The following is a 114862-nucleotide window of genomic DNA, read 5'->3' as shown; positions in this document are numbered from 1 at the left end:
TGATGGTGGAGAGGCCGCGGTCGTATTCCCAGGTCCGGCCGAGGTCGAAGGTGCCTCGGGTGCCCTTGGGGATCAGTTCGGCGAGGTCGACGGCGACCCCGCCGGGCTCCGACGTGTGTCCGAGCATGGCGAGCGGTGCGGCGACGTCGACGCCGGGTGCTTTCCGTACGGTGGCGAGCTGGTCGGTGGTGATGCCGCCGTACACGTCGGAGAGGGAGTTGGGACGTATCAGCCCTTCTGCCTTCTCCAACTCCTGAGCGGAGCCCTTGGGGCGGACGAGGATGTCGTACGCGCCGCGGTTCTTGGCGATGGTGCCGGTGACGGTGAGTCTGCTGGACTCCGTGGTCGCCGTCAGCACCACGAACGACGACACCGCCACGAGGATCCCGACGAGGAGCGCCACGGAACGCGCCCAGTGACGCATCAGATGGTGGTGCATCAAACGGAGCACGGGCCCTCCTCGTCGGGCTCACCTCAGGTGGATCGCGCGGCGGTCAGCACAGGCCGCAGTACTCCCAGCCGCTGCAGTACGAGGAGGGGCAAGCCGACCCGCCCGAGTAGCAGCACCGGACGAACCTCCGACCGGCCGTGCATCGGCCGTCCAAGCGGGCGGTGTTGCAAGCGCCGCTGGAGCAGCTGTAGCAGCCGGCATGTGCTTCGGCTTCGGGCGCCAGCTTGCTGAGCAGGGTATCGCCGAGCTTGGTCAGGAGCTTCACGGGATTCGCCTCTTCTCTTCGTGCGCCGTCGTGGGATGTGCGTCGTCCGGGTTCCGAGGCCGCCTGCTGCCGGCAGTGGCTGAGCGGGAACGCCGCGGGGGCGGGTGTCCCGGTGCCGGATGCGCGGCGGATTCGTGGACGAAGTCCCACGCGTGTGGTGTCGAGTTCCGCGGGACACCACGAACGGCGCTTCTGATTCTGAACTCTTTGGAGTAGACCATTCACTCCGCGTAGTCACAATGTGGTGATCGGCCATGCGACTCAGGCCACCTCCTGTTGCGCGTGTGGTGAAGTGGCGTGCGCAGCGGTCCCGTTCGGCGGCGTCTCCCGGGTGCGTGCCGGGGTGGCCGTCGCCGGTTCGTCCCAGGTCGGCCCCGGGGTGAGGTCCGGTCCGCAGCGGGCGCACGCGGTACGGGTCCGCCCGTCGACCTGTACGGGTAGCCGGGCGGAGGTGGGGCGGGCGCACCGTACGCAACGGTCCGTCCGGCGGCGGGGGACCGGCACGGTCAGCCCTTCCCCGGTCATGCCGTGCTCCCCACCGCGCGCAGCTGCAACGTACGGTCGTCCGCGCGGTGTTCCACGGGCCACCGGAGGGTGAGGACGTGTGCCGGTACGGGCGCGCCCCGGGGCCCCGCCCATACGTCGGTCGGCCCGTCCCACTCGTCCGGGAACAGTGGCTCCGGCTCCCGAACGGTCCCGTACAAGGGCGTAGTTGGCGCGTGCCGTCCCCGCGACGGCCACAGGCGGCTCAGCACCCACAGGACGAACGACCTCAAGGAGCGGCCGCGGGCACCGTGCACCACACCCACCCCTCCCGGTCGACGCCCCAGTCCTCCGCGAGCGCCGCGACGAGCATGAGGCCGCGCCCGTTCTCGTCCCCGGGCCCCGCTGTTCCGACCCGTACCCGGTCCGGTTCGGTGAACCCGCTGCGCACCGCGAGGTCGACCCCCTCGTGCGTGCAGGTGATCCGGACGCGGATGGAGTCGCCGTTCCCGTACAGCAGGGCGTTGGTGACGAGTTCGCTGACGAGCAGCCCCGCGTCGTCCCGCAGGTGCCCCAGGCCCCAGTACCTCAGCCGGGTCTCGGTGAGCCGTCGTACCTGGCCCACCCAGAGCCGGTCGGACGCGGCCGGGAAGGTGCCCGGTCGGAGCGGGGTGCGGTCGAAACAGAACGCGGTCACCGCTGCCGCGTGTGTTCTGCGGGTCGCACGGCCGGTCATGGGTGCGCTGGGCATGGGGAGGTGCCTTCTCTCGTACCGAGGGTGTGAGGGTTCCCCCGCTCGGGCCCTGGCCGGGGACCCGATGGGCACGCGACAGCTGAGGGGGTGCGTGCGCGGGGGCGCGTTGAGTGGAACGGATGCGCTTTCCGTAATCGCTCAACTACAGTCCTGCATCACGCGCATGGCCTGCAAGTGCAATGAGACCTGCGAGCAAAGTGGCACATGCCAGCACGCGGACAGGGCCTCTCGCCCGGCTCACAGGGGGTTCGAGGCCGTGAACATCCGCACGTTGAGCGTTGTCACGAGTCAGGAGAGGACACACACGGTGGCTGCACGACGAGGTCCCACGTTTCGGCGTCGCGCTCTCGGCAAGGAGCTGAGGATGCTCCGGGAGCGGACCGGGATCACCATCAAGGAGGCGGCAACGGGTCTCGGCTTCAGCGAGACGAAGCTGAGCCGAGTGGAGACCGGGCACAACAACCTGCCCAGGGTGGAGGACTTGGAGGGCCTACTCGACCGCTACGGCGTCACGGACATCGATCAGCGTGACACCATGTTGAATCTTCACCGTGAGTCGCTGAGCCGCGATCCGTACGTGAGCTTCCAGAACATGGCGCTGCCGGGCATGCCGATGTACGCCAGCTTGGAGTCCGATGCGCGGGAGATCCGCGCGTGGCATCCCATGTACGTCTTCGGTCTGCTTCAGTGCGAGAGCTACATGAGGGCCCAGTTCACCATCTCGAAACCGGTCAACGAGACAACGACCCAGTTCATCGAGAACAACGTGAGACTACGGATGGAGCGTAAGAATGTCTTGACACGACAGGACGATCCTGTAGCTCTGTGCGTGGTTCTGGACGAGTCCGTCCTGCGTCGAGTGATCGGAAGCCCCGAAGTGATGAAGAGGCAGTACGCGGAACTTCATCGCTTGTGTGCCCTAGACAACGTGACTGTTCAGGTCTTGCCGCTGAGAAATGGGTGCTATCGCGCGGGAAGCGACTTCGCCATTCTGAACTTCGGGGCTTCCATGGATTCGGTGGTCTACATGGATGACTCGACCGGTTTCACCGTTACGGATCGAGAGTTCGACATCCTCCAGTACAACCGTAGGCTTGATGCCATGCGGAGCGAGGCGTTGGGGCCATCGGCCACCCCAGCCCTCCTAGAGAGCCTCGCAAAGGAACTTGAGTCAGCGTGAACACCAGCCTGAAGGACCTTGGAATGCCTGCTGAGCAGCAATGGTTCAAGTCCTCTTACAGTGGATCGGAGGGGAACCTCTGCATAGAGGTCGCGCACCTGGCGCACCGTACCGGTGTCCGCGACTCGAAGGACAGACAACGCCCCGCGCTGTACGTCCCGCACGCGGCCTGGCAGGAGTTCGTGAGGCACGCAGTGGCGATCTTCAACGACCCCCGCTAGGGTGCGTGTTGCTCATTCGAGAGTGAGAAGCACTGGCGACGTGTCCGATGGGGGACAGTGCTTCGGTCTCGATAGGCAATGAGCACCATGAGTCTCTAATCGTCGCAGAGCCTCAGCAGGCCATCCGCAAGCGGTGGTCGAGCTGAGGCTGCCCGCCGACTGGTCGATCACCTTGGTGAAGGGATCGACTGGTGAGGCCGACTTTTCTCGTGCAGGTGCTTCTCACACTCCTGTCCTTCGTGTCGTCACTGCTGGTGGCCGTGGTCGCGGGGGTGCTTTCGCATGCGACCGGGGCGCCGGTAGCCGGTGCGTTGTTGTACGGCGGTGGCGCGTTCATCGGCTGGATGACGCTCTGCGTGATCGTGCTGACGGCACTCGGTCTGCTCGGGCACCACGGTCAACCCGACGAGTGAGGAGCGCCCGGCGCTCAGGGGCACGGCCGGAGTCGGATGGTCCCACCAGACAACCCCGGAGGTCAGAGTTGGCGGGCGAAGATGCGGGCGCCGTTGTGGAAGTGGACGGTGAGCCCGTGGTTGCCGGCGCGCTCGCCCTCGCGAGTGGACCAACGTTCCACGGACGCGATCTCAGCGTTCTCGGACCGGGTCAGCACCGCGGCGAACCACGCCTCGGGAAGGTCGTCCGACTGCGGGGACTCACCCGTGGGCGGGGCCGCGTCGGTCACGGGCGCGTCGTCGAACGAGTCGTGCTTCGCGCCCTCGGGGAGCTGCCCGACGAACTGCCACCGGGTCTCCCCGGTCGCCGTGGTGATGACCACGCCCCGCGGGTGCTGCTTGTCACCTGCTTCGGCGAGGGTCTGCACGCGGCTGGCCGTGGGCTGGTTCTTGACCAGGTCGATGACGAAGTCCGTGAAGCGGCTGGGGCGCATGAGTGGGGTCCCTTCGTGGAAGCCGCGCCAGTCTAGGAGCCGTCCCGCCCCGCCGGAGGACATCGACACATCACGTGCCGAACCCCTGCACGCTTCCTACGGCACCACTGTCACGTGCTCGCGCAACAGCCGGAACCGTACTGGCGGGCACTTCGGCGAACGGGACAGAATCGCCCCATGAGCCTGCGTCTCGGGGATGCGGCGAGCCGTCCGGGCAGGTGGCCCGGTCACGCCGCGGTCGTATGGGGATTGGCCTTCGCCGTGCCGAGCTTCGCCTGGGCCTGGGGGATCGGCCTGACCACCGCATCGACCGCGCTCGCGCCGCCGCTGGTCGAACTGGCCCGCGAGCGCGACCCCGGGTTCATCGCGCTGTTGTGGGCCACGGGCGTGCTCAAGGCCGTGGGCGGACTGCTGGGCGTGGCGCTGGTGTGCCGTCGTGCGTGGGGTCGCGGCACGAACCGGCTGCTGCAACTGGCGGGCTGGGGCGCGACGGTGCTGCTCGTGTGGCACGGGGCGGAGTTCGTGGTGCACGGACTGCTCGTAGAGGCCCACGTCATCGACATCGACCCCGACCTGAGTTCGGTCACCCGCTGGTACACGTACCTGTGGGGTCCGTGGTTCGTTGCGGGCGGCGTCCTCTTCGGGCTCGCCGCGCGGACCCACTTGAGCACGGTGGCGGACCGTGGGGACGCCGTGATCGCGGGGAGGATCGGAGGCTTCGGGGCACTGGCCCTCTCCGCCGCCGCTGCCCTGGCGTCGCGGCTCGGGTGACACCTCTGGAGACCGGAGCGCCGCACCCCGACGCGTCCCGACTCACGTGCCCGCGTCGCGGACCGCGCGCCGTCCCGTGCGGGCGTGGAGGAACACGACGGCCGTGGCCACCGCGGTGGCGACGGCCAGCGCGGTCAGTGCGGTGATGGTCGACGCGTCGGGGGAGGCGAAGGGCTGACCGCGGTGGGTCTGCCAGGTGAGGATGCCGGTCAGGGCCAGGCAGAAGACGCCGGCGATCCAGACCAGGGCGGTGCGGTGCCGGGGTCCGAGCATCCGGGGCCCGAGGGTGAGGAGCAGGCCCAGCAGGGCCAGGGCCTGGAGGGAGTGGACGCCGAAGAAGTGCGGGACGCGCCAGTCCCCGCCCACGGTGCTGAAGTTGGTGACGGGCAGCCCCGGGCCACCGTCCGGCGGACCCACCGTGTGCGCGCCGATGTACGGCATGCCGTGCCCCCGGTCTGCGGCGGCCTCCTGCGCGGGCGTGGCCTGCACCATCAGATAGACCGCGACCATGCTCAGGGTGGTCACCGCCATCCCCAGCCGCAGCGCCCACGCCAGCGCCGGCGGCTCGACCCGTCCCCGTAGCAGCAGGAACACGGTCACCAGGCCGATCGCCAGGAGCACCAGCGAGGCGATCAGCATGAAGACGATCCTGGTGCCGCTGACGACGCTGGTGAAGTTGAAGTGGCTAGTGGTCCCCTCCGCCGTGGCCCAGGTGCCGCCCGCGCCCTCCACGGCCACGCACGCCACCACCGTCCAGCCCATCACCCGCACCGGACGGTCGTGTCCCCGGACGAAGGTCGTCAACCAGATGAGGGTGACGCCGAACAGGCCGAAGGAGAACGCGAACCGTGCGGGTTTCGCCCACGCCGGTTGCCCGGTGATCACCCGCGGGTCGACGGCCAGTCCCACCAGCGCGATCAGGATGAACACGCCGGCGACGACGACCGTTGCGACCATCGGCGGGTTGGCCGCCCACCACCTCCGTACCGGGGCCCACGGCCCGGAGTGCTCCACGACGGATCCGCCGCCCTTCGACTCAGAGGCTCTGGACGAGCCCGACCCCCAGGGCGACGAGTGCCGCGGCGATGAGGAGGGCACCGGCCCGGGTGAGGTGCGTGCCCAGGGACGCGCGTCCTTCGGAGCCGAGGGCCAGGTGCACGAAGAAGCCGCCGGACTGCGCGAGCACCCCGACCAGCAGGAGCACGCCGAAGAGCCAGTCGGTGCCGGACGAGAACTCGGCCTGCGGCAGGTAGAGGAAGTAGACCAGGGAGAGGATCAGCAGCACACCGGCGTGCGCATGACCGGCGCGGAAGGACCGCTCGCGCAACGGGGTGAGCGTGCCCTGCCTGGTGGTGAGGAACTGGAGCAGCGCATGGCCACCGAACTCCACGGTGACCAGGGCGAAGAGCGCGACGATCGGTAGGAGTTCGTACGCTTCCACGACGTGCCGCCTTCGGCCGTGACGGGCAGGGGAACGGGCGGCACGCTACGGCACCCCCCGCTCGCCGCCGGTCGGTGGCGAGCGGACCCGGTGGGGATTCACCCGGACGACACGACGCCGTGGACCGCAGGGTGCCCGTCGGCGCACCGCGGACCAGTAGCGTCGCTGCACATGCGGAAGCCGGTCGTTCTGGGGGCGCTCGTCCTGTCGGTGGCGCTCCTCGGGGCGGCCGCCGAGGGGCCCGTCCTCGCCGCCTCGCCGGGTGCCGGGGACGCTCTGGACCGGTTCAGGAACCAGACCGTCGACTGGACGCGGTGCAGGGACGCGTCGCTCGCCGCGAGCGGGACGGAGTGCGCGCGGATCACCGTGCCGCTCGACTACGGCCAGCCGCGGGGACGCACCATCGAGGTCGCCGTCTCGCGGATCGCGTCGACGGATCCGGTGCGGCGGCGCGGCATCCTCCTGACCAACCCGGGCGGTCCCGCGACCCGGGGCCTGGGCCTGCCGAGGGACCTGCGGACGGTGATGGGCTCCGCGGTGACGGCGGCGTACGACGTCGTCGGCATGGACACCCGGGGGCTCGGCGGGAGCACCCCGGTGGACTGCGGGCTGACCCGGAGCACCTGGCTGCTGCACGCGCCGGGGCCGGACCGGGCGGGGTTCGAGGAGAGCGTACGGCGCTCCCGGGCCGACGCCCGCAGCTGCCGGGAGCGGGCGGCCGACCTGCTGCCCCACCTCTCGACCCGCAACGTCGCCCGGGACGTCGACGTCGTCCGCGGTGCGCTGGGGGAGCGGCGCACCTCGTGGTTCGGCCAGTCGTACGGGGCGTTCCTGGGGGCCACCTACGCCCAGATGTTCCCCGGCCGGGTCGACCGGCTGGTCCTGGACAGCGCACCCGACCCGGCCGAGTACCCGTTCCGGATGGTGCGCCGCCAGGGTCTCGCCAACGAACGGGCGCTGGACGACTTCGCGGCCTGGGTCGCGCCCCGGCACCGTACGTACGGACTCGGTGCCACGCCCGCGGCGGTGCGCGCCGGGGTCGAGGCGGTGGTCGAGCGGGCGGGCGACGAGCCGATCCGGGTCGGTGGGCACCGGGTCGGCGACCGTGAACTGCCGCTGCTGTTCTACCTCCTCCTCGTCCACGACACCGCGGATCCGGAGTTCGCCGACCTGCTGCGGGTCCTGCGGGACGCGGCCGACGGGAAGCCGGTCACGGTGCCGGCCTGGTTGCAGGGGACCCTGGACCTGGTGTTCGCGGGCGCGGGGACGGACCGGGCGGCGGACTACGCGGCGCTCCTGGCGATGGTCTGCGCCGACACGGCGGTGCCCCGGGACCTCGACGGCTACTGGCGGGCGGTGCGGCGCTCCCGGGCCGCGCAGCCGGTCTTCGGGCCGATGACCCACGCCCCGTTCCCCTGCGCGTTCTGGGCGGAGGAACCGCGCGAGCCGCGGACCGTCATCGACAACGGGGTGCCGGCCCTCCAGATCCAGGCGACCGGGGACCCCCGCACCACCTACCGGTCGGGGCTCCGGATGCACCGTGCACTGCGCGCCTCCCGGCTCGTCACGGTGCCGGGCAGGGCGCACACCGTCTACGCGAGCCGCCCGAACGACTGCGTCCGCCGCACGGTCAACACGTATCTGGTGCACGGCACCCTGCCCGCCCGGGACACCGTCTGCCGCGACCGGACGGTGTCCCCTCGACGGCCGGCCCGTTGATCGGCCGGAGGTGCCGCCCTCCCCCTACCGGTTGAGGACCTCCTCGATCTTGTCGGCGACCTGCTCCGCCTGGATGTCGCGGCCCTTGTCGTTGGGGTGCGCGTACCAGGGGAGCTTCTGCGCGTCGCCGATCTGGGAGTCCTCCAGCAGGCCGCCGATGCCCCGGTCCGCGCCGTCGCAGGCCGTACTGCTGCCGGTGCTGGCGTAGAGGTCGACGAAGTCGGCGCCTCCGTCGGCGTCAGCGACTGCCTTCTTCATGACGTCGTTGAGCCGCTGCTGGATGCGGTCCAGGACGGGCAGGGCGTCCTTGGCGGTGTCGGCGAACGGCAGCTGGGTCTGCCCGGGCGCCGGGGTCAGGCACTTGGTGGTGTCCTCGGGCACGAGCCGGGGGTAGCCGACCAGGACGCGCTTGGCATCGGGGGCGAAGTAGCCGATGCGGTCGAGCAGCTCCTCCAGGTCCCCGGTGACCTGCTCGAACTGACCGTCCAGCCACTGCTTTCCGTCTCCGGTGTCGAAGAACTCGGCGCACTGGGAGGCGGGAACGTCCCCGTCCACCGGCTCTCCGGGCAGCAGGACGTGGCCCCGGAGCTCGGCGGAACACTGCTTCAGGATGCGGCTGAAGCCCAGCGTGTTGCCGCCCAAGCTGCCCACCGTCAGCCGCGTGTCCTGCTTGAGGGCGTCCTGCTGCGGCGGGACCTTCATGCCGCCCAACAGCTCCTGTTCCTGCCAGAAGTGCTGGGTGAGGGCGCCTCCGCACGAGACGTCCGCCTGGACGTCGAGCGTGACGTTCTTGTCCGCGAGGCGCCGGGTGGCGACGGCCGGGTAGTCCTCCTTCGCCTGGAAACAGAAGGTCCTCTCGCCCTCTTGGAAGGGGGCGATACCGAAGTTGGCGGTGTAGGAGTCGCCGAAGAAGACGGTCGGTACCGGCTCGGCGGGCGCCGCGCCGGCGCTACCCGCCGGGCCCGCGACCGCCAAACAGCCGGCCAGCGCGACAGCTGCGGCAACCAGCCGCCGCGCCACCGGGGAAGTCGTCGTCCTACGCATGGCTGAAGACATCGATGTGCCCTGTCGTCAAGGCCCACGAAGAGGGGGCCGGTCACTTGGAACGACATGTGATCATTCATGTGCGGAGGGTGACCGGTCAAATGGGTGGGTGCACCGCAGGGCGTTCCCGGCACCCCCTTGCGCGCGCCGTTCCCCTGCTGTCCGGCGGGGAGTTGAGGAGAAACGGCCCGGCGCGAAGGGCGCGGCGGGGCTACGGCGAGGAGTGGCCGTCGTCTCCTTCGCTCTCGTTTCCGTCCTCGTTGTCCTCGAACAGTTGCCGGGTGCGGCGCAGGAGGGCCGACCGGACCTCGTCCGGGGCCAGGACCCGTAGCGGGGTGCCCAGGCCGAGGAGGTACCGGGCGAGTTCGTCGGCGTCGTTGGCGCCGATCTCGACGACGGTCGCATCGGGCCCGTCCGGGTGGTGGGTGCCGATCGTCGGGGGGACCAGGCGCAGGGCCCGGTCCAGGGGGTGCGGGAGTCGGATCCTCCCGTAGAGGGGGTACACGACGCTCGCGATGCTCCGGGAGACGAGGAGCGCCGGGTCGGGCGGGTCGACGAGTTCGACGGGGCGTCCGGTCGGCCGCACGTGCACCACCCGGTCGGCCCGGAACGTACGCCACTGGTCCCGGGCCACGTCGCGGGCGACGAAGTACCAGCGCAGGCCCGTGTGCACCAGTCGGTAGGGGTCGACGTCCCGGACGCTCTCCCGGCCCGCGTGGTCGCGGTACGACAGCCGGGCGCGCTCGCCGCGGCGACAGGCGGCGGCCAGTTCCCGCAGCACGCCGGGGGAGATCCGCGGCCCCTCCGCCCTGGGCGTGTGGACGAAGGTGGCGTCCATCTCGCCCAACCGGTCCGCGATCCGGGGCGGCAGCACCTGCCGCAGTTTGAGCAGCGCCGACACCGCCGCCCGGTCGCCGCCGAGGACACCGCTGAGCGCGGCCTCGCGGAGTGCGACGGCCACGGCGAGTGCCTCCTCGTCGTCGAGGACCAACGGCGGCACCCGGGTGCCGCCGCCGAGTCGGTAGCCGCCCCAGGGCCCGGGGTCGGACTCGACGCAGTAGCCGAGTTCGCGCAATCGGGCGACGTCCCGCCGCACCGTGCGGTCGGTGACCGCCATCCGTTCGGCCAGCTCGTGGCAGGTCCAGGTCGGCCGCGCGGACAGCAGGGAGACCAGTTGCAGCAGACGGGCGGAGGTGCTGATCACGTTCCGCAGTGTTCCCCATGACCAGGACCGAAGCTGTCCTGGTCCCGTCCTAGGGTCCCCTCCCATGAACACAGGAACCACGAGTACGGGAACCACGAGTACGGGAACCGCCGTCACCGTCGTACCGGAGATCCGTCTGATGTCCATCGACTTCGACTGTCCGGACCCGGCCGAGCTGGCCCGTTTCTACGGAGCGGCCCTCGGCCTGCCCGTCGTCTACTCCAGCGACGACTTCGTCCTGCTCGGCCGGGAGGGTGCACCGGGGCTGGGCTTCATCCGGGACGCCGACTACCGGCGTCCGACCTGGCCGGACCCCGCCCAGGGCAAGCAGGCGCACATGGAACTGAACGTCGACGACCTGGAGGCCGCGCACGCCCGGCTGTTGGCCCTGGGCGCCGTGGAGCCCGCGGTCCAGCCGCCCGCCGAACAGCGCAGGGTCCTGCTCGACCCGGCCGGTCACCCGTTCTGCATCGCCACGCAGAGCTGAACGTCACCGCGGGGCCCGTCCGCGCCACGGCGGCGGCGCGGCCGGGCCCCGTACGGTCCGGTACCGGGAGTCCGTGCCGGTCAGCCGGTCGCCGTCCGGACGGGGGCGCTGCTGCGTCCCTGCTGCCGTCCGCCGAGTTCCGCGTCGAGCGTTTCCATGGCCACGCGCATGGACTCCGCGTACACGGGGTCCTTCAGCCGCTTCCACATCTCGGCCTCGGGCACGTCCTCGACGCAGCTGCTCACCCACCAGATGTTGCCGAAGGGGTCCTTGACGCGGCCCCCGCGCTGTCCGAAGGCGTCGTCGGCCACGGGGGTGACGACCCGGCCGCCCGCGGCGACGGCCCGGGCGACCGCCTCGTCCGCGTCGGGGACGAACACGTTCAGCAGGCTCGGCAGGGCGGGCCAATCGGCCCGGCGGTCGAAGGCGGACACGACGGTGTCACCGAGCCGGACCTCGCCGTGACCGATCGACCCGTCCTCGGTCGCCACCCGCATCAGTTCCTCGCCCTCGAACGCCGCCGTGACGAACTCCAGGAAGCCTCCCGTGTCGTCGGTGACGACCCAAGGCGCAACGGTGGTGTGCCCCTCGGGCGCGGCACTCTTCTGCTCCGGCATCGTGGTCCTCTCGCTGGTGGTCGCTTGCCGAAGCGGACGGTAGACGTCCAATAGGTCACGGTGTGTCCGCTAGGGCGAGGTGTGCGGGCCCGTTGCGTCGATGCGTGAACAGCCTTGTCGTTGCGCCGAGTTGAAGCCGGCACGGCACTCGCTAGCATCGGCCCTCATGATCGCAGTCGTCGTCACCATCGCGCTGGCGTTCGCCGGCTACGCCGTCACCTACCTCAACGGACTACGCCTGTCGCAGCGGCAGGAGCGGCTGGCCCGCGTGAACCGCCAGCTGAGCGACTTCTACGGGCCCCTCTTCGCCCTCACCGAAGCCAACAGACGCATTTTCGAGGCGTTCTGGGAGCGCCACGCCCGCCCCGGCGGAAGGTCTCCGTTCGACGACGAGACCCCGCCCACCACCGAGGAACTCACCGAGTGGCGGCTGTGGATCACCACCGTCTTCCTCCCGAACATCCAGGTCATGCGCGACCTGGTCATCAGGCAGGCGGACCTGTTGAGCGAACCGGAGATGCCGCCGCTGCTGCTCGAACTGTGCGCGCACGTCTCGGGCTACGAGGTCACGGCCGCCCGGTGGGAGCAGGGCCACTACGAGGAGCACCTCTCGGTGGTGCCGTTCCCCAGCGAGGACCTGGCGACCTATGCGCGGGAGGGGTTCTCCGCCCTGAAGAAGGAGCAGGCCCGACTGCTCGGGCGGCGACGGGGGAGCTGACCGACTCCCCCGTCGCCCACGGGCCGGGCGGTGCGGGGGGCGGGTCAGGTCGCGGAGTCGGCGAGGATCTTGAGGGCCAGGGTCCGCGTCTGCTCGTCCGCCTTCTCCGGGCTGCCGGTGCCGAAGGGCGGTTCGGGGTCGTACTCCAGGGCCAGTTCCATGGCCCGGCCGATGCGGTCGTCGGAGAGGCGTGCGGCGAGGTGCAGGCCCATGTCGATCCCGGCGGAGACCCCGGCGGCCGTGATGATCTTGCCGGTTTCGACGAAACGACCCGGCGTGTAGATCGCCCCGACCTCCTTCAGATAGGGGCGGGAGGCCCAGTACGTGGTGGCGGGCAGCCCGCGCAGCAGCCCGGCCGCGCCGAGGATCAGCGAACCGGTGCAGATCGAGGTGGTCCAGGTGGTGTGCCGGTGGGCCCCGCGGATCCATTCGAGGATGCGTTCGTCCGTCATGCTGGCCGTCGTGCCGCGCTCGCCGCCGCCCGGTACCACCACCACGTCGGGGCGGCGGACCTGCCGCAGGGACTTCGCCGCGGCGATGCCCAGTTCACCGGTGTCCGTGCGGACCAGTCCGGCCTTGACGGCCACCGTGGTCACCTGCACTCCGGGGACGCGGCAGAGCGCCTCGTACGGTCCCACCGCGTCCAGCGCGGTGAACCCGTCGTACAGCAGCACCGCCACCTGCACCTGTCCGGGCTTGCGGTCCGCGCCGGCCGCGGGTGCCGCCGCCGGTGCCGCCGCTGCCGGGGCGGTGGTCGCCGCGGTGGCGGCGATGCCTGCGCCCAGGGTCACGCCCGCTGCCGTCAGCAGTGCTCCGCGGCGGCTGTGCGTCTGCTTCTCGCTCATTCCTCGGCCCTCTCGCTGGCTCGTTCCTTGTGCTCCAGGAGTCGGTGCGGTTCCCGACCGGGTTCCCGGACGGTGCTGCCACGCTTCCCTCGGAAACGGCCGACCCGCGTCGGCCCGCGGCGGGGTCAGTCCGTCGCGTCGGCGATCAGCTTCAGGGCCAGGGCCCGCCGCTCCGCGTCCGCCGTCTCCGCGTTGCCGGTGCCGAAGGGCGGTTCGGGGTCGTACTCCAGGGCCAGTTCCATGGCCCGGCCGATGCGGTCGTCGGAGAGGCGTGCGGCGAGGTGCAGGCCCATGTCGATCCCGGCGGAGATCCCGGCCGCCGTGATGATCTTGCCGGACTCGACGTAACGCCCCTTCGTCCGGATCGCCCCGACGGCCTTCAAGTGGTCGTAGAGGGCCCAGTGCGTGGTGGCGGGCACCCCGCGCAGCAGTCCGGCCCTGCCCAGGATCGCGGCGCCCGAGCAGACCGAGGTGGTCCAGAGGGTGTGCCGGTGGGCCCGGCGGACCCAGTCGAGCACCTGGGCGTTCTCCAGGACGGCGTACATGCCCGGCCCGCCGCCGCCCGGTATCACCATCACATCGGGACGGGGGACCTGGTGGAGGGACTTCGCCGCGGCGATCTCCATCCACTTGGTGTCCGCCCGGACCAGCCCCGCCCGCACGGCCACCGTGGTCACCCGCACCCCGGGCACGCGGCAGAGCGCTTCGTACGGCCCGACGGCGTCCAGCGGGGTGAACCCCTCGTACAGCAGCACCGCCGCTTCCAGCCGCCGGGGCTTTCGGCCCCCGGCCGCGGCGGCGGCTGCCGGGGCGGTGGTCGCCGCGGTGGCGGCGATGCCTGCGCCCAGGGTCACGCCCGCTGCCGTCAGCAGTGCTCCGCGGCGGCTGTGCGTCTGCTTCTCGCTCATTCCTCGGCCCTCTCGTTGCGACCCGTCCCCCGTCGCACCAGGAGTCGGCGCGGGGCGCGGCCGGGTTCCCGGACGGCACTGCCACGCTTCCCTCGGAAACGGCCAACTCGCCCCGGCCCCGCATCGGGTCAGGCCCCGGGGCCGCACTCCTCACAGGCCAGACCGGCCCGGCGCACCACGCCGCGCTCGACGACGGCGACCGAGGTCACCGCATCGCCCGCCTCGCCCCAGGAGCCGTCCTCCAGGAGGACCGTGCGCTCGCCGAGCAGCCGCATGGTGCTCTTGTCGAAGATCCACTCCGTGCGTTCGCCGTCGTGCACCCGGGCGACGGCCACGCCGGAGCGGCCCGCCGCGTCGACGGCGTGCGGGACGGTGACGACCCCGGGGATGCGCGCGGCGGCGCGGTAGAGCGCGGCGGTGAGTCCGGGCGGAGCCGCCGCGGCCCGCAACAGGTCGCCGATGGTGACGAACGCCTGTTGGTCGGGGCCGGTGGTGGAATCCGACCCGGGTCCGTGGTTGGCCACGGCGTCCTCGTAGATCTGGTCGAGGAGGGCCTCGGGGTCGGTCGGCAGGCCGGCCAGGAACTCGTACGTCGGTGCGTTCAGGCTGCCTTTGCGGGACGCCTCCGGAATCAGCGTGTCTTCGCCGTCCGCGCGTTGCAGGGTGGGCTCGCTGCCGTCGACGGACGCCCACTGCTCCATGTCCTCGTCCGTGCGGGAGCGGTCCATCCCCCCGTCCTCGTTCTCGCTCAGCGCGGTGCTGTGTCCGACGGTCCGGCTGTAGAAGTAGGACCCCTCCGCGTACAACGGCGCGGGCTTCGCGTCCTCGGCGAGCGCCGCCTTCTCCAACATCCGTACGGCCGCGGCCGACGCCGGGCGAACCGGCTGGCGGGCGTCCGGTCGGGGGTCCGCACCGCCGGGGCCGAACACCAGCACGGTCGCGGTCACTCCAGCGGCCGTGAACGCGGCCAACGCGAGGGCCTTGCGCCGCACCGCCCACGGCGCGCCGCGCGAACTCCGCCGGTCGCCCGGGGCGTCGAGTGCGTTCAGGAGGTGGTGTCGACGCTCACGCATCCGCTCCGGATCGAGTTCCGGGCAGGGCGCCGCCGGCAGCACGTCCGCCGCCGATCGGATCTCGTCCCGCTCCGCCTGTTCCACCCGGCCCTCTTCCACCCGGCCCTGTTGCCCCCGGCCCTGTTGCTCCCGGTTCATGACGACCTCCTCTGTTGGGGCGAGCGGGTGGCGTCCGGGCGTCGGACGGCCCGGTGTCCGTCCCGGGCGCGTGGTCGCTCCGGTGGTTCGCCGGCCAGTTCCTCCGTGACCAGGCGCCGCAGCTTCTCCCGCGCCCGTGACAGCCGGGACCGCACCGTGCCGACCGGGACGCCGAGCGCCTCCGCGGTGGCCGCGTACCCGAGGTCCGACCAGACGACCAGCGCGAAGACCTCGCGTTCGCCCCGCTTCAAGCGGTTCAGCGCCCGTGCCGCGGCGGCCAGCCGCTGGGTGTCGGCCAACTGCCCGACGACCACGTCCGAGAAGTCGGGCAGCGGCTCCGCGCGCGGTAGCCGCGACAGCGCCGCACGGTGGCGGCGGGCCGAACGGGCCGTGTTCCGCAGCACGTTCGACGTGATGCCCAACAGCCAGGCCCGTTCGCTGCGCACCTCCCCGAGCAGCTTCTCCCGCTGTCGCCACGCCTCCAGGAACGTCAGCGACATGACGTCCTCGGCCAACGCCCAGTCGCCCGTGGAGCGGGCGGCGTGCGCATAGACCACACGGGCGTGCTCGTCGAAGAGCGCAGCGAACGCCGTCCGATCACCGGACCTGAGCCGGTCCTCCGCATACGAGTCCACGACCACAAGTGTCCGCAGGCGCCGCTCGGTTCCCTCGACCTCGGGCCGGAGTTCAGGTGGCGGCCGCGAACACCTCCTCCGCCGCGGTCAGCGCCCGACCGAGTGCCGCGGTTCCGGTCGCAGCCCCGTGGTGATCGCGTCGACGCCGCGCAGCCCGGCCCGCTCCAGCAGCCGCTTCTCGTTGGTGACCCACTCGCCGCGCGCGGCCAGCACCGCGTGCGCCGTCTGGAGCGCGGCCGTGGCCAGTGCCCCGGCCACCTCCGTGACCCGGCCGTGCGGTGCGTGCGCGGCCCGGGCGTAGCCGAGGGTGAGCGCGGCCCGCTCGCGCCACACCGGGGGCGCCGTCCCGCGCAGCGCCCGCGGGTGGTCGGGGCGCGGCAGGGTGCCGCGGAGCACCCGGTTGACCGCGAGTTCGGCGACCACCAGATAGCTCGGGACGCCGGCCAGATGGAACATCAGGGGCTCCCAGCGGAAGCGTCCCCGCGCCGCCTCGGCGAGTTCGTGTTCGACGGCGTCGAGGTCCCGGTAGTGGACGTCCACGCCGCGTCCGTCGACGGTGAGCCGGGCGCCGCCGTTGAAGACGCCGCCGCCCCAGGCCCCCACCTCGGAGACCTCACCGGGCCAGCCGAGGGCCCGCAGGTCCGCCGGGTCGAAGTCGCCCCGGTAGTACACGGCGAGGTCCCAGTCGCTGTCGGCGGTGTGGGTGCCCTCGGCGCGGGAGCCGCCGAGGGCGACGGCGCACACGGTGGGCAGGCCCGCCAGGCGTTCGGCGGCACGGTCGAGGAAGGCGTCGTCGGTCATGGTCGTGGCGTCCGCTCGGGGTCGTCGCGTCGGGGGTTCGACCCTACGGGCCCGGTGGGGCGGCCCCGGCGGGCGGCTCGGGCGTCGTACGCTGACGAGGAGGTGCCGGGCGCGGGAGCGGGGGAGGGCGCGTGGGGGTGACCGGACGTCGGGTGGCGGGTGCCGGCACGCGACTGGTCCAACGGGTGTCGACCACACGGGCGTTCGTCCGGGTGGCACCGTACGCGCTTCCGATGGTCGACCGGGCGGTGCACCGGCTCAGCGGGGGACGGGCCCTGATGAGCGGGTGGCTGCTGCCGAGCCTGATGTTGACCACGACGGGCGCGCGTTCGGGTCTGCTGCGTCGCACGCCGCTCGTGTGCGTGCCGGAAGCCGGCGGCACCTGGCTGTTGGTCGGGTCCAACTTCGGCCGTGCGGGGCATCCGGGCTGGTCGGCGAACCTGATCGCACACCCGCGGGCATGCGTGGACTGGCAGGGGGAGGAGATCGAGGTGGGGGCCCGGCTGCTGGCGGGCGCCGAGCGGGAGGCCGCCTGGTCCGAGGCGCTGCGGTGGTGGCCGCCGTACGCCACCTATCAGTCCCGGGTGACGCGGGAGATCCGTCTGTTCAGGCTGGCCCGGAGGTAGGGCGCCCTGCGGGCGGGGGCCCGGACGGGGCCGGACGGGCTCGGACGGAGCGGGATCGCCGTCCGTGCGGGTGGGGCTACTTGGTGGGCTTGCGGCCCGTGACGCCGAGGTGCACCAGCAGCGCGAGGTTCGGCTTCAGATCGGCCTGCTTGACGCCCCAGGTCTGGAAACCGCGCTGGTGACCGGCGACCGAGGCGAGCATCGTGACCAGGGAACCCGCGACGGCCGCGGGGTTGACGTCCTTGTCGACGCGCCCCTTGGCCTTGAGGTCCTTGACCGTGTCGGTGAGGGCCCCGGTGACCGGGTTGAGGACCTTGAGGCGGATCTTGGCGAACCGCTTGTCGCCCTCGGCCGCACCCAGGTCGATCACCCGCAGGATGGCGTCGTTGCGGCGCCAGAAGTCGAGGAACCCGTCGACGAGTTCCTGCGCGGTCTGCCACCCCGCCTTGCCCGTCCAGGAGCGTCCGTCGAGCAGCCCGCCGAGCACGCCGGCCTCGCCCGCCACCTCGTCCGCGATCTCCAGGACCGCGCCCTCCACGTCCGGGAAGTACTGGTAGAAGGTCGCCGGCGAGGTGCCCGCCTTGCGGGCCACGTCGATGACCTTCACATCGCGGTACGGAGACGAGCTGAGCATCTGACCCAGGCAGTCCAGCAGCTTCTGGCGCGTCGCCTGGCCTCGTCGTCCGGCTACGCGGCCGTCGACGGTTCTTACCTGTCCTGTCATGTCGTCAGCTTACCGAGGGGGCATCAGAGCGCGATTCGACCGACTGCAAATGGGGTCCCCCCTGTTCGGGGGAGGGGGAGGAGGGCCGCGCGGCGAGCTCCGTCCGGGTTCCCCTTGGTCCGGGCCGTGCACAGCCGGGGCACGGGTCCGTCCCCGGGCGGGGCGCTCGGGAGCGGTGCCGTGGAGTGCCCACCCCAACAGGAGGGTCCGGTTTGTGGGGAGGGGGGACGGTTGGCGTAAATTGCTGGGAGTGTATGACTTAGGGGAAGGTTGAGGTGGTGATGGTCGGGTTCGCTGAAGGGGCGCCCTGCTGGGCCGAGGCGATGCTGCCCGACCTGGCCGCGGGCAAGCGTTTCTACGGGGAGCTGTTCGGGTGGACGTTCGACGGGGGCGCGTACGGCCGGGCGTACTACGGGGGGCGGACGGTGGGTGCGCTCGTCGGCAAGCGGGACGGACGGATGCCCACCGTCTGGACGGTGTACTTCGCCGCCCCGGACCTGCCCGGCACGGTCCGCCGGGTGCGGGCGGCGGGCGGCCGGGTGGTGACCGAACCGCTGCGCACCGGGGACGGGGACCTGGCCCTGGTGGCCGACCCGGAGGGCGCCGTCTTCGGGCTGTGGCACAGCACCGGGCACCCCGGCTTCGACCTCCAGCAACAGCTGATGTCCTTCTGCTGGGCGGAGGTGTACGCCCGGGACGCCGCGGTCGTGGACCCCTTCTACGCAGCGGTGTTCGGGTACGGGGCCACCGACCTGCGCGACGACGGCCACCTGCGGGTGTGGTCGCCGGCGGGCACGCCGCCCGGCCCGGATTCGGCCGTCGGGGGCCGCATCCTCATCGGTGACAGCTTCCCGGCCGAGATGCCCTCGCACTTCCTGCTCTACTTCCGGGTCCCCGACTGCGACGCCGCCGCCGCGACCGTCGTCCGGCTCGGAGGTCGGGTCCAGCTGGCGCCCACCGACACCCCGTACGGCCGGATCGCCGTCTTCACGGACGACCAGGGCGCCGATTTCGGGGTCCTCCAGGACTACGAGGGGCCTGGGCGCGACTACGAGGGGTCCGGGCGGGACTATGAGGGGTCCGGGCGGGTGGAGTCCGACTCCGAGGCCACCCAGGAGTGCGACGTGCTCGCCGAGATCGACGCCGAGGACCCGACCGACCGGCCCGGCGGCGTGCCGGGTGACGGGGAGTCGACCGCGCGGGGAGTCGACCGCTCGGGGAGGCGGGGCGAAGGGTGACGGGGCGACACGGCCGCAGGGCACTGAGTCGTGCGCCACATCGTGGACGTCTTCGAGGGCGGGAGGACGCTTCGGAGGGTGACCAGAGTGCCCCATATCACGTGGTCGGCGGTCAGGTAGTCGATCCGGGGCGCCCTCCGCGAGGTGAATGGACTGACTCGTCGTAGACACCCCGTTTCGTCCCCGGGTTCGCAACCGGCCCCCGGGGCAGGAAGAATCGGGGTGCGTGCCGCCCTGGCGGTTCGGTGGTGAGACGCTGCACGGGGTCGTGTTCGTACGGGCGGCCCGTACGGGGAGGTGGCAGGCAAGTGGTGGATCAGCTGACGCAGCATGATCCGAGACGGATCGGCCCGTTCGAGGTGCTGGGTCGGCTCGGAGCGGGGGGCATGGGGCTCGTCTACCTCGCCCGCTCGGCATCCGGTAGACGGGTCGCGATCAAGACCGTCCGTACCGAACTCGCCGAGGACCAACTCTTCCGCGTCCGCTTCACCCGTGAGGTGGAGGCGGCGCGCGCGGTTTCCGGCTTCTACACGGCCGCGGTCGTGGACGCCGACCCCCGGGCCGCCGTGCCGTGGCTCGCCACCGCCTACGTGCCCGCGCCCTCCCTGGAAGAGATAGTGAACGAGTGCGGGCCGATGCCCGCGCAGGCCGTGCGCTGGCTCGCCGCCGGGGTCGCCGAAGCCCTCCAGTCCATCCACGGGGCCGGCCTCGTCCACCGCGACCTGAAACCGTCCAACGTCCTCGTCGTGGAGGACGGACCCCGCGTCATCGACTTCGGGATCGCGAGCGGGGTCTCCAACACCCGGCTGACCATGACGAACGTCGCCGTGGGCACCCCCGCCTACATGTCACCCGAACAGGCCAAGGACTCCCGTAGCGTCACCGGCGCCAGCGACATCTTCTCGCTCGGCTCCACCCTCGTCTTCGCCGCGACCGGCCACGCCCCGTACCACGGTGCCAACCCGGTCGAGACGGTGTTCATGCTGCTGCGCGAGGGCCCCGACCTGGCCGGGCTGCCCGACGAACTGCGGCCCCTGATCGAGTCCTGCATGCAGCCGGAGGCCGCCGCCCGACCCAGCCCCGCGGACCTCCAGACCCAGTTGGCCCCGCACCTGTTCGGCTCGGGCTCCGACGACAGCGGCACCGCGTCCGCCTGGCTGCCCGAGCCCGCCACCAGCATGATCGAGTCCCGGCGCGGCGGACGCACCCAGGCGGCCCAACTCCCCGGAGCCGGTCAGCGCAGAGGTCAGCCGGCCGGCGCGCAGGCCGGTCCGCCGCCCGGTCATCCGCTGGCGCACGGCGGCCCGCCCGGACCCGCACACAGCCCCGCCCACGGCCCCGGCCAGGGCGGTGCCCGGGGCGGACGCGGCCGGGGTGCGCCGGGCGCACCGCCGCCCCCGCCGCACGCCCCGCCCGTACCGCACCAGGCCCCGCCGGGGCCCGACCTGCCCCCGGACCCCGGGCAACCCGTCCCCGGCCACGGCGCGGTACGGCTCGCCGGCGCCCGGGTGCCCATCGGCCCCGGACCCCGGGTCGCCGACGCCCGCCAGACCGTCCACGGCCCGCCCCAGGCCCCGCTGTCCGGCCACTGGTCCCGGTCCGCCGCGGCCGGGCCGGGCGGCCCGGCTCCCATCGAGCCCGCGGTGCCCGCGGCACCACCCCGGCCGGCCGCCCAGCCGCCCGCCGCGGGCGCCGGCTGGAGACCCTGGCGGTTCCGGATGTCCAACGACGTCTGGGGCACCCCCGCCGTCGACGGGGACCTCGTGTACGTGACCTCCTTCGAGGTGCACGCCCTCGACGTCGCGACCGGTCGCCGCCGCTTCAAGACCCGGGACGTCGCCTGGTCCATGGCCGTGTCGGACGGCCGGGTCATCGCCTCCGACGGGCCCACCCTCTACGCCCTCGACTCCCGTGAGGGCACCGACCTGTGGCGCCTGTCCGCCGACGGCTGGGTGTACGCGCTGCGCGCCGAACGGGGCACCGTGATCACCGCGACCCGCGGCGGCGGCGTCCAGGCGTGGGACGCCTCGGGCGGCCAGAAGCTGTGGGAGGTCACCGGCGCCCAGACCGACTTCGAGACCCCCGAAGCCGGACCCGCCCTGCACGGCGACACCGTCTACGTCTGGCACGACGCCCGGCTGCGCGCACTGGCCGCCCGCACCGGTGAGGAGCGCTGGTCGTACCCCATCGGCGACGCCGCGTCCTGCGGCGGGGTGCCCGTCCGCGTCACCCACGCCTCCGACGGCCACGCCTACGTCAGCGCCGGCACCCGGGTCCTCGCCGTCGACATCGGCACCGGACGCGTGCGCTGGCACTTCGAGGCGCCCGCGGCGTTCCTCGCCCCGCCCGCCTTCGCGCCCGGCCCCTCGGTCACCGGCGGCGGCGTGTACCTCGCCGACTACCTCGGCACCGTGTACGCGCTCGACGCCGCCGACGGCCGTGACCGCTGGCGCATCGCCACCGAACCGCGTTCCTCCGCCGAGCCCGTCCTCGTCGCCGACGGCCATGTGCACGTGGGCAGCGGCAAGGGCCTCTACACGCTGGACGCGGTCACCGGCACCCCCAAGTGGCGTTTCCAGGCGGGCGGCGACGTGGTGGGCGCACCGGTCGTCGCCGAGGGGCGCATCCACTTCGGCTCCACGGACCACCTGCTGTACACCCTCAAGGCCGACGACGGCCGGCTGCGCTGGAAGTTGGCCACCGGGGGCGAGATCACCGGGGCTCCCGTGGTGCGGTCCGGCGTCGTCTACGCGTGCAGCAAGGACCGTTGCGTCTACGCCCTCGACGCGGAGAAGGGAACCGGCACGGCCCGCACCTGACACCCCGGCACGGGGTGCCGGGGTCTGAGGGAGCAGCATGAGGCTTCCACGCGCCCCGGCACGCCGGGGCCTTCGCGCCCTGTGGCCCCGGCCCGTACCGCGCTGTACGGGGCCGAGCCCGTCTAGTGCTCTTCGGCAGGGCTCCAGTAGTGGGGGAGCATCTCGTTGACCCAGCTCGGTACGTGGGTGGTTCCCCGGGGTCCCATGGTGGGGAACCAGGGGGCGATGTCGTAGACGAGCGTGCCGTGCACGGCGTCGAGGTCGGTGACGTGGAGGTCGAGGCCCTCGACCCGGAGGAGCCGGGGGTGCGAGACGGCGAGTTGGTTGGGGCGGCGGTGGTTGCGGTGGACGAAGGTTCCGGTGGGGGGCCAGTCGGGGTTGTTGCGGGGGCTGCGGGCGTGGAGGGCGACGTCGTCGGGGCTGGCGAGGTGGAAGTGCCAGAGGACCTCCAGGTGGGAGAACTCCTCCAATCCCTGGAGGGTCTCCCCGGGGAGGTCGGGGTTGAGGCGGATGACCGACTCGACTCCGCCCTGGTGGTCGTCACCCGGTCGGAGATGGCCGCCGACGACGGTGGCCACGGGCACGATCTCCAGCTTGCTCATGGGTAGATCCCCCTGGTCGTGGCCGGAATCCGGAGGGGATTCGGCTCCTCGGTGGCATCGGCCCCTCAGCCTATGCGGCCCAGGACGGTACGGGCCCGGTCGTCCAACTCGGCCGCCGGGGCATGGCCGCGCTGGCGGAAGGGGCTGAGGGCCCGCCGCATCTGGACGACGGTCTCCCGGGCGCGGCCGGAGTGGACGCCGTCCATCGAGTCGAGGGCCTCGGTCCAGGTGGCGATGGCGGCGTCCAACGCCCCCTGCTGTACTTGCGCGGCGCCGAGGTAGCCGAGGGTGACGGAGTGGGTGCGCCGGAAGGTCTGCTTGCGGCGCAAACGGGTGCTCCGGGTGAACTGCTGCACCGCGCCGTTGAGATCACCGAGGGTGTGCAGGGTCCGGGCGGTCTCGTGGGCGAGGCTGGCCTGCTGGAAGAAGAAGACCCTGCGGGGTTCGTCCTGGGCGGCGGAGTCGGCCTGGTCGAGGTCGTTCTCGGCTCGGCGGAGTGCGGCGACGGCGGCACGGCGCTGTCCGTCGGACGCGAGGGCGCGGGCGTGGACGACACCGAGGAGAGCCTTCTCCCTCGGGGTGGCTCGGGTGTAGCGACCGCGTTCGAGCGAGGCGGCGGCGAGGTCCACGGCTGCGGGACCGTGCCCCAGGTCGGCCGCCTGGTGGGCCATGGCGCGCAGCACATGACCGGCGAGCGGCGCGTCATCGGCCTCTGCGGCCAGACGGACCGCGAGCGTGAACCAGTGCTGGGCGAGGCGGTGTTCCCGGGAGTCGAAGGCGGTCCAACCGGCCAGGTAGACCAATTCTCCGGCAGCCGAGTGGAGATCACGCCGTACGGCGTCGCTGACGGGCCGCCGTTTGAGGCAGGCGGCCATGTCCGTCCGCAGGTAGGCGACGAGCGCGGCCCGGCCGTCGGTGCCGCCGCGCATCTGGTCACGCCGGGAGAAGAAGTCCGCCACCTCCCGCACGCCTTCGACATCCGCAGGGGTCACCGTGGCGGACGTGGTGGACGCCTTGCGAGCGGTGCGCACCGGAGCCTCGTCCCACCACGTGTCCAGCGGAAGGGCCAGGCCGGCGAGTGAGTACGCCGAAGTCGCCAGGAGGTTCCGACGTCGTCTATCCAAGTCGTTCTCCCCCAGTTCGGCCAGCAGGCTGGTCGTGTCACTCGTCCAGTCGGGTCCCGCCGGGGTGTCGTCCTCGGCCGAGGAGAACCCGATCTCCCTGAGAGTGACGGTCCGACCGAGCCCCCGTGAGAGCGCCTCGATCACGATACGGGCGGTGGACGCGGACGGGCGGGAACCCAACACCCATTGCGAGACGTGCGAGCGGGTCACCGTGGTCAGCTCGCGGGCTCCGAGTTCCGCGGCCACGCGGCGGATGCGGGCAGCTAACTGCTCCTGTGGCCAGCCGAGTTCTTGAAGGATGGCGACCAACGCCTGGTTGCGAGTGCGTGCCCGCGGCATCTGTGTCCCTTCAGGTTGCCGGAGACGGGTGTTAGCAGCGTTAGCGGCATCACGGACCATCGGGGGATGGCTCCCGAGCCCGCGAGCGCGATTAGCTCAACGTAGCCGCTCCGGTCGCCACAGTGATGGGTAACCGGCGCCCACCCGGCTGTCCCCGCAGAAACACTCGTGGGAATCGCCGATCCGCCCCATATCCCTTCAGCTGGGAGAACATCGATGACCTCGATGGCGAGAAGGTTGCCCGTGACGGCGGGTGCCGGTGCGATCCACAGCTTCGCCGTGCAGTGCGCTTCCGCCGAGCATCGGGTCCGGTACATGCGCCGGATCACCCGTGCGCAACTCTGCCGTTGGGGCCTGACCGCTCTTGCCGACTCCGCGGTGCTGGTCGTTTCCGAGTTGGTCACCAACGCGATCCTGTACGGGGGCGGAGGTTCGGTGGCCCTGCGAGTCGAGCACCGTCCTGATGAACTGCTGATCGAGGTCACCGACGAGGGCCAGGTGGTCCCCGTGCCCCGGGTGGCCGAGAGGGAAGACGAGAGCGGGCGCGGGCTACTTCTGATCGCCTGTGTGGCCGAGGCGTGGGGCGTGAGCGACGACGGCGGGACCAAGTGGTGCTCGCTCGCTCTTCCCCAGACCTTTCAGGGGCGGTAATGACCTCCGAACTCCTGGTTCCCCCGCACCTGCCCGTGCGGGACACGTCAGGCGGAACGCGGCACGTCGAGCCCGCCCGGTCCGTTTCCCAGGACCTCCTGCTGAAGCTGGGCGACGGCTTGAGGCGGTCCTTCATCGAGGACGGCGTGGACGACGTCCTGGAACGGATTCTCGGCTGGGGCGCCTCTGCGCTCTCCCCGGAGGAGACCCGCAACCTCGTCCATGTCCTGCGCACCTGCCTCTGGCCCCTGGTGACCGACGCGCTACACGGGGCGAAGGGCCGGCCGGACGACCTGCTCCGGCAACTCGTCGGCGCCGCGTCCCGTCTCGACGTCGAAGGCAACAGGAACGGATTCGAGCCGAACACCCGGCACGCCCGCCTTCTGGCGTCCCTCGTCAGCGCCCTGCTCGACTTCGTGGGCGAACGGGACGACGACGAGACCGTCGTCCACCTGGGCTGGTCCCATCAACGATGAGACCCGGAACCGAGCAACTGGTCTGCATCGTGGCGGTGGCCGCGCTGGTGGCCACCCTCGCGTACAGCGTCGCCCGTCCCTGAGCCACGTTCGAGACGCGCTCCCCCTTTCCGTGTCTCGGACTTTCCCGGGCTCCGGTCAGACCGCCAATGGCCGGGGCCTCACCCTCCCTTGAAGGCCAGGACTCATGACCCTTGTGCTCTGCCTGCACTGCCTTGAACCGATTCGCCGGTGGGACCGCGCCCTACAGCGGCTGATACCGCGCAGGTACACGGCCGCCCTGCACACGAGTTTCCACCGCCGGTGCCACCCGGTGCCACCCGGTGCGCACCGCGGGCGCAGTGCTGTGCGAGCCGTGCCTGGCGGCGCGCATCTTCGACCACCCCGACCACGAGTGCCGGATCTGGACCGCTGGCTGGCTGGCCGGTCGTGACGGCCACTTCCACATCGACGAGCGGCTGGACGAGCGTCCGGCCGCGTGCCCGTGCCCGTGCCCGTGTCGGGACGAGCAGCGGACCAAGGGGCGCCGGTGACGACGGTTCTGGACGTGATGCTGTCCAGCATGGTGGCGCTGCTCACGCTCACGCCGGACGCGGCGAAGGTCTTCCAGGAGTGCCTGGACGCCGTCGCCGAGCGGTCGCTGACCTGAGAGGACCGCGTCGCGTTGCCCCGTCCGGACCCCGTACGCGGCGTTGACCTGCGGGAGCCGGCCGGCGCGGGGACAATCGGGCCATGGCACCCACTCCCGGTCCGCCCCCCGGCACCCCGTACGACCGGCTGCTGCCCGACCTCCTCGCTGCGGGCCGCCCCCACCGGCTCGCCCTGACCGGGGGCTGGGCCGCCCGTGCGCACGGCCTGGTGGCCCGGGCGAGCCGTGACGTGGACCTCGCGACGGCCAGCCCGGTGCCGCTCCCGGAGATCGCCGCCGCCGTCCGCGGGGAACTGGAACGCCGGGGCTGGACCGTCCGGGCGGGGGAGCGCGGGCCGCTGTCCGCCCGGTTCACCGTGGAGGCGCCCGTCGACGGGGCCACGACCCGGCCCGTCACCGTGGACCTCCCGGGGCCGGACCGGGGCGCTCCGGTCGGCGTCGTCCTCTACAAGGAGGCGCTGTGGCATCCGCCGGTCGCCACCCCGATCGGGCTCGCCCTCGCCCTGGAGGACCTGACCGGGACGAAGGTCCGCGCGCTCGCCGATCGGGGCCTGGCCCGCGACCTGGTCCACGTGCACGCCGTCGCCGACCGCTGGAGCCGCCCGGACCTGGAGGAACTGGGCCGCCGGCACGCCCCCGACACCTTCGACCCGCGTGACCTCCAGGCCCGGCTCTCGGGAGCGGAGTGGATGGACGAACGGGAGTTCCGTGCGTACGGGGTCGGCCGCGTCGAGACCGCGGCGCTGCGCGCATGGGCGCAGGAGTGGGGCGACGAGATCGCGGAACGCCTGCTGGAGGGCGGGCCGCCGCCGGACGACGAGGACTGAATCCGTAGCGCGTGCTCAGCCGGGGCGCGGCGGGTCCGGGGGCCGGTCCCAGGTACGGGTCTCGGCGGTGTCCGTGGAGGGCGGGGGCGGCTGCGCGGCGGGCGCGGCGGAACGCTTGGGCCGACCGGCCATGACGAGCGCGCCCAGCAGGATCAACAGGCCGCCACCCAGGGCGCCGACCACCCCCCAGCCCAGGCCCGAGCCGTCGCCGCGCACCGCCAACTCGCCCAGCGCCTGCCCGACCCGGACCATCCACAGCACGGTGAAGCCGAGGACCACCAGGCCCGCCAGCGCCACCGCCGGCCGGGACCGGAACACCACTCCCGCCAGGACGACCAGCGCCGCCCCGAGGAACGGCAGGAACAGCGAGAGGAACAGCTCAGCGCGGGCGTCCGTCACGCCCGGACCCGAGAACAGTTCCCCGACCTCGTAGTACCGCCCGAGGCGGCCGTCGTACCAGGCACGGAAGGGGCTCCAGACGGCGGCCGCCGCACCGATGAGCGCGAGGAGCGACCCGAGCACGTTGCGTGCCATCGTGTCGCCTCCTTCGCGGCCTACGCCACCGACGCTACGCCCGGTGTCCGGGCTCCGCCAGACGGGTGCCCGCGCGCAGCGGGCCGTTCACCGTACGCGTCGGCACGGTGGCGCAGGCATCAGCCGGTCGGGCATCAGCCGGTCGGACGTTGGCCGGTCGGGCGGGCGCCGGTGGCGCGGGCGTCAGCCGGTCAGGGGCGCGTGCCGGTGGCGTGGGTGTCGGTGGCGTGGGTGTCGAAGGGACGCACGCCGGTGGCGTGGGTGTCCGTCGGCCTCAGCCCGCCACCCGTCGCATGGGTGTCCTGCGGCTTGCTGCCCGTGGCGTGGGTGTCCGCGGCCAGCGCGGCTCCGGCGGCGCCGAGCGCGGCTCCCGCGGCCAGGACGGCGACGAGAAGGAGCTTCTTTGCGCGGGTCATGTAACTGATCTCCCATGCGGTCAGTGGCCGGGCGTCGGTCGCACCGGCCGGGTGCGGTGGAACCGCTCGTGCCGGAAAACGGCGGCGGCGAGCCGCGGCGGCTTCCCCCTCGGTGCCGCCGCGGCCCGCCGTTCCCCCGTTCCCCCTGGTGCCGCGGGCGCCTTACGGCTTGCCGCCCGTGGCGTGGTTGTCCGCGGGCCTCGCGGTGCCCCCGGTGGCGTGGTTGTCGAGCGGCTTGACCTTGCCGCCGGTGGCGTGGTTGTCCTTGGCGGCCAGGATCTGGTCGTCCGTCGAGACGGCGTCCTGGGGCTGGGCCTTGCCGGTCTTGTCGGTGCTGCTCATGGTGCTGAACTCCTATTCCTGGGAGCCGTTGAGACGGCCCGTCCGGCAGCTCCCCCGTGGGCTGCCGGACGGGCGTGCGGCCGACACCGTCATCGGCGTGGCCTGATCGGCTCGCCTGCCCCCCGCTGGGACGAGCCGATGCGATAGATGGTGGCCGAGCGAGATAAACGAACGATGAACGGGCCGGTGACCGGCGGTTTCTCGGCGAACGACGAGAATCCGCGGACGGGCCCGGTGCATCCCGTGCAGCCCCCTCGGGAGAGGAGACGATCATGGAAGCGCCCTGGTTGCGGGTCGGGGCAGACGAGTTCCGGCCTGATCCCCACCGGGGACGACCGCTCCTTCCCGGGCGCACCCGGGGACGGTGTCACGCCACGGCTGCGGGGCTCAACAGGGACCGCACCTCGTCGGCCTCGCGCGAACCCAACTCCTCGTAGATGGCGAGGGCCTCCGCCCAGCAGGCACGGGCCCGGTCGGACTGCCCGAGCCGGGCCAGGGACCGGCCCAGCAGCGTCAGTACGCCGCCCCGGCGCCAGGGACCGCCGATCTCCCGCAGCGCCACCAACGCCTGTTCGGCGAGGGCGGCGGACCGGGCGGGCCGTCCGGCCGTGAGGTGGGCCTCCGCCAGCCGGAACAGGCTCATGCCCTCCCACAGCCGCTGCCGCGACTCACGGAAGACGGCCAGCGCCTCGGTGAGCTGGTCCAGGGCCTCGGCGAGCCGCCCCGCCTGGGTGAGGGCCATGCCCAGCGCGTAGCGGCCGTTCGCCAGCCGCAGCGTCAGCCCGATCCGGTCGTAGATCGCCACGCCCTCCTCGGCGAGCCGCACGGCCGTCTCGGTGCGGCCCGCGGCGAGTTGGATGCGCGACAGGTTGCACAGGGCACTGGCCTCCCCGGGGCGGTTGCCGTCCGCGCGGAACGCCGCGATCGAGTCGCCCAGGTACCGTTCGCCCTCCGCGTGCCGCCCCTCGTACAGGGCGATGATCCCCAGGTCGTTGGGCGCGTTGCAGCGCACCCAGGGGTCGTCGGCGGCGTCGGCGAGCGCCAGGGCGCGGCGCGCCTCCTGTTCGGCCGCGGTGAACCGGCCGGCGGTGCTGTGCACCAGGGACAGCGTCAGCCGGGCGCGGGCCTCCACCCGGGGGTCGCCGTCGTGCGCCGCCGCGTCCCGCAGCGCGGTCGCCGCGGCCTCGTAACGACGGGCGCACACCCCCGTCTCGGCGAGCGCCTTCGCCGCCATCAGCAGGTCGACGGCGCTGCGCCGGGAGCCGCCCCGCTCGCCCTGCCGGACGGCCGCCAGCAGGCATTCGGCCTCGGTGTACAGCCAGTCGAGCGCGGTGCCCCGGTCGGTGAACGACAGGCCCGGGCGGGCGGTGCGTTCGAGGTGGTCGACGGTGCGGTCCCCGGGCCGTTCCAGGGCGTACACGCCGGCCGCCGTGGCGAGGTAGAAGTCGAGGAGCCGGGTGAGGGCGGCGGTGCGTTCGGCGGGCGGCTGCTCGTCGCGTTCGGCGCAGGAGCGCGCGTACAGCCGCAGCAGGTCGTGGAAGCGGTAGCGGCCGGGCGCCGCCGACTCCAGCAGCGAGGTGTCGACCAGCGCTTCGAGGAGTTCCTCGGTGTCGTCCTCGCACAGGTCGAGCGCCGCCGCCGCCGCGGCGAGGGAGACGTCGGGGCCGTCGGCGATGCCGAGCAGCCGGAACGCGCGGGCCTGCGCGGGCTCCAACTGCCCGTAGCCCAGTTCGAAGGTCGCCTTCACCGCGAGGTCCCCGGCCTGGAGTTCGTCCAGCCGGCGGCGCTCGTCGGCGAGCTTGGCGGCGAGGGTGGACACCGTCCAGGTGCGGCGGGCGGCCAGCCGGGACGCGGCGATCCGGATGGCCAGCGGCAGGAACCCGCACGCGGCGACCACGTCGAGCGCGGCGTCCCGTTCGGAGCCGACGCGCTCCTCGCCGACGATCCGGGTGAACAGCTGCATGGCCTCCTCGGGGGACATCACGTCGAGGTCCACCAGGTGGGCGCCCGCGAGGTCCACCATCCGCACCCGGGACGTGACGAGCGTCGCGCACCCCTCGGTGCCGGGCAGCAGGGGCCGCACCTGGGCCGCGTCCCGGGCGTTGTCGAGCAGGACGAGGACGCGCCGCCCGTCGAGCAGCGTCCGGTACAGCGCGGCGCGCTCCTCCAGGGTCTCGGGGATCGACGGGTCCGGGGTGCCCAGGGCCCGCAGGAACGCCCCGAGCACCGCCTCGGGTTCGGCGGACCGGGGGCCGGCGCCCTGGAGGTCGACGTACAGCTGGCCGTCCGGGAAACGGGTCCGTGAGGCGTGGGCGACGTGCACCGCGAGGGTCGTCTTGCCGACCCCGCCGATGCCCGCGACCGCGGAGACCGCCATCACCCGCCCCTCGGCGGTGGCCAGCACGTCGCTCAGCTCCGAGACGAAGGCCGCGCGACCGGTGAAATCGGGTACGGTGGCGGGGAGTTGCGCAGGTCGGACGGGTGCGGCGACCGGTTCGGGCGTGGCCGTCACGGGTTCGGCGAGCGCCGGGTCGGCGCGCAGGATGCCCTGTTGCAGTTCGCTGAGGCCGGGCCGCGGATCGACGCCCAGCTCATCGGCGAGCAGCCGTCGGGTGTCCGCGTACACGGCCAGCGCCTCCGCCTGGCGGCCGCTGCGGTACAGCGCCAGCATCAGCAGTTCCCGCAGCCGTTCGCGCAGCGGGTGCGCGGCGGTGAGCGCGGTCAGTTCGGAGACGGCCTCGGCGTGGCAGCCCTGTTCGAGGTCCAGGTCCAGCCGGGTCTCCAGGAGTTGGAGCCGCAGTTCCTCCAACCGGGTCCGCTGGGTGTCCGCGTAGGGTCCGGGCACGCTCGCCAGCGGCTCGCCGTCCCACTGGGTGAGCGCCTGGTTCAGCAGGGTCCGCGCCCGTTGGAGGTCGCCCTCGACGCGTGCCTTCTCGGCTCCGGCGGCCAGGTCCTCGGCGTGCGTCAGGTCCAGCGCTTCGGCCGGCATCCGGATGGCGTAGCCGCCGGCCTCGGTGACGAGGACGCCGGGGCCGAGGGCCTTGCGCAGCCGGGAGGCGTAGGTGCGGACGGCGGCCAGGGCCTGGGAGGGGGGATCGTCGCCCCACAGTGCGTCGATCAGCTGGGCCGCCGTCGCCATCCGGCCGTCGCGCAGCAACAGGGCCGCGAGCAGGGCGCGTTGCTGGGGCGAGCCCATCGGGAGCGGGGTGGGGCCGCGCCAGGCCCGTACGGAGCCGAGGACGCCGAACCGTAGCTCCGGGGAGCCGTCGGCCGCGGTGGGGGTGAGGGCCGCCGTCGGGGTGGTGTCCCCCGGGGCGCCGGTGCTCACCGTGTCCGCCGCGGTGGTCGCCTCCGGGTCGTCGCCGGACGGTCGGGGGGCTCCGGACGGTTCGACGGCGCCGGGTCCGGTGGCGCCGGGTCCGGTCGGGCGGGGCGGGGGCACCCGGGTGGGGCCCGCGGTCGGCGGGGGGCTCGCTTCGGCGCCGGGCGTGCTGCTGCTGGTCGCCTGGTGCGTGCTGGGTGCGGCGGCCGGGGTGGGGTGGGGGCCCGACACGACCCGGCCGGGCGCCTGCCCGTGACCCGTACCGGTACCGGCGCGGGGGCTGTCCGACGCTCCGTCCGTGCCGTTCGTGCCGTCTGGGGGGCCCGTCACGGCGCCCGGGGTGCGCTCCGCACCGCCGGGGTCGGGCGCCCGGCCCCCGCCGATCCGGGGGACCGCGGGCCGGCCGGGAGCGGGTGCCACCGGACGGCGCTGATCCGGGACTCGCGGTGCTCCGTCCATGCGTCCACCTGTCCTGCCTGAGGCGATGTCTGGGTTCCGTCAGTGTGCCTTGTCCGCACGGGAAGCGGCAGCATTGATATGCACCCGTCACAGTGCTCGTGCCCGGGCGCGACCCCCCGGTACGGGGATCCGCACGGGCTGTCGTACCCAGGGGAGACACCCGTACGCGCACCGGAGGTTCCCGGTGGGCGCGCCCGGTTCCGAACGGCTCGGACCGTGCGGCGCGTCGGCCCGGTCAGCGCGGCCGACGCCGTGCGGGGCGCGCGGGTGCGGGGGAGGCGCGCACGCGTGGCTGACGATCCGTCATGACCGAAAAGTGGTGGACATCGGGTGACTCCTCCCCTTTTGGTACCGGATCGGCGATGCCGCGCGGGGCCGTCGGAACGGCCCCGCGCGGCGGGTGGGTGGCGGATCAGGGGGCGTCGGTGACCGTTCCGGTCAGCACGGACCCCGCGGTCGGCATCCCCTCCTCGTCATAGGTGGTCAGCTGGAGCCGGATCGACTCGGGCCCTTCCGTGACGGTGTCGCGGACCGTCGGGACGGCCACGTCCGCACTCAGCCGGCCGGCGGGCACCGACAGCCACAGGTTGCTGCCGTCCAGTTGGGACAGGGGCCGTTGCGGGTCGGGCCCGACCCCGAAGTGCGTGGCGAGCCAGTCGGCCGGGACGTCCTTGGTGGACAGTTCGGTGCCGCCGGTCACCGGCAGGACGCGGAGTTCCGGCCCGTACACCTCGCTGTCGGCGGGCGCGGACAGGGTCATCCGCCAGGCGAGGGGGCTCCCCTCGGTCACCCGGTCCGCGACGGGACGCACGGTGAACGTGGGCATCGGGTCGTCGTTCTCGACGGTCACTCCGCCCCGGTCGCTGCCGACGACGGCGCCCCGCACCGCCTTGGCGAAGACGTCGTGCGCCACGTCGTGGCCGTAACGGGTGTTGCCGTCCACGGTGACGGGGACGTCCAGGTGTTGCGTGCCCGGCTTGACGGTCACCGTGCGGGGGGCGAGCGGCGCCGGGCCGGGCGGGTCGGTGTACAGCCGGATCTGGCCACTGCCCCGTCCCGAGACGTGCACCGGAACGCGGACGGTGCGGGAGCCGGAGTTCCCCTCCTTGACGACGAGGCGGCCGAAGTCGACGCGCGGCATGTCCTTCGCCGGGTCGGGGGCCGGGGTGCCGGGGCGCCAGCCCCAGGCGTCCATCAGCCACAGCTTCCCCTTGGTGCTGCGCGGGACCAGCTCCAGCGACTTGACCTTGGTGAGGTCAAGCCCGGCGCGCACCGCGGACCGCAGCGGGACGCGGACCTCACGGGCCCAGGCGGAGGAGGTCATGGAGTTGCCGGGCAGCCCGTCCACCGTGGCCTGACCCAGTCGGGCCCGACGGCCGTTGGTGTCGGTGATGCGGACGTCCAGCTTGGTGCCGGTGGTGTTGGGCGGCACGATCACGCGCAGCGCGAGGGCGTCGGAGCCCTTCACCGAGAACGGCCGGGACGGCGTCACCTTGACGGGAGTGCCGGCGCGGGACCACGCGGCCGTCACCGCGTACCGGCCCGTCTCCCGGGGCAGGTGCCAGTACGCGAAGTGCGGTGACGTCCCCTTCCCGTCCCAGGGCAGGCAGCTCTTCGTCTCGTCGTGGTCGACCTGGTTGCAGACCTTGCCGCCGGTGACCTTGGTGGAGGTGGTGGGCAGGACGGCGGGCTTGCGGTGGGCGCCGACCGCGTGGGTGAGGACGCGCGCCGGGTTGGCCGAGGGTGCGCTGCGGTGCGAACCGTCCAGCAGGGGGCGGACCTTGTCGTCACCGGCGACGAACAGCCGCGCCGCGGCGGCGATGTACGTCGACCCGGCCTTCTGCTGCTGGGTCGCCTTCAACCGGGCGGCCGTACCGGCGTCGCAGTAGGCGTTGCCCTCGCCGCCCCAGTCGTCCCAGGCGGGTGCGACGGCCTGACCGGGGGTCCACTCGGTGTTGAAGAAGTTGTGGTTGGCCCCGATGACGTAGGCGACCGCCTGGAGTGCCTTGCCGCGGCTGGTGCCGCGGGTGCCGTCGGCGTAGATCTGGCCCTGGAGGTCGGAGACGTCTCCGTCGCAGCCGGGGAGCAGGGTGAGGGAGGGCACGTCGGGTGCGGGGTTGTGGCCGAAGATGGTGGGGCCGATGAGGACGGTGCCGCGGATCTTCCAGCGCACGGGTCCGCGGTAGCCGTCGGCGGCGGCGGGTGCCTGGTGCAGGGTGTCGAGGGCGGCGCGGTTGACGCCCTCGCCGCCGCGGGAGTGCCCGACGAGGAGGACCTTGTCCAGGTCGGCCTTGGGCAGCCGCTTGACCGCCGCGGGCGCGGTGGCCGGGTCCTTCGCCCACCCCGCCCAACGGGCCAGGTGCTGACGCACGAGGGACGAGCGCGCCTGGGCGCCGGCGTCGTCGACGTAGGCGTCCTGGCCGTTGATGCCGTTCGCGGAGAGGGAGACGGTGACGTAGCCCTGGGACGCCAGCAGCTTCTGGTCGTGCAGATAGCCCTTGTAGCTGGGGATCTGTCGGAAGCCGGACGGGCAGGGCCAGTCGATGTTGGAGTCGCCGGCCGTGTTGTAACAGGTGCTGTGGCGGCCGTGCAGGAACAGGGCGAGGGGGCGGGGGCCGGTCGCGTTCTTGGGTCCGACGACGGTGGCCTTCATCTCGACCTTGGCCGGGAAGTCGGGCAGCTTCACGGAGGAGAGGCTGTACTCGCCACTGGTGGTCTGGTAACGGCCCTTCACGCCCGGGTCGACGGGGTTCGCCGGCGCCAACGGCGGGTTGGCGACGCGTCGTTCGGGGGCGGCCCTGCGGCGGGCCTCGGCCTGCTGCCCCGCCTCGTCCAACCGGCGCCCGCTCGCCAGCACCTTCAGGTCGTCACCGGCACCGATCCGTGCGCTGCCGAGCTTCAGTCGGAAGGTCCGCTGGTCCTTCGAGGCGACCGGCACGCCCAGCCGGACGTCCCCGGCGTGGAACTCGACGCGCGAGTCACCGATCGGTATGGGCTTCGACGCGGTCCAGACGAGCTCCCGCTCGCCGTCCGCGTCGGATATTCGCCAGCCTTCGGGGAGCGGTCGGCCCGGCTCGTCGACGGCCGGCGCGGACCGGACGGAGCCGGGTGGCGGCACCGATCCCGGTGCGGCCAGGGCGAGTTGCGGTGCCCCCGACGCCAGCGCCAGGACCGCCAGGGTGACGGCCCCCTTGCGCGTGACACGGATCAAGGTGATCCTCCTGTGCTTCTCGGTCGTGCTGGGGCGCCCCGGCGGATTCCGGGAACTCCCCCGGTGCGAAGGATGCGGAGGGCGGCCCCGCCGGTTGCCTACCGGCGGGCCCGGTGCCCGACGAGTGGCCCCGCTCGCACGGCCGGGCGTCGCCCGGGGGCCGTCCGTCACCCGGGCGCAGGGTCTGAACGGGGCGCAGCGGGTGCCCGGGCGCCCTCGCCGTCAGCGCGGGGGCTGCCGGCGCTCGTAGTCCCGCGCGGTCCCGCCGTGCTGGTCCACCCACCAGGCGATGCGGCAGTCGAGGCAGGTGTAGCGCCACCGGGGCAGCCGGGTCTCGGGGTCGGCGGCCTGGGCCAGGATCACGCACGTGCGGCCGCACTGGACGCACCGGACCGGCTTCTGAGCGTTCACACCGGTCAGTCTGGCAGGACGCTCCCGGGCGGGACCCGGTGTCGACCAGGGGCGATCAAGGCGCGGGGCGGGCGTGGCGCGGGGGCGGGCCCGGTCGCGGGTCGGGCGCGGGAAAATTTGAAAGCACCACAAAACGGGCAGACAACGATTACCGCATAGCGGACGCCGGTGAGAGTGACCTTGGTATGTCCGGCTCGCTCCGGGCGCGGTCCATGGAAACTCTGAGGGAACTCCGGATTCTGTCGCGCAAGACAAGGTCGTAGCCCCTGCGAGGGAGGGGGAGTTAAGCGGAACTTTCCTCTCCGGTAACGAAAACCGCAGCACCTACCCTCCTGTCCATGACTCAGGTGGAAGCACGGCCTCCGGCCGCAGACGCGGAGCCCGGTGCCCGGGGCCCCGCCGACGGGGGTGCGGACGTACGGGGCAAGGGGCTGAACGGGAACTCCGTCGGCCTGGTCGGCAGCGCGGTCATCGGCATCTCCACGGTCGCCCCCGTCTACTGCCTGACCTCCACCCTCGGGTCCACCGCCGGTGAGGTCGGCCTCCAGATGCCCGCCGTCTTCCTCGCGGGCTTCCTGCCGATGCTGCTGGTCGCCTTCGCGTACCGGGAGCTCAACCGCGCCGTCCCCGACTGCGGCACCTCCTTCACCTGGACGGTCAAGGCGTTCGGCCCGCGGCTGGGCTGGATGTGCGGCTGGGGCCTCGTCATCGCGACGATCATCGTCCTGTCGAACCTGGCCGGAGTCGCCACCTCGTACTTCTGGCTGCTCGCCGGGGAGCTCACCGGCAGCGAGGCCGTCGCCGCGCTCGACGACAACAAGGCCGTCCACATCGGCACGGTCCTGGCGCTCATCGCCGTCGCCACCGCCATCAGCTACCGGGGCATGACCGCCACCAAGGGCGTGCAGTACGCGCTCGTCGCCCTCCAGCTGGTGGTCCTCGTCGTCTTCGTGGTGTTCGCCCTCCAGAAGGCGCGCTCCGGCGACTTCACGACCGGCGTCGACTTCTCCTGGTCCTGGCTGAACCCGTTCTCCGTGCAGTCCTTCGCCGCGTTCACCGCCGGACTGTCCCTGTCGATCTTCATGTACTGGGGCTGGGACGCCTCCCTCACCGCGAACGAGGAGACGATCGACAGCGACCGCACCCCCGGCCGCGCCGCCCTGGTCGCCATGGTCGTGCTGGTGGGCTCCTACCTCGCCACCGGCATCGCCGCGCAGATGGCCGTCGGCTCGGGCACCTCGGGGCTCGGCCTCGCCAACCCCGACACCTCCGACAACGTCTTCGCCGCGCTCGCCGGTCCCGTCATGGGCAGTGCGCTCGGCATCCTGCTCTTCGTCGCCGTCCTCGCCTCGGCCGCCGCGAGCCTCCAGACCACGTTCATCCCCGTCGCCCGCACCGTCCTCGCCATGTCCACGTACGAGGCGCTGCCCCCGTCCTACGCACGGGTGCACCCCCGCTTCCGCACCCCCGGCCGGGCGACCGTCACCGCGGGCATCGCGACCGGCGCCTTCTACACCGTCATGACCCTGGTCAGCGAGAACGTCCTGGTGGACACCATCTACGCGCTCGGTCTGATGATCTGCTTCTACTACTCGCTGACCGCGTTCGCCTGCGCCTGGTACTTCCGCGCCCAGCTGCGCGACTCCCCGCGCGACCTGCTGTTCAAGGGCGTCTTCCCCGCCCTCGGCGGCACCCTGCTCGCCGCCGTCTTCACCAAGACCCTCATCGACATGTGGAACCCCGCCTACGGCTCCGGATCGGCCGTCCTCGGGGTCGGCTCGGTCTTCGTGATCGGCGTCGGCCTGCTGCTCCTCGGCCTCGCCCTCATGCTGGTCATGCGCCGACGGAGCCCCGCGTTCTTCCGCGGCGAGGTCCTCACCCGGCAGACCCCGGCCCTGGTGGTCACCGACTGACGCGGGCCGGCGTGCGCCCGCCCACCAGGCGGGCGGGCGCGCTCAGCCCACCGCCCGCGTCACGAGCGCCGCGATCCGCGCCTCCACCTCGTCCGTCACCTCGGTCAGGGCGAACGAGGACGCCCACATCGCGCCCTCGTCCAGCTTGGCCAGGTCGCTGAACCCGAGCGTCGCGTACCGCGCCTTGAACTTCCCCGCGCTCTGGAAGAAGCAGACGACCTTGCCGTCCAGCGCGTACGCGGGCATCCCGTACCAGAGCTTCGGCGCGAGGACCGGGGCGCTGGCCTTCACCACGGCGTGCACCCGCTCCGCCATGACGCGGTCCGCCCCGTCCATCTCGGCGATCTTCGCCAGGACGTCCTGCTCCTCCGCCGCCGCCTTGTCCGCGCGTGACTTGCGCCGTGCGGCCGTCTTCAGCTCCCGGGCGTGCTCCTTCATCGCGGCCCGTTCCTCGGCCGTGAAACCCTCGCCCGCGCTGTCGTCGGTGCTGCTCATGGTGCGTTCCCTCCTGCTCGACCCGGGCGGTCCCGCGGTGCGGGACCGATCCACAGGAGGGGACCATATTCCGGCCCACTGACACCGGGCCGACACGCGACCGGCCGCCGGTGGAGGTACCCCCGCGGACCGTCAGCCCTCCGCCGCGGGCAGCACCGGCAACAGCCGCGGCAGATGCCCGTCCGAAGCCGCCGCGGCCCGCTGCCGCTCCTCGGGGACCTCCCCGTACAAGGTGGTCCTGGGTCGCGCCGGACGGCCCGCGGCCGCCGCGATGGCGACGAGGTCCTTGACCGACCGGTACGAGCCGTAACTCGAACCCGCCATCCGGGAGATGGTCTCCTCCATCAGGGTGCCGCCCAGGTCGTTCGCCCCCGAACGCAGCATCTCCGCCGCCCCCTCGGCGCCCAGCTTCACCCAACTGGTCTGGATGTTGCTCACGTGCGGGTGCAGCAGCAGCCGGGCCATCGCGGTGACCGCCCGGTTGTCCCGGGTCGTCGGTCCGGGCCGGGCGATCCCCGCCAGGTACACCGGCGCACTGGTGTGGATGAACGGCAGCGTCACGAACTCGGTGAACCCCTCGACGCCGTTCTCCCGGGCGCGCTCCTGCACCTCCACCAGGGTCCGCAGATGACCCAGCCAGTGCCGGGGCTGGTCCACGTGCCCGTACATCATCGTGGACGAGGAACGGATGCCCAGGGAGTGCGCGGTCTCGATGACCTCCCGCCAGGTGGCCGTCGGCAGCTTGCCCTTCGTCAGGATCCAGCGCACCTCGTCGTCGAGGATCTCGGCCGCCGTACCGGGCACCGAGTCCAGGCCGGCCTCCCGGGCGGCCGTCAGCCACTCCCGGATCGACAGGCCCGTCCGGGTCGCCCCGTTGACGACCTCCATCGGCGAGAACGCGTGCACGTGGATGCCCGGGACCCGCGCCTTCACCGCCCGCGTGATGTCGAAGTACGCGGTGCCCGGCAGATCGGGGTGGATTCCGCCCTGCATGCACACCTCGACGGCACCCACCTCCCACGCCTGCGCCGCCCGGTCCGCGACCTGGTCCAGCGAGAGCGTGTACGCGTCGGCGTCCGTACGGCGCTGGGCGAACGCGCAGAACCGGCAGCCGGTGTAGCAGACGTTGGTGAAGTTGATGTTCCGCGTGACGACGTACGTCACCGCGTCGCCGACCACCGACTTGCGCAGGTCGTCCGCGACCCGGCACAGCGCGTCCAGGGCCGGCCCGTCGGCGTGCAGCAGCGCCAGCGCCTCCGGGTCGGTCAGCCGCGTCGGATCGTCCGCGGCGGTCCGCAGCGCGTCCCGGACGTCCGCGTCGATCCGGGACGGCACCATGCCGGGCGCCGCGGCCTCGCGCAACGCCTCCCAGTCCCCGTACACGGCGTCGAAGTCGTCCCGCCGGTCCGCGGTGCGGCCCTCGGTGTCGATGGTGCGGTGCAGGTCGGTGCGGCCCGAGGACGCCACGAACCCCTCGTCGGGCTCCTGCCAGGGCAAGCCGACGGGCCGGGCGTCCGGGTTCGCCAACCCGGTCTCCGGATCGGCGAGCGCCCGGACGTGCGGCACCACCCGCGGGTCCAACCAGGGCTCCCCGCGCTGCACGAACTCCGGGTACACGCACAGGCGTTCGCGCAGGCTGAAGCCCGCCGCCGCGGAGTGCCGCGCCAACTCCTCGATCCGGGGCCACGGCCGCTCCGGGTTGACGTGGTCGATGGTCAGCGGCGACACCCCGCCCCAGTCGTCGATCCCGGCGCCGATCAGCCGCGCGTACTCCGCGTCGACCAGGTTCGGCGGGGCCTGCACACAGCCCGCGGGGCCCATCACCAGCCGCGCCACCGCGACCGTCGCCACCAGGTCGTCCAATTCCGCGTCGGGCATCCCCCGCATCGCCGTGTCCGGCTTCGCCCGGAAGTTCTGGATGATCAACTCCTGGACGCCCTGGTACGCCCGCGCCACCTTCCGCAGCGCGAACAGCGACTCGGCGCGCTCCTCGTAGGTCTCGCCGATGCCGAGGAGCAGCCCGCTGGTGAACGGCACGGAACTGCGCCCCGCGTCCTCCAACACCCGCAGCCGGACCGCCGGTTCCTTGTCGGGCGACCCGTAGTGCGGGCCGCCCGGCTCGCTCCACAGCCGGGTCGCCGTGGTCTCCAGCATCATGCCCATCGAGGGCGCCACCGGCTTGAGCCGCTGGAAGTCCGTCCAGGTCAGCACCCCCGGATTGAGGTGCGGCAACAGACCCGTCTCCTCCAGGATGCGGATCGACATGGCGCGCACGTACGCCACGGTGTCGTCGTAGCCCTCCGCCGCCAGCCACTCGCGGGCCTCGGGCCACCGGTCCTCCGGCTTGTCCCCCAGGGTGATCAGCGCTTCCTTGCAGCCCAGTTCGGCGCCGCGCCGGGCGATGTCCAGCACCTCGTCCGGGGACATGAACATCCCGTGCCCCGCGCGCCGCAACTTGCCGGGCACCGTCACGAAGGTGCAGTAGTGGCACTTGTCCCGGCACAGCCGGGTCAGCGGGACGAACACGCTCTTCGAGTACGTGATGACCCCGGGCCGGCCGGCCGCCGCGAGACCCGCGTCCCGCACCCGCGCCGCCGACGCCGACAGGTCCGTCAGATCGTCGCCGCGCGCCTGCAACAGGACCGCCGCCTCGCCCACGTCCAGGGTGACCCCGTCCCGGGCCCGCCGCAGCGCCCGGCGCATCGCATTGGCGGTCGGAGCCGGGGCGCCCCGCCGGTCGGAACCTGCGGGGCCGGACACGGTCTGGGCATCAGTCATGGAGCGAGCATACGAGCGCAGCAGGGCGGCGTCAGGGGGGCCCGTGCCCGCTCCGCTCCCGATGAAGTCCCACGTCAGCCCGGTAGCGGGGGGTCGTTCCGGCCACTTGGCGGACTCTGGCGGCGGGGGAGCGCGTCGGATAGCGTGAGTGACGTCTCGTCGCCCGCCGGCGGCTCCCCCGGAGCGCGCACCCGCTGCGGGCGGCCGTTCACGGGGAGGGCGGGGGCGTGCTGACTCTGGGCATCCTGTTCGGCGTACTGGTCGCCGTGGTGGTGTGGTTGGTCGTCGTCCTGCTGCGCAGGCCCTCCACCTCCACCGAGAACGCCGACGGGCTCCTCATCGAGCAGCGGCACCGGGCCCAGGCGCACGCGGACCGGCAGACGTACCACTCGAACGCGGTCCACGGCCGCCCCCCGAGCTTCCGCGACGACCACCACCGCCGCCACTAGGCACCGGGGCCCTGCGCCCGACACGACCCGGCAACGAAGCCGCCGGGAACGGAACCATCCGCTCGCGCCCGTCGTCGCAGGGGTCGGACACCGACGGGCGGTCGCCGGGCCGGGGGAACGGGCCCGCGCGTCCGCCGTGCGAGGGACGTGGGGGACAAGGTGAGTGCCGTGAGACCGATGCGGGCCGTCGTCAGGGCCACCGGGGCCGCAGCACTGTGCGCGGCGCTGGCCGCCGGGTGCAGCTCCGGCGGCGAACCGGAGGACGGGGGCCCGGGCGGCGGGCGGGCGTCCGGCGCGCGCCCGGGGCAGGAGGACACCACCCGCGGCGGCACCGCCGCGGCCCCCACCCCCACGCCCTCCCGCCTGGACTTCGAGGTCGACCCCGCCCGCGCACCCGACGACCACGCCGGGGCCGCGGCCCTGGCGAAGACGGCGGCGGCCCTCCCCGAGGAGTTCGGCCGGGGCTTCGAGAAGGCCGCACCCTACGAGAGCTCCCCGCGCGACTGGAACGTGCTGGACGCGTCCTGCGTCTGGCAGCGCGGGAAACTACCGGCGGACGTCCTCGCGAGCTTCACCCGACGCAGCCGACTGCCCGCCGCCGGCGGCAAGGGACCGGTCCGGATGTCCTCGACGGTGACCGTGCACCGCACCGAGTCCAGCGCCGACTGGGAGATGGCCGGCACCCTCGAAGAGGCCCTGCGCTGCCCCGACCAGCGGCTCGGCGGCGCCGAACGCGTCACCGGCCTGATGTCACTGGGCTCCGCCTACGGCGAGGGCGGCAACCTCACCTCCGACGACGCCCTCATGGAAGCCGGCAAGTTCATCGACGAACGCATCGGCGGCAAAGCGACCTACTACGCCTGGCACCAGGCCCGGCTCGGCCCCGTCACCCTCGCCGTGGTCGTCAAGGGCGGCAAGGGCTTCACCAGCCTGCAACTCAACCGGTCCGCCGCCGAGGCCCTGACCTTCATGAAGAAGCGCGTCCGCGAGGCCCTGGGAGCAGAAAAGTGACCGAGCCGCTGCTGCCCCACGACCCGTCCGCCCTCGGCGGCCACCGACTGCTCGCCCGGCTCGGCGCCGGCGGCATGGGCGTCGTCTACCTCGCCCGCGCCGCGTCCGGAGCCCTCGCCGCCGTCAAGGTCATCCAGGCCGAACACGCCGACGACGAGGACTTCCGCGCCCGGTTCCGCCGCGAGGCCGACGCCGCCCGCCGGGTCGACAGCCCCTGGGCCGTGCCCGTGACCGACGCCGACCTCGACGCGGAACAGCCCTGGCTGGCCACCGCGTTCGTGGCCGGCCCCGCACTCCAGGAAGCCGTCACGGCCTGCGGTCCGCTGCCCGCGGGCAGCGTGCGGCTCCTCGCCAAGAGCCTGGCCGCCGCACTCGCCGCGGTGCACGCGGCCGGCCTGGTCCACCGGGACGTCAAGCCCGGGAACGTCCTCCTCGCCGTCGACGGGCCCCGGCTGATCGACTTCGGCATCGCCCGCTCCCTGGACGACACCGCGCTCACCTCCGCCGACCTGGTGATCGGCACGCCCGGCTTCCTCGCCCCCGAACAGGCCCGCGCCGACGGCGGTGAACTCGGCCCCGCCTCCGACGTCTTCTCGCTCGGCTGCCTGCTCGCCTACGCCGCCACCGGACGCCCCCCGTTCGGCTACGGCACCGCCGACGCCCTGCTGTACCGCACCGTCCACGACGAACCCGACCTCGCGGGCATCGCCGATGCGGCGCCCGCCCCGGCCGCCGGAGCAGCACCCGAGGCCACCGGGCGGACCGCGCCCGGCCAGAGCCCCCCGGACCCGCGGCTCGCCTTCCGCTCCGGCGCAGCGCCCCACCCCCAACAAACCCCCGCAGACACCCCCGTAGACACCCCCGCAGACGCCCCCCGGGACGCCGCCCGCCCGCCGGAGGGCCCCGCACCCCGCGCCACCCCGGCCACCGAACTGCTCGCCCTGCTCCGCCGCTGCCTCGCCAAGGACCCCGCCGAACGGCCCACCGCGGCCCGGATCGAGGCCGCCCTCGCCGAGGACGTACCGCGCGGCACCGCCGACTGGCTGCCGCCCCCGGTGGTCCGCATGATCGCCGACCGGTCGGCGGCGATGCTCGCCCTGCCCGACGTCGAACCCACCCTCGCCGACCCGACCCCCGCCCCCGCTTCCGCCCCGCCGGCCCGGCGCCGGCTCCTGCTGTTCGCCGCCGGCGGCGCCGTCCTCGCCGCGGGCGGCGCGGCGGGCGCCTGGGCCCTGCGACCCGGGGGCGGCGGCGGGCCCGCCGCCCGCCGCTGGACGATCGGCCTCCAGGGCGCCCTGACGGGACCCGCCGCCGCGATCGGACGCGCCCAGGAACGCGCCGCCCGGCTCGCCGTGGAGGAGTACAACGCCCGGCGGCTCACGTCCTTCGAACTCACGCTGAGGACCAGCGACGACGCGGGCCGCCCCGACCGGTCGGCAGCGGCGGCCCGGCGGCTCGCCGAGGACCGGGACGTGCTCGCCGTCATCGCCTCCAGCACCGACCACACCTCGGACGCCGCGCTGCCCGTCTACGAGGGCGCCCTGGTCCCCGTGGTGATGGTCGTGGGCGGCCGGACCGCGCCCGCCCAACAACAGTCCCGCATGTTCCTGCGGGCCCGCCCCACCCACTCCTACGCCGCGATCCGGGCCGTGTACGCGCTGCTGGGCTCCGACCCGGCGCCCCGCCGACCCGGCCTCGTGGAGGACCGCAGCGACGAGACGGTGGCGTGGATGTACTCCACGATGTCCGCCTTCACCTTCCGTCAACTGGGCCGCCCCGCCCGCCCACGGGTCGTCCCGGCCTCCCTCGGCGACGGCTTCGGCCCGGTTGTCGACGACCTGCTGGACGCGGGCGTCGACGCGTTCCTGTACTGCGGCCCGGCCGTCGGGGCGGCCCGCTTCGCCCGGACCCTCGCCGACCGACGCTTCCGCGGCCCCCGCTACGCCGCGGAACCGGCGCTCGACCCGGAGTTCCTCCGCGTCGCCGGGCCCGCCGCCGAGGGCTGGCGGGTCACCACCGCCGCGATCGGCCCCGAGGACCCCCGGGTCCGCACCTTCGCCGCCGCCCACCGCAAGCGGTTCGGTTCCGCCCCGGGCCTGTGGGCCGTGGAGACGTACGACGCGGTGAAGCTGGTGATCCGCGAGTTGGAGCGCACCGCCGACAGCGGGACGCGACCCGAACCGCGCGCACTGATGCAGCCGTTGCGCCGGGCCAAGTACCAGGGCCTCGCCCGACCTCTGCTGTTCACCGCGGACCGGGGCGAGTACAACGCCGCCGACGGCGTCTACCTCCACGAGGTGCGCGACGGCGCCTTCCGCTACGTCGGCCCCGCCCCGGCCCTACCACCGGGGTCCTAGGGCGACTCGCGACGACGGACCAGCGGCTACGGAAAGGGAGCAGGGAACGGCCATGCGCGCACTGAAGGGGACCGACCCCCGGTCCATCGGCGGACACCGGCTCCTGGCCAGGCTCGGCGCCGGCGGCATGGGCGTGGTGTACCTCGCCCGCTCCCCGGGCGGCGCCCTGGCCGCCCTCAAGGTGATCCGCGCCGAGTACGCCGCGGACCCCGCGTTCCGGAGCCGCTTCCGCCGCGAGGCCGACAGCGCCCGACTGCTGCGCGGTCGCTTCGTCGTCCCGGTGACCGCCGCGGACCCCGACGCCCGCGAACCCTGGCTCGCCACCGCCTTCGTGCCCGGCCCCTCGCTCGCCGAAGCCCTCGCCGAACGCGGCCCGTTCCCGTACCGCAGCGTGCGGGGGCTCGGCGCGCGGCTGGCGCTGGCGCTCGCGGAGGTGCACGCGGTGGGCCTGGTCCACCGGGACGTCAAACCCGGCAACGTCCTGCTGGCCTTGGACGGCCCCCGACTCATCGACTTCGGCATCGCCCGCTCCCTCGGCGCCACCGCGCTCACCGCCCCCGACGCGGTGATCGGCACCCCCGGGTACCTGGCGCCCGAACAGGCCCGGATGGGCACCGGCGAAGTGGGCCCGCCCAGCGACGTGTTCGCCCTGGGCTGCGTACTCGCCCACGCCACCACCGGCCGCCGCCCGTTCGGCACCGGCGCGGCCCTCGCCGTCCTGGTCCGCGCCGTGCAGGAGCCCGCGGACCTCACCGGCGTCGACGGGCCCTGGCGCGCACTCCTGGAACGCTGCCTCAGCAAGGACCCGGCGGGCCGCCCCACCGCAGCGGCCCTCGCCGCCGAACTGGGCCCGGTGCCCCCGGTCGCGGGCGCCCCCGGCGACGACGACTGGCTGCCGCCGGACCTGCCCGCCCTGATCGCCGAACGCTCCGCCCGGGTCCTCGACCTGCCCGAACCCGAACCCGAACCGCAGCGTCCGGCCACCGAGCCGCCCGTCGCGCCGCCTCCACCGGGCCGGCGGCGCTTCCTGTCCCTGGGCGCGGCGGCCGGGGTGCTCGCGGCCGGCGGCGCCACCGCGGCCTACCTCGCCCACGACCGTGACGACACGGGCAGCGACACCGGACGACGCGGCACCCCGCCCCTGCTCACCCTCGGCCTGCACGGCGACACCTCAGGACCCGACCGGGCCGTCGGCCGGGCGCAACACCACGGCGCCCGACTCGCCGTCGCCGCCCACAACGCCCGCCCGGACCGCCGGGTCACCCTGCGCCTCGTCCCCCGGGACGACGGCGGGGACCCGGACCGCTCCCGCGCGGTGGCCCGACGCTTCGTCGACGACCCCGCGGTGTACGCGGTCCTGGGCCCCACCGGTGACACCACCGCCCTCGCGGCGTCCGGGCTGTACGCGAAGGCGGGGCTGCCGATGCTCACCGTCTGGGCCGGCCACGTCGACCTCCAAAAACTCCCGGACACCGCGGTCTTCACCCTCCGCCCCTACACGACGGCGCTCGCCGCGCCCGTCGTGCAGTGGCTCACCCACGTACGGCCCGCCCGGCGCACCGCGCTGATCGACGACCGCGAGGACGAGGACAACAGTTACGTCCTGGTCAAGGCGCTGCGCGAGATACCACCGTCCCGGGGGACGGCGTCCGTGCACACCGTGGGAGCGGACTCCGACGACTTCGCCCCGGCGGTGGCCGACGCCCTCGCGACCGGCGCGCAGGGCGTCGTCTACTGCGGGACCTCACCGCGCCGTGCCGCCCTGTGCGCCCGGGCGCTGCGGGCCGCCGGGTTCACCGGCGGACGGGTCCTCACCCAACCCGCCGGCACCGCGGAGTTCCTGACCGCCGCGGGCGGCGCGGCCGAGGGGTGGGCGATCGGCTCGACGTTCGTCGACCCGGAGCGGCTGCCCCGGGCGGCCGGCTTCGTCCGCGTCTACCGCGAGGAGCACGGCACCGGCGCCCTCCCGCCGGGCACCGCCGAGGCGTACGACGCGGTGGGCCTCGTCGCCCGCGGCCTCGACGCCCTGGACACCCCCGATCGGGTCGCCCTGCGCCGACACCTGCGCGGTGACCCGTACCGGGGAATCACCCGCCGGTACCGCTTCGTCGAGGGGGAGGACACCGTCGTCCAGAACGACGGCATGTTCCTCTGGCTCGTCCGCGACGGCCGCGCCCGCTACCTGGGCCCCTTCCTGGAGGTGGACCGCAAGGCCGTGGACCGGGCCCGGTGAACCCGGTCCACCGGCACGCGGGCGGCGGACCGGGAGACTCCACTCGTACTGACCGTGTCCATTACAGTGCTGCGAGCCAGCCGCTCGGCGAGGGCAGTGAGGGGGAGGTCCGGTGAGCGCAGCGGCCACCACGGTGTGGGGGCGGGCCGAACAGCAGGACTTCCGCAGCCGGGTCAGGGGCACGCTCCTCGGCCTCGCCGTCGGGGACGCGCTGGGGGCACCCGTGGCGGCACTCGACCGCGACGGCATCCGCGACGCGTACGGCGACCCGGGGTTGACCGACCTCGCCCCGGCCCACGGGCGGCGCGGCGCGGTCACCGCCGCCACCCAACTCGCCCTCTTCACCGTCGACGGACTGATCCGGGCCCAGGTGCGGCGCGACACCGGCGCCTGGCACCCGCCGACCGACCTGCACCGGGCCTACCGGCGCTGGGCGGCGACCCAATGGGACTGGGGCCCCGACGAGCGCCGCGAGGACGACGGTTGGCTCGCCCGCGAGGAGTGGCTGTACACGCGGCGCGACCCGGCCCGCTCCCTGCTCGTCGGCTTCGGCGACGCCTCGATGGGCACCCTCGACGCGCCGAAGAACCCACAGGAGCGCGGCTGCGAGGCCGCCGTCCGGTCGGCGCCCTTCGGGCTGCTGGTGGGCTGGGAGCCGGACCTCGTGGCCCAACTGGCCGTGGAGTGCGGTGCGCAGACCCACGGCCACCCCGAGGGGTACCTCGCGGCCGGCGCGTACGCGGTGATCGTGCACGGGTTGGCGCGCGGCGGGAGCCCGGACGGGGCGGTGCGCGAGGCGCTGTCGCTGATCGGCGCGCGGGAGGGGCACGAGGGCGTGAGCGCGGGCCTGGAAAGGGCGTTGGACGCGGTGCGGCAGGGCCCGCCGTCCGCGGACCGGGTCGAGGACCTGCTCCACGGCGACGGGGACGGCGGCGACGAAGGCGAAGGTGGTGACGGCGGAGACGGCTGGGGCGGGGCCGACCGCAAGGGCGGCGCTGAGGCCGCCGGTGCGCTGGCCGTGGCCGTGTACTGCGCCCTGGTCGGACAGGACGTCCGGCACGGACTGACGCTCGCCGTCAACCACGGCGGGGACTCCGCCGGGACGGGCGCGCTGACTGGTGCGCTGCTCGGCGCCCTGCACGGGGAGACGGCGTTGCCCCCGGCCTGGATCGCCGAGTTGGAGGGGCGGCCCACGGTGCTCGCCCTCGCCGACGACTTCGCGATGGAGATGACCCAGGGGCCCGTCCTGCACGGTCCGTCGACCGGTTCCCCGGCCTGGCTGGCGCGCTACCCCCGGGGGTGAGCGCCGCCCCCGGAACGGAGCCGAGCCCCCTCGGCCGGGACGGCGGGCCAGTCGAGAGGGCTCTTCGGGTGGTACGTGGTACGCGGTGCGGTGCGCGGTCGCGGCCGGGTCAGCCGAGGTCGAACGCGCCCCCGTGCACACCGGTCACGAAAGAGGTCCAGGACTCGGAGGTGAGCGCGAGCGTGGGGCCTTCGGTGACCTTGGAGTCACGGACGTCGACGGTGTGCGCGATCGGGGAGGTGACCTCGATGCACGCGCCGTTGCCCGTGGAGTAGGAGGACTTGACCCACGTGTGCGTAGAGCCCTGCTGGATTGCCATGTTCGCTCCGGTTGTGCCAGTTGCCAGTTGGTTGTGTGGCTGACCGGTCGGTGGCCGTGGCCCCGACGGTCGCCGCCCCCAGGAACCGCGCCCCCGGGTCGGGGACGTGCTCCGTGATGGCGCGCTCGACGCTACTCGCCAACTCCACGGAGCGAACTCGCTATTCACTCGACAGGATGGGATTGGGCATACAGGTCTTCCGCGGCTCACTGGCCGAGGTGTATTATTCGCCAATTTTTTCGAGAGCGGCCAATTTCCCGCTTCTACACCTGTGTTGACCGCACAAGGATCGCGCTCCGCCCGAAGCGGCGACCCGTTCCGGACCTGTTCCGCACCCGTTCCGCGTCGCCGCGAATCCGCCCCGAATCCGTACCGGCGATCAACGGGCCGGTGACTGAGCGTACCCCCATGCGATCGTTTCTGCGATCGCCGGGGGTACGTGAAGGTATCGATGAGGACCGGAAAAGTCCGCTCAGCGTGCGTAGTCCTTCGCGATGTCGGAGATGAACTGCCGGGACTGCTCGACGTTCAACGCCTGCGCCCGCAAATGTTCGTACATCACGCTGTAGCGCTGCACGTCGTTCGCCTTCTCCAGATAGAGGTCACTGGTGACCCCCTCGATGTAGACCACGCTGGAATCCGACGCGTCGGGAAACTCCAGAATGGCGTACTGGCCGTTCAGCCCCGGGTGCGCCCCCATGTCGAACGGGATGACCTGGACCGTGACGTGCGGCAGCCGCGACTGCTCCACCAGGTACTCCAACTGCTCCCGCATCAGGTCCTTGCCGCCGACCATCCGGCGCAGGGTCGCCTCGTCCAACACGGTCCACAGCCGCAACGGGTTCTGCGGGGCCGAGATCCGCTCCTGGCGCCGCAGCCGGACCTGCACCCGCTTGTCGATGTCGTTCGGCGCGGTCTCCGGCAGCGCGCCCGAGATCAGCGCCTGTGCGTAGGGCCGGGTCTGGAGCAGCCCCGGCACCACCTGCGGGTCGTACACGCGCAGCGAGGCGGCGTCCGTCTCCAGACCGATGTACACGCTGTACGGGATGTCGCCGAAGGAGTGCCACCAACCCTGCTGGCGCGAGTCCTTCGCCATCTGCATCAGCGACTCGACGATGCGGACGTCTTCGACCTCGTACACCCCGCACAGGTCGCGCACGTCCCGCTGGCTGATGCTGCGGCGGCCGTTCTCCAGGCGGCTGATCTTCGACTGGGAGACGAGGAGGCGCTCGGCCACCTCTTCGGCGGTCATGCCCTTCAACTCCCTCAGGCGGCGCAGCTCCTGGCCGAGGCGGCGGCGTCTGACAGTGGGGTTGACATGGGACGCCATGGGTCTTACCTCCGGCTCCGGGCCCGCGACCACTGGCTGCTGTCGCCGGCGACTATCCGTATCTGCTGTTCAGCAGACTGCCACTTGGTGGGGTGTCGGCGCTGGCGAACTCCATGTTCTTGGACATCCCTTGGTCCCCGGGGCTCCGCGCGGTGCGCTGTCCTGCGGGGTGCGCTGGAGGTTTCGCGCAGTTCCCCGCGCCCCTTGCGGGGCTGCCCGGTCGCGGTGCGCTGCCGCGTGCGGGTACGTCGTGGTCGCCCGCGCAGTTCCCCGCGCCCCTGACCTGTGCGTCCCGGCCCGGGTGCGCTGTCCTGCGGGGTGCGCTGGAGGTTTCGCGCAGTTCCCCGCGCCCCTTGCGGGACTGCCCGGTCGCGGTGCGCTGCCGCGTGCGGGTGCTTCGTGGTCGCCCGCGCAGTTCCCCGCGCCCCCCGATCTCCGTGCGTTCCGCTGCGGGTGCGCTGTTGCGTGCGGGTGCTTCGTGGTTGCCCGCGCAGTTCCCCGCGCCCCTGATCTGTGCGTCCCGGCCCGGGTGCGCTGCTCGGTGCTGTGCGCTGGGCCCTGGTCTCCGTGCGTTCCGCTGCGGGTGCTTCGTGGTTGCTCGCGCAGTTCCTCGCGCCCCTGGCGGGGCACTCTGGGAGGGCAGCGGGGCAGCGGGACTCCCGGGCCCCGATAGGGGCGCGGGGAACTGCGCAAAACCACAGCGCACAGCACAGGACAGCGCACCCGGGCCGGGACGTACGGCGATCAGGGGCGCGGGGAACTGCGCAAAACCTCCAGCGCACCGTGCGGAACGGCGAACGTGCAGCGGGACGTACCCGCGCAAGCGCACCCCGCGCAAGGGCGGGCGGACCGCCGACGCACCGCGCCGACGACCCGCCCGACCCAAGCGAAGCGCTTCAGTGGGCGACGGCCCGAGCCATCGCCCCGTGCCGAGCCTGCACGGGCAACCCCGGCTCGGCCCGACCACCAGGCCGACCCCCGGCCCCGGGAGCACCCGCACCCGCACCCGCACCCGCCCCCGGAGCAGCCGGCCGCCGAGGCCCAGCACCCGCCCCGTTCTGGACGTCCATGACGGCGTGCGCCACCATCCCGCCCATGGGATCGTGCCGGATCAGGTCCCGCAGCCGGGACCGCGAGGAACGCCCTTCGTTCCCGGGATACAAGTGCTTGCCGAGTCCGACCGCATGGGCCAGCGCAGCGAGCGCCGCGGTCCGGGGATCCGGCGGCACGCCGGTCCGGATCGCACTGTCCAGTCGGGCCCTGATTTCCCGACTGATCGCCGTGTCCGTCGCCTGGTAGCGAGTCGTCGGCAGCACCCCGCACATCTGCCCGGCCACGGCATGCACCATGCCGCACCGTTCGAGGTGCGAGAGATAGGTTTGGCGCAGCCCCAGTCGGGGCCCGCCTATCCAGTGGACGGCCCGTACCGGAGCCCCGCGCCTGCGGAGCAGTTCCAGTGCGGAGTCCAAGGTCGGATCTCCGGTCGGCCGTGGCACGACCACGGCGATACGATCCCCGTCTGGGGCTATTCGTCCGGCCAGCGCCAGCTCGACTAGCTGCGCTCCGGCCAGCCCGAGGTCAAGCGACTGCGGCTGCGCTGTGGTACCCGTGGTCGGGTCCAGAGCGAGCAACAGCAGCTCCTCCGGAAGTGTTCTGCGGCTCCTGCCCATCCATGCCTCCCCGCGTGGATGAATGACAGGGTGACCCCTCTCACATTGGTCTGTCGAGAGTGCGTGGCCGGTTTGTTGTGGAACCGATAGGTATGTCGTTCTCGTCTACCCGGGGGGCGGGTTCGGTACCCAGCAGACTGGGGCGGCCACGTACGTCCCGAATTCGGGATCGAGGCGCGTCGTGCGTTCCAATGGCGAGCAGGCGCGGCCGGTTGTTGGCTGAGTGGTTGAAGCACGGCGTAGGAGGCACGGTGGCGGGCGAGTCCCCCGGCAGGTCGGAGCAGCAGAGTGCGTCGGGGGACCCGGTGGACTCCCAGACACCCAGAACGGCAGCAGGGTCGGGATCGGTTCCGGCACCCGCGAACGGGCGGTCGTCCGAGGACGGCGATCCGCGCCGCGCGGTGTCCGTGCCGGCCGGGGACGGGGTGACCGGCCCGACCGGTGACGGTGCGGACCGGGCCACCGCGGTGTTCCGGACCTCCCTCGCGCTCTCGGACCGCGAGGACGACGCACCTGATGCCCCCGCCGAGGCGCGTGGCGGCCCCTCAGACGCCGCGGAGGGTTCCGTTTCCCCCGGGGGCGCCGCCGCCGCTGCCGAGGCCGCTGAGCGCCGTACGGAGGGTTCGACGGGATCTGAGGGGGAGCCCCAGGGGGACGAGGACCCCGAGGGCGCTCCGGTGGACGACGCTGCGGACGCGACGCCGCCCCGCGACCCGGGTTCCGCTTCGTCCCCCGAGGCCGACGAATCCACCGAGGCCGACGAATCCACCGAAGCCGAAGCCGAAGCCGAAGCCGAAGCCGAAGTCGAAGCCGGCGACGACGGTGACGGTGACGATGACGACTCCGTGGAGACGGACGACTCGGACCACTCGGACGACGCGCCCGCCGAGAGCACCACGGCCCCCGCGGACGAACCGAGCGCCACCACCAAGAGCAGCACCGACACCGACACCGACGATGGTGATGGCGACGGGCCGGACGTCGACCAGGCGACGGGCGTCTTCCGCATGCCCGCGCCCCGCGTCGACCAGCCCACCACCACGCTGAAGCTCGGTGACGTCACGGAGCCGACCGACGGCAAGGCCCCGAAGGGCGACGAGCCGTCAGACCCGGACACCGCCCCGGACACCGGCCCCGTCGCCCCGGTCGAGCGGGACCAGGAGCGGACCAGCAAGTTCGTCGCCCTCAAGCCCCTGGACGAACCGGCCGCCCCCCGGCGCCCCGCGGCCAAGCCCTCCTGGGCGACCGGCACCGGCACCGCCGCCGAACCCGACAGCGCCGCAGACCCGAGCACCACCACCGGTACGGGCGCGGGCACGAGCACCGGGGCGGGCGCCCGGCCCGCCCCGGACGGCAGCGCCGGCGCAACCTCGGCCCTGCCCGCCGCCTCACCGGAGTTCACCACCCAGCAGCCGCTTCCCCCGAAGCCCCCGCTGGACCTCCTCGCCGAGCTGACCAACACCCCGCCGCCCCGGCAGACCCCGTTGCGGACGGCCGCGCGCCGGGTGAAGATCTGGACCCCGCTGGTCCTGCTCCTGGTGGTCGTCTTCGCGGTCGCACAGATGATCCGGCCGCTCCCGGAACCCTCGTTGACGCTCACCGCGAAGCAGACGTTCACCTTCGAGGGCGAGGAGGTGTCGCTGCCGTGGCCCGAGGAGGGGCACGGCTGGATGGACGTGAACGGCGTCGGCACGATGGCCAAGTTCGGCGAGCAGAAGCCCGTTCCGATCGGCTCGGTCGCCAAGGCGATGACCGCGTACGTGATCCTCAAGGAGCACCCGCTCAAGCCCGGCGCCGCCGGACCGAAGATCCCCGTGGACGCCAAGGCGGAGCAGGAGGGGGGCCTCGACTCGGTCGGCGAGTCGACGCTCAACACCCTCAAGGAGGGCGACCGGATCACGCTGGAGGACGCGATCTCCGCGATCATGATCCCGTCCGCCAACAACATCGCCCGTCTGCTGGCCCGCTGGGACTCCTCCGAGAAGGAGTTCGTCGCGAAGATGAACCAGGCCGCCGAGGACCTGGGCATGGACAAGACCACCTACACCGACCCGTCGGGGCTGAACGAGACCACCGTCAGCACCGCCGAGGACCAGGTGAAGCTGGGCAACGAGCTGGTGCGGATGAAGGCCCTGACGGACATCACCAAGCTGCCCGTGTGGACCGACCAGACCGGCAAGGAGTGGCAGAACTACAACCGCCTCGTCCCCTACGACGGTGCGCTCGGCATCAAGACCGGCACCACCACGAAGGCCGGCGGCAACCTGCTCTTCGCCGGCACCAAGGAGGTCGGCGGCGAGACGGCGATCGTCGTCGGCGCGATCCTCGGCCAGCACAAGCCGCCGATCATCGACACCGTCAACGCGGTCAGCAAGACGGCGATGATCGCGGCCCAGGGCGAGGTCAGGGCCAGCACCATCCTGAAGAAGGGCGCGGTCGTCGGGTACGTCGACGACGGGCTCGGCACCCGTACCCCGGTCGTGGTGACCAAGGACGTGTCGGCCGTCGGCTTCGCAGGGCACACCGTGAAGGTGGAACTGAGCGCCGGTGACGACCTCACCCACGAGGCGGCGGCCGGGGCCCGGGTCGGCACCCTGAAGGTCGGCGACGGATCGAGCGGCGCCGTCGAGGTGCCCATCGCCCTCCAGAGCGCCACCAGCGAGCCCGGCTTCGGGGCGAAGATCACCCGCCTGGGATGATCCGTGCCGCGCCCGGCCACCGGGTCGCGGTCGTGTGCGACACCCCGCCGTCCGCCCCTCCCCGGGGCGGGCGGCGGTGCCGTTCCAGGACGGGGCACCGCAGTGATCCCCGGCCGTGCGACCGTGTTAGCGTCGCGTTCATCGGGGCAGGACGCCTGGGTTCAGGGGCAGCGCCGCCCCGGATCACCCCGGACCAGTGACGAACACGGGGAGAGCCGCACGTGGCCACGACGGAGCCGACCCGGTCCGACGACGCCGAACCGCACGCCACCGCCGGCCGGCGCACCCGCGGGGACACCGTGGAGCGGCCGACCGCCCCAGGGCCGCTCGACCCGGGTGGCGCCCCCGACCCGGCGCCCGAACCCGCATCCCCCGGCCGGGGGACCGCGTTCCTGAAGCACCCCGTCACCGTGGTGACTGCCCTCGCCGCGGTCCTGCACATCGCCTGGTTCTTCACGTTCGCGAACGGTGGCGGGGACATCGCGGCGCAGGACGCGTGGGCGGAGTTCGTCGGTCGGAACCCGGACTCCGCGTACAACCTCGCCTGGTACGGCGGGATGCACCCCGTCTCGTACAGCGTGGTGTCCCCGTACCTGATGTCCGTGCTCGGGGTGCGGACCACGATGATGATCGCCGGCACGGTGTCCGCGTCGCTGCTCACCCTGCTGCTGGTGCGCTCGCGGCCGGTGCGCAATCCGCTGTGGGCGTCCCTGGCCGGACTGTTCGCGCTGATGTGCAACACCGCTTCGGGCCGGGTCACCTTCGGCCTCGGCATCATGTTCGGGCTGGCGGCGGTCGCGACGGCGTTCTGCTGGCCGTACCGCTGGCGGCTGCGGCGGTGGCCCAAGGCGGCGGTCGCCGCGTTCTTCGCCGCGCTCGCCACGGCCGCCTCACCGGTCGCGGGACTGTACGTCGGGCTCGTCGCGGCGGCGCTGTTCCTCCAGAAGCGGCGGCCCGGCGCGTTCGCCCTGGGGCTCGCCCCGAGCGTCGTCGTGGCGCTGTCCGCGTGGCTGTTCCCGTTCTCCGGCACCATGCCGATGTCGTTCGGGTCGGCGAGCCTGCCGGTGCTGTACGGGGCGCTGGTGTTCTTCCTGGTCCCGAAGGACTGGACGACGGTCCGGATCACGGCCGCCGTCTACACCCTTGCGGTCCTGCTGAGCTGGCTGATCAGCTCCCAGATCGGCTCCAACATCACCCGGCTCGGGCTGCTGTTCGCCGGCGTGGTGCTGCTGGCCGCGCTCCCGTACACCGTGCCGCGCAGCCGCAAGTGGTACGTGATCGTCTGCGTGTTCGCGGGCTTCCTCACCTGGGCCGGGGTGAAGGCCACGATCGACGTCGTCCACACCACGCCCAAGGCGTCCTGGGCCCGTGAGCTGGCGCCCCTGGTGAACCAGTTGCAGCGGGTGGACACCGAGCGCGGCCGGGTCGAGGTGGTCCCGGTGCGCAGTCACCGCGAGGCGTCCGCGCTCGCCCCGTACGTCAACCTCGCCCGGGGCTGGAACCGGCAGGCGGACATGGACCGCAACCCCCTCTTCTACGACGACACCCTGAACTCCGCGAACTACCACGAGTGGCTCCGGCGGTGGGCCGTGCACTACGTGGTGCTGCCCGACGACGAGCCGGACGGCGACGGGGGACGCCGCGAACGCGACCTGGTGCTCCGCGGCCAGCCGTACCTCAAGCAGGTCTGGGGGGACGCGCACTGGCAACTGTTCGAGGTGCTCGACCCCACGCCGCTGGCCAGCCCCGACGCCACGGTCACCGACATCGAGCAGGGCGGCATGACCATCGAGGTGCGCGCACCGGGCCGGATACTCGTCCGGGTGCCCTACTCGCCCTGGCTGGGGCTGATCGACGAGAAGGGCGAGAGCGTCGAACCGCCCGAGGAGACCGAGGCGTCCAAGGCCCGTCCCGAGGGCGCGCCGAAGTCCTTCGCCAACGTGGCGGGCTGTGTGCGGGAGGCTGCGGAGGACGCCCACGGGGACCAGTGGACGGAACTCCTGGCCCCCCGCGCCGGCACCTACCGACTGGCCGCCCGCTACCAGATCCCCCGCGGCACGACCTGCCCCGACGAACTGGGCTGAACCCACCGGGCGGGGGCGTCCCGGTCAGGGGGCGAGGCGCAGCGCCAGACCGTCCAGCACGCGGTCCAGGCCGTAGCGGAACTTGCGGTCGCGCAGGTCGGCGAGGGTCTGCGACGCGGGCCGCTGAGGCTGCTGGAGCCGCGGGTACGCGTCGGTGGCCTCGTCCATCGAGGGCTGGAGCCGGGCCGCCCAGGCGTCCTCGTCCTCGCCGCTGCGGGCGACCAGGGTGAGCCAGGCGGCCTCGCTGGTGCTCGTGCCCATCACATAGGCGACGACGGTGCTGATCGCCATGTCCGCCTCCTCGACGGGGAACCCGGCGGTCTCGAACAAGGCGATCATCCGGTCGTTGACCCGCATGACGTTCGGCCCCATGTGGGAGAGCCCGACCTGGCTGAGGAAGGACGCGATCCAGGCGTGCCGCAGGATCATCGCGCGCACGCTGTCCGCGCAGCCCGCGGCGGCCCCGCGCCAGTCCGAGGGGTCCTGCGCCTCGGGGACGTGGATCTCGCCGTAGACCTCGTCGACGACCAGCTCGATCAGCTCCTCCCGGCTGGCGACGTGCCGGTACAGGGAGGTGGCGCCGGCGCCGAGCCGGGTGCCGAGCTTTCGCATGCTGAGCGCTTCGACGCCCTCTTCGTCGAGGAGGGCGATCGCCTCGCCGACGATGTGCTCCGGGCTGAGCACGGGCTGTTCCCGGCGCGGGCGGCGGCGCGTCCAGGCTGAGGTGACCGGCGGTCCCGCGGCCTGCGCGCGCACGCCGGTCCCATGGTCGTCCGCGGACTGCGCTCCGGTTGCCATGACCTGCTCCCGTTCCGCCCCGGGCACGCGCGGAGGGAGGGGTTCCGACCGGCTGCGGGGCTCCGCTTCACCGTAGCGCACACCGTGCGCAGATGCGTACACCGAACCTCGTGGCGGGATCGCGCCATGGTGCGAACGGTGTGCGCACTTGCGCACACCCCTCCGACTGCGTACGTTGTTCGCAACAAAGGAACGGTGTTCGCACATCGGGAACGGTGTGCGCATCCGATCGGTCGAACCCGGCCGAGCCCCTCCCGCCCCCGGCCCGGCCGGGCCGCTTCGCATCGAGAGGTGTCGCATGGAAACGCTCACCCGGACGTCGGCGTCGTCGACGGGCGGCCCCGCCGCCCGCAACCCCCGCCGCTGGCTGATCCTGATCGTGCTGTGCCTCAGCACGCTCGTCCTGGTCATCGACAACATGGTGCTCACCGTGGCGGTGCCCTCGCTCACCGAGGACCTCGGCGCCACCGCCCAGGACACCCAGTGGATCCTCGACTCCTACATCCTGGTCTTCGCCGGGCTGCTGCTGACCTCGGGCAGCCTCTCCGACCGCTTCGGCCGCCGCCGGATCATGATCATCGGCCTGGCGCTCTTCGGACTCTCGTCGCTGGCGGCGACCTTCGCCACCGACCCGGGCCAACTCATCGCGGCCCGCGCGGTCATGGGCGTCGGCGGCGCGCTGGTGCTGCCCAGCACCCTGTCGATCCTCATCACCGTCTTCGACGAGCAGGAGCGCCGCACCGCGATGTCCGCATGGAGCGCGGTCGCCATGGTCGGACTGATCGGCGGACCCGTCCTCGGCGGCGCACTGATCGCCTGGTTCTGGTGGGGCGCGGTCTTCCTGATCAACGTGCCGATCGCGGTCATCGCCATCGTCGCCGCGTACGCCCTCATGCCCGAGTCCAAGGGGCCCTGGCGCAAGCCCGACCCGCTGGGCGCGGTGCTCTCCTCGGTCGGCATGGTCGCCATCGTCTGGACGATCATCGAACTGCCCCAGGGCGGACTCGGCCACACCAGCACCCTCGTCGCCCTGATCACCGCCGTCGTCGCCAGTGTCGGGTTCGTGTGGTGGGAGTCGCACACCGACGCCCCGATGGTCCCGCTCGGCCTGTTCCGCAACCGTGACTTCAGTGGCGGCAGCTTCTCCCTGACCCTCGTCCAGGTCGGCAACGGCGGTCTGCTGCTGGTCCTCAGCCAGTACCTCCAGTTCGTGCTGGGCTACACCCCGACCGAGGCCGGACTCGCGTTCATCCCGGTCGCCGTCGCCTCCCTGGTCTTCAACGGCATCGGCGCCGCCCTCGGCAGCCGCATCGGCAACCGCCGCCTCGTCGTCACCGGCCTGCTCGTCTCCGCCAGCGGCTTCTTCGCCCTCTCGGTCGCCGCCCCCGGCGGTGAGTTCCCGGCCGTCGCCGCCGCGCTCGCCCTGCTGGGCTGCGGCTCCGGGCTGGCGATGCCCGCGGCGATCGCCGCACTGATGGGCGCCGTCCCCGAGGAGCAGGCCGGCGTCGGCTCCGCCCTCAACGACACCATCCAGCAGATGGGCGCCGCCCTCGGCGTCGCGATCCTCGGCAGCGTGGTCGCCAGCGGCTTCCGCGACCGGATGCCCGACACGGCCCCCGACGCCGCGGGGTCCTCGATCGCCGACGCCCTCGCCGTCGCCGAGGGCACCGGGGACGCGGGACTCGCCGCCGCCGCCCGGGACGCCTTCACCGGGGCCATGTCCACCAGCTTCGTCATCGCCGCGGTCGGGGTCCTCGCCGCCGCCCTGCTGGCCCACCTGGTCATGCGCAACACCAAGACCCCCGAGACGCCCACCCCCGACGCCCCCACCGTCGAAGCCCCCGTCGCGGACCCCGAGCCCGCCCCCGTACTCGCCGCCCACTGACCCGCCCGTCACACCCCGCACCACCCGCACCACCTCACCACCCGCCGCCCAGTAGCCCGACACCCACCGAGGAGCACCCGATGACCGGTCAGCACCAGGACCCGACGCAGTCCCCGGCCCCGCAGCTGCCCGCCGAGCGTTACGCCGCCGCGGAGTCCCTGCTCCGCCACCACCGCGCCCGCCTGACGCCCGGCGCCAAGGTCCGCCCCCACTGGACCGGCGACGGCTCCCGCTTCTGGTACGCGGTCGGCACCTCGGCCACCACCGCCGACGGCCGCCCGGGCCGGGTGTTCATCGCCGTCGACACCCGCCGCGGCACCCGGACCCCCGCCTTCGACCACGACCGGCTCGCCGCCGCCCTCACCGAGGCGACGGGCAACCCGGCCGACCCGGCCCGCCTCCCCTTCGACGCCATCGAACTCACCGGAGCCCCCGAGGGAGCCGAAGTCCGTGCGGGGGCCGGCGCCCGCCCCACCGCCGTCGAGTTCGACACGCCCGAGGGCCACTGGCGCTGCGACCTGGACACCTACGCCCTGGAGCGGGTCGAGGACCACACCCCGGGCAGCTTCCTGGACATGGTGTCGCCCGACGGGAAGCACTCGGTCCACGTCAAGGACCACGACCTGTGGATACGCGACCGGAAGACCGGCGAGGAGCGCGCCCTCACCACCGACGGCACCCAAGACCACGAGTACGGGCTCAGCCCCTTCACCCCCCTCGTCCTGCTCCGCCGGATCGGTCTGCCGCACCTGCCGCCCGCGCTCGCCTGGTCCCCCGACTCCACCCGCGTCCTCACCCACCTCACCGACCAGCGCGAGGTCCGCACCACCCACCTCGTCGCCACCGTCCCGGACTCCGGCGGCGCCCCCCAGCTGCTGCCCCAGCAGTACGCGTACCCGGGTGACGAGCACCTGGCCACCGGCACCCTGATCGTGCTCGACGTGGCGACCGGCGACGCGGTGCGGGCCCGGACCGAGCCGCTGGAGATGCCGCTGATGTCCCCGATCACCACCCGCTGGGCCTGGTGGGCCGAGGACGGCTCGGCGGTGTACTTCCTGCGCCAGTCCCGTGACGTGCGCACCCTGAGCCTCGACCGGATGGACGCCGCCACCGGGGAGGTCCGCACCCTGGTCAGCGAGTCGGGCCCGACCCGGGTCGAACCGGCGCAGCAGCGCGCCCAGGCCCCCATGGTCCGGCTGCTCGCGAACGGCGCGCAGGCGCTGTGGTACTCGCAGTCCGACGGCTGGGGCCACCTCTACCGGTACGACACGGCCACCGGCGAGCGCCTTGCGCAGGTCACCCGCGGCGACTGGGCGGTCCAGGAGATCCTGCGGGTGGACGAGGAGGCCGGCACCGTCCACTTCGTCGCCTCGGGCCTGGTGGCCGACGACCCGTACCGGCGCACGGTGTGCCGCACCGGTCTGGACGGCACGGGTTTCGTCCGGCTCACCGACGACGACCTCGACCACCAGGTCACCGTGACCCCGGCCGGAGACCGGTTCCTCGACTCGGCGTCCACGGTGGACACCCCGCCGGTCATCACCGTCCGGGACTGGGACGGTCGGGTGGTGGTGCACCTGGAGACCGCTGACGTCACCCGGCTGCGGGCCACCGGCTGGACGCCCCCCGAGCGGTTCCGGGCGAAGGCCGCCGACGGCGTCACCGACGTCTACGGCGTCCTCTACAAGCCGCACGACTTCGACCCGCGGCGCAGCTACCCGGTCATCGACCACCCGTACCCGGGCCCGCACGCCCATCGGGTCAGCCCGTCCTTCGACCCGGGCGTCCTCGGCTACGACGCGGAGGCGGTGGCGGCGCTCGGCTTCGTGGTGATCGCGGTCGACGGGCGGGGCACGCCCGGCCGGGACAAGGCGTTCCACGACGCCTCGTACGGCCGGCTGCACACCGGCGGGCACCTGGACGACCACGTGGCGGCGATCCGTCAGCTGGCCGCCGCCCGCCCCTGGATGGACCTCGACCGGGTCGGCGTCTTCGGCCTGTCGGGCGGCGGGTTCGCCACGGTGCGGGCCCTCGCCGACCACCCCGAGTTCTACAAGGTGGGCGTCGCCGAGGCCGGCAACCACGAGAACCGGCAGTACTTCGCCTGGTGGTCGGAGACGTACGACGGGCCGGCCGCCGAGCAGGACTACGCCCGGTCGTCCAACGTGGCGGCCGCCGACCGCATCGAGGGCAAGCTGCTGCTCGTCCACGGCGGCATGGACGACAACGTCCACCCCCACCAGACGCTGCTCCTCGTCGACGCCCTGATCGAGGCCGACAAGGACTTCGACCTGCTGATCGTCCCCCGCGCCGAGCACGTCTTCTTCGGCTACGAGCACTACGTGAGCCGCCGCCGCTGGGACTACTTCCTGCGGCACCTGCTGCACACGGAGCCGCCGAAGGGCTACCGCCTCGCCCGGCCCGAGATCGACGCGGAGCTCCTGACCGACATCTTCAGCTGACCCCGACTCCCTGTCCCGCGGCACCCGATGCCCGACGCCCGACGTCCATGAAGCGGCCACCGCCCCCGAAGCGGTGGCCGCTGTGACGTATGCCCATCCCCGTGACGAATCACACCCCCTGACTGAACCTCACCGATTCCGCCCTACGTATCCCCATAACGCCGGAGAAATGCAACAATCCTGAACATCCGAAAATACGCACGGAAGGACACGTAGAGTGACATCGAACCGTCGCCTCGCCCAGGGGCTCACCACGATCAGCGTCCTCCTCGCCGCCGCGGCCCTCTACGCCGGGTACCAGGGCCACTGGCTGCCCGCCGGGGCGCTGGCGTACGGCACGCTCTTCCTCTCCTGGACCGCCGGCCGAGAACGGACCAACCATCAACGGGCCCTGGCCGAAAGGGAACACGCGCTGCTCGCCGCCGCCGTGGACCCCCTCGACGCCCCGCCCCCGCTGGACCCCTGTTGCCCCCTGTGGCGCCACTCGGTCACCGTCCACGGCGCGAACTGCACCCGACGGATCACCCACCACGAAGCGACCGAAACCCACTCTCACGCAGCGTGACGACATGTCACCTCAGGTCCGTCGAAGGGCTGTCGAAGCGCCGCCGCACCGCCGCCGAAGAGGCCCGCGGCGGTCCCCGACCCCCGCACGTCTCACCCCGAGGAGGACGCGGGGGACCCCACCCGTTCGAGGACCACCACCGGAATCACCCGACGGCTGCGCGCCTCGTACATCCGGTACACCGGAGCCAGCCCGACCATCAACGACCACAGCCGCTCCCGTTCCTCCCCCTGCGCGGTGCGGGCCCGGGCCGCGAACCGCTCGCCGAGGACCTGCACCTGCACCTCCGGCTCCGCGGCCACGTTCAAGTACCACTGGGGGTGGGTGTGCGTCACCGCCGAACCGGAGGCGACGAGCACGTAACGGCCGTCGTCCTCGCCGAAGAAGAGGCCGGTCCGGTACAGCCTCCCCGACGTGCGCCCCCGATGGCCGAGCACGAGGTTCGTCATCCCTCCCTCCCGGTAGCCGCTCGCCCCGTCGGTCTCCAGATAACGGCGTACGTGTTCCGCCACCGAAGGATCGGGACTGTCCACCCCTTCCCCCAGGGACCAGGAGGGCTCCGAAGGCCCCTCCGCACGTCCAGAGCCGCGCACCGACATCCCGTACTCCTCCCCGCCCGTCCGGTCCCGCGCCGCCGACCGCATCAGTGCGCGGCCACGAGGCCCTGCGCGAACCCGCCGTCCACGGCGAACTCCACATTGGTGGTGAAGGTGGCGTCACCGGCCAGGAACAGCGCCGCGGCGGCGACCTCCGCCATCGTGCCGGTGCGCTGCAACGGGGTCGTCTCCTCGCCCTGCCGCACGAACTCCCGGCGCTCCTCCTCGCTCAGCCCGGACACCCCCATCGACGGCGTCTCGATGAACCCGGGAGCGACCGAGTTGACCCGTATCCGCCGGGGCAGCAACTCGGCCGCCAGGACGTGGGCGAAGGCGCGCGTCGCCTCCTTCGACGCGGAGTAGGCGCTCAACCCGGGGAAGACCACGTCATTGGCGACCGTCGTGAAGACCACCGACCCGCCCTCCTCGATCAGCGGCGCCAGGGCCTGCACGGTGAAGAAGGCGCCCTTGGTGTTGACCGCGAAGTGCCGGTCCCAGGACGCCTCGGTGACCTCGCCGAGCTCCGCGAACTCCGCGATGCCGTGGTTGACGAAGAGGTGGTCGACATGACCCAGCTCCCGGTGGACCAGGTCGGCGAGGGCCGCGATGTCCGCCGTGCTCGCGGCGTCGGACCGCACCACGTGCGCCGCCGCCCCCGCCAGTTCGGTCCGCGCCTCTTCGAGGGTCTTCTCGTTGCGGCCCGTCAGGACCACCTCGGCCCCCTCGGCGAGGAGCGCCTCGACGATCGCCAGCCCCATGCCGTGGGTCCCCCCGGTGACCACGGCCTTCTGCCCTGCGAACCTGCTCATGACGACTCCTTCTCTTCGTGCGTCGGCCTGCTGCGGTGGTGCTCCGTCGCCGGGCCGGTGTGCCCGCCGCGGCGTCCTGAAAGAACCCTGCGCCCCGCCGCATTCGATCCGCTTGCGATCCGCATTCGGTCGACCGTCGACCCGCTACCGGCCCCGCCCGCACGGGCCGTCCACGACCCCGGCCCCGTCATACGCTGGGGCCATGCGCTTCGGTGTACTGGGCCCGTTGGCCGTGTGGACAGTGGACGGCGACGCCCTGACGGTGCCCGGAACGAAGGTCCGCGCCCTGCTGGCCGACCTGTTGGTGCACCCGGGGCGGGCGGTCTCCGCGGACCGACTGGTCGACGACCTCTGGGGGGACGGCGACGGGCTGCCGGCCCGCCCCGCGAGCGCCCTCCAGACCCTGGTGTCCCGGCTGCGCAGCGCCCTGACCGCCGCCGGCGGCCACGACCTCGTGGTGCGCCGCCCCCCGGGTTACCTCCTCAAGGTGAGCGGCGACGCCGCGGACGCGATCGACGCCGAACGGTTCGCCGCACTCGCCGACCGGGCCCGGCGCACCACGGACCCCCGGGAGCGCGCCGCACGCTTCACCGAGGCCCTGGCCCTGTGGCGCGGCCCCGCCTTCGCCGGGTCGGCGGACCGTCCCTTCGCCCGGGCCGCCGCGGCCCGCCTGGAAGAACAACGGCTGCTGGTCTGGGAGGAGTACGCGGAAACCCGACTGCACCTGGGAGACCACGCCCAACTAGCGCCGCAGATAGCCGAACTGGCGACCCATCACCCCTTGCGGGAGCGGCTGCGCGCTTCCCACATGCGGGCCCTGTACGGCGCCGGACGGCCCGGCGAAGCACTGGACGTCTACCGGGACCTGCGGCTGCGGCTGGCCGAGGAACTCGGACTGGAGCCCGGCCCCGCACTGGTCACCCTGCAACAGGAGATCCTCCGCCAGGAGCCGCCCGCCCCGCCCACGGTCCCCGCCCCGCCCACGGTCCCCGCTGTCGACACCACGGGCCCGAGGGACACCGGCAGCACCTCCTGCCTGCCCGCCCCCGTCACCGCACTGATCGGCCGTTCCGCGGCCGTGGCCGAGGTACGGGCGCTGCTGGCCACGGAACGCCTGGTGACCCTGACCGGCCCCGGCGGGGTCGGCAAGACCCGGCTCGCCCTGGAGGTCGCGAACGGGGCCGCCGCCTCCTTCCCCGACGGCGTCCAGTGGGTGGAACTCTCCGGACTCGCCCGGACCACCGACCCCCCGGAACCGGGCAAGGGCACCCCCGGCACCCCGCCCGCCCCCGGCACGGCGGACGGGCCGGCCCAAGCGGTGGCCGTGGCCCTGGGCATCCGCGACGACGCCCGGCCCGGCCCCCGACCGACCACGGGCCCCGGCCCGCTGGCCGAGCGACTGGCCGACGCCCTCCACGGCCGCCGACTCCTCCTCGTCCTCGACAACTGCGAACACGTCGTCGACGCGGTGGCCCACCTGGTCCGCACCCTGCTGAGGGCCGCGCCGGGGCTGCGCTTCCTCACCACCAGCCGGGAACCGCTCGACCTGTCCGGCGAAACGCTGTGGCCCGTCCCCCCGTTGGACGTGCCCCCACCGGGAGCCGCCCCGAACGAGGTACGACGGTCCAGCGCGGTCCGGCTCTTCGCCGCCCGGGCCGCCGCCGCAGCGCCGGGATTCACCCTCTCCGACGACCACACCGAAGCCGTCGCCACCATCTGCCGCCGCATGGACGGCATCCCGCTCGCCCTGGAACTGGCGTCCACCCGGGTCCGCGTCCTGGGCCCGGCCGCACTCGCCGGACGCCTCGACGACCGCTTCGGCATCCTCACGGCCGGCCGGCGCGACGCTCCCGCCCGCCAACAGACCCTCCGAGCGGTGATCGACTGGAGCTGGGACCTGCTGACCGGCGCCGAACGGACGGTGCTGCGCCGCCTCGCGATCCACTCCGACGGCTGCGCCCTGGAAGCGGCCGAGGCCCTCTGTTCCGGGGGCGGCGTGCAGCCCGCCGAAGTCGTCGACCTGCTCGCCCGACTGGTCGACCGGTCCCTCGTCGTCGTCACCCACCACCCGGAAGGACCCCGTTACCGGCTCCTCGAATCGGTGTCCGCGTACTGCCTGGACCGTCTGCGGACCACCCCCGGCGAGGGCCCCGCCAGCGAGTACGAACAACTGCGCCGCGCCCACGCCCACCACTACACCGACCTCGCCGAGCGGGCCGACCCCCAGCTGTGCGGCAGCGCCCAACAACCCTGGCTGCGGCGCCTCGACACCGAGGCGGCCAACCTGCGCGCCGCCCTCGACACCGCCGCCACCACCGGTGACGCCCCGCTCGCGTGCCGGCTGGTACGGGCGCTGGCCTGGTACTGGTTCCTACGCGGCCGGTTCACCGAGGCCCGACGTTCGATGGCCGCGGCCCTGGCCGTCGAGGAGGCGCCGCCCGCGACGCCACCGGACGGGTCGCCGGGCCCCGGCCCGCGCGCGGCCGGCCCTGACCTGCGCGCGGCCGTCGCCGCCTGGCACGTCGGCATGACGCTCCTGTGCGGCGACCGGCCCGACCCCGGCTCACCGCTGCGACTGCCCGAGGACATCCGCGACCCGCGCGACCGGGCCGCACCCACCTGGTTCGTCGGCTACGCCGTGACCCTGCTCGGCGCAAGGGAGACCGGTGAGGAACTGGTGCGCCGGGCCCTGGACGACTTCCGGGCCCTGAACGACCGCTGGGGCATCGCCGCGGCCCTCAGCGTACGAGGCGTCCAGCACTACGTGCGCGGCGAGTTGGCGGCGTCCCGGGCCGACGGCGAACAGAGCCTCGCGCTGTTCCGCGAGAGCGGCGACCAGTGGGGGCAACTCCAGTCCGGCGCCGTCCTCAGCCGACTGGACGAGATCGCGGGCGACTACCGGGCCGCCGAACTCCGACACCGCGACGGGCTGCGCATCGCCGAGGAACTGCACCTGTGGACCGAGACGTCCACCCGCTGGTCCGAACGGGGCCGGATCGCCCTGCTGACCGGGGACCACGCCCGGGCCGCGGAACTCCACGAACGGGGCCGCCGGGTGGCCGTGGAACACGGCGACCGACGGGCCCAGGAGTTCGCCGAAACCGGCCTCGCCCTCGGCGCCCGCCGACAGGGCCGGTACGAGGAGGCCGAACGCCAGCTGCGCACCTGGCTGGAGTGGAACCGCCGCTTCGACGCGGAGAACGGCACCGCCCTGATCCTCGCCGAACTCGGCTTCCTCGCCGAACAGCGGGGAGAGGCCGAAGCGGCACTGGCCCTCCACACCCAGGGCCTCGCCGCGGCCCGGCGCACGGGTGACCCCCGGGCGGTGGCGCTGGCCCTGGAGGGACTGGCCGGCGCCCACCGACTCGCGGGCCGCCCCGCCCGCGCCGCCAGCCTGCTCGGCACCGCCGCCCGGGCCCGCGCCGCGGTGGGCGCCCCGCTGCCCCCGGCCGAACGCGCGGACGTCGACCGCATCGAAGCCGCGACCCGCACCGCACTGGGCGACGCCGCCTTCACCACCGCGTACGCGCGGACCGCTGACCTGTTGCTGCCCGCGGACCCGGCCTAGCCGTACGGCCCGGTGAAGTCGCCGGACGCGGCCGGCGGTCGAGCTCGTGCCCGCACAGGGCATTTCGTCCGTATCCGCTGCAAGCGCGCTGCATGCGCGCCGCTGGGCATGGCGTCCCGGTGCCGGAAGATGGATCCAGCCATCGCCGAACTATATGACAATCTTTATGGACCGGAATGGGGTCGTAGGGCTCCCGCTGAGCAGGAAAGGAAAGCCCTTTCCCTGTCCGGCTTGTTTCACAAATGAGGGAGATGCATGAGTTTCACGCGAATCCCGGCAAACTTCCGACTACCCCACAGACCGCACCCTGGAGTAGCACTGCAATGCCTGAGACAGGCCACACCGCCGCCCCCCGATTCAGCATCATCGTCCCGGTCTTCAATGTGCAGGGCTATCTGCGCGAATGCCTGCAATCCTTACTCGATCAGGACTTCACCGACTTCGAGGTCATAGCCGTCGACGACTGCTCCCCGGACCGCAGCGGGAAGATCCTGGCCGAGTTCTCGGCCCGTGACAAGCGGGTGGTGACCGTGCGCCACGAGGAGAACGGGGGCATCGGACAGGCCCGCAACACCGGCATCGCGCGGGCCCGGGGCGACTACCTGCTCTTCCTCGACAGCGACGACACCATCACGCCCGGCTCGCTGCGCGCGATGGCCGACCGGCTCGACAAGACCGACGACCCGGACATCCTGCTGATCGACCACGTCCGCACCTACTGGTGGAACAAGGTCCAGCGCAGCGCCACCGCCGATCTCCTCGCGGAGTCCGGAACCGAGGTCTTCCGGCCGGCCGAACGCACCGAGTTCCTGTCCATGTTCGCCGTCGTCTGGAACCGGCTCTACCGCCGTGACTTCTTCACCGGCAACCGCTTCACCTTCACCGACGGGCTCTACGAGGACGCCCTGATCGTCTACACGACCATGCTCACCGCTGAGCGCGCGGCCTGCCTCGACTACGTCTGCATCGAGTACCGCCAACGCCGCAAGGGCAACTCGATGCAGACCCCGGGCCGCAAGCACTTCACCATCTTCGAGCAGTACCAGCGCCTCTTCGACTTCCTGGACACCCGCCCCGACCTGGCCGGTCTGCGTCCGATGCTCTTCGAGCGGATGGCGAGCCACTTCCTCTTCACCTTCGCCCGCGCGAGCCGGGTGGTCCCCGCCGACCGCGCCGAGTTCTTCCGGCAGGCCTCGGCCATGTACCGGCAGCACCTGCCCCTCGGCTTCACCCCGCCCCCCGGCATCCAGGGCGCCAAGTTCCAGGCGCTGGGCCGGGGCTCCTACCACGGCTTCCAGGCGCTGAAGCTGGTCAACGGCACCCGTGTGAAGGGGCGCAACCAGCTCCGCAAAGTCAAGCGGTCGTTCGACAAGCGCACCCAGGAGAACGTCTACAAGCTCCACCTGCGCCGCCCCATCGACGAGAACCTCGCCGTCTTCTCCGCGTACTGGAACCGGACCCCGGCCTGCAACCCCCTGGCCGTGTACGAGAAGGCCAAGGAACTGGCGCCGCACATCAAGGGCGTGTGGGTGGTGCGCAAGGGGCTGGAGGAGACCGTCCCCCCGGGCATGGACCACGTCGTCGTCAACACCCCCCGCTACTGGGAGGTGATGGCGCGCGCCAAGTACTTCGTCAACAACGTCAACTTCGCCGACACCGTCGTCAAGCGCCCCGAGCAGATCCACATCCAGACCCACCACGGCACCCCGCTGAAGCGGATGGGCATCGACCAGCAGAAGTATCCGGCCGCCGCCAAGGGCATGAGCATGCGCAAGCTGCTCCAGCGCGCCGACCGCTGGGACTTCAGCGTCTCCGCCAACCAGCACTCCACCGAGCAGTGGGACCGCGTCTACCCCTGCTCCTTCGAGTCCGTCGACGCCGGCTATCCGCGCAACGACGTCTACTCCCGGGCCACCGTGCAGGACGTCCTGGACATCCGTGAGCGCCTGGGCATCGCCCCCGGCCGCACCGCCGTGCTGTACGCGCCGACGGTGCGCGACTACCAGGTCGGCTACGTCCCCCGACTGGACCTGGAGCGGGTCACCCGCGAACTGGGCCCGGACGTGCTCCTCATGGTCCGCACCCACTACTTCTACGGGGCGGACCGGCGGCTCGCCGAGCTGGAGGAGCAGGGCGCCCTGCTCGACGTCTCCCGCCACCCCAGCGTCGAGGAGCTGTGCCTGGCCTCCGACGCCTTGATCAGCGACTACTCCTCGATCATGTTCGACTACGCCGTGCTCGACCGGCCGATCGTCACCTACGCCGACGACTGGGACGTCTACGTACGCTCCCGCGGCGTCACCTTCGACCTGCTCTCCGGGGAGCCGGGGGAGACCCCGGGCGCCGTCGCCACCAACGAGAACGAGCTGATCTCCGTCTTCCGCAGCGGCAGCTGGGACGGCGAGCGGGCCACCGCACTGCGCACCGCCTTCCGACAGCGGTTCTGCGAGTGGGACGACGGGAACGCGGCCGAGCGCGTGGTGCGCCGCACCTTCCTCGACGAGGAGGCCGGCCCGGCACCGCTGCCCCTGGAGGCCCGCCACGTCGCGCCGAGCCCGCGCAAGGCCGCCGCTGAGGCCGGGCTGTCCAAGGCGTGAGGGACGGTGCGGGATCGCCGGGGTGTGCCACCCCGGCGGCCGACCGGTCACGGCCGGGTCCGCAGCAACTCGGGGACACGGCGGACCGCGGTGAACACGGTGGTCCCCGCTGCGCCCCCCTCGGCCCGGCCCGACCCACCCTCTAGGCGCGGCCCGCTGACCCGGACGAGCCGGGGGACGCATCGGCGGCGGTCGCGGGGGCCACGGACCCGGCCCGGGCCCCTCCCCCCGCGCCCGACCACCGGTCCAGCCGGCGATCCAGCCCGTCCAGCCGGCCCGGCAGCACCCAGAACCGCTCACCGCACACGGCCACCGCAGCCGGGAGCAGCACACCGCGCACGAGGGTCGCGTCGATGAGGACGGCCACCGCCATGCCCACGCCCATCATCTTGTTCTCGACGGCGGACAGGGTGACGAAGACGCTGAACACCGCCGTCATGATGACCGCTGCGCTGGTGACGACCCCCGCACTGCCCGCGATGCCCCCGACGACGGCGTCCCGGGTGGTCGCCCCCGCGAGCCGACGTTCCCGGATCCGACTGAGGACGAACACGTGGTAGTCCGTGCTCAGACCGAACAGCACGACGAACATGAAGAGCGGCAGCCAGCCCGCCACACCCCCGTACGGGGTGAAACCGAGCAGCGAACTGCCCACGCCGTCCTGGAACACCCAGGTCAGCACCCCGTACGCGGCACCCAGCGACAACAGGTTCAACACGATCGAGACCAGCGCAGCGGCCAGCGACCGGAACACCACCAGCAGCAGCACGAACGCCAGGACCAGCACGAACCCGACGACGAGCGCCGCCCGTGAGGTCAACTGCTCCCGGAAGTCCTCGGCGAACGCGGTCCGGCCACCGACCGCGTAGTCGATGCCCTCGACCTCGCCCAGGGTCGCCGGGAGGGCCACCTCGCGCAGCCGCTCCAGGGCCGCGCCGGACACCTCGTCGGTGCCGCTGCCCGCCAACGGAACGCGCACCACCAGCACCTCGTCGACCCGCACCGTCGAAACCGGTTCCGCCAACTGCCCGCCACTCCTGCCGACTTCCTGCCGCAGTCCGTCCACGGCCGCCGCCACTGCGGGGGAGCCGGCCCGGCCGGGACCCGCGCCGTCGACGTCCCAGACCGCGACCCGCGCGGGCGTCGGGGCACCGGGGAACGCCTCCTGCATGCGGATCGCGGCATCCACCGTGGGGGCGCTGCGCGGCAGGCTGTTGACCACGGCGGCGTCCTGCAAGCGCAGGTCGAGCGCCGGCGCCGCCATCACCAACAGCGCGACGACCGCGGCGCCGCCCCACACCTTCGGACGGTCGACGACCGCCCGCGCCAGCCGCGCCCAGTGACGGGACTCCGCCACGGTCGTCCGACGCTTCCCCAGCCACGGCAGACGGCCCCGGTCGACCCGGTGCCCGAGGGCGGCGAGCACCGCCGGCAACACCGTCACGGAAGCGACCATCGACAGTCCCACCACCAGTGCGGTGCCGAGCGTCAGACCACGGAACACGTCGAGACCGCTGAAGAGCAGACCGCACAGACACACGATCACCGTCACGCCGGAGACGACGATCACCTGACCCGAGGTCCGGGAGGCGATGCGCAACGACGCGGCCACCCCGTGACCCGCGGACCGCTCCTCCCGCGCGCGCCGCAGGTAGATCAGCGAGTAGTCGACCCCGACCGCGATGCCGATCAGCAGGATCATCGAGGTCACGGCGCTGTTCACGGCGACCCACCGTTCCAGCACGGCGATCAGGCTGAAGGTGCCCACGACGGTGGTCGCCGCCAGCAGCAGCGGGATCGCCGCCGCGACCAGGGCCCCGAAGACGACCAGCAGGATCCCCAGGGTGATCGGCAGCGAAGTGCTCTCCGCACGGGCCAGGTCCGCCTTGACGGCGTCGTCGACGGCACGCGACAGGCTCACGTCACCGGCCTGGACGACGCGCACGCCCCCGTGCCGCTCGGCGACCCGCTCCACCGCCCCGACCACGGCGTCGAAGTGCGCTCCCCTCTCCTCGTTCGGACCGGACACGAAGAAGGTGACCAGACCCGAGCGGCCGTCCTGCGAAACCTGCTCCTCCGCCCCCGGGTCCAAGGGGGTGCGCAGACCGGTCACCGCTCCCGGCACCCCGGCCAACTCGGCCACCAGGTCCTCCGTGGCCTTCACCAACGCCGGATCGTCGAGGAAGCCTCCCCGTGCGCCGCCGGCGTCACCGTCCCGCCGCTGGACGAGGACGTTCTCCAGGACCGGCTCGTAGTTCTCCTGGGCGCTCAACACCCGCTTGACCTCGCCGGATTCACCCGGGTCGTCCGTTCTGGCCCCGGGGCCGGAGAACACGGCGCTGGCCAGCAACGCCACGAGGACGAGGGCCAGCCAACCGCCGATCGCCAGCGCACGGTGCCGGATCGACCAGCCGGCGGCCCGTTCGACGAACGTGCCCCGACCACCACCCGACGCGGCCGCGGACCTGCTCCGTGCAGTGGACTGTGTGGGCGTGCGCGCCATGAACTAGGGTCCTTCCCGAAAGGGGCGATGCGCTGAAGACTCGCCATCGGCGAGGTGTCGCTTCCTTCTGCCGGGCCGCCAAGTTGCCGCTTGACGGCCCGGTTCCTTCGTCCGGTCGTGCTCGTTCTCCCTACTCGATCTCCTTGAGCACCCGCTCGACCGAATGCACACGGGTCCGCAGATCGGCGAGGTGTTCGTCGATGGCGATCAGCCGCTGCTCGATGGCACCTTGGTGCCGGGTCGCCTGCTCGGCGAGCGTCCGGTACTCGTAGTCGCGGGCGAGGACGGCCTTGGCCCGCCAGGTCGCGGCCATGTTCCAGACGGCGATCGTGACGACCACGAAGACGGTGCCGAAGATGCCGGCCGTTCCGATGACTTCTTGCCAGTCCCGGGGGTTCATGAAGGAGGTCCTTTCTCGCCGCCCGATGGATCGGCATCGGCGTCGGTGTTGGCATCGGTGTTGGCGTTGGCGTTGGCGTCGGCGTCGGCGTCGCGCGGGCCGAACGTCAGCACGGCGGTGGCGATGGCTTCCGGCGTGAGGTCGAGCGCGAAGGGGACCACCTCGTAGAACTTCATGGCCTTTCCGTCACGCGACAGCTCCAGGTGGGCCGAAACGAGGCCCGCGGCCTCCAACTTCCGCAGGTGGGCCTGGAGCAGGGTGCGGCTGATGCCCAACTCACGCGCCAACTGGCTCACGTAGGTGCGCCGACGGGACAGGGCCGCCACGACCCGTAGCCGGTGCGGGTTGGCCAGCGTGGCCAACACGTGCACCAAGTGGTCCCCGTCGCGGAAGGAAGCCGTCACGGCGACCCACCGAACCCCCCGAACCTGCGGGGCGACGTCGGCCGCGGGGACACGACGCCCTCCCCCTCACCACGCCCCAGCACTCTCACCGCCAACTCCCTTGCTGCACCGCATGGTTGTCTGCACCCGCCCATGAACGTTGGCAGGTGCCAAGCCGGGTTTCAACGGTGAGCGGCAAGGCTCAGGGGCGGCTGGGGGTCACCCCCTAAGGGCTACCGGACCTCCCGCCGGGCGCCCGGAACGCCGGGCGACGACTGCACGTCCGTGCTCACCTGGCCGCCCAGGGTCATCACGTTCAGGGTCGCGGAGTTCTCGTTCGCGATGGCGCTTTCCACCCGGGCGACCAAGGTCGTGAACGCCTCGCCCTCCGAGAGGCCCGAGTAGATCCCCACCCTGGTCTCGAAGTAGATCCGCTCATGCCCGAGGAACTGCTCGGTCGACCGGTAGTTCTTCCACTGCTCCCGGTAGCGGTACACGCTCTCCAAGGAGACGGAGCCGACCACGATCAGGCTCAGCACCGTGGCCGTGAGCTTGGCGAATGACAGGTCGAGATTGACTAACACGGGCACCAGAGCTCCCCCGACGACGGATATCGTCCTCATCCGGAGGTGCATCGCCTTCGTCTTGACGGCCTTCTTGTCGTACCACTTCTGGTACTGGGACAGCCTCCCCTCCACGTACTCCCGTGCCGAGGCCACCGGCAGGGAGACGGACGGGTGAGCTTCCAGCGACTGACCGTCATCCGTTTCTGACATGCGCGGAAGTAGACCCGTGCCGCAACAGGTCGGTCAACTCCCACACCCGCCCGCCCCGCCCCGCCGCACTCCACCCGAGCACGGTCACCCCGGGTCCGCTGACGGCCCGGCCCCGTGAACCGGCAACGGCCCCGGACGAGAAGCCCGAGGCCGCGCACCACCCTGCCCCGGGGTTGCCCCGGGGCAGCGGCTTGCTGCGTCGTGCCCCCGGCAGGATTCGAACCTGCGACACCCGCTTTAGGAGATTTCTCGGAGCAGCGGCCTGACCTGCGAAAACACAGGCCATAGGCTGCCCAGCATGGGGAAACTACTCTCCGTAGTTCTCAAGTGTTCCCAGAGCTTCCCGGCCCTATGTGTGCTGAATGTGTTCCGGGCAGGCGGGCATGTTCATCAGCTCTCAACTCGGTTGCCAGGGAGCACCGCTGGCACAATGCACGCCATGAACATCGGGGATACGGCGATGATTGCCGGGGCTGCGGCCGTAGTCGCTGCTGCGCTTGGAGCTTGGGGCGTAGTGCGCGCGGCTAGACACACCAGCAGTACCCAGCGCAGCAGTCAACACGAGCACTGGCGCCGGCAAGGTCGAAGAGATGCCTACGCTGCCTTCGTGAGCGTCGCGTCCGACTACGATGCCATCGCCGCACGTGCTTCCGGACTCGCTCGGGTGGACGAGCAGCGAAGCCAGGAACTCCAAGCCCTCCTAGACCAGGCTGCTGAACTAGACGGCTCTCTCGCGAAAGCTGCTGCTGTAGTCGAGGTTGAGGGGCCGCGGGACGTGGCCGCAGCGGCAACTAGGTTGACCCGCTCACTGCAGAGATGGATCAGTGATTCGCGGTATCGACATGAACCGCGTCCACAGTTCCCAGGCTCCCCGCCGCCACCGCCCCCAGGAGTGACATCCATGTCGCCCGCCCGCGAAGGCATGCGTGAATTCCGTGAGCTCGCACGCCGTGCTCTTGACGATCCCAGCGCGGATCTTCCGCCTGGCCCCTGACTTGAGTTTGAGGTGCAGTGGCTGATTTTCGGCTGCTAAGGCGATGCGGTCAGGCGCTCTCGTACGACCATGCCTGGCCGCTCTGCCGGTATTGCTCCACGGGAATGAGGGCTTCCTCGACCCTCATGCGCGAGGTATACAGCAGACCGTCAAGGTGGTCGATCTCATGGTGGATGAGGCGGGCGAGGCCGTGTTCGTACACGGTGGTCACGCGCTCGCCAGTTAGGGCGGTGCTCTCGACGGTGATTTCCAGGGGGCGGGGGACGAAGCCGCGGACGTCGAAGAAGCTCAGGCAGCCCTCGTACTGCTCGTCGCTCGCCTCCGCGTGGGCTGTGATCCGTGGGTTGAGCAGGATGATCGCGGGGGCATCGCCGGGTGGCTGGACGACGGCGGCGGCGCGGCCGATGCCGATCTGGGGGGCCGCGATGCCCATGCCCTTGGCGAAGGGGTGGACCTGGCTGATGCGGTTGAGGGCGGCGAAAAGTTCGTCCACGATGCGCTCGGCCTCGTCCTGCTCGGTGGGCAGGTCGAAGGGGCGGGCCGGGGTGGTGAGGATGGCGGCGCCCTCCTGGACGACGTCGAGGTCTCGCATCTGCTGGCTGGGCCGAACGCTCGTCAACTGAACTCTCCCTGTTCCGTCTTGTGTTCGGGTCGTGCCCGGAACCGCCACTCCAAACGGTACCGAGCGTGCAGTGCGGGTGTGGTCGTGATCCACGTGAAAGCCCGCTGTTCGCCGTCGTCACGGCGGACGGGTGGGGTACGGAGTGGGGAGGCTTCGGCGGTCATGGAGGTCTCAGTGCCCCAGACCACCGGGTCAAGAGCGGCGGGGAAAGCGAGCTGGACTTCGAGTTGTTCGGTGGGCAGGCGGACAGCACGCTGGAACCAGTTGCCCCATTTGTCATCGCTCACGGTGTAGGCGTACTCGATCCAGACGGATTCGCCGGGGTAGAGAGGGAAGCGGCCGTGTTCGTTGTCGAACAGCAGCCAGATCTCCTTGAAGGCGTCGCGGTCGTGCTTGGCCTGCCAGCGCATTGGCTCGCCCCGGCAGGTGGCGGTGAGGTCGAGTTCGTCCCAGGTGAGCGGGTGGGCGCGGTAGTGGGCGTTGGACTGTTCCGGGTCGCCGGGGTAGCGGTCGACCGAGATGCGGATCAGGTAGCGGGTGACCGGTTCCGTTCCGGTGTTCCGGAGCCGTCGTCGCATCGTGAGCCGGTAGGCGCGGCCGTCGTAGCGGAGGTGCGCGGCGTCGTGTTCGACGACGAGGGCGGAGCCTGCGGCGTACGGCTGCTCGGGCATTCGCGGTGCCGGCGGGGCTGCGGGTGGGCGCCGTGCCCGGGTCTCTCTGGCCTTCGCCTGTTCGTAGTCGAGCCAGCGGCGCCAGATTGCCTTCCCCGAGTTCATGACCTCGTCGGCGAGCCGGGCGAACTCCGCGCTGGGCTTGTGGCGACCGGATTCCACGTGGCTGACGTAGGACGGGTCGAAGCCCATGGCCTGCGCTAACGCCCGCTTGGACATGCCACGCACTTCCCGCCACCGCGCCACCTCGGCCGCGAAGTCCTCGGCAGCCTGCTCGGCGGTGATCTCCTCGCCCTGAGTGTCCATCGAATCCTCGCCCCGTGTCATTTTTGGTGAGCATGAATGAACCGTGAGTGATCTCAGTTCATCATCCCGTCACCGCCCGCGTCGCGGCTTTCCTTCCCTCAGCGGCCCGGATCGATCCCCGGGCGGATGACGGAGGCGACGCATCATGCGCGTGCTGTACCTGCTGAACATCTCTAACCCCGACCGGCTGTCCTCGGACTCCGGCTGGATCTTCGCCGACCTCCTTGCCCCGGCGCTGGCGGACGCCGGAGCCGAGGTGACGGTCGCCGCGCCGGCACCGGCCGGGGACGACCGGTGCGGCTTCCGGCAGACGAAGCTGCCCGGAACGAAGTACCGCGCCCGCTTCTCGGCGGACATCGACGAGCTGGTGGCACTCATCCAGACTGAGAAGCCGGACGTGGTGGTGGCCAACCAGATCGAGGAGGCCCCCGCGATCCGTACGGCCCTGCTGGAAGCGGGCTCCGGCGCGCTCCTGGCCGGGTACTGCCACTATCTGCCGTACTCCTTCGACGACGGCGGGCGGCTCCTGGTCGACCCATCCCTCGACGATGGCGGGCTCGGGCGGCCGGTGCTGCTGGCGTTCGCCGCCGGCCTGGCTGTCTGCGACCGGGTGATGGTGCACTCCTCCACGGCCGCCTCCTGGGTCTCGGCCGCAGCTGAACGGATGACCGTGGATCTGGGCGACAGGCTGCGGGTGGTTCCGGCCCCACGCGACGAACGCCTGGTCCGCGCGCCCGTCACCACCCCGAGCGGCGACGGAGCCGAGCCGATTGGGGTCTACAACCACAGGCTGTACGCGCACTACGGCACCCAACAGTTCGTGGACCTGGCCCGTGACCTCGTGTCTTCCGGATCCGTGCGGCTTCGGGTGATGGACCTGTTCGGGCAGCGCAGTGCCGCTCGGACAGGGCTGAACGACAGCCCGGAGCGGATGCGGGAGAAACTTGCCGCGCTGCCTCATGTGCAGATCGTCTCGGACCGGGGTGACCGCGTCCGCTATCGGGATCTGCTGGCCGGGGCGCGCTTCGGTATCGCCCCGTTCCGGCCCGGCTGCCCGTGGTCGATGAGCGTGATCGACTGCCAGGGCATGGGCCTGCCTGTGATCTCGCCGCGACTGGGCTGGCTCGCCGAGCACATTGACCCCGAACTGTGCTTCACCACCACGTCCGAGGCGGTCGCCCTGGCCGAGCGGCTGGCCTCCGACGACACGTTCCACGCCCTGCATGCCAAGCGCGCCCACGCCTCCACGGCCGACTTCACCCCCGAACTGGTCGCCGCCCGCTACCTGGAGGCGATCTCGTGACCGGGTTCGACGCCGTCTTCCTCTCGTACGACGAACCGATGGCCGACTCTCTCCACTCCCGCCTCCAGCGGACCCTCGGGGGCGCTGTGAAGCGCCTGCACGGAGTACACGGCATGCGCCGGGCCTACCGACTGTGCGCCGAGGCCGTCGACCGTGAGCAGTTCTTCCTCGCGGACGGCGACTTTGCCATCGACACCGACTTCGCCCCGGCCGCTGTGGAGCCCCTGGACGAGGATGTCTCCATGCGCGTGTGGCGCGCGGTCAACCCCGTCAACGGACTGACCTACGGCTACGGCGGGCTCAAGCTCATCCGCCGCAGTGCTCTGCGCGAGATGGGCGAGGCGGTGGACGTCCTCGCCGCACTGCCCGGACGCGTCGAGTTCGCCGAACAGGCCGCCGGTGTCACCCGCTTCAACCAGAACCCCTTCCACTCCTGGAAGGCGGGCTTTCGGGAGTGCGCGATGCTCACCCGCGGCAGTGAGTACGGCATGGCCGACGGAGACGCCCGCTGGCGGGTGGAAGCTTGGAGTCGCAGCAGCGACGAGGAGTTCGCCGCCTTCGCCGCAGCAGGGGCTCGGGAGGGCGTCGCCTTTGCTAACGAGGCCGCCCGTCAACCGGACCAGTTCGAGCGACTGAACGATCCGGCGTGGTTGCGGCAAAGGTTCACTGAGGTCCACGGGGATCAGGCGGTATCCGGGTGACCAGATCACTCGCCCTGATCGAGCCGTACGCCGACCGGTTGGGTGGGCACCATCAGCGCACTCTGGTGGCGCTTGCCCAGGCACGACCCGGCAGCCTAGTCGTCGCCCTGAACGGAATCGCATCCGATGTGGTGGCCGCGCTCCGGGAGACGGAAGCGCGAACGGCGACCGCGCCCGTGGGGCGTGTCTCCGCCGGATTCTTCGCCGCATCACGCCTCCTCGCTGGTGTTTCGACGGTCGTCCGGCGGGTCTTTCGCTCTCGTCGATGGCCGGACCGGCTGCGGCGGCTGCCACACCAGATCACCCTCATCGCCCGCTGCCTGGCCGAAGCCTCGGCGCTGCGGACCGCCCGTCGGCTTCAGCCCATCGCCGACGCGGTCGTGATCCTCACCGCCAGCGATGCGCTGCACGGGGCAGCAGCCCTTCTGGGCGGTCAACCGCATCTCCGGTTCGTCCACGAGGCCGTCACGACCGAAGACTCCTTCGTACGGCTCATCGGCCGGCTGGCCCGCCGGGGCGAGCGCCGAGTGATCGCCGTGTACCCGACCGAGTCGGTCGGCGACCAGTTCGCCGAGGACTTCCCCGACCTGTCGGCCGTGGTCCGAGCCTTCGCGGTCGACGATGGTCTCCGTCTGACCGACTCCGAACGTGAAAGTGGCCGGTCGGCCCTCGGGATCCCGGTCACCGATGCCGTGGTCTGCCTCGTCGGCGGCTGGTGGCCGTACAAGGACCTCGATGTCATCGACGCCGGCCTGGCCCGGCTGGAGGAACCGCTACACCTCGTGGTCACGGGCGATCCGCTGGACGAGTCGGTACTCGCACGCTGGCGAAACCTGGCCTTCCTCCACCTGCACGTGATGCCCGGACCCGTCCCGGAGTGCGCGCTACGGCTGGTCTACGGGGCGGCCGACGCCGCCCTCGTCGCCCGGCGCCCCGGAGTCGGCAAGGAGTCCGGCCTGGTGATGGACACCGCCCGGCTCGGCGTCCCACTGATCGTCTCCGATCACGACCCCACGCTCACCAGCCATCTCCAGGGCCGGCCGTGGGCCCTGACATTCTCCCCAGGCGACCCGGATGGCCTCGCCCACGCTCTGCACAGCGTCATCCGCCAACCGCCTGAGCGACCCGGCCCTGAGGCTCCTGGCCTTCTGGGGATGCCGACCGCCGCAGACCAGGCCGACTTCCTCACTCGGATGTTCGCCTCCCTCATGACCACGGAGTCCCGATGCTGAGCACACCCCCGGCTCTGATCGCCGTCGTCGGGCCCGTCGAGCCCTCTCTGTTCGAAGCATGGGTCCACCACTACCGGAAGCTCGGCATCGAGCGATTCTTGATCGCTTTCCATTTCCCCGAGCATGTTCCCCACGCCCAGCAGCACCAGCTCCAGGCGGCCTGCCGGGAGCTGGGCATCGTTCCCACCGGTACCTCGACCGGCCCTTGGCACGAGCACACGAACACACAGCTCCGCGACGCCCTGCGGCACCACGCCGGACGCGGCTGGCACCTGCTCGCTGACGCCGACGAATTCCAGCAGTACGCCGCACCTCTCCCCGAAGTGATCAACCAGGCCGAACACTCCGGACACCGGGCCGTGGGCGGGCTGATGCTCGACCGCGTCACTGCGACCGGGCATCTGACCGGCTGGCGCACCGAAGACGGGCTGGATCACGCGTATCCCCTCGGCGGTCATCTCACCCACCGGCTCCTGCACGGGGACCCCCGCAAGATCGCACTGGCCCGCCACGACATCCCCGTCTCCTCCGGCAACCACCGATCCCCCGGACACAGACCGGACCCGGACCGCCTCTGCGCCGTTCACCACTTCAAGTGGCGCTCCGGCGTCCTGGACGACCTCCGCCGCAGGGTCCAGCACTTCTCGACGGGCACCTGGCAGGAACAGACCCCGGCCGTACGCGACGAAGCCGTTCGTCTCCTGTCACACGTTCGCCAGCACAGCGGCTCGATCGACATCGGCGATCCGCAGTTCGCGTTCCGGCGGGTGAGCCTGGACCGGATGCCGGACGGCTGGGCCGCCGAGGCCCGCGACATCGTCACCGCCTGGCGGCCGCATGCCGGCTCCCTCCAGGATCGGGGAGAATGACCGCGCTCGTGCACGCCCGTCGCGGAAGGGATGTCTCCGTGCCCCTCGCCGTTCTCCTGGTCGGCCTCACCGGCTCCGGCAAGACCACCGTCGCCCAAGCCCTCACCCGCCACGGCTACGTCCGGCTGTCCGTGGACGAGGAGGTCCACCGCCTCCACGGCCGGTACGGCGTGGACTACCCCGAGCACACCTACTTCGAGCGCGAGCGACCCGCCGTCGAGACCATCCGGGAACGGTTCACCAAGGAACTCCAGGCTGGGAACGACGTCGTCCTCGACCACGGGCTGTGGCGCCGCACGGACCGGGACGCCTGGCGGGAGGCCGCCCGTGAAGGAGGCGGCCATCCTGTGGTCGTCTACCTCCCCGTCGGCCGCGACGAACTGCTGCGGCGCCTGGCCGAACGCAACCAGCGTGAGGACGCCAACGCCCTCACCGTCACCCCCGAAGCCCTTGACGACTTCTTCGCCCGCTTCGACACCCCGGCCGAGGACGAGGAAGTCATCGTCCACACCGGAGACCAGAACGCATTCCTGGCAGCGCTGGCCGCAGCTCGGCACACTCAGCGCTGAGTGCCTCTGCTCGCCCCACGCGTCACATGGTGTGGCGTCACCAGAGGCTGGGGCACGGAGAGGCTGGGCTCGCTGCCATGGGTGCTTCGGAGGCGAGCTGCGGTCGCCCGCTTGTTCGGCAGGGAAGCGATACGCCACACCAGCACCTGAGCCGGTGAATCCGCACTGCAGAGTTCGCGCTCAGCGGCGGCTTCGCTCAGGAGGTGACCGGCCTTGTGGCCAGCGGTCTCGGCACGGGCGAGAGCGGTGGTGAGAGCGGGCCAGGCCGGATCCGCCAGAACCCTTTCCGCCTCGTTGGGAAGGACGCGACGCACGATGGCCTCGAACCGGGTGATGGTCCGCGAACGTGGGGCTCGGCGAGAGAGGTCTGCCAGTACCGGCTCGCTTGCTTGCTGGTAACCCGCCCGCAGGTGACTGAGGGCTTGCCGGGCTGCGGCAGCCTGTTGCTGGTGGCCCCGATGCTTGTGCCATTTGACGGCGGCGAGAGCCAGGTGCAGGGCGGCGAAGAGGAGGGCTACGGCGATCCCGCCCGGCGCGTGTGAGGCATAGGCCAGCTCCCTGACCGCCTCGCGCAGTGAGGCGGCGGCCTGATGGTCGGCACGGACAGCGGAGCGTCGGGCGCGATTGAACGCCTTCGCCGCCTCATACAGCTCGGCTTGGTGCGGACCGTGGCTCACGAGGGCCAGGTTGTGCAAGGTGTCGCCGAACGCGTCGAGGTGGGCTTGGGCCACGGCGTCGTCACCGGATTCGACACTTGTACGGGCGCGGCGGAGTGCGCTTTCGACGCGACGCCACGGTTCGGTCGGGTCCGCGAGGTGGTGGGGCCGATCATCGATCTTCTGGTCGGCGAGCCGTTCGCGTAGGCGGCTGAGGGAAAGATCGGGCGCCAGCTTGGAGCCTCCGTACCAGACGGGCTCGCTCTGGCCGTTCGTATCGCCGGGTGCGGCCAGGCTGTAGCCGGTCACTTCGCCGGTCTCCGGGCCGATGCGGGGCCTGACCTGGATGCCGATCGATCGTAGGACGGTGAAGTACTCGTCCACGCTCCGGACGCCGGCCGCGACCAGATACGCCCGCTCGCGCAGCCACTCCCGCGAGGTGACCGTCCGGCCCTGGCGCTCGGCCTTCGCCCGCTCAGCACCGGTCGGTGTCTGCGGTGCGGTGAGGTCGCCCGGCTTCAGGCGGCGTAGCCCGAACTCGGCTTCGATCTTGCGGCACTCCTGCTGGGCCCGCCAGCCGTCTCGATGGGTGCGGGGGCGGCGGCCATCCGCACGGACAGTGGTGGCCATGATGTGGATGTGGTCGTCCGCGTGGCGCACCGGGCATGCCCTCGCGTCTTCCTGAGGGGCGATACCCGTGGCGGCGACGACACGGCGGGCGACTTCGGCCCATTCGTCGTCGGTGAGGTAGCGATCACCGGGCGCTGTGCGGACCGGGCAGTGCCATACGTGTTGTGGCGGTGTCACTCCGCCCAGCTCGCGGGTGCGCAGATCGACATGGTGGTCGAGCCGTGTGGCGAGCTGGGTATAGGTGGCCTCGCGGTCACGGCCCGGGTCGGGGGCGCCGGCCATGTCCCAGGCGGCGACGATGTGCGGGTCTGTGTGCTCGTCGCGGCGCCCTCTGCCGAAGACGTACCTGATCAGGCCGAGGGTGCTGGAGCCGGTGGAGACATCAGGCACCATCGGCGACGCCCGTGGTGACGAATTCGTCCAGCAGCTGATAGCTCCGCTGAACTGCCCGGTCCACTCCGTCCAGTACGGCATGAGTGTGCTCGGGGACGGTTCCCCGGTGGATGGCTCCGGTGATCTGGTTGAGGTTGTTGCCGATCTTGTTCAGTGCCGTGATCTGCTTCTCAACGGCCGCCACCAACGGGCGTACGGGATCGTCCTCAGGACTGCCGAGCATGTGCTTCCGTCCGAGGGCTGTTGCCAGTGCGGCATCACCGACGAAGCCGGCGAATCGCTGACCGCGCCGTTCGGCCTCAGCACTGATGATCCGTACTGCGGTCGGTGTGAAACGGATGTTCCTGACCTGGTCGCGGGTCTCGACGGTGCGTCTCCGGTTCATCAGAGCGGGCAGCACGGGGGCGCCGGACTCACGCCAGGAAGGCTGCTCAGGGTGCGACGGATCTTCGACGGAAGCGGACCCGACGTCATCTCCGACCTCTCCCAGTTCGGGCGCCCGCTGGCGCACGGCCCCTTCCTCCGCCACCCCTGGGGCGGGGGCAAGCGCGGACGAAGCCTCGTTAGAGGCTCGTTCGCTCCAGCTTGCTGCTGTTCGTGGGCCCGGCCTGAGCGGATTCGTGCGGCGGCGGGACGGGGCGCGGTCGGCGGGTCGGTCGGGCACGGTAGTGCTCCAAGGGTTCTTGGGTGGAGGGTTCGTCACGTCCGTCGCATCCGTCCCATGGCTGGTCGGAGCAGGTACGGACACGGGCGCGGGTACGGACGGATCCGTATCGGCGTGGGCATCCGTCCCGGCGCTGACCTGCGCCGGGACGGATGCGACGGACTGCGACTGACTCAGGGTGGGTCGGTCAGCGTGCGCGTGGGAGACCGGTGGCACCGCCGGGCGGGGCTACCGGCAGCGTTCCGGACGGAGGAGCGGGCGGCTTGCCCCGGACCACGCGCGCCGGTGCGTCCTCGTGCCGAGGAGGGTGAGTCGCTGGGGTGGAGTCGGGGCAGTAGCGGGCCCAGGCGTCGAGGAACTGGTTACGGACGTACGCCTTGGCCTGCTTGCCGTCCTCGAAACGGTGGTTGGCGGGGCTGATGGCGAAGTCCCTCAGCAAGTTGGCCAGATGGTAGGCGTTCAGCCCCTTGGTTCCGTACTCGGCCCACGGGGCCTCGGCGTCCTGGAGGAGCGCGGCGAGCAGATCGTGGGTCCGCAGGGTCTCCGGATCGCCCGCCTGGGCGAACACGCTTCGGATGTCACGCAGAAGACGCGTCTTCAAGGTCGTCTGCTCGTCCTGGGCCACCTCGTTGCGGGCCATCGCCGAACACGCCGCACGGGCGCTGGCGGGCCAGTGGCCGCCGGCCAGATCCGCCACGATGACCAGAGGCTCCCAGGTGTCCGCGGCACGGTCCTCCACCGGCATCATGGGCACCAAGCCCGCAGCGGTACCCCGCAGGGGAATCAGCCACGCGGCCAGTCGGTCACGCAGCGCGTTCAGCTCGGGTACCGAGTACCGCGACCGGAACGGGACGATGCGCTCACCCGGCTTCCGCTTCTGCATACGGATCACGACCGCCCGGTCCATGATCGTGTCCGGCAGGTCGCCGATCCCGGCCAGGGCCGCCATGGCGAACGTGGGAAAGGCCGTCGGCTTGTGCTCCGGCCCGGAGATCCGCCAGGCGGGACGGTTGCGCTGGTGGCCGGCGTTCAGCAGGCCGCGCAGATCCTCCTTCTCACCTGCCTTCGGGCCGAAGATGGTGTCGGCCTCGTCCACCAGCAGCGTGGGAGGGTTCTTGCCGATCACACGGAACACCACCGCCGGCGAGGTGTTCACGGTCATCATCGGCTGGTGCACCGTCTCGTGAAGCACGTCCAGGAGGCGCGACTTGCCGCACCCCTTGGTCGGCCCGACCACGGCCAGCCGGGGCGCGTGCTGAAGGGCGGGCTGGATGTGCGAGGCCGCCACCCAGAGGGTGACTGCCGTCAACGCCTCTTGGCTCGGCAGCACCACGTACCGGCCGATCGCCGCCCGCAGCTCGTCCAGTAGCGCGGCCCCGTCGTCGGCGGCTCCGAGGGGACCACTGCCGTGGTCCGCGCTTCCCGACTGGTCCGGGACCACGGTCCCGGACTGAGTGGTCCCGGCCAAGAGACCGCCTATCTCGGAGGAAGGGCGGGGACCACGGTCCCCGGGATTGATCCGCACGTTGCGGACCTGCGGACCAGGGCCGGCGTCGTGGTCCGCAGGAGACGGTCCGCCGGTCCCCATCTGGTCCGCTGGCTGTGGTCCGGTCCGCACGCCGTTGACCTGCGGGTTCTCTGTCCCTTCGGATGTCTGGTCCGCAGTCGGTCGTGCGGTCCGCTCCTCGCCGCCGGCTTGGTCCGCATGCCTGCTCTTCTGCGGACCAAGGGAGTCGTGCGCTTGGTCCGCGGTCCGCGCGTCGGTGGGCCCTGCGCTGGTCCGGTCCGCGCGGTGCTTGGGGAGGCCCTGTCCGGGGACCGCAGCTACAGGCCAGACAACCTTGGGTGGTGTGCTCGTAGTGTCGGTGGACGGGTCGGCCATAGGCGTTCCTCTCAGGTGAAGGGGTAGAGCGGGGCAGAGGGCTCTGTTCCTTCACCGACTCGTTCGTTCAGGTGGGGGCGGTCAGCCGAAGGGTCCTCATGGCCCTGGTTTCAGGGCGCGAGGTCGGCAACGCTTCCGAGCGTCAGGCCGTCAGGTCGAAGGCGGACTGGGCGGCGAGCCACTCGTCCACCTCCGCCCAGCGGTATCGCAGGTGACGGCCCACCTTGTGGACCTTCGGGCCCATGCCCCGGTACTTCCACTGGTACAGCGTCTTGACCGGTACCCCCAGATAGGCCGCGATATCCGCGGGTGTCGCGAGGCGGCCACGTTCGACGGGAGTGTGGCGGTGGGACGAGTTCTTGGACAGAGGGGTTTCCTTTTCAGTTTCGAGGCAGGGGTATTCGACGCAATGGCGCTATGAGCGTGCCGTTGTGCGGAGTTCTAGCACCCTCCCGGTGAGGCTGGGCGGGTGGAGTTCAATAACAGTAAGTGTGGATCCCCGGTTGGCGAAATAGTTGGCCCGGTCGAGAGGGAGGAGCCACCCCGTGGACGGCCGCAGCGGACGCCCCGCCCGTGGGCTACAGGCTGTTTGAGCAGGCCGAGACACGTGGTCATCCGAGCGGTCCGGGCTGGTCCGGGTGTGCTCTAGGGTTCCTCCCGAGGGCCCTGGTTGATCGCAGCTGAGAAGCGAAGGCCCCTGGCGATCCGAATGTCTGCGGCTATGCGGAGCGCAAGGGCAGTGGCAGAAGCCATTAACAGTTTGTAGAGCTAAACCTTGCGCTGGGTGGCCAGTTCGAGTTACAGCTATCTGTCATGGCTACCAACTCATCTGAGGCTCCATCGAAAGCGATCCATTCTGTTCTTCCTGAAGGGGCCCGGATTCGAACTCCTCCCACGACGACAGGTCGCGCGGTGGGTGTGTTCTTCATCGGCCGGAGCGAGGGCTGATGGCCCGCGTCTGGATCGAGGACCGCATCGGGCACGCCGCGTACACCCATGCGGTCGCGCGGGCCAAGCAGGCCGGCCGGACCCCTCCTGGCCGCTACCGCGTGCGCTGGTACGACCCCGACGGCAAACCGAAGATGAAGACGGTGGCCCGGAAGGTCGACGCCGAGAACGAGCGGAGGAAGGTGGAAGCCCGCCTCTCGGACGGCTCGTATCGCGACCCCGCCGCCGCGCGGGTGAAGTTCGCTGAGGTGGCGGACTCCTGGCTGGCGGCCCAGATCCATCTCAAGCGGTCAACCCGCAACCGATACAGAGGCGTTCTGGACGTGCATGTGATCCCTCGGTGGGGGACCACACCGCTCGACCGCATCCGCTTCGAGGACGTGGCCGAATGGCTGTCGGCCATGCTGTCGGGCGAGGCGACCGGCGGCAGGAAGCTCAGCGCTCGCTCGGTGCGCAAGGCGTACGTCATCCTCAGCCAGGTCCTCGGCTTCGCGGTGAAGTCCCGCCGTCTGGCGTTCAACCCGGCGGTCGGAGTGCCCCTGCCCAAACCCGCACCGGCTGATCACGTCTACCTCGACGACATGCAGACCGAGTCGCTGGCCGACGCGGCCGGCGAGTACCGGGTATTCATCCTGCTGCTGGCCTACACCGGTCTGCGCTGGGGCGAGGCATCGGCGCTGAAGGTGGGGCGGGTCGACCTCGACGCCTGCCGGGCGCACATCGTCGAGGCGTACGTCGAGGACAACGGCAAGCTGTACCTCGACACGCCCAAGAACCACGAGCGCCGTTCTGTCCCGATTCCCCGCTTCCTCGCCGAGGAGCTGAAGCCCCACGTCGACGGGCGGGATGAGGCCGATCTGCTGTTCACCGCCCTACAGCGCGGACCGCTGCGGGCCCGGAACTTCCGACAGCGGTTCTTCGCCCCGGCCGTCGCCAAGGCTGGCCTCGGCCACCTCAAGCTCACGCCGCACAAGCTCCGTCACACGGCGGCTTCCCTCGCCATCGCCAGCGGCGCGGATGTCAACGTCGTCCAGACCATGCTCGGCCACAAGTCGGCGACGCTGACCCTGGACACGTACGGTCACCTCTTCCCGGACCGGCTGGACGAGGTGTCGAAGAAGATGCACAAGCGCCGGGCCAAGCAGTTGGCCAAGGCGAAGGCCAGGCTGGAGAAGGCGGAGGCGAGGGCGCGTGAGGCAGCCGAGACGGTGGCCTCTCTGGAGGGCGTCGTCGCGTGATGTGTGCCTGATGCGTGCGAGTGCGCGCTGGGTGCTGCTCCACCGGACAGGCGGACCGGCACCCGGCGTCAGGGCATCGCTCAGCTGCTTCGCGGGCTCTGGTTCCTGTACGGGCGCATGAAGGCTTCCATCGCCTCGGCGGAGTCGCGCATCGCCAGCCGGCTGATCTCCTCGGGGACCTCACGGTCGTCGTAGACGAACAGTCGGCCGTCCACGAGGTGGGTCTTCGGATGCCAGCCGAGGCGGCGGCCGGCCTCGCGGGCGGCACGCCGTACGTCTTTGAGGTCGCCCATCTCTTCGAGATCACCGCTGCCCAGGGTCAGCTGCCCGTGGTAGCCCTGGTAGCGGGGCTTCAGTGAGGCCGCCATCAGGCTCTCCAGGCGATCGACCAGATTGTCGTGGCGGCGCTTGGCCAGTTCGTCTTTCGCGGGCATCGGGCACAGCCCCCCACAGCAGGAGCACACGCGGATGTGTGCTGAATGTGTGCCGCACGCCGGAGGCCCTGTCGCCCTAGTGGACGACAGGGCCTCTGACCTGCTGCTTTAGCGTGCCCCCGGCAGGATTCGAACCTGCGACACCCGCTTTAGGAGAGCGGTGCTCTATCCCCTGAGCTACGAAGGCGCTGCGGCGGTGCGGCCGAGGACGGCCGTGCCACCGCCGTCAGTGTAGCGGGTGGGTTGACCCCGGCAGGCGCCTCGTGCGAGGAGGGGCGTTCGCCTCGGTCGGGCGGTGCGACCGGCTGAGGGGGAGCCCCCGAGACGAACCCCTGCCCCGCTCCCGCGTTCGTCACCAAACGGGGCGCAGCGGGGGGATCGAGTCCCCGGCCAGGGCCCGGACGACGGCCGCGAGCTCGGTCCGCGGGAGCTGGAGGCCGGCGTCCCGGAGTCGGTCGGCCAGCTGCGCTTCGAGCTCGTGCAGGATCCTGCCGGCTACGACCAGGTGGTCCAGCGCCTTCGGCGTCAGGACGACGAGCTTGCGTCGGCCGCCGGCGGGGTGCGGTTGACGTGCGACGTAACCCCGTTCCTCCAGGTCGTCGATGATCTGGCCGGCGGCCTGCTTGGTGACTCCGAGGTGCTCGCCCAGTTCGCTGCTGGTGGCGCCCGAGCCGCGGAGGGCCTGGAACACCAGGCCGTGGACGGGCCGGAGGTCGTCGTACCCGGCGGTGTCGAGGCGGCTCACGAACTCGGAGAGGACCAGTTGGAAGGCCATCCCGAGCAGGAAGGTGAGTTCGGTGCGCTCAAGCGGGTCACGGGTCTCCATCGGCCCATCTTGACACACCTAATAAAGTGACTTTACTCGTCGTGAGTAAAGGAGATTTACATGACAGGTTCCGTGTACGTGGTCAGTGAGAGTCGACAGCGGACGACCGTCACGCCCGCCGGTTCGATGTTCGGCCTCGCCGGCCCCAGTCAGGGCGGCTCCGAGCTGAGCACCTGGCGGGTGGCGCTCGACGCGGATGCGTCCACCCCCGTGCACGCCATCGACCGCGAGCAGGTGTGGATGCCGCTGTCGGGGCGGTTCGAGGTCGAGGCGGAAGGTGGTGTCGAGCGGGCCGGGGTCGGGCAGGCGCTGGTTCTGCCCGCCGGTGCGGTGCGGAAGGTGACGGCAGTGGGGGGCGCCGCGGAGGCCCTGGTCGCGATGGTCGCCGGGGGCAGGGCCGTGGTGCCGGGCCGTGATGACGGGATTCCGCTTCCCTGGGCCGAGTGACACCGTGCCGAGGGGCGTCCCCGTCCGTGAAGGGCGCGTACGGCACGAACGGTGAAGGGGCCTGTTCCGCACACCGTGCGGAACAGGCCCCTTGGTTGAGCGCTGGGCAGGCCTTGCACCTGCATTTCCCCACAGGAAGTGGGGCGTCTTTCCTTGGACGACCAACGCACGTCCAGCTACCGGGAGTTCCGGTGACCGGCTCAAGATCAAGCATAGACCATTCCGGAGGTGCTCGACACCAACGTGCGGACGGCGGGCGCCGGATGGGTCGCTGGAGCTGGTGGGGCCGCCCGAGCCGGGGATGCGGCTCGGGCGGCGGCCGGACGCCGGGTCAGCTCACTTCAGGTACACCAAGCCGTCCGTGGTGACCGCGGGGCGCCCCTTCGTGCCCTTCACCACGATCTTCACCGTGTGCGGGGCGCTGGACGACCACGACCGGGTCCAGAGGGCGTCGCGGTACTTGGTGCTGGACGACTTGAGGTCGACCGTCTTGGCGAGGCGTCCGTCCACGTACACGTCCAGCTGACCGGAGGTGGCCGCGCGGGAGACCACCAGGGCCGCCGAGCGACCGGTGAACGTCCAGGTCAGGGAGGCGTTCTTGGCGGACGAGGCGAGCGACTTGCCGCCCAGGTAACTGCTGGACGACTTGCTGGACCAGGCTCCGCTCTTCTTCGCGGAGGACTCCTGGAGGATCACCGCAGTGCCCGAGACGCTGGCCGCGGCGGTGTTGCCGGCCCGGTCGTACGCGGTCATGGACCACTTCGCCGTCTTGCCGGACTGCGCGGTGTGTCCCGCACTGGTCGTCGTCGGGCCGTACGTCTTGGCCGTCGGGGCGGTCAGCCGCACCTCCTTGAGGGCCGCCTTGTCGGTGGCCTTCCAGGACAGGGTCAGCGGAACGGCGGCGGTGTTCACGGTGCCGCCGCGCAACGTCAGCGCCGGCTTGGTGGAGAAGGAGGGCGCCGCGGTGTCGACCACGATCGTCGCCGTCGCGGACGTGGTCGTCCGACCGGAGATGTGGGTCGCCCGGACCTGCACCGTGCGGGTGCCGGGGGCGAGCGTCGCCTTCGCCGAGGTCGCGGTGGCGGCAGTGGTGGCGACCACCTTGCCGTCGACCAGCAGCTCGTACCGTCGCACGAAGGACGACGGGGTCGACGCCGACCAGCCGACCGTCACCGCGCCCTTCGCGTAGTACGTCGAACCGGACAGCCCCGCGCCGGTGACCGACTTGACGGTCAGTCCGCTCACGGCGCCGCCGGCGTAGCTGCGGACCGTGGGCAACTGTGCGTACAGCTGACCGCCGGGGCACACCGTGTTGAAGCCGTCGCGGTGACCCGAGACGCGCGGGAAGGCGTACGACTGTCCGGAGGTGAACTTGGTGCCCCGGTGGTTGCCGCCGTTCGCCCCGGCCTTGAGCTTGACGGTGCCGGTCGGGTCGGCCTTGTACTGGCCCAACTTCCACGCGGCGATCCGGGCGACGGAGGCGACCGCCGCGCTGGGGGCCGCCTGCTTGTCCCAGTCGCCGATCACCGCGATGCCCGCGGACTCACGGTTGAAGCCGAAGGTGTGCGCGCCGAGGACGGGCAGGTCGACGCCACCCTTGCGGCCCTCGAAGACGGTGCCGCACCGGTCGACCGCGAAGTTGTAGCCGAGGTCCTTCCACCCCACGGTCCGCACGTGGTACGTGTGCAGGCCCCGCATGATCTTCGGGGAGTCCGTGCAGGCGTACGTGCTGGTCTGCGCCGTGTGGTGGACGAAGACGGCCTTCACGTCCGGGTTGTACTCCGGGCCCTCCGTGCTGAGGCCCTCGTCGGCGCCCCATGCGCCCCGCGAGGTGATCGGCGGCTTCGGCGCGCTGGACGGCGGGGCCGGGGGAGTGGACGGGGCGCTGCTCGACGGGGGCGAGGAGGGCGGCTGTGCGACGGGGGCGGAACTGCTGGGCGCGGAGGGGGTGGTGGGGGGTGTGGTGCCCGGGGTCGCGCCGGGTGTCGAGGTGCCGGGAGCGGGCTCCTCGGACGGAGCGGCGGGCGTCGAGGGGGCGGGCGCCTCGCTGGTGGCGGGCGGCTGGCCCGGCTGCTCGGTGGGGGTGGGTGCGGGGTTCTGGGGGACCGTCGTGACGGAGGAGCCCTCGGGGGCCGGGGTGCTCGGGTCCGCGCCGGGCACCTGTCCGAGGTCCTCCCCGGTCAGCCCGAGGTCCTCCCCGGTCAGGGCGAAGGCGGCGGGTTCGATGTCGGTCGCGATCGAGGCCGAACCGTTCCCGGCCGCCCGGGTGGTCGTGGACTTGCCCTCGCCCGGGCCCTCACCCGGGTCGATCATGTCGAGGCGCAGCCCTTCGGGCAGCCCGGTGCGGGTGGTGCCGCCCGCGGTCATCCGCACCTCGACACCGTTGGACGCGCCCACCCAGCGGGGTTCGCTCGCGCCGCGCAGCCCGACCCGGGCACCGGCCTCGTTGCGGGCCTCCGCCTCGGTGTCGACGTCGACCCAAGGCGTCCACTCGCCGCTCGCCGCGGACCGGGTGCGCACCTCGATCGTGCCGTTCAGCCGGGCGTCGGGGTCGGTCCAGGTGATGCCGAGCATGCTGAACGGATCGGTGTCGCGCCGTCCCAGGGCGGCCGTGCGCCCGTCCGCCGCGCGCTTCAGCTCGGCCTGGTGCACCTCGGTCGTGACCGGTCCCGCCGCGGTGTCCGCACCGTCGCCCTTGCCGGTCGTGGAGTCGTCGCCCAGGCCCTGGACCGTCAGCACTCCGGCGACGGTCGCGGTGGCCACGGCTGCGGCGATCCACAGGGTGCGTTGCGGTTTCAAATCGTTCCCCCGGTGAGGAAGGCGCCCGGCCCGATGAGCGGCGGAGGGCGGAATCCAGCGGACGGCACGTGTGTGCGGCTGCCCATGACGTGTCACGCACTCGGGCTGCGCGGACGCGACGGGAGGCGATCGGTCCGAACCGTCGAACGTCGTGCCCACGGGGTGCGCTCCGACGGATTCGCTCCGCTGCCCGTTCCGTCGCACGTGTGAAGATCACGTACCCGGGTGCGCACAAATGTTCTCAGATGCTTGGAGGGGCCACGTAATAGGGGTCCTGCGGGGACGGTGGGCGTGCGCCGGCGTGCGGGGTTCCGTCCGCCTCCGTCCGCCTCCGGCGGGCGTTCAGGAGCGGGTCACGCGCACCGTGTAGTCGCCGGACGAGTCCACTCCGCCGACCGCCACCCGCACGCCCGACTCCGCGTCCTCGAAGGTCTCTCCGGACGCGAAGGTCGCGTCCGACAACTCGGCGTGCACATTGGGGCGCCGGGTGCAGCCCCCGCTGTCCCGCGTCGCGTCGTGCACCGTCACCGGGCCCCGTCCGGTGTCGACCTCCGCGTCGACCCGGTAGACCAGGGCGCCCGCCTTGCACACCGCCTCGTCGTTGCCCTCGCTCGTGCGCACCTCCACGGCGATGCCCGACGCGCCGTCGAGCGGGACGAACACCAGCTTCGGCCCGCCCTTGCGGGCCAGCGGCGACAGCGTGTACTCGATGGTGCCCCGACCGGTGACGCAGCGGACCTGCTCGTCGTCCAGCCAGCCCAGCTTCCACTTGTGCCACCCGAGGAAGTCGTTGTTGGCGCCCCAGTCCTCGCTCATGATGTCCCAGTGCCCGACGGCCCCGCCGCCCTCCTGGGTGTACAGGTCGGGCAGGCCGAAGACGTGCCCGTTCTCGTGCGGCAGCACCCGGTAGCCGGTCTCCTCGTACGAACCCGAACCGTCGTCCTGGCGGCTGTACACGAAGGACGCGTTCGAGATCGGCACCCCGTCCGCGACGGGGGCCTCGTGGTTGCCGGCGAAGGTCACCGACAGCACCGTCTCCAGCGCCGGCGGCCCCGCGTTCGGGGTGGCGAGCACGTTCACCAGGTCGTACGCGGCGAAGTCCACCTCGGGATCCGCCGCCGTCACGATGTCGTCGACGAGTTGCCGGTAGCCGGGCTCGAAGGGGGCGCCGCGCTCTATCGTGTACTCGGCGAACGGCCTCGGCATCCGCAGCCAGTCCTTCAGCGGCGCTTCGGCGCGGTAGTCCAGGCGCCCGTACGAACCGGTGGCGAACCACTTCTGGGTCTGCGGGAAGAACTCCGCGAGTCGTTCCGCGGCCGTGCCCTCGCCCGGTGCGTCCGGGAAGTCGACCATCAGGTTCAGGGCCCGCACCGTCCCCGTCGAGCGGGCGTATCCGGGCGGGGTGGGCACGCCTTCGGACAACTGGACGTCGAGCGTGGCGCTGATCATGCAGGGGCCGATCATCGCGTTCCGTGCGGACTGGGAGGTCGGTCCGGCGGCGGTCGTCGAGCCCTGGGTGAACCGTCCGGTACTGGCCGAGGTGGTGACCGCGAGGGTGAGCGCGGTCATCGAGGCGAGGACCGCCGCGCGGCGCGGCCTGCGTATCCGACGGCTGGACGGCTGCATACCTGGGCCTTCCCCTGCGCGGCAGCCGCCCGATATGGCTGCGCCCTCTGCCCACCCTGTGCCGGGGCGCCCGCCCGCGCGCGCTGAGCGGGACCGATCGTGGGTTTCTCCGTGGGTCGGGTGTGACGGCGGGTGCGCGGGGGCATTGCGGTCGATCGCCCGGCAGCACTCCCCGTGGGCGTGTGGTGCAGGTCACAGGGGGTCGGGAAATATGTGGGGACGCACTCCCCGTTTGAGCTAGTGTTCCGATGAAGCGGGGAGTACTTCCCCACTTCGGTCGGGACGAGTACCTGACGGACACCCACAGTGGTCCGGCTCCGGTTCGACGACGACCCGCGGGCCACCACTCCCGGAACCGTCCCTCGGGGCTCCGTCACCACCGCACCACCAGCACTACACCGCACCACCAGCACCACCGTCAGTACCGCACCAGCACCGCACCCGTCCGCCGAAAGTGTGAGGAGTACGCCGTGGCAACCACGACCAGCGCGCCCCGTCCTACGCCCCGCCCGCGCGCCGACGCGTTGCGCAACCGCGAGCGGATCGTCGTCGCAGCCCGGGAGATGTTCGTCGAGGACGGCCCCCAGGTACGCATCGACGAGATCGCCCGCCGTGCGGGAGTCGGCAACGCCACGGTGTACCGACACTTCCCCGACCGCCGGGCCCTGGTGCACGGGGTCGTGTGCCACGTCTTCCAGAACATCTCGCACCTCGCGGAAGCCGCGCTCGCCGACGACCGCGACCCGTTCGCCGCCCTGTGCACCTTCGTCCACGAGTCGGTGGACGTCCGCACCAGCGCCCTGTGCCCCATGCTCGCCGACGACTTCGACGCCGACCACCCGACCCTGGTCGAAACCCGCAACCGCATCGAGAAGCTCGTCGACGCGCTCCTCGAACGCGCCAAGGCGAGCGGTCAACTCCGCCCCGACATCGCGGTCACCGACCTCCTGCTCGCCGTCGGTCAGCTCACCCGCCCGCTTCCCGGCCGCGACGCCGCCAGCAGCCGGAGCTTCGCCCAGCGCCAGCTCCAGGTGTTCCTCGACGGGCTGATGGCCCCGGCCCGCTCCGAACTTCCCGGTACCCCCATCACCTTGGAGGAACTCCGCACCCAGCCCTGCACGGTCAGCACGACGCGATCGACGGAGCGGTAGCCCGGCACCGCGGCACTCCGCCGCACCCGCACCGCCCCACGGCCGGCCCGGGTGACCCGGAGCGATCAGGACGACGCCTGACGACCTGACTCCCGCCGCGCCCGCCCGCACCACCGTCCGACCGTTCCGCCGTCCGCTGATCGCGCCCCTCCGTGCGCTCCCGCACGGCCCCTGCACACGCCGACTCCTCGCCCTTCTCCGCACGAAGTTCCTAGGTGGGTACCTCCATGTCGAAAACCGCCCCGTCACAGCCCGAGACAGATCCGGGCCGACCGACCGCCGATCCGTTGCGCTGGAAAGCCCTGGTCTTCATCGCCCTGGCCCAGCTCATGGTCGTGCTCGACGCGACCATCGTGAACATCGCCCTGCCGTCCGCCCAGACCGACCTGGGCATATCCGACGGCAACCGCCAGTGGGTCATCACCGCCTACGCGCTCGCCTTCGGTGGCCTCCTGCTCTTCGGCGGTCGCATCGCCGACCTGTGGGGCCGCAAGAACACGTTCATCACCGGACTCGTCGGATTCGCCCTCGCGTCCGCCCTGGGCGGCGCCGCGCAGAACGAGGCGATGCTGCTCGCCTCCCGCGCGCTCCAGGGCGTCTTCGGCGCGCTGCTCGCGCCCGCCGCGCTGTCGCTGCTGGCCGTGATGTTCACCGACGGCCGCGAGCGCGCCAAGGCGTTCGGCATCTACGGTGCCATCGCCGGTGGCGGTGGAGCCGTGGGCCTGATCCTCGGCGGCGTCCTCACCGAGTACCTCGACTGGCGCTGGACCTTCTACGTCAACATCCCCTTCGCCGCGGTCGCCGCGGTGGGCGCCTACCTCGTCATCCACGAACGCGCCGACGCCCGCAACCGCGCCCCGCTCGACATCCCCGGCGTGGTGCTGTCCACGCTCGGCCTGGTCGCGCTGGTGTACGGCTTCACGCGCGCCGAGTCCGAAGGCTGGTCGGACACGGTCACCATCGTGATGTTCGTGGCCTCCGTGGTGCTGCTCGCCGCCTTCGTCGTCGTCGAGTCCAAGGTGAAGGCGCCGCTGCTGCCGCTGCGCGTCCTGACCGAGCGCAACCGCGCCGGCGTGTACCTGTCGCTCGGCCTCGCCGTGATCGCGATGTTCGGCCTGTTCCTGTTCCTGACCTACTACCTCCAGATCGTCAAGGGGTACTCCCCGGTCAGCACCGGCTTCGCGTTCATGCCGATGATCGTCGGCATGATCGCCGGCTCCACGCAGATCGGTGCACGACTGATGACCCGGGTGCCGGCCCGGACCCTGATGGGCCCCGGCTTCCTGGTCGCGGCGGTCGGCATGCTGCTGCTCACCCAGTTGGAGATCGACTCCTCGTACGCGGCCCTGCTGCTGCCCGCGATGCTGCTGCTCGGCCTCGGCATGGGCACCTCGTTCATGCCGGCCATGTCGCTGTCGACGTACGGCATCGAGCCCCGGGACGCCGGCGTCGCCTCCGCGATGGTCAACACCTCGCAGCAGGTCGGCGGCGCGGTCGGCACGGCGCTGCTCAACACGGTCGCCGCGTCCGCGACGACCGCCTACGTCAAGGACCACATGGGCTCGGCGAACTCCCCGTCGGCACAGAAGCTCGTGGAACTGCGGGGCATGGTCGAGGGCTACACCAGCGCGATCTGGTTCGCCGTGGGCATCCTCGTCGTCTCCGCGGTCATCGCCCTGACGATGATCAACGCGGGGCTGCCCGACGCGGACGGCCCGGACGCGGACTCCGCGAAGGGTGACGCGGGGGACGAGCTGAAGGTGCCGGTCATCGCCCACTGAGTCCGGTGCGGAGGGCCCGGGTGCGGGGCAGGGACCATCTCGGTCCCCTGGTCCCTGCACCCGGGCCCTCGCGCGTGCGGGCCCGGGGTGCATGGGCCCGGGGCGCGCAGGTGTATGGAGCGTCCAGGTGTACGGGGCGTGCGGACGGGCGAGGGTCCGCCCGGGTGCGGACGTACGGGCACGCCGCGCGGATGGGCGTGTCACGTGCGCGGGCGTGGCACGCGGATGGGTGGGGCGTGCGGACGGGGGTGGCGCGCGGGTCAGCGCAGCCAGGGCAGGTCCGCCCCGGCGTCCTTCGGCTGGAGTCCCTCGGCGACGATCTCCATGATCTCGCCGAGGGACTGCTGCTGACCGGGCGTGAGCCGGTCGAACAGGGCCTGGCGCACGGCTTCGACATGGCCCGGCGCGGTGCGCCGCAACACGTCGTACCCCTGGTCGGTCAGGACCGCGAACTGGCCCCGCCGGTCCGACGGACAGTCCTCCCGGGTGACCCAACCGCTCTTCTCCAGCCGGGCGACCGCATGGGACAACCGCGACCGGGTGATCTTCGCGGCCCGCGCCATCTCCGTCATGCGCAGCCGCCGCCGCGGCGCCTCGGCGAGTTGGACCAGGAAGCCGTAGTACAGGTGGGGCATGCCCGCGTCACGCTGGAGCTGCCGGTCGAGGTGATCGTCCAGCAGGGTCGTCGCACTCAGGTACGCCTGCCACACCCGCTGCTCCTCGCTGCTCAGCCAACGGGGCTCGGCGGTCCGCGAGGGCTCGGCCGGCCGCGCGGGCTCGGCGTCCTGCGACGTGTGCCCGGCGCGTGACGCCCGTCCGGGGCGTGACGCGTGCCCGGAGTGCGCCGGGTGCGCGGTCGGTATGGGCTCCGCCGGCTGCACGGGCCGGGCGGGGCGCCGGGGCGGGGCGGCGGAGGCGGTAGGGGGCTGGTCCGGGACCGCCGCGGTGGACGCGGACCGCGTGGACGGAGTGGACCGCGTGGACGGGGTGGACGGAGTGGGTGGCGGTGAGGGTGCCGTCGTCATGTTTCCCACTGTACGAGCTCCTTCTTGAACGTTAAACAAAATGGGCGTAGCCTCGGCCGGAGGGAAGAACTTGAGACTTCAAGCATCCTGGGACTTCACACATCCCGCTGGCCTGGCGTCGAGCCGCTAAGGACCCACGCGAGTCACCACCCGCCCACCCCGGAGCCGTCACCATGACCCCCATCACAGCCCACCCGGCCCACCCGGAGCCCGACAGCACGCACCGCATGCCCGCGCTCTACCTCAGCCACGGCGCGCCCCCGCTCGCCGACGACTCCGTCTGGCCCGGACAACTCGCCGCCTGGTCCGCCGACCTGCCGCGTCCCCGCGCGATCCTGATGGTGTCCGCCCACTGGGAAGAGGCCCCGCTCGCCCTCGGTGCGGTCGAGCGCACCCCCCTCGTCCATGACTTCTGGGGCTTCCCCGAGCGCTACTACGCCGTGCGCTACGACGCGCCCGGCGCACCGGAGCTCGCGGAATCGGTCCGCCGACTGCTGCGCGCCCCCGGGGTACCGGTGCAGGACATCCCGGACCGAGGTCTCGACCACGGCGCCTACGTGCCGCTGGTCGAGATGTACCCGGACGCCGACGTCCCGGTGCTCCAGATCTCCCTGCCGACCCTCGACCCGCGCAAGCTGATGGACGTCGGGCGCAAGCTCGCACCGCTGCGCGACGAAGGGGTGCTCATCGTCGGGAGCGGCTTCTTCACCCACAACCTCGCGGCGCTGCGACACGCGGGCGGGGTGCCGGACTGGTCCGTCGAGTTCGACGACTGGGGGCACCGCGCCCTCGACTCCGGTGACGTCGACGGACTGCTCGACTTCACCGTCAAGTCGCCCGCCGGCGCCCTGGCCCACCCCCGTACAGAACACTTCGCCCCCCTCTTCGTCACGATGGGCGCCGCCGACGCGGCCGGGGACCTGGACGTGCAGCGGAGCGTGATCGACGGCTTCTGGATGGGACTCGCCAAACGATCGGTGCAGTTCGGTTGAGACGGCTCGACCGCGGGTCCGCTAGAAGACCGGCTCGTTGAGGTCGATCGCCCGTCGCGCCGCGGCCAGGGCGAGCGGATCGCCCACGTCGATCGCGGTGTCGACGAACTTGATGGTGTGGTCGTCGCCGTGCGCCGCGGCCCGCGCGAACAACTCCGCCGCCGTCGCCGCGCTCCCGGATACGGGGTGCGGGTCCGCGGATTCGGGGTTGTAGGCGGCGGTCACCGCCGCGCTCGCCGCCCATGCCGTGGCGAGCGACACGGGCCACCATGCCCGGGGGAGCGCGGGCAAGGTCCGCAGTACGGCGTTCGGCGCGGTCGCCGCGTGCACCAGCATCACCGGTGCCCCGTGTCCGTGCGTGGCGTACCGGTGCACGGCGGCGGCGACGAGCTCGGTCAGCGCGGTGCGGGCCTCGTCCGGGTCGGTGGTGGCGGTGGCCGACCATGCGGGGAACGCGGTCAGCCGGGCCAGCCGGTCCTCGATGCCGCCGTCCTGTCGGGTGACCCGCGGCACGGCGTCCAGTGCGGCCGAGGCCGTCTGGACGGTTCGGCCCGTCGCGAGGGCGGGCAGCGGCCGGTGCCGGGCGGCCCAGTAACCGAGCCCGTGGGCCAACTCCACGAGCCGTGGACCCGTCGCCGCTGCCGTCGTGGCGCGCGGTCCGGTAGCCGAAGGGGTGGGAGGTGCGCCCGTCTCGTCCGCGAGCAGGGTGCGGACGGCGTGCCCCACCCGGATCGCGGGATGCGTCGCGCCACCCGCGATGCCGGGAAGCAGCCGCGGCCACCACTCGGCGAGTACCGCCCGCCAGGGTCGCTCCGCGCACTCCCGCACGAAGAAGTCCGTCCAGTCGGTGATCCGGCGCGGGTCGCCCAGGGCCTGTGACCAGTTGTCACCCGTCACCCGTGCGTACGGGGCGGGCATGTCCTCCAACCTGTCGCGGTACGCGTCCAACCAGCGGTGCACGACCTCCGCCTGACCGCCCCTGACCAGTGCCTCGACTGCCATGGGTGCGTGGTTGCTCAGCCAGCCCGACCGCTCCGGCCCCGATGCGTGAAGCCGTTCCAGCGCCTCGTCGAGCGTGCCGGTGCGGTCGGGTGCGGAATCGACGGGCGGTTCGCCGCCGAGGGGTGCGGTGGTGCTGTTGACCGTGGTGCTCTCCGGGGTGCCGGGTCCGTGGCGGAGTGGGGTCATGCCCGGCACCGTAGAACAGACGGTCGCCGACCGTAACGGGCTGGAGTCGTAGGTCCGGGGCACGAGGGGGGAACGGGCCAACGGGCCAACGGGTGGAGGGGGTGACGGGCGGGCCGGCGGCGGAAGGCTGCCCCCGGCCGGCGCACACCGAGGGGACGGGGAACGGGGACGCCTGAGCGCTGAGGCGGCGGTGACGGGGCGGGGTGCGCCGTTGTCGAGAGCGGCTGAACGGCGTGCCGGCCGTGAGGCGAAACGGGTGGCCGGGGCGTGGGTCCGGGGCGCGTGGCGCCGCTGGGGTGGCGATCGACCGATCGGTGGGTCGAACGGCGACGAGGCAACTAATTCGTGACCCGGTTCGTCTTGACGGACGGGAGGTCGGGAAGCGGACCGCACCTCCCGGGACGCGGTCGACCCGACGAACGTGAGGCAGGTCTCACCAGGCGCCCCAGGATTCCCTGACGGCACAGTGAGCCCGCCCCGTCACCGTCCTGACCTGCGTATCCGTGGGAAGCGCGCTCTGTCATGCCCTTGTGGCGCCGCAGGATACTGCATGATCAGAGAAATCGACGAGCGCCATGGGAATTCTGTCCGGATTCCAGTCGTTGTTTCCTTCGGAAGCTGGGCACCCGCCAGGGTGAGCAGATGCACACGTAAGGACCTCTGAACCACTCGCTAGCAAGGGAGCACGCATGGCAACCCGTGCCGTCGCCCGTCGTCAGTCCGCCACCCGCGGGACCGACGCGGCAAGCAGTGTTCGCGCGGGAGGCGGCGAGATCGCCGATCGCGACCTGGTCGGCATGTACCTCGACGAGATCGCACGCACGCCCCTGCTGGACGCGGCCAAGGAAGTGGAGCTGTCGCAGACGATCGAGGCCGGGGTGTACGCCCAGCAGATCATCGACGGCGAGATCGACAGCGACACCACGAAGAAGGAGGACGGCCCCTCCCAGGAGGAGCTGGAAGCCCTGGTCGCCGCCGGTGAGCGGGCCAAGGACGTCTTCATCCGGTCCAACCTCCGCCTGGTCGTCGCCGTTGCCCGCCGGTACCCGCGCAGTGGCCTGCCCCTCCTCGACCTGATCCAGGAGGGCAACGCGGGTCTCGTCCGCGCGGTCGAGAAGTTCGACTACCGCAAGGGCTTCAAGTTCTCCACGTACGCGACCTGGTGGATCCGCCAGGCCATCACCCGCTCGATAGCCGACCAGTCCCGCACGATCCGGCTGCCCGTCCACCTCGTGGAGGAACTGGGCCGCATCCGTCGGGTCCAGCGCGAGTTCAACCGCGAGAAGGGCCGGGACCCCGAGCCGCAGGAGATCGCCGAGGAACTGGACTCCAACCCCGCACGCGTCGTGGACGTCCTCGACTGGGCCCGCGACCCGGTTTCGCTGAACATGGCCGTCGACGACGAGGGCGAGACCCAGTTCGGTGACCTCCTGGAGGACACGTCCGCCGTCTCCCCGGAGCAGTCGGTGCTCACGCTGCTGCGCAGCGAAGAGCTCGACGACCTCATCGGCCGCCTCGACCAGCGCACCGCCTCCATCATCAAGATGCGGTACGGCATCGACGACGGTCGGGAGCGCACCCTCACCGAGGTCGGCAAGGAACACGGCCTCACCCGTGAGCGCATCCGCCAGATCGAGAAGCACGCCCTCCTCGAACTGAAGCGGCTGGCCCGCGACACGGGCTTCGACGCCGCGGCCTGACCGGCCCGGGCCCGGTTGGGCCGGATGGGGCCGGCCTTCCCGAGGGGCCGCCCAGACAGGCCCCCGGGCCGGGCGGCCGCGTCGGTCGACAGGGAGCGAGCGCCCCCGGCGGGGCGGACGCCCCACTCGTGGCGACGGTGATCCGGCCCTTCCGGCCGGGAGCACGCAGCCCCGCCCGGTGGCACACTGGAAGAGGTTGCCGCACCACCTTCCAGGACGGACGTGCCCGCACCGCGAGGACGTGCGAGCCGCCTTTCGGGGTACGGGAACCGGAGCGACCAGCGATTTGGGCAGGAATCGCGCCCCCGCCGCTCACGAAAGCCACGGACATGAGGTACGTTCGCGACCACTGGGCAGGTGACCATCCGCCTCCCACGGCCGGGACGCGTCCACGACGCTCCCGCCACCCCCTAGACGAGCCCCGGCGCCCACCCCCCCCGGCGCCGGGGCTCCCCCTTGCCCCGGCCCTTCACCCTGGGCGCGCCCGGCACCGCACCGACTCCGCCCACTGACCGGCACACCCTCTCGGGCCAGCCGCCGTCCTACTCAGGCAGCCCGGCCCGCCCGGCCCGCCCGGCCCGCGTCAACCTCTCGCCCAGCTCCCGCACCATCGTCACCAGCTCCGGCGGACCGTCGACCTCGAACGCGCATCCCACCCACGCCAGCCGGAACGCCAGCCACTCCGGTGCGTCCCCCGTGGTCCCGTGCAGCACGCACGTCCCGTCGTCCGCCGGCTCCGGGGTGCCGAACAGACTCGGCAGCCGACCCGCGACCTCCTCCACCGGTGCAGCGAACCTCACGGAGAACGCATAGGTCTTGCGCTGACCACTGATCCGGTCCCGCAGGAACTCGGCCGCATCGCCCTGGGGCAGTTCCCTCGGGGTGAAACGGGCACCCGTTGCCAACGGCTCACCGGCCACCCGGTCCACTCGGAAGGTCCGCCAGTCGCTCCGCTCCACGTCGAACGCCACCAGGTACCAGCGACGTCCCGTGGACACCAGGCGGTGCGGTTCCGTGAGGCGACGGGACTCGGTGCCGTCCACCGAGCGGTAGGCGAACCTCAGACGCTCGTGGCCCGCGATCGCCGATGCCATCACCGTCAACGTCTCCGTGGCGATGGTGGCGCCGTCCCCGCTGATCAGAGGAACCGTCGCCGACTGGAGCACGCTCACCCGGTGCCGTAGTCGACCCGGCAGCACCTGCTCCAGCTTCGCCAACGCCCTCACCGACGCTTCCTCGATCCCTTCCACCGCGTGGCCCGCACCGGCCCGCAGACCCACCGCGATGGCCACGGCCTCCTCGTCGTCCAGGACCAGAGGCGGCAACGCCTTCCCCGCCACCAACCGGTACCCGCCGTCCGCTCCGCGTGCCGCCTGCACGGGATAGCCCAGCTCGCGGAGCCGGTCGATGTCCCGACGCACCGTGCGGCGGGAGACCCCGAGCCGCTGGGACAGCTCACCGCCGGGCCACTCACGAGGTGTCTGGAGCAACGACAGGAGCTGGAGGAGCCGAGCCGAAGTGTCTGTTGTCGTCATGCCCCACAGAATGCCGCGGAAAGAGGTCACGATCTGACCTAATGCACCCCTAGTTTGGGCGGCATGACCTCACCGACATCCCCTTCGTCAACGGTGCCCGCGCCGGCGCCCGTTCCCGACAGCGGACCCTCTGCCGGCGCGCACCCGCTCGGAGGAGGGGCCAGCCCCGCGCCCGACGCCGCCGGGCCCGCCCCGGCCGGTGCGGGCCCCACGGACGCCCGCACGGGATCGGCGAGCACTGCCCCCGCACCCGGAAGCGGCACGCCGGACCGGCGGCGCTGGTTCGCCCTGGCGATCGTCATGACCGCGGCGTTCATGGACCTCGTCGACGTGACGATCGTCAACATCGCCATCCCCGCGATCCAGCGGGACGAGGGCGCCAGCTTCAGTCACATCCAGTGGATCACCGCGGGATACGCGCTCGCCTTCGCGGCCGGACTCATCACCGGCGGCCGCCTCGGCGACATCCACGGCCGCAAGCGGGTCTTCCTCATCGGCATAGCGGGCTTCACCGTCGCGTCCGCGCTCTGCGGGCTCGCCGTCAACCCCGACATGCTGGTCGCCTCCCGCATCCTCCAGGGTGCGACGGCCGCCCTGATGGTGCCGCAGGTGCTGTCGATCGTCCATGCGACGTTCCCCGCCCACGAGCGCGGAAAGGTCTTCGGGCTGTTCGGTGCGGTGGTCGGACTCGGCGCGGTCTCCGGTCCGTTGCTGGGCGCACTGCTCACCCAGTGGAACCTCTTCGGCCTGGAGTGGCGGCCGATCTTCCTGATCAACCTGCCCGTGGGCGTCCTCGGACTGGTACTCGGCCGCAAGTTCATCACCGAATCGAAGGCACCCCAGGCCCTCAAGCTCGACCTCGTCGGCGTCGCCCTGGTCACCGGCGGCCTGCTGATGCTGCTCTACCCGCTCACGCACGGAAGAGAACTCGGCTGGCCGATGTGGGGGTACGCGTCGATGGTGGGGGCGTTCGCCGTCTTCGCGGCACTCGTCGCGTACGAGCGGCGCAAGGCGCGCCAGGACGGCTCGCCGCTGGTCGAACTGTCGCTGTTCCGGGTGAAGAGCTTCGCCGCGGGAATCGCCGTGCAGACCGTCTTCGGGATCGGCCTCGGCATCTTCTTCCTGGTCTGGACCCTCTACATGCAGATCGGCCTGGGGTGGAGCCCCCTGCGCGCCGGACTCACCGGAGTCCCGTTCTCCATCGCGGTCTCCGTCGCCGCGGGCGTCTCGGTCCAGCTGCTCGTCCCGCGGTTCGGACGGAAGGTGCTTCAGGCCGGTGCCCTGACCATGGCGGCGGGCGTGCTGCTCTACATCTGGGAGGCCGACCACTTCGGCGCGGACGTCACCGCCTGGCAGATGGCGCTGCCGCTCGTCTTCATGGGCATCGGCATGGGACTGATCGTCGCGCCGCTGACGGACGCGATCCTCTCCGAAGTGCCGCGTCAGCACGCCGGATCGGCGTCGGGGCTGATCAACACCGTTCAGCAGATGGGCAACGCCCTCGGCCTGGGCCTGGTCTCCGTCGTGTTCTTCGGCGTCATCGACGAGCGCGTGCCGCGGACGGCGCTGGGCGAGGAGTTCGCGAACGGCTTCGAGAACGCGCTGGGCTACGTCGTTGTCGTGCTGCTGGTCATCTTCGGGCTGATGTTCCTGCTGCCGCGCAAGCCCGGCACCGGGCTGGAGGCGGGGACCGCAGCGGACGAAGGGCCCGTCGACCCGGCCGCCGGGGCACCGGCAACGGCACCGGGCGGCTCGGCCGGAACCGTCCAGGAGGACGCGCAGCGCCGCAAGGTCCTCACGCACTGATCGTTCGAGCGGGCCTGTGCGGGGGCTCCGCCCGAAAGGGCCGCCAGGTGGACGCGGACTCCGTGTCCACCTGGCGGTCTCGCCGCATCCGCCAGGTGTGGCGCCACCTCGTGCGGCGATCGGCCGGCGCCCGGTGATCAGCCCCCGCAGGGCACGTAGCCCTGAGCGAACGGCGAGCTGCCATCCGAACATTCGGTTGGTGTCGAGAACGGTGGTCCTGTTCCTCATGGTGATCTCCCCCGTGAACGTGCTGCGCGAAGGCTCCGCGGAGGGCCCGCGTGGCGGGGCCGCGACCTTCTGCCGTAAACGGTAGCCGGGTCCCTCGCGTCCCGCTGAGCCTGTGGATAACTCCGACGGGACGGTGCCCGCTCCTCCAGCGACTTCCGGATTTCCGGCATGCAGGGTCATTCCTGTGCCGGCTCCCGAGCGTGTTCGTCAGGTGATCTGTTCACCCGCACCCTGCCCGTCGACCCCACCGGTCCGCTCGAAGGTGGACCCGCCCTCAGAGGTGGTAGACCGTCACAGGCCATCACATGAACCGGACATGGGGCGCCATGCGCCGCTTAATCCCCTTAGACCCCTGTTGTAGACCCCATCGCCTGAGGTCTACTGTCGACATGCCTGAGCACATGTCGACCCTCCAGCAACTGGGCGCCGCCGCCCTCGTGCTGGCCGCCGTCCTGTGGACGGTGATTCTGATACGGCTCCTGCGCAGGGAACCCCGCCCGGGCCCGTCCGCTCCACGGCCTGACACGCTCCAGGCGGGCACCTTCCCGTCGCGACCCGACGTCACCGGCGATGCGGTCGACGTACCCGTGGCACCCGCCCAGCCGAACGTGACCAGCCCGTTCGCGCACCGCGCGCGCCGCCCCCGCACCCACCACCACCGTGCAGTCAGGACCGGTCGGGCAACGCTACGCGCCCTGCCGCGCCAACACACGCCGATCACCGACTCCGTCACCCTCACACCGGCTGAGCGCGCCGCGTTCGACGCACTGGTTCAGCAGTGGGGCCACGACGATCCCCCGCCCCGGCCCTGAACCGCCGCCCCCGCGAAAGCATCACCGCAGGCCTACGGCGGACCGTCCTGCACCGGCGGGTTACCGGCGGGTTCCGGATCACGGGAACGTCGAAGACGTCGAGGCACGAAGCGTGGTGAGAGCGGGCCAGCGCAGGGAACGGGCAGACGGAAGCACCCGCCCGACTACCGAGCCGCGCTGCTGGACGGGTTGGGGAGGAGCCTGCGCGGCTCTAGGCTCCGGGAGCCCGGGAAGCGCGGCGCTCCACCGCCTCCCGGGCAGCGTCCTCGCTCTCGTAGACCTCGCACATGTGACGGCCGTCGGGCGTCGCCGTGTGCTCGACCTCCCAGAGGCTGACCTCGCGCCCGTCACTCAGGAGGAACGCATGCTCGTACAGCGAGAACGAGAACGCAGTCACCCCCTCGACGCTGGGCAACGGTCGTCCGAACGCCTGCGTGATCTGATGCGCGCAGGCGTTCTGCAGGAGCAGGGCCATGTCCGCGCCAGGCCCGTCCGTGTTCTCGGCTCGACGCAGTAAACGGCGTGCGTGGTCCGCGGAGTCATCCGGCGCGTAATCGTGGCGAGGCCGGGGCGCGGGCGCCAAATGAATTACAACGGGCAACTCGAAGTCCGGGGTCTCCGCCGGGAGGGGCAACCGGGTCGTGGCGGTCCGTACGTCTTCTTCTTCCGTGTACAGCTCGTGCAGCAACTGCCCGCGCCCGCCGGGACCCGTGTTGTGCACCAGCTCCCACAAGGTGAGCGCACTGCCGTCAGCGAGCAGCCACGTGTGACGGTACGTCTCGCGGTGCAGCCCCCTGCTGTGGTGCGCGGAGTGCAGCGAACTGTCGTGCGCGAGCGCGCAGTCGAGGCGGCTTATGGTCTCGTCCGGCAGCTCGAAGGAGTTGAGGGCACGCCCGAGGAGTCGAGCGAGGTGCTCCTCAGGAGACTCGGACGACTCGGGTGGCTCGTGCGCCGACGCATGCGGACCGCTCAAGGCACCTCCCCGTGTTAGCTGCTAGTCACTTCGTGGGTGCATACCGTAGCCCCTCCATGGGACGTCATGTCCAGGAACCGGGAAAACGTCCGAGCCGCGCAGGAAGTTCCCGCGCGACGCGCAACACCCCGACCTTCACATGACAATCCCGTATCCAAGGATCACTCATTCCCACGAGGTGCGATCGCCAATACCCGTATGCACCAACACACCTGATGGAGCGACGGGTACGAGACATCCGCTTCCGACGACAACTGGCCGACGGGAGCGACGACCGACGAGACGTCTCGAGGTACGACGAGGCCAGCGGGAGGTTGACGGCGGCTGCGGATGACTTGAAGCCGCCCCTGTCCGACGGCAGGTAGATCCCGGGGTGACTCGACGGGAGGAACGAAGGACGAAGGTCGGACCCAGGCTATACGGCACTGCCGGCCAGCCAAGCGTTCCAGGGCATGTTCCACCCGTTGAGGCTGTTGGCAGGTGCGATCGTCGTACCGGAAGAGTTCTACACCACCACGCCGTCCCCGCCGTGGAACTGTCGTAGAAGCGCCTACCCGGGGTGTCGCTGCTCGCCCCCTGCGCATCTCGCAGATCCACGTCCCCGTGGCCGGTCCCTGCCCTCCCGAACGGCGGGTTCCCGCGCGGGTACCAATAGTTGCCGTGAATGAACGTTCCTGCCTGCGAAAGACGCATGGCATGCGGTACATCCGGATGTCGCAGCGGTTGACGGGGTCCTCGTTGAACGTGAACGGGATCTGCGTTCCCGCGCCGACCGTCTTGCCCCCGTCCGGCGCGTACGAACCGATGAAGCAGTTCACCCTGGTTCCGTTGGCGGACGCGCCGGTGGACCCGTCCTTGGCGGGGATGGCTATGCGGGCAGGCGGTGCCTCGGTGGTGCTGCTGACCTGGTTGTCGCCCTTGCTGTCCTCGTCGGCCTGGGCGTCGTTGCCGCACGTGGTCAGTGCCAGTACCCCCACGGCCTGTGCTGCACGGCCCGTCGCACCCCGCCGCCGCAGGCGGCTCCCCGAAGTCGACGGCCTGTGAGTAGCAGCGGCGATTCCCGGCCGAGGGGGATTCGCGAAACGCGTCGCCATGCGTGGTTGATGTCGCGAGCTGCTTCAGTTGCTCACAGTTCACATGGGCTGGGCGATCTGCTCCCAGTTCGAGAGGGGGGTTGGCTCAGCGCCGAATCGTTCCTTCTGGTTCTGGCTCGTGACGGTCCGGCACGTGACCGCTGAGATCAGCCGTCGCGCAACTCCGTCAACTCCGTGTAGGAGGGAAAGACGCCTCCCGTGCTGGTCGTCGACTCGGCTGCCCGTACGGCGCGGACGATCGCGCGCGTCACCATGTCAGCCCCGGCGGCGAGCACGTCGTTCAGTGCCAAGGGGTCGTCGTCCGGTGAGAGTGCGTGCTGACCCGACGCGAGGGCGAACACGGTGTCACCGTCGTTGAGTAGGTGCACTGGACGGACGGCCCGAGCGATCCCGTCATGTGCCGTACCGGCGAGCTTCTGGGCCTGGGCCCTCGTCAGGTCGGCGTCCGTCGCCACGACGGCCAGCGTGGTGTTCAGGGGCGGCGCGGCCAGCCGCGTCGACGCCGCGTGCCCCGCGGACTCCGCGTTCCTCCGGGCGGCGTTTTCGAGCAGCCGTTCGGCCCGATCGAGTAGCACCCGATCGGGATAGGTCACCTTGCCCTCGAAGTACTCCCCGTACAGCACACCCGTCCGTGCGTCCCATGCGGACCCGGCTGCGTTCGCCACCACCAGCGCGGCCACGACCACCCCCGAGGCCAAGCGGGTGCTGGCCGTGCCCACCCCGCCCTTGAGTCGACCCACGACACTGCCGGTGCCGGCGCCCACCCCACCCACGGGAACCGGCGCACGGAGACCGCTGGCAGCCGCTGCCTCCACCGCCGCCCTACCGGTCGACGCATCCGGCCGCGCCCGGAAGTCACCACCGCGTCCCAGGTCGAAGACGCATGCCGCGGGAACGACCGGCACGACGTGTGAGGGGGCCGAGCCGACTCTCACGCCTCGGCCCCGGTCCTCCAACCAGCCCATCACGCCGGTCGCCGCGTCCAGTCCGTACGCGCTGCCTCCGGTCAGCACCACCGCATCGATGCGCTGCACCACGTTGCGAGGGTCGAGCGCATCCGTCTCCTTGGTGCCGGGTCCGCCTCCGCGCACGTCGACGGCGGCCGTGACCCCGCCTTCCGGCGCGAGTACGACCGTGGTGCCCGTCAGATAGCCGTCCCCAACCAAGGTCGCATGGCCGACCCGCAGTCCGGCCACATCGGTGAGCGCGTCGACCAGAGCGGGCAGGTCACTCGGCTCCTGGGCGCTGTGCGCAGTCTGCTCCGTCATGGACCCTGGGTACCACGTGGCGTAGCCATGTACGTCGAGGTGACCACCGGGTCGTGAGCCGGTGTCCGCGCAGACCGAGTAGATCGCGGAGCATGTGCAGATCGCGGAGCACGTGCCGGCCGGCTGCCTTGAACAGCGCCGTCCACACCTGGACCAGCAGCGAGACCATCGACGGCTCGCCGCAGTACACGGTGGAGTCCGTAGGTGCTTCGGGCGCCGCCCCTTCCGTCCGTTCGCCGGCGGCGGGTCCCGGGGCGTGGTTCCGCGGCACGCTGCGCGGGACCTGTACGCGGTTGCGTGGGCGGGCGGGCGCGCGGCTGCGGGAACCTTCCGGGCGCGGGCCGCTCCCGGAGCCCGTGCGCCGCGCCGTCCGCCCGTCGGCTCCCGTCTGCCCGTCGACTTCCGTCGGGCCGTGACTCCCGCGGGGTGCGTCGTTCGCTGCGTCGGGTGTCCCGGGGGCCGCACGCGGTCGTTTCCGTGGCGCGGGCCGTGCCGTGGGGGTCAGCCCGTTGTTCGTCCTGACGTCCGACGGGCCGTCCGGGACGACAGGGCCATGCCGACCGTGATCGTGACCGTCAGCACCAGCCCGGCTGCCAGCACGGACCACTGGCCGGCGAACGTGCAGGCGAGGACCGCCAGGGTCGTCGCCGGCAGGACCGACTGCCCCGCGATCCCGTGCTTGGAACGCCGGGCCAGCAGCCACCACACGGTCAGCAGGTACACCGCCGTGGGGATGGTCACCGAGGCGCTCGCCGCCAGCTGGGAGACGTGGGCCTGTCCCACGGTGTGTTCCACGAAGATCTCGGTGCCCGCGCCGATCGCCGCCGCCGAGCCCAGCACGAGGTAGTGGCCGTACCCCCACAGGAACGCCTGGCGGTTGCTGATCGTGCGGCTGCGGTTCGGCACCGCAAAGTAGATCCACCACGCGGCGAACACGATCAGCAGACTGCCGATCGAGACGGGGATCAATCGGCCCAACTCGTCGTGCTCGTCGACGGCCGACTTCACGGCGACGGTGGCCGCCGCGATCGACTCGCCCAGCACGATGATCGTGAACAGTCCGTACCGTTCCGCGATGTGGTGGGGGTGCCACGCCGTCGAGTGCTTCCGCTCCGCCACTGCCGGTACGGACAGCTCCGCGATCGCCATCGCCAGGAACGTCCACGGGAGGGCGTCCTCCGGGAGGAGGAGCAAGAACAGCCACCCCACCTGGCACAGCGCGATGCCGATCGCGTACCGCATGGCCGTGCTGCGTTCGGCCCCGGTGCATCCGCGTGCTGCCCTCAGCCACTGGGTCACCATCGCGAGGCGCATGATCAGATAGCCGAGCCAGACCACGAAGAAGTGATGCGCGAACGCCTCCGACACCCCGGCAGCCAGCACCAGGACACCGGCCATCTGCACCAGCGTGACCACTCTGAACAACGCGTCGTCGTTGTCGTAGGCCGACGCGAACCAGCTGAAGTTGACCCACGCCCAGAAGATCGCGAAGAAGACCATCGCGTAGTTCAGCACCCCCTCCCCGGCGTGGCCCTCGACCACGGAGTGCACCAGCGAGCCGCCCGCCTGCGCGACGGCCACCACGAAGCACAGGTCGAAGAAGAGTTCCAGGGGAGACGCCACACGGTGCGCTTCGTCCCGTCCGCGGGCGACCAAGGGGCGCAGTGGCGCCCCGGGCCCGGCCGCCGACGGGGAGCTGGAGGAGGTCATGCCAGCAGCTCAGCAGAACGGGGCGGTGACCCGGGGGCGCGGACGCCCTGTGTCGGCCGAGATACCGCCTAACGCGCACCGCGAAGGGTCCGTCCGCGAGGTCCTGTGGGGTCCTGCCCTCGGCCCGCTGGCGCGCACGATCCTCCCGCGGGCGGGGAGCGGGCCGGTCCGTGTGGCACGGGTCGGGGTTGCACCCTGCGTACGCTGGAGGCATGAGTACCCGTCCCGCGTCCGAGCCACGAGACCCCCGACCTGCGCTGATCTTCGACGACCCGCTGTCGCAGCCGGCGCCGGACGACTCGGACCGGGGCTGGGGCGACGCCCCGGCGTCCAGCGGCGACGCCGCCTCCGACCTGGCACGGTTCCTCGATGAGAAGCCGCCCCACCACCTCTGAATCCAGCGCCACAACCGGGGTGCCGGGCGTCCGTCACCGTGGCCGGAGCTGCCCGGGCCGGAGGAACGCCTCCCCGGTGACCCCGGGGATCGGTGCACGGCGTCCAGGAGCCGGCGGCGGCTGAGCGCACGCGAGCCCCGCGCGCACCGGCCGACGAGGGCGTCCACCAGGTCGCGCGGGGCTCGTCCCCGCTGAGCCGTTACAGCCGGTCGGTCCCCGGACCCGTAGCCGGACCGGTGCCTGTTCCCGGACCGGTACCCGTGCCCGTGCCTGTTCCCGGACCGCGCTGTGCCACCAGGGCGTCGCGGATCTCCTTGAGCACCTCCAGCTCGGACACCTCGATGACTTCCTGTGCGCCTTCCTTGGCGGCCCTGCGGTCCGCCTGACGCGCCAGGTACTTCGACATCGGCAGCACCATCAGGAAGTACACGACCGCCGCGGTGATCACGAAGGTGAGCGCCGCGCTGAGAACCGATCCCCACATGATCGGGATGCCGCTCGTGGCCGTTCCGGTCTTCGCGTCGTAGCTGCAGGGCCCCTTCAAGCAGGAGCTGTACGCGTCCAGGTTCTTGGTGCCGAACGCGCCGACGAGAGGGTTGATCACGCCCTTCACCACGGAGTTCACGACGTTCGTGAACGCGGCGCCGATGACCACGGCCACCGCCAGGTCGATCACGTTCCCCCGCATGAGGAACGCCTTGAAGCCTTCCCAGATGTTCGGCTTCTTCTTCTCGCTCACTAGGAGGCCCCTCTTCGCACGTACAGCTTGCGGAACAAACAACTCCGCAACCTACGTCAGGGCTCCGCCACCCTGTCCAATCCGTTGACGCGATGGAGTGACGTGAGAGTGAACGGATGGTGGCGATCGCTCGGAGGGCATTACGGGGCCACCGGTGGGTGTTCATCGCAGGACCACCGCCAGTCGGGACCCGCTGGCGCCCGCGAGTCGGGTAGCGGCGCCGCGGGTCGTCGCGAGGACCACCAAGGCCCCGCCCTCCGCCGCCCCGTCGGCGGTCGGGGGCAGTTCGACCACGCGCACCCCGGCCGCCACGACCCTGCCGGACCGGCCCGACGGGGTACCGTCCGTCGCGATGACGTCGATGCGGTCGCCGCGCTTCAGGAGCCGTGCGACCGCCGGGTCGGCGATGCGTACGGGTGCGCGTACCCAGTCCGCCACGGCGGGTCGCTCCGATGCCGGCTCGTGTTCCCGCGGGGCGGCAGGGCCGGCCTTCCCGTCCGTTCCGGGCGGAGGCAGCCGTGGTTCGAGGGACAGCAGCGCGACCGCGGTTGCCACTAGGCACACCGCTGCGGCCCGCCGCCCGTGACGGGTGATCCTGCGCAACGGCGGGAGTCCGCCGCGAACCCGCACCGGAGGGAAGGGGGGCACCGCGCTCGTCGGCGGGACCTCGCTGCGGACCGGCGGGGCGGTGGGTTCCTCCGTGGTGCGGCGCCCTTCGGAGGGCGGCCACAGGTACCGGGAGGACTGGGCCGCGGGGGGCCGGGAGGCAGGGGGCGAGTGGGGATGCGGCACGGTTCACCACCGGGGAGGGAAGGACACGTTGCCGTCCACCTTGAGGGACGGGACGAATCCTTGCTGGCGGGTGTGGGCGCCCCGGCCGTTGTGGATAACTGCCTCACCCGAACGGGTAGTTCCGCGAAGCAGGGGTTGCTGTAGAGCCTCCGGGCGCAGCGGACTCTGCTCCCGGACCCCGTGTCACTACCGTCCCCGGAGCCGCCCCGAGGCCCGGAGCCACCTGCGGTCCAGAGCCACGTGCGGACCGGAACTACCTGCGGTCCAGAGCCACCTGCGGACCGGAACTACCTGCGGTCCGGGGCTGCCCGCGGCCCCGCCGCTGCCGCACCGCCGGCGGCGACGGGGCCGGTCCGGGTCCTACGGCAGTTCCACGCCCGTGTCGGTTCCGGCCAGGGCGCCCGTGCACAGGCAGTCCCGCTCGGCGTCCGCGGGGAGCCCGGCCACCGTGTCGAACAGGACCGTCCGGAGCCGGTCGACGTTCGTGGCGAAGACCTTGAGGACCTCCTCGTGCGAGACGCCGTCCCCGGTCTCCGCACCGGCGTCCAGGTCGGTCACCAGGGTCATCGAGGTGTAACAGAGCGCGAGTTCACGGGCGAGCACCGCCTCGGGGTGCCCGGTCATCCCGACCACGGACCAGCCCTGGGCGGCGTGCCACAGGGATTCCGCCCTGGTGGAGAACCGGGGGCCTTCGATCACCACCAGCGTGCCGCCGTCCACCGGTTCCCAGTCGAGGCTGCGGGCGGCCTTCACCGCGATGCGACGGCCCGTGGAGCAGTAGGGGTCGGCGAACGACACGTGGACGACGTTCGGAACGGTTCCGTCGGGGCGCGGAACGCCGTCGAAGTAGGTCTGCGCACGGGACTTCGTCCGGTCGACCAACTGGTCGGGGACGAGCAGGGTTCCCGGGCCGTACTCGGTCCGCAGCCCTCCCACCGCACAGGGGCCGAGCACCTGCCGCACCCCCACGGACCGCAGGGCCCAGAGGTTGGCGCGGTAGTTGATGCGGTGCGGCGGCAGGTGGTGGCCGCGGCCGTGCCGGGGCAGGAACGCGACCCGGCGGCCGGCGATCTCGCCGATGAAGAGTGCGTCGCTCGGAGCCCCGTAGGGGGTGTCGACGTGCACTTCGGTCACGTTGTCGAGGAAGGAGTAGAAGCCGGACCCGCCGATCACGCCGATCTCTGCTCGGTGCGCCGCAAAGGTGTCGGGCGTTGCGCTGTCCACCGGGGAGGGCTCGGCCGAGGTGCCGGCCGCCGTCGGCGCGGGGGCCTCCGGCGTGTTCCCACGGGCCGCTCGTGTCACGTTCGCCTTGTCTGCCATGGTCCGCACAGTAGCCGTGGGGGACAGCACGGAGGGACCCCGCGTCCTCGGACGGTCGGGGTCCCTCAGCGTGTGCGGCCCCCTACGGGGCCGACGGGGCGTTCAGACGTGAGCGGGTGAGGCGCTCAGGCCGCGGACGAGCTGCTCGTGCTCGACGAGCTGCTCGACGAAGTGGACGTCGAGGTGCTTGACGAAGTGCTCGACGAGGACGTCGACGACTCGCCGGAACCGGAGGAACCGGACCCGGACGACTTCGACGCGGCGGCGGGCGAGCTGCTCGACGACGAACCGCGGCTGTCGTTGCGGTAGAAGCCGGATCCCTTGAAGACGATGCCGACGGCGGAGAACACCTTCTTGAGGCGGCCACCGCAGTTGGGGCACTCGGTCAGGGCGTCGTCGGTGAACTTCTGCACCGCTTCGAGGCCCTCACCGCACTCGGTGCACTGGTACTGGTACGTCGGCACTTGCATCCTCCTGGCACTCTCACTCAATGAGTGCTAACGACGGTCCATAGTGACGTATTCCGTTGAATCAGTCCACCGGCACCGGTGTGCGGTGACCCACGCCACGTGCCACGGTCCGTTCGACGGCCGGTGCCGCGAGCCGGGAACGAAGGCTCACCAGGACCACCAGGGCGAGAGCGGTGCCCCCCAGCGGTACCAGGAATCCGGCACCGTCCCAGGCCCGGTCCTCCAGCTGGCCGGCGGTCGTGACCGCGGCGGCCTGACCGAGCGCGACGGCCGCGGTCAGCAGCGTGAACGCCTCGGTGCGGGCGGTCGGCGGGACGAGGCGTTCGACGAGCGTGTACCCGGTGACCAGCCCCGGGGCGATGCTCATGCCGACGAGGAGCCCGAGGCCCGCGAGCAGCACGGGCGACTGGGCGGCCCACAGCCCCGAGGTGGTGACGACCAGTGCGAGGTACCCGAGGACCAGTCGGTTGTGGGGCGCCGACTTCCAGGCGAGTGCCCCGCAGAGCAGCCCGGCGAGCATGTTGCCCGCGGCGAACACGCCGTACAGCACACCGTTGAGGCCGGGCTCACCGATCGACTGCGTGTAGGCGGCGAGGGAGACCTGGAGGCCGCCGAAGACGGTGCCGATGCCCAGGAAGGCGACGATCAGTACGCGTACGCCGGGCACCCGCAGGGCGGA

At 71.9% G+C, this 114862-nt stretch carries 96 protein-coding genes, 1 tRNA gene and 2 pseudogenes (2 of these 99 running past the window's edge); 42 read left to right on the top strand and 57 right to left on the bottom strand.

Annotation, left to right across the window (positions count from 1 at the left end):
- Window positions 1–451, bottom strand: partial view of an FtsX-like permease family protein gene (locus tag ACFYOU_RS03835; protein ID WP_391303323.1) — the 5' end (the start) only. It extends 2216 nt beyond the left edge of the window; the window shows 451 of its 2667 coding nt (coding positions 1–451); the start codon lies at window positions 449–451; the stop codon falls past the left edge of the window.
- 1037 nt (window positions 452–1488) lie between these two features.
- Window positions 1489–1950, bottom strand: coding sequence for an ATP-binding protein (locus tag ACFYOU_RS03830; protein ID WP_385494022.1), 462 nt, complete (start codon window positions 1948–1950; stop codon window positions 1489–1491).
- Between the two features lie 259 nt (window positions 1951–2209).
- Here ACFYOU_RS03830 and ACFYOU_RS03825 point away from each other — a divergent pair, with 259 nt between their 5' ends.
- From ACFYOU_RS03825 to ACFYOU_RS03815, 3 genes are all read left to right on the top strand, one after another.
- A complete protein-coding gene (locus tag ACFYOU_RS03825) occupies window positions 2210–3133 on the top strand; it encodes a Scr1 family TA system antitoxin-like transcriptional regulator (RefSeq protein ID WP_391303320.1) in 924 nt (307 codons plus the stop codon).
- 23 nt (window positions 3134–3156) lie between these two features.
- Entirely contained in the window at window positions 3157–3354 is a 198-nt protein-coding gene (locus ACFYOU_RS03820) for a DUF397 domain-containing protein (RefSeq protein WP_391303318.1), read from the top strand.
- A gap of 215 nt (window positions 3355–3569) precedes the next feature.
- Window positions 3570–3767: a hypothetical protein gene (locus ACFYOU_RS03815; RefSeq protein ID WP_391303316.1), complete on the top strand. Its 198-nt coding sequence runs from the start codon at window positions 3570–3572 to the stop codon at window positions 3765–3767.
- Window positions 3768–3829: 62 nt separating this feature from the next.
- On the opposite strand, the gene ACFYOU_RS03810 is transcribed toward ACFYOU_RS03815, so the two are convergent.
- The gene (locus ACFYOU_RS03810; protein ID WP_391303314.1) at window positions 3830–4240 is read right to left on the bottom strand and encodes a hypothetical protein; all 411 of its coding nucleotides are present in this window, start codon (window positions 4238–4240) and stop codon (window positions 3830–3832) included.
- A 177-nt stretch (window positions 4241–4417) separates the two neighbouring features.
- Between ACFYOU_RS03810 and ACFYOU_RS03805 the strand changes: the two genes are divergently transcribed.
- Window positions 4418–5011, top strand: a complete 594-nt coding sequence (locus ACFYOU_RS03805) for a DUF3995 domain-containing protein (RefSeq protein ID WP_391303312.1) — start codon at window positions 4418–4420, stop codon at window positions 5009–5011.
- Window positions 5012–5053: 42 nt separating this feature from the next.
- On the opposite strand, the gene ACFYOU_RS03800 is transcribed toward ACFYOU_RS03805, so the two are convergent.
- Both ACFYOU_RS03800 and ACFYOU_RS03795 read right to left on the bottom strand, forming a co-directional pair.
- On the bottom strand, window positions 5054–5968 hold the full coding sequence (locus ACFYOU_RS03800) for a hypothetical protein (RefSeq protein WP_391303310.1): 915 nt from the start codon (window positions 5966–5968) through the stop codon (window positions 5054–5056).
- Window positions 5969–6047: 79 nt separating this feature from the next.
- Complete coding sequence (locus ACFYOU_RS03795) at window positions 6048–6452, bottom strand: hypothetical protein (protein WP_391303307.1); 405 nt, start codon at window positions 6450–6452, stop codon at window positions 6048–6050.
- A gap of 171 nt (window positions 6453–6623) precedes the next feature.
- Here ACFYOU_RS03795 and ACFYOU_RS03790 point away from each other — a divergent pair, with 171 nt between their 5' ends.
- Complete coding sequence (locus ACFYOU_RS03790; RefSeq protein ID WP_391303305.1) at window positions 6624–8171, top strand: alpha/beta fold hydrolase; 1548 nt, start codon at window positions 6624–6626, stop codon at window positions 8169–8171.
- A 24-nt stretch (window positions 8172–8195) separates the two neighbouring features.
- On the opposite strand, the gene ACFYOU_RS03785 is transcribed toward ACFYOU_RS03790, so the two are convergent.
- Window positions 8196–9215, bottom strand: coding sequence for a GDSL-type esterase/lipase family protein (locus ACFYOU_RS03785; RefSeq protein ID WP_391303303.1), 1020 nt, complete (start codon window positions 9213–9215; stop codon window positions 8196–8198).
- A gap of 211 nt (window positions 9216–9426) precedes the next feature.
- Complete coding sequence (locus ACFYOU_RS03780; protein ID WP_391303301.1) at window positions 9427–10419, bottom strand: WYL domain-containing protein; 993 nt, start codon at window positions 10417–10419, stop codon at window positions 9427–9429.
- 64 nt (window positions 10420–10483) lie between these two features.
- Here ACFYOU_RS03780 and ACFYOU_RS03775 point away from each other — a divergent pair, with 64 nt between their 5' ends.
- Window positions 10484–10906, top strand: coding sequence for a VOC family protein (locus tag ACFYOU_RS03775; RefSeq protein ID WP_391303299.1), 423 nt, complete (start codon window positions 10484–10486; stop codon window positions 10904–10906).
- An 80-nt stretch (window positions 10907–10986) separates the two neighbouring features.
- On the opposite strand, the gene ACFYOU_RS03770 is transcribed toward ACFYOU_RS03775, so the two are convergent.
- On the bottom strand, window positions 10987–11523 hold the full coding sequence (locus tag ACFYOU_RS03770; protein WP_391303297.1) for a VOC family protein: 537 nt from the start codon (window positions 11521–11523) through the stop codon (window positions 10987–10989).
- Window positions 11524–11689: 166 nt separating this feature from the next.
- Here ACFYOU_RS03770 and ACFYOU_RS03765 point away from each other — a divergent pair, with 166 nt between their 5' ends.
- A complete protein-coding gene (locus ACFYOU_RS03765; protein WP_391303295.1) occupies window positions 11690–12241 on the top strand; it encodes a hypothetical protein in 552 nt (183 codons plus the stop codon).
- A gap of 44 nt (window positions 12242–12285) precedes the next feature.
- Here ACFYOU_RS03765 and ACFYOU_RS03760 read toward each other — a convergent pair whose 3' ends face one another.
- The 5 genes from ACFYOU_RS03760 to ACFYOU_RS03740 form a co-directional block, all read right to left on the bottom strand.
- The gene (locus tag ACFYOU_RS03760) at window positions 12286–13086 is read right to left on the bottom strand and encodes a DJ-1/PfpI family protein (RefSeq protein WP_391303293.1); all 801 of its coding nucleotides are present in this window, start codon (window positions 13084–13086) and stop codon (window positions 12286–12288) included.
- 125 nt (window positions 13087–13211) lie between these two features.
- Window positions 13212–13994, bottom strand: a complete 783-nt coding sequence (locus tag ACFYOU_RS03755; RefSeq protein ID WP_391303291.1) for a DJ-1/PfpI family protein — start codon at window positions 13992–13994, stop codon at window positions 13212–13214.
- Between the two features lie 128 nt (window positions 13995–14122).
- A complete protein-coding gene (locus ACFYOU_RS03750) occupies window positions 14123–15205 on the bottom strand; it encodes a CU044_5270 family protein (RefSeq protein WP_391303289.1) in 1083 nt (360 codons plus the stop codon).
- Window positions 15202–15840, bottom strand: a complete 639-nt coding sequence (locus tag ACFYOU_RS03745) for a sigma-70 family RNA polymerase sigma factor (protein ID WP_391303287.1) — start codon at window positions 15838–15840, stop codon at window positions 15202–15204. Before ACFYOU_RS03745 ends, ACFYOU_RS03750 begins: the two co-directional genes overlap by 4 nt.
- Window positions 15841–15927: 87 nt before the next feature.
- Complete coding sequence (locus ACFYOU_RS03740; RefSeq protein WP_391303285.1) at window positions 15928–16641, bottom strand: nucleotidyltransferase domain-containing protein; 714 nt, start codon at window positions 16639–16641, stop codon at window positions 15928–15930.
- Window positions 16642–16772: 131 nt separating this feature from the next.
- Between ACFYOU_RS03740 and ACFYOU_RS03735 the strand changes: the two genes are divergently transcribed.
- On the top strand, window positions 16773–17267 hold the full coding sequence (locus tag ACFYOU_RS03735) for a nitroreductase family deazaflavin-dependent oxidoreductase (protein ID WP_389774180.1): 495 nt from the start codon (window positions 16773–16775) through the stop codon (window positions 17265–17267).
- A gap of 76 nt (window positions 17268–17343) precedes the next feature.
- On the opposite strand, the gene ACFYOU_RS03730 is transcribed toward ACFYOU_RS03735, so the two are convergent.
- Window positions 17344–17991 (bottom strand): TetR family transcriptional regulator, encoded by a 648-nt coding sequence (locus ACFYOU_RS03730; protein WP_385493999.1) that lies wholly within the window; start codon window positions 17989–17991, stop codon window positions 17344–17346.
- 281 nt (window positions 17992–18272) lie between these two features.
- Between ACFYOU_RS03730 and ACFYOU_RS03725 the strand changes: the two are divergent.
- A pseudogene (locus ACFYOU_RS03725) lies at window positions 18273–19025 on the top strand (VOC family protein); the annotation flags it as partial.
- Between the two features lie 512 nt (window positions 19026–19537).
- Entirely contained in the window at window positions 19538–22048 is a 2511-nt protein-coding gene (locus ACFYOU_RS03720; protein ID WP_391303282.1) for a PQQ-binding-like beta-propeller repeat protein, read from the top strand.
- A 122-nt stretch (window positions 22049–22170) separates the two neighbouring features.
- Here the strand turns inward: ACFYOU_RS03720 and ACFYOU_RS03715 are convergent, their stop codons facing one another.
- Together ACFYOU_RS03715 and ACFYOU_RS03710 are read right to left on the bottom strand one after the other, a co-directional pair.
- Window positions 22171–22650: a TrmO family methyltransferase gene (locus tag ACFYOU_RS03715; protein WP_391303280.1), complete on the bottom strand. Its 480-nt coding sequence runs from the start codon at window positions 22648–22650 to the stop codon at window positions 22171–22173.
- 65 nt (window positions 22651–22715) lie between these two features.
- Window positions 22716–24113 (bottom strand): Tat pathway signal protein, encoded by a 1398-nt coding sequence (locus tag ACFYOU_RS03710; RefSeq protein ID WP_391303278.1) that lies wholly within the window; start codon window positions 24111–24113, stop codon window positions 22716–22718.
- 243 nt (window positions 24114–24356) lie between these two features.
- Between ACFYOU_RS03710 and ACFYOU_RS03705 the strand changes: the two genes are divergently transcribed.
- The 4 genes from ACFYOU_RS03705 to ACFYOU_RS03690 all read left to right on the top strand — a co-directional run bounded on the left by ACFYOU_RS03705 (window position 24357) and on the right by ACFYOU_RS03690 (window position 26716).
- Entirely contained in the window at window positions 24357–24764 is a 408-nt protein-coding gene (locus ACFYOU_RS03705; RefSeq protein WP_391303276.1) for an ATP-binding protein, read from the top strand.
- Window positions 24764–25240, top strand: a complete 477-nt coding sequence (locus ACFYOU_RS03700) for a DUF6415 family natural product biosynthesis protein (RefSeq protein ID WP_391303274.1) — start codon at window positions 24764–24766, stop codon at window positions 25238–25240. Before ACFYOU_RS03705 ends, ACFYOU_RS03700 begins: the two co-directional genes overlap by 1 nt.
- 323 nt (window positions 25241–25563) lie before the next feature.
- The gene (locus ACFYOU_RS03695) at window positions 25564–25773 is read left to right on the top strand and encodes a hypothetical protein (protein ID WP_391303272.1); all 210 of its coding nucleotides are present in this window, start codon (window positions 25564–25566) and stop codon (window positions 25771–25773) included.
- 199 nt (window positions 25774–25972) lie between these two features.
- Window positions 25973–26716 (top strand): nucleotidyl transferase AbiEii/AbiGii toxin family protein, encoded by a 744-nt coding sequence (locus ACFYOU_RS03690; protein WP_391303270.1) that lies wholly within the window; start codon window positions 25973–25975, stop codon window positions 26714–26716.
- Between the two features lie 15 nt (window positions 26717–26731).
- On the opposite strand, the gene ACFYOU_RS03685 is transcribed toward ACFYOU_RS03690, so the two are convergent.
- The 6 genes from ACFYOU_RS03685 to ACFYOU_RS03660 form a co-directional block, all read right to left on the bottom strand.
- Entirely contained in the window at window positions 26732–27250 is a 519-nt protein-coding gene (locus ACFYOU_RS03685; protein ID WP_391303268.1) for a hypothetical protein, read from the bottom strand.
- Window positions 27251–27441: 191 nt separating this feature from the next.
- Window positions 27442–27666 (bottom strand): hypothetical protein, encoded by a 225-nt coding sequence (locus ACFYOU_RS03680; protein ID WP_391303266.1) that lies wholly within the window; start codon window positions 27664–27666, stop codon window positions 27442–27444.
- Between the two features lie 162 nt (window positions 27667–27828).
- Window positions 27829–28008 (bottom strand): hypothetical protein, encoded by a 180-nt coding sequence (locus ACFYOU_RS03675; RefSeq protein ID WP_385493983.1) that lies wholly within the window; start codon window positions 28006–28008, stop codon window positions 27829–27831.
- A gap of 367 nt (window positions 28009–28375) precedes the next feature.
- On the bottom strand, window positions 28376–31204 hold the full coding sequence (locus ACFYOU_RS03670) for a BTAD domain-containing putative transcriptional regulator (RefSeq protein WP_391303779.1): 2829 nt from the start codon (window positions 31202–31204) through the stop codon (window positions 28376–28378).
- 997 nt (window positions 31205–32201) lie between these two features.
- Entirely contained in the window at window positions 32202–35000 is a 2799-nt protein-coding gene (locus ACFYOU_RS03665; RefSeq protein WP_391303264.1) for a hypothetical protein, read from the bottom strand.
- Window positions 35001–35222: 222 nt separating this feature from the next.
- Complete coding sequence (locus ACFYOU_RS03660; RefSeq protein WP_385493981.1) at window positions 35223–35411, bottom strand: hypothetical protein; 189 nt, start codon at window positions 35409–35411, stop codon at window positions 35223–35225.
- Window positions 35412–35749: 338 nt separating this feature from the next.
- Here ACFYOU_RS03660 and ACFYOU_RS03655 point away from each other — a divergent pair, with 338 nt between their 5' ends.
- Window positions 35750–37324 (top strand): amino acid permease, encoded by a 1575-nt coding sequence (locus ACFYOU_RS03655; protein ID WP_391303261.1) that lies wholly within the window; start codon window positions 35750–35752, stop codon window positions 37322–37324.
- A gap of 42 nt (window positions 37325–37366) precedes the next feature.
- Here ACFYOU_RS03655 and ACFYOU_RS03650 read toward each other — a convergent pair whose 3' ends face one another.
- Together ACFYOU_RS03650 and ACFYOU_RS03645 are read right to left on the bottom strand one after the other, a co-directional pair.
- Complete coding sequence (locus ACFYOU_RS03650) at window positions 37367–37819, bottom strand: iron chaperone (protein ID WP_391303259.1); 453 nt, start codon at window positions 37817–37819, stop codon at window positions 37367–37369.
- 132 nt (window positions 37820–37951) lie between these two features.
- Entirely contained in the window at window positions 37952–40597 is a 2646-nt protein-coding gene (locus tag ACFYOU_RS03645; protein WP_391303257.1) for a bifunctional FO biosynthesis protein CofGH, read from the bottom strand.
- Between the two features lie 227 nt (window positions 40598–40824).
- Here ACFYOU_RS03645 and ACFYOU_RS03640 point away from each other — a divergent pair, with 227 nt between their 5' ends.
- The 5 genes from ACFYOU_RS03640 (at window position 40825) to ACFYOU_RS03620 (ending at window position 47950) form a co-directional block, all read left to right on the top strand.
- Window positions 40825–41046, top strand: a complete 222-nt coding sequence (locus ACFYOU_RS03640) for a hypothetical protein (protein ID WP_391303255.1) — start codon at window positions 40825–40827, stop codon at window positions 41044–41046.
- Window positions 41047–41223: 177 nt separating this feature from the next.
- On the top strand, window positions 41224–42057 hold the full coding sequence (locus ACFYOU_RS03635) for a hypothetical protein (protein ID WP_391303778.1): 834 nt from the start codon (window positions 41224–41226) through the stop codon (window positions 42055–42057).
- Window positions 42054–44414 (top strand): ABC transporter substrate-binding protein, encoded by a 2361-nt coding sequence (locus ACFYOU_RS03630; RefSeq protein WP_391303253.1) that lies wholly within the window; start codon window positions 42054–42056, stop codon window positions 44412–44414. Before ACFYOU_RS03635 ends, ACFYOU_RS03630 begins: the two co-directional genes overlap by 4 nt.
- 52 nt (window positions 44415–44466) lie before the next feature.
- Window positions 44467–46647, top strand: coding sequence for an ABC transporter substrate-binding protein (locus tag ACFYOU_RS03625; RefSeq protein ID WP_391303251.1), 2181 nt, complete (start codon window positions 44467–44469; stop codon window positions 46645–46647).
- Window positions 46648–46759: 112 nt separating this feature from the next.
- Window positions 46760–47950, top strand: coding sequence for an ADP-ribosylglycohydrolase family protein (locus ACFYOU_RS03620; protein WP_391303249.1), 1191 nt, complete (start codon window positions 46760–46762; stop codon window positions 47948–47950).
- Window positions 47951–48059: 109 nt separating this feature from the next.
- On the opposite strand, the gene ACFYOU_RS03615 is transcribed toward ACFYOU_RS03620, so the two are convergent.
- The 3 genes from ACFYOU_RS03615 to ACFYOU_RS03605 form a co-directional block, all read right to left on the bottom strand.
- Window positions 48060–48269, bottom strand: coding sequence for a DUF397 domain-containing protein (locus tag ACFYOU_RS03615; protein ID WP_391303247.1), 210 nt, complete (start codon window positions 48267–48269; stop codon window positions 48060–48062).
- A 472-nt stretch (window positions 48270–48741) separates the two neighbouring features.
- Window positions 48742–49599, bottom strand: coding sequence for a helix-turn-helix domain-containing protein (locus ACFYOU_RS03610; RefSeq protein ID WP_386999140.1), 858 nt, complete (start codon window positions 49597–49599; stop codon window positions 48742–48744).
- Window positions 49600–50495: 896 nt separating this feature from the next.
- Window positions 50496–51269 carry a GPP34 family phosphoprotein gene (locus ACFYOU_RS03605; RefSeq protein ID WP_391303245.1) on the bottom strand — a complete coding sequence of 258 codons (774 nt, stop codon included), beginning with the start codon at window positions 51267–51269 and terminating at the stop codon, window positions 50496–50498.
- Window positions 51270–51694: 425 nt separating this feature from the next.
- Here ACFYOU_RS03605 and ACFYOU_RS03600 point away from each other — a divergent pair, with 425 nt between their 5' ends.
- Window positions 51695–53968 carry a serine hydrolase gene (locus ACFYOU_RS03600; protein ID WP_391303243.1) on the top strand — a complete coding sequence of 758 codons (2274 nt, stop codon included), beginning with the start codon at window positions 51695–51697 and terminating at the stop codon, window positions 53966–53968.
- Between the two features lie 221 nt (window positions 53969–54189).
- A complete protein-coding gene (locus tag ACFYOU_RS03595; RefSeq protein ID WP_389771940.1) occupies window positions 54190–56052 on the top strand; it encodes an MFS transporter in 1863 nt (620 codons plus the stop codon).
- Window positions 56053–56076: 24 nt separating this feature from the next.
- Here ACFYOU_RS03595 and ACFYOU_RS03590 read toward each other — a convergent pair whose 3' ends face one another.
- Window positions 56077–56850: a TetR/AcrR family transcriptional regulator C-terminal domain-containing protein gene (locus ACFYOU_RS03590; RefSeq protein ID WP_391303240.1), complete on the bottom strand. Its 774-nt coding sequence runs from the start codon at window positions 56848–56850 to the stop codon at window positions 56077–56079.
- A gap of 298 nt (window positions 56851–57148) precedes the next feature.
- Here ACFYOU_RS03590 and ACFYOU_RS03585 point away from each other — a divergent pair, with 298 nt between their 5' ends.
- From ACFYOU_RS03585 to ACFYOU_RS03575, 3 genes are all read left to right on the top strand, one after another.
- Window positions 57149–58735: a DHA2 family efflux MFS transporter permease subunit gene (locus tag ACFYOU_RS03585; RefSeq protein WP_391303238.1), complete on the top strand. Its 1587-nt coding sequence runs from the start codon at window positions 57149–57151 to the stop codon at window positions 58733–58735.
- An 80-nt stretch (window positions 58736–58815) separates the two neighbouring features.
- Window positions 58816–61197, top strand: a complete 2382-nt coding sequence (locus ACFYOU_RS03580; RefSeq protein WP_391303236.1) for a DPP IV N-terminal domain-containing protein — start codon at window positions 58816–58818, stop codon at window positions 61195–61197.
- A gap of 217 nt (window positions 61198–61414) precedes the next feature.
- Window positions 61415–61762, top strand: a complete 348-nt coding sequence (locus tag ACFYOU_RS03575; RefSeq protein WP_391303234.1) for a hypothetical protein — start codon at window positions 61415–61417, stop codon at window positions 61760–61762.
- A 92-nt stretch (window positions 61763–61854) separates the two neighbouring features.
- Here ACFYOU_RS03575 and ACFYOU_RS03570 read toward each other — a convergent pair whose 3' ends face one another.
- Together ACFYOU_RS03570 and ACFYOU_RS03565 are read right to left on the bottom strand one after the other, a co-directional pair.
- The gene (locus tag ACFYOU_RS03570; RefSeq protein WP_391303232.1) at window positions 61855–62274 is read right to left on the bottom strand and encodes a nitroreductase/quinone reductase family protein; all 420 of its coding nucleotides are present in this window, start codon (window positions 62272–62274) and stop codon (window positions 61855–61857) included.
- Window positions 62275–62405: 131 nt separating this feature from the next.
- A complete protein-coding gene (locus ACFYOU_RS03565; protein ID WP_391303230.1) occupies window positions 62406–63167 on the bottom strand; it encodes an SDR family oxidoreductase in 762 nt (253 codons plus the stop codon).
- Window positions 63168–63369: 202 nt separating this feature from the next.
- Here ACFYOU_RS03565 and ACFYOU_RS03560 point away from each other — a divergent pair, with 202 nt between their 5' ends.
- Both ACFYOU_RS03560 and ACFYOU_RS03555 read left to right on the top strand, forming a co-directional pair.
- Window positions 63370–66735, top strand: coding sequence for a BTAD domain-containing putative transcriptional regulator (locus ACFYOU_RS03560; protein ID WP_391303228.1), 3366 nt, complete (start codon window positions 63370–63372; stop codon window positions 66733–66735).
- 323 nt (window positions 66736–67058) lie between these two features.
- Window positions 67059–69332: a CDP-glycerol glycerophosphotransferase family protein gene (locus ACFYOU_RS03555; protein ID WP_391303225.1), complete on the top strand. Its 2274-nt coding sequence runs from the start codon at window positions 67059–67061 to the stop codon at window positions 69330–69332.
- A gap of 142 nt (window positions 69333–69474) precedes the next feature.
- Here the strand turns inward: ACFYOU_RS03555 and ACFYOU_RS03550 are convergent, their stop codons facing one another.
- From ACFYOU_RS03550 to ACFYOU_RS03525, 6 genes are all read right to left on the bottom strand, one after another.
- Window positions 69475–71835 (bottom strand): MMPL family transporter, encoded by a 2361-nt coding sequence (locus ACFYOU_RS03550; RefSeq protein ID WP_391303223.1) that lies wholly within the window; start codon window positions 71833–71835, stop codon window positions 69475–69477.
- 130 nt (window positions 71836–71965) lie between these two features.
- A complete protein-coding gene (locus ACFYOU_RS03545) occupies window positions 71966–72235 on the bottom strand; it encodes a hypothetical protein (protein WP_389771968.1) in 270 nt (89 codons plus the stop codon).
- Window positions 72232–72639 (bottom strand): ArsR family transcriptional regulator, encoded by a 408-nt coding sequence (locus tag ACFYOU_RS03540; RefSeq protein WP_391303221.1) that lies wholly within the window; start codon window positions 72637–72639, stop codon window positions 72232–72234. The genes ACFYOU_RS03545 and ACFYOU_RS03540 overlap by 4 nt, the downstream gene beginning before the upstream one ends.
- Window positions 72640–72851: 212 nt before the next feature.
- Window positions 72852–73394 carry a DUF4231 domain-containing protein gene (locus tag ACFYOU_RS03535; protein ID WP_389771974.1) on the bottom strand — a complete coding sequence of 181 codons (543 nt, stop codon included), beginning with the start codon at window positions 73392–73394 and terminating at the stop codon, window positions 72852–72854.
- A gap of 1043 nt (window positions 73395–74437) precedes the next feature.
- Window positions 74438–75007: a peptide deformylase gene (locus ACFYOU_RS03530; RefSeq protein ID WP_391303218.1), complete on the bottom strand. Its 570-nt coding sequence runs from the start codon at window positions 75005–75007 to the stop codon at window positions 74438–74440.
- A complete protein-coding gene (locus ACFYOU_RS03525; protein ID WP_391303216.1) occupies window positions 75004–75987 on the bottom strand; it encodes a helix-turn-helix domain-containing protein in 984 nt (327 codons plus the stop codon). The genes ACFYOU_RS03530 and ACFYOU_RS03525 overlap by 4 nt, the downstream gene beginning before the upstream one ends.
- 145 nt (window positions 75988–76132) lie before the next feature.
- Here ACFYOU_RS03525 and ACFYOU_RS03520 point away from each other — a divergent pair, with 145 nt between their 5' ends.
- The 5 genes from ACFYOU_RS03520 to ACFYOU_RS03500 are packed head-to-tail and all read left to right on the top strand — an operon-like array spanning window position 76133 to window position 80661.
- Entirely contained in the window at window positions 76133–77290 is a 1158-nt protein-coding gene (locus ACFYOU_RS03520) for a glycosyltransferase family 1 protein (protein ID WP_391303214.1), read from the top strand.
- A complete protein-coding gene (locus ACFYOU_RS03515; RefSeq protein ID WP_391303212.1) occupies window positions 77287–77991 on the top strand; it encodes a hypothetical protein in 705 nt (234 codons plus the stop codon). The genes ACFYOU_RS03520 and ACFYOU_RS03515 overlap by 4 nt, the downstream gene beginning before the upstream one ends.
- On the top strand, window positions 77988–79223 hold the full coding sequence (locus ACFYOU_RS03510) for a hypothetical protein (protein ID WP_391303210.1): 1236 nt from the start codon (window positions 77988–77990) through the stop codon (window positions 79221–79223). The genes ACFYOU_RS03515 and ACFYOU_RS03510 overlap by 4 nt, the downstream gene beginning before the upstream one ends.
- Window positions 79217–80092, top strand: coding sequence for a glycosyltransferase family 2 protein (locus ACFYOU_RS03505; protein ID WP_391303208.1), 876 nt, complete (start codon window positions 79217–79219; stop codon window positions 80090–80092). The genes ACFYOU_RS03510 and ACFYOU_RS03505 overlap by 7 nt, the downstream gene beginning before the upstream one ends.
- Before the next feature lie 38 nt (window positions 80093–80130).
- A complete protein-coding gene (locus ACFYOU_RS03500) occupies window positions 80131–80661 on the top strand; it encodes an AAA family ATPase (RefSeq protein WP_391303207.1) in 531 nt (176 codons plus the stop codon).
- Here ACFYOU_RS03500 and ACFYOU_RS03495 read toward each other — a convergent pair.
- From ACFYOU_RS03495 to ACFYOU_RS03480, 4 genes are all read right to left on the bottom strand, one after another.
- Complete coding sequence (locus ACFYOU_RS03495; protein ID WP_391303205.1) at window positions 80652–82340, bottom strand: relaxase/mobilization nuclease domain-containing protein; 1689 nt, start codon at window positions 82338–82340, stop codon at window positions 80652–80654. The genes ACFYOU_RS03500 and ACFYOU_RS03495 overlap by 10 nt on opposite strands.
- Window positions 82330–82851, bottom strand: coding sequence for a hypothetical protein (locus tag ACFYOU_RS03490; protein ID WP_391303203.1), 522 nt, complete (start codon window positions 82849–82851; stop codon window positions 82330–82332). Before ACFYOU_RS03490 ends, ACFYOU_RS03495 begins: the two co-directional genes overlap by 11 nt.
- 340 nt (window positions 82852–83191) lie before the next feature.
- A complete protein-coding gene (locus ACFYOU_RS03485; protein WP_391303777.1) occupies window positions 83192–84445 on the bottom strand; it encodes a DUF3631 domain-containing protein in 1254 nt (417 codons plus the stop codon).
- Between the two features lie 583 nt (window positions 84446–85028).
- Window positions 85029–85253, bottom strand: a complete 225-nt coding sequence (locus ACFYOU_RS03480; protein WP_391303776.1) for a helix-turn-helix domain-containing protein — start codon at window positions 85251–85253, stop codon at window positions 85029–85031.
- 580 nt (window positions 85254–85833) lie between these two features.
- Between ACFYOU_RS03480 and ACFYOU_RS03475 the strand changes: the two genes are divergently transcribed.
- Window positions 85834–87072, top strand: a complete 1239-nt coding sequence (locus ACFYOU_RS03475) for a tyrosine-type recombinase/integrase (RefSeq protein ID WP_391303201.1) — start codon at window positions 85834–85836, stop codon at window positions 87070–87072.
- An 80-nt stretch (window positions 87073–87152) separates the two neighbouring features.
- Here the strand turns inward: ACFYOU_RS03475 and ACFYOU_RS03470 are convergent, their stop codons facing one another.
- From ACFYOU_RS03470 to ACFYOU_RS03460, 3 genes are all read right to left on the bottom strand, one after another.
- Window positions 87153–87440 carry a hypothetical protein gene (locus ACFYOU_RS03470; protein ID WP_391303199.1) on the bottom strand — a complete coding sequence of 96 codons (288 nt, stop codon included), beginning with the start codon at window positions 87438–87440 and terminating at the stop codon, window positions 87153–87155.
- Window positions 87441–87620: 180 nt separating this feature from the next.
- A tRNA-Arg gene (locus ACFYOU_RS03465) sits at window positions 87621–87693 on the bottom strand.
- A 165-nt stretch (window positions 87694–87858) separates the two neighbouring features.
- A complete protein-coding gene (locus tag ACFYOU_RS03460) occupies window positions 87859–88332 on the bottom strand; it encodes a MarR family transcriptional regulator (protein ID WP_391303197.1) in 474 nt (157 codons plus the stop codon).
- A 60-nt stretch (window positions 88333–88392) separates the two neighbouring features.
- On the opposite strand from ACFYOU_RS03460, the gene ACFYOU_RS03455 reads away from it, so the two are divergent.
- A complete protein-coding gene (locus ACFYOU_RS03455; protein ID WP_391303195.1) occupies window positions 88393–88779 on the top strand; it encodes a cupin domain-containing protein in 387 nt (128 codons plus the stop codon).
- A gap of 336 nt (window positions 88780–89115) precedes the next feature.
- On the opposite strand, the gene ACFYOU_RS03450 is transcribed toward ACFYOU_RS03455, so the two are convergent.
- On the bottom strand, window positions 89116–91578 hold the full coding sequence (locus tag ACFYOU_RS03450) for an N-acetylmuramoyl-L-alanine amidase (RefSeq protein ID WP_391303193.1): 2463 nt from the start codon (window positions 91576–91578) through the stop codon (window positions 89116–89118).
- A gap of 342 nt (window positions 91579–91920) precedes the next feature.
- On the bottom strand, window positions 91921–93204 hold the full coding sequence (locus tag ACFYOU_RS03445; protein WP_391303191.1) for a M6 family metalloprotease domain-containing protein: 1284 nt from the start codon (window positions 93202–93204) through the stop codon (window positions 91921–91923).
- Between the two features lie 470 nt (window positions 93205–93674).
- On the opposite strand from ACFYOU_RS03445, the gene ACFYOU_RS03440 reads away from it, so the two are divergent.
- Window positions 93675–94355, top strand: coding sequence for a TetR/AcrR family transcriptional regulator (locus ACFYOU_RS03440; RefSeq protein ID WP_389772012.1), 681 nt, complete (start codon window positions 93675–93677; stop codon window positions 94353–94355).
- 227 nt (window positions 94356–94582) lie between these two features.
- Window positions 94583–96136 (top strand): MFS transporter, encoded by a 1554-nt coding sequence (locus ACFYOU_RS03435; RefSeq protein WP_389772014.1) that lies wholly within the window; start codon window positions 94583–94585, stop codon window positions 96134–96136.
- Window positions 96137–96396: 260 nt separating this feature from the next.
- Here ACFYOU_RS03435 and ACFYOU_RS03430 read toward each other — a convergent pair whose 3' ends face one another.
- On the bottom strand, window positions 96397–96867 hold the full coding sequence (locus ACFYOU_RS03430; RefSeq protein WP_391303775.1) for a MarR family transcriptional regulator: 471 nt from the start codon (window positions 96865–96867) through the stop codon (window positions 96397–96399).
- Window positions 96868–97334: 467 nt separating this feature from the next.
- On the opposite strand from ACFYOU_RS03430, the gene ACFYOU_RS03425 reads away from it, so the two are divergent.
- A complete protein-coding gene (locus tag ACFYOU_RS03425) occupies window positions 97335–98153 on the top strand; it encodes a dioxygenase (RefSeq protein WP_391303188.1) in 819 nt (272 codons plus the stop codon).
- A 21-nt stretch (window positions 98154–98174) separates the two neighbouring features.
- Here ACFYOU_RS03425 and ACFYOU_RS03420 read toward each other — a convergent pair whose 3' ends face one another.
- Complete coding sequence (locus ACFYOU_RS03420; protein ID WP_391303186.1) at window positions 98175–99341, bottom strand: questin oxidase family protein; 1167 nt, start codon at window positions 99339–99341, stop codon at window positions 98175–98177.
- A 689-nt stretch (window positions 99342–100030) separates the two neighbouring features.
- Between ACFYOU_RS03420 and ACFYOU_RS03415 the strand changes: the two genes are divergently transcribed.
- A complete protein-coding gene (locus ACFYOU_RS03415) occupies window positions 100031–101041 on the top strand; it encodes an RNA polymerase sigma factor RpoD/SigA (RefSeq protein WP_389772022.1) in 1011 nt (336 codons plus the stop codon).
- A 542-nt stretch (window positions 101042–101583) separates the two neighbouring features.
- On the opposite strand, the gene ACFYOU_RS03410 is transcribed toward ACFYOU_RS03415, so the two are convergent.
- Window positions 101584–102576 carry a WYL domain-containing protein gene (locus tag ACFYOU_RS03410; protein ID WP_391303183.1) on the bottom strand — a complete coding sequence of 331 codons (993 nt, stop codon included), beginning with the start codon at window positions 102574–102576 and terminating at the stop codon, window positions 101584–101586.
- 300 nt (window positions 102577–102876) lie between these two features.
- Here ACFYOU_RS03410 and ACFYOU_RS03405 point away from each other — a divergent pair, with 300 nt between their 5' ends.
- Window positions 102877–104382 (top strand): DHA2 family efflux MFS transporter permease subunit, encoded by a 1506-nt coding sequence (locus tag ACFYOU_RS03405; protein ID WP_391303774.1) that lies wholly within the window; start codon window positions 102877–102879, stop codon window positions 104380–104382.
- Between the two features lie 617 nt (window positions 104383–104999).
- Window positions 105000–105422, top strand: a complete 423-nt coding sequence (locus tag ACFYOU_RS03400) for a hypothetical protein (protein ID WP_391303180.1) — start codon at window positions 105000–105002, stop codon at window positions 105420–105422.
- A 211-nt stretch (window positions 105423–105633) separates the two neighbouring features.
- Here the strand turns inward: ACFYOU_RS03400 and ACFYOU_RS03395 are convergent, their stop codons facing one another.
- Both ACFYOU_RS03395 and ACFYOU_RS03390 read right to left on the bottom strand, forming a co-directional pair.
- Complete coding sequence (locus ACFYOU_RS03395; protein WP_385493919.1) at window positions 105634–106395, bottom strand: DUF6227 family protein; 762 nt, start codon at window positions 106393–106395, stop codon at window positions 105634–105636.
- Between the two features lie 415 nt (window positions 106396–106810).
- Window positions 106811–107106 (bottom strand): annotated as a pseudogene (locus ACFYOU_RS03390) (hypothetical protein); the annotation flags it as partial.
- Here ACFYOU_RS03390 and ACFYOU_RS03385 point away from each other — a divergent pair.
- Complete coding sequence (locus tag ACFYOU_RS03385) at window positions 107092–107439, top strand: hypothetical protein (protein ID WP_391303789.1); 348 nt, start codon at window positions 107092–107094, stop codon at window positions 107437–107439. The pseudogene ACFYOU_RS03390 and the gene ACFYOU_RS03385 overlap by 15 nt on opposite strands.
- 196 nt (window positions 107440–107635) lie before the next feature.
- Here ACFYOU_RS03385 and ACFYOU_RS03380 read toward each other — a convergent pair whose 3' ends face one another.
- Window positions 107636–108757 (bottom strand): P1 family peptidase, encoded by a 1122-nt coding sequence (locus ACFYOU_RS03380; RefSeq protein WP_391303178.1) that lies wholly within the window; start codon window positions 108755–108757, stop codon window positions 107636–107638.
- Window positions 108758–109258: 501 nt separating this feature from the next.
- Entirely contained in the window at window positions 109259–110467 is a 1209-nt protein-coding gene (locus ACFYOU_RS03375) for a low temperature requirement protein A (protein ID WP_391303176.1), read from the bottom strand.
- 212 nt (window positions 110468–110679) lie between these two features.
- Between ACFYOU_RS03375 and ACFYOU_RS03370 the strand changes: the two genes are divergently transcribed.
- The gene (locus tag ACFYOU_RS03370) at window positions 110680–110862 is read left to right on the top strand and encodes a hypothetical protein (RefSeq protein ID WP_389772037.1); all 183 of its coding nucleotides are present in this window, start codon (window positions 110680–110682) and stop codon (window positions 110860–110862) included.
- Window positions 110863–111061: 199 nt separating this feature from the next.
- Here ACFYOU_RS03370 and ACFYOU_RS03365 read toward each other — a convergent pair whose 3' ends face one another.
- The 5 genes from ACFYOU_RS03365 to ACFYOU_RS03345 all read right to left on the bottom strand — a co-directional run.
- On the bottom strand, window positions 111062–111601 hold the full coding sequence (locus tag ACFYOU_RS03365) for an MscL family protein (protein ID WP_389772040.1): 540 nt from the start codon (window positions 111599–111601) through the stop codon (window positions 111062–111064).
- Window positions 111602–111763: 162 nt separating this feature from the next.
- A complete protein-coding gene (locus tag ACFYOU_RS03360) occupies window positions 111764–112039 on the bottom strand; it encodes a hypothetical protein (protein ID WP_391303173.1) in 276 nt (91 codons plus the stop codon).
- 714 nt (window positions 112040–112753) lie between these two features.
- A complete protein-coding gene (locus ACFYOU_RS03355) occupies window positions 112754–113713 on the bottom strand; it encodes an S-methyl-5'-thioadenosine phosphorylase (protein ID WP_391303171.1) in 960 nt (319 codons plus the stop codon).
- Window positions 113714–113838: 125 nt separating this feature from the next.
- Window positions 113839–114177 carry an FmdB family zinc ribbon protein gene (locus ACFYOU_RS03350; RefSeq protein ID WP_391303169.1) on the bottom strand — a complete coding sequence of 113 codons (339 nt, stop codon included), beginning with the start codon at window positions 114175–114177 and terminating at the stop codon, window positions 113839–113841.
- Window positions 114178–114244: 67 nt separating this feature from the next.
- Window positions 114245–114862 carry the 3' portion of an MFS transporter gene (locus ACFYOU_RS03345; protein WP_391303167.1) on the bottom strand. The gene runs 753 nt beyond the window's last position, so 618 of the gene's 1371 nt are visible here — the last part of the coding sequence; its start codon lies off the right edge, out of view; its stop codon occupies window positions 114245–114247.

Source organism: Streptomyces sp. NPDC005955 (assembly GCF_042871255.1).
Classification (GTDB): domain Bacteria; phylum Actinomycetota; class Actinomycetes; order Streptomycetales; family Streptomycetaceae; genus Streptomyces.
Note: the sequence above shows the minus strand (reverse complement) of the source record. Positions and strands in the feature narration are given on the sequence as shown.

Bases quoted from the DNA above. Each gene is read 5' to 3' on its own strand.
- ACFYOU_RS03830 (WP_385494022.1), bottom strand. From the start codon at position 1,950: ATGCCCAGCGCACCCATGACCGGCCGTGCGACCCGCAGAACACACGCG.
- ACFYOU_RS03820 (WP_391303318.1), top strand. From the start codon at position 3,157: ATGCCTGCTGAGCAGCAATGGTTCAAGTCCTCTTACAGTGGATCGGAG.
- ACFYOU_RS03810 (WP_391303314.1), bottom strand. From the start codon at position 4,240: ATGCGCCCCAGCCGCTTCACGGACTTCGTCATCGACCTGGTCAAGAAC.
- ACFYOU_RS03805 (WP_391303312.1), top strand. From the start codon at position 4,418: ATGAGCCTGCGTCTCGGGGATGCGGCGAGCCGTCCGGGCAGGTGGCCC.
- ACFYOU_RS03800 (WP_391303310.1), bottom strand. From the start codon at position 5,968: ATGGTCGCAACGGTCGTCGTCGCCGGCGTGTTCATCCTGATCGCGCTG.
- ACFYOU_RS03790 (WP_391303305.1), top strand. From the start codon at position 6,624: ATGCGGAAGCCGGTCGTTCTGGGGGCGCTCGTCCTGTCGGTGGCGCTC.
- ACFYOU_RS03785 (WP_391303303.1), bottom strand. From the start codon at position 9,215: ATGCGTAGGACGACGACTTCCCCGGTGGCGCGGCGGCTGGTTGCCGCA.
- ACFYOU_RS03775 (WP_391303299.1), top strand. From the start codon at position 10,484: ATGAACACAGGAACCACGAGTACGGGAACCACGAGTACGGGAACCGCC.
- ACFYOU_RS03770 (WP_391303297.1), bottom strand. From the start codon at position 11,523: ATGCCGGAGCAGAAGAGTGCCGCGCCCGAGGGGCACACCACCGTTGCG.
- ACFYOU_RS03765 (WP_391303295.1), top strand. From the start codon at position 11,690: ATGATCGCAGTCGTCGTCACCATCGCGCTGGCGTTCGCCGGCTACGCC.
- ACFYOU_RS03760 (WP_391303293.1), bottom strand. From the start codon at position 13,086: ATGAGCGAGAAGCAGACGCACAGCCGCCGCGGAGCACTGCTGACGGCA.
- ACFYOU_RS03755 (WP_391303291.1), bottom strand. From the start codon at position 13,994: ATGAGCGAGAAGCAGACGCACAGCCGCCGCGGAGCACTGCTGACGGCA.
- ACFYOU_RS03750 (WP_391303289.1), bottom strand. From the start codon at position 15,205: ATGAACCGGGAGCAACAGGGCCGGGGGCAACAGGGCCGGGTGGAAGAG.
- ACFYOU_RS03740 (WP_391303285.1), bottom strand. From the start codon at position 16,641: ATGACCGACGACGCCTTCCTCGACCGTGCCGCCGAACGCCTGGCGGGC.
- ACFYOU_RS03730 (WP_385493999.1), bottom strand. From the start codon at position 17,991: ATGACAGGACAGGTAAGAACCGTCGACGGCCGCGTAGCCGGACGACGA.
- ACFYOU_RS03715 (WP_391303280.1), bottom strand. From the start codon at position 22,650: ATGAGCAAGCTGGAGATCGTGCCCGTGGCCACCGTCGTCGGCGGCCAT.
- ACFYOU_RS03710 (WP_391303278.1), bottom strand. From the start codon at position 24,113: ATGCCGCGGGCACGCACTCGCAACCAGGCGTTGGTCGCCATCCTTCAA.
- ACFYOU_RS03700 (WP_391303274.1), top strand. From the start codon at position 24,764: ATGACCTCCGAACTCCTGGTTCCCCCGCACCTGCCCGTGCGGGACACG.
- ACFYOU_RS03690 (WP_391303270.1), top strand. From the start codon at position 25,973: ATGGCACCCACTCCCGGTCCGCCCCCCGGCACCCCGTACGACCGGCTG.
- ACFYOU_RS03685 (WP_391303268.1), bottom strand. From the start codon at position 27,250: ATGGCACGCAACGTGCTCGGGTCGCTCCTCGCGCTCATCGGTGCGGCG.
- ACFYOU_RS03680 (WP_391303266.1), bottom strand. From the start codon at position 27,666: ATGACCCGCGCAAAGAAGCTCCTTCTCGTCGCCGTCCTGGCCGCGGGA.
- ACFYOU_RS03675 (WP_385493983.1), bottom strand. From the start codon at position 28,008: ATGAGCAGCACCGACAAGACCGGCAAGGCCCAGCCCCAGGACGCCGTC.
- ACFYOU_RS03670 (WP_391303779.1), bottom strand. From the start codon at position 31,204: ATGGGCTCGCCCCAGCAACGCGCCCTGCTCGCGGCCCTGTTGCTGCGC.
- ACFYOU_RS03655 (WP_391303261.1), top strand. From the start codon at position 35,750: ATGACTCAGGTGGAAGCACGGCCTCCGGCCGCAGACGCGGAGCCCGGT.
- ACFYOU_RS03650 (WP_391303259.1), bottom strand. From the start codon at position 37,819: ATGAGCAGCACCGACGACAGCGCGGGCGAGGGTTTCACGGCCGAGGAA.
- ACFYOU_RS03645 (WP_391303257.1), bottom strand. From the start codon at position 40,597: ATGACTGATGCCCAGACCGTGTCCGGCCCCGCAGGTTCCGACCGGCGG.
- ACFYOU_RS03635 (WP_391303778.1), top strand. From the start codon at position 41,224: ATGCGGGCCGTCGTCAGGGCCACCGGGGCCGCAGCACTGTGCGCGGCG.
- ACFYOU_RS03625 (WP_391303251.1), top strand. From the start codon at position 44,467: ATGCGCGCACTGAAGGGGACCGACCCCCGGTCCATCGGCGGACACCGG.
- ACFYOU_RS03615 (WP_391303247.1), bottom strand. From the start codon at position 48,269: ATGGCAATCCAGCAGGGCTCTACGCACACGTGGGTCAAGTCCTCCTAC.
- ACFYOU_RS03610 (WP_386999140.1), bottom strand. From the start codon at position 49,599: ATGGCGTCCCATGTCAACCCCACTGTCAGACGCCGCCGCCTCGGCCAG.
- ACFYOU_RS03605 (WP_391303245.1), bottom strand. From the start codon at position 51,269: ATGGGCAGGAGCCGCAGAACACTTCCGGAGGAGCTGCTGTTGCTCGCT.
- ACFYOU_RS03590 (WP_391303240.1), bottom strand. From the start codon at position 56,850: ATGGCAACCGGAGCGCAGTCCGCGGACGACCATGGGACCGGCGTGCGC.
- ACFYOU_RS03585 (WP_391303238.1), top strand. From the start codon at position 57,149: ATGGAAACGCTCACCCGGACGTCGGCGTCGTCGACGGGCGGCCCCGCC.
- ACFYOU_RS03580 (WP_391303236.1), top strand. From the start codon at position 58,816: ATGACCGGTCAGCACCAGGACCCGACGCAGTCCCCGGCCCCGCAGCTG.
- ACFYOU_RS03565 (WP_391303230.1), bottom strand. From the start codon at position 63,167: ATGAGCAGGTTCGCAGGGCAGAAGGCCGTGGTCACCGGGGGGACCCAC.
- ACFYOU_RS03560 (WP_391303228.1), top strand. From the start codon at position 63,370: ATGCGCTTCGGTGTACTGGGCCCGTTGGCCGTGTGGACAGTGGACGGC.
- ACFYOU_RS03555 (WP_391303225.1), top strand. From the start codon at position 67,059: ATGCCTGAGACAGGCCACACCGCCGCCCCCCGATTCAGCATCATCGTC.
- ACFYOU_RS03550 (WP_391303223.1), bottom strand. From the start codon at position 71,835: ATGGCGCGCACGCCCACACAGTCCACTGCACGGAGCAGGTCCGCGGCC.
- ACFYOU_RS03545 (WP_389771968.1), bottom strand. From the start codon at position 72,235: ATGAACCCCCGGGACTGGCAAGAAGTCATCGGAACGGCCGGCATCTTC.
- ACFYOU_RS03535 (WP_389771974.1), bottom strand. From the start codon at position 73,394: ATGTCAGAAACGGATGACGGTCAGTCGCTGGAAGCTCACCCGTCCGTC.
- ACFYOU_RS03525 (WP_391303216.1), bottom strand. From the start codon at position 75,987: ATGGACACTCAGGGCGAGGAGATCACCGCCGAGCAGGCTGCCGAGGAC.
- ACFYOU_RS03520 (WP_391303214.1), top strand. From the start codon at position 76,133: ATGCGCGTGCTGTACCTGCTGAACATCTCTAACCCCGACCGGCTGTCC.
- ACFYOU_RS03505 (WP_391303208.1), top strand. From the start codon at position 79,217: ATGCTGAGCACACCCCCGGCTCTGATCGCCGTCGTCGGGCCCGTCGAG.
- ACFYOU_RS03495 (WP_391303205.1), bottom strand. From the start codon at position 82,340: ATGGTGCCTGATGTCTCCACCGGCTCCAGCACCCTCGGCCTGATCAGG.
- ACFYOU_RS03475 (WP_391303201.1), top strand. From the start codon at position 85,834: ATGGCCCGCGTCTGGATCGAGGACCGCATCGGGCACGCCGCGTACACC.
- ACFYOU_RS03470 (WP_391303199.1), bottom strand. From the start codon at position 87,440: ATGGCGGCCTCACTGAAGCCCCGCTACCAGGGCTACCACGGGCAGCTG.
- ACFYOU_RS03460 (WP_391303197.1), bottom strand. From the start codon at position 88,332: ATGGAGACCCGTGACCCGCTTGAGCGCACCGAACTCACCTTCCTGCTC.
- ACFYOU_RS03455 (WP_391303195.1), top strand. From the start codon at position 88,393: ATGACAGGTTCCGTGTACGTGGTCAGTGAGAGTCGACAGCGGACGACC.
- ACFYOU_RS03445 (WP_391303191.1), bottom strand. From the start codon at position 93,204: ATGCAGCCGTCCAGCCGTCGGATACGCAGGCCGCGCCGCGCGGCGGTC.
- ACFYOU_RS03435 (WP_389772014.1), top strand. From the start codon at position 94,583: ATGTCGAAAACCGCCCCGTCACAGCCCGAGACAGATCCGGGCCGACCG.
- ACFYOU_RS03425 (WP_391303188.1), top strand. From the start codon at position 97,335: ATGACCCCCATCACAGCCCACCCGGCCCACCCGGAGCCCGACAGCACG.
- ACFYOU_RS03420 (WP_391303186.1), bottom strand. From the start codon at position 99,341: ATGACCCCACTCCGCCACGGACCCGGCACCCCGGAGAGCACCACGGTC.
- ACFYOU_RS03415 (WP_389772022.1), top strand. From the start codon at position 100,031: ATGGCAACCCGTGCCGTCGCCCGTCGTCAGTCCGCCACCCGCGGGACC.
- ACFYOU_RS03410 (WP_391303183.1), bottom strand. From the start codon at position 102,576: ATGACGACAACAGACACTTCGGCTCGGCTCCTCCAGCTCCTGTCGTTG.
- ACFYOU_RS03405 (WP_391303774.1), top strand. From the start codon at position 102,877: ATGACCGCGGCGTTCATGGACCTCGTCGACGTGACGATCGTCAACATC.
- ACFYOU_RS03400 (WP_391303180.1), top strand. From the start codon at position 105,000: ATGCCTGAGCACATGTCGACCCTCCAGCAACTGGGCGCCGCCGCCCTC.
- ACFYOU_RS03385 (WP_391303789.1), top strand. From the start codon at position 107,092: ATGCGGTACATCCGGATGTCGCAGCGGTTGACGGGGTCCTCGTTGAAC.
- ACFYOU_RS03380 (WP_391303178.1), bottom strand. From the start codon at position 108,757: ATGACGGAGCAGACTGCGCACAGCGCCCAGGAGCCGAGTGACCTGCCC.
- ACFYOU_RS03375 (WP_391303176.1), bottom strand. From the start codon at position 110,467: ATGACCTCCTCCAGCTCCCCGTCGGCGGCCGGGCCCGGGGCGCCACTG.
- ACFYOU_RS03370 (WP_389772037.1), top strand. From the start codon at position 110,680: ATGAGTACCCGTCCCGCGTCCGAGCCACGAGACCCCCGACCTGCGCTG.
- ACFYOU_RS03355 (WP_391303171.1), bottom strand. From the start codon at position 113,713: ATGGCAGACAAGGCGAACGTGACACGAGCGGCCCGTGGGAACACGCCG.